Below are 115,343 nucleotides of genomic sequence, written 5' to 3' on the forward strand. Positions count from 1 at the left end.
CTGCAGACTGTACATCCGGTTTTCAGTCTTCCTCCCCCAGATACTGATACAGCAGCTTATCCAGTGCCTCAATATCTATGGGCTTTGCAAAATGGGCATTCATACCTGCCTGGGCAGCAGCCTGTGCGTCTTCAGCAAAGGCATTGGCTGTCATGGCTATGATGGGTATCTTTATGGCATCCGCACGGTTCATCCTGCGTATGGCCTTTGTGGCCTCATAGCCGTCCATCCGCGGCATCTGGATATCCATCAGTATCATGTCATAATACCCTTCCTTGGAATCAGCCACCATCTGCACCGCTTCCTCACCGTCACACGCCTCCTCTATGACAGCTCCTGATTCCCCGATCAGTTCGCGGGCAATCTCCCTGTTGATCTCATTATCCTCCACAAGCAGAATCCTCTTATCTGCGTAATCCACGGAAAGCACGGGACGCCTGATCTCCTGCTGCGGTTTTTCCCCGCTCAGTTCTCCGAGAAGGCCACACAGCTTTGCATGGTAAAAGGGTTTTGCCAGGAATGCCGTGACACCGGCCTCTCTGGCCTCGCGCTCTATCTCAGACCAGTCATAGGCGGTGAGCACGATCACCGGTGTGTCTGCCCCTATGACTTTCCGGATACGGCGGGTAACCTCAACGCCGTCCATATCCGGCATCTTCCAGTCCACGATCACCAGGCCATAGGGATCTGCCGACTTCTCCGCCTGCAGCACATAGTGCACCGCAGTGTGCCCGTCCGTGACAAATTCAGCACGAAGTCCCATGTCATCCAGAAGTTCCGCCGCGTTTTCACAGATCATCCTGTCGTCATCCACCATAAGGCAGCGCACGCCGATCCATTCCCGGGGTACTTCCTCCTCCCCGTCCTCCTGGAGTTTTAAGGGAAGTGTCACCGTAAATACGGAGCCTTTCCCCGGTGTACTCTCAACCCGGATGCTGCCATTCATGAGATCCACCACGTTCTTTGTGATCGCCATTCCAAGCCCGGTTCCCGTAACCTTGCTGCTTGTGGAATCCTGGGCACGCTCAAAAGGCTGGAAAAGTCGTTCTATGAACTCCTCCTTCATGCCGATTCCTGTATCGGAACAGCAGAACACATAATTCAGATACCCCTTGCGGGCCCCGGCCTTCTGTGTCACGGTTACATGGATACTTCCCCCTGCAGGCGTATATTTTATGGCATTGGAGAGAATATTGATACATACCTGCTGGACCCGCAGGGGATCCCCGATGACCTTCTCATTTTTCAGCTTCGTAAGGCTTACTTCCATGGTCAGCCGGCCGGCATCCGCCTGGGGTTTTAAAAGCTCTGTCAGTTCTGATAAAAGCTCAGCAAAGTCAAAAGGCTCATATCTCAGAGAAAGCTTTCCGCTCTCTATCTTTGACATATCCAACACGTCATTGATCAGACTGAGCAGATGCTTGCTGGACAATCCTATTTTTTTCAGACACTCCGCAACCCGGTCCCTGTCATTTAGATGGGCTGCAGCGATAGCGGCCATACCAACAATGGCGTTCATAGGTGTCCGGATATCATGGCTCATATTGGACAGAAACTGACTTTTTGCCCTGCTGGCAGCCATGGCATTGTCAAGGGCGCTCTGCAGTGCCTGGCGCTGCTGTTCCTCCTCATGACGCTGCTCGTCGATCCGGCGGGAGATGAGGATTGCCAGCTTATCCTCCGAATAGGGATTATCCACATGGATGATCTGTGTGGATGTCCAGTGGTAGACCTCATCCGTAAGCCTCTGCCTGGCTTCTAAGAATATCTCCTTTTTCTCCTCCAGTATCCCTCTTAAGTTCTTAAGGGCAAACCGCTTGATATAATCGTTCAGACTCTCCTCATGTATGGTGGACAGCATATCTTCAAAAAGCTCACTGTATGTTTTCTGTTTTCCGATATTTAGCTTCAGCGCCGGGTCTATATACACAAAACCAAGCGTGTCCCGGGTAAGATTGATCCGGATGATCACAGGATAGGCATTGGAGATTGCACCCACAAGAGTCAGGCGTTCCTGAAGTTTTTCCCTCTCCTCCGCCTCTGCCCTCAGCTTTTCATCCGTTACATCGTGAAACGTTGCGATCAGAATGGGATTTTCATTTTCATCCAGGGTTCTCTCCACGATTCCACCGGCCCAGAAGTAGCTGCCGTCCTTTTTCAGCACTCTGTTTTCAAAGATATGCTTGTTGTCTCTGCCCTCGGATTCTTCTGCGGGCATGATGACCTGCTCATACTCATCCGGATGGATGATCTCCCGAAGGCTGATACCTTTCGGTGCATTATTGGGCGCATTGTCAGGGTAAGCCAAAAGCCGCAGCCCTTCCCGGTTAAGGGACATCAGGTGATAGGGCTTCTCCACGGTCATAAGCGCAACACCCTCGGGAATGGCATTGTACAGATGTCCGATGTAATTGGCCTGGCTTCTCAGCCTTTTGTTTGCCTTGTTCAGATGCCGCAGATAAAATGCCACCAAAAGGAAAATCCCGGCCAGTATGTTTATGATCAGCACCATGGAGCGCATCAGGATAACATTGGTCTGGGCGTCCACCACATGCTTTGGTATAATGGAGATCAGATACCAGTCTGTATTCAGTTTCAGAGGTGTATAGCTGAAAACCGTGTCCTCCCCCTGATAGTAAAATACCGCCCATCCGGTGCGGCGTTCCCCCAGAGACTGCCTGAACTTGGCAATACTGTCCTCCTCATTTTTGGACACGGGGAGCATGTCAAACAGATTCTGCACGGTCTTGTTGCTGTTCGGGTGAGGAGATCGTATGAGCACATCCCCCTGTGTATTGACAATATAAGAAAAACCGGCGTTGTTGTAGAAGGACAGACTGAAGCTGTCTATGATACTCTCCACCTCATACTGCTTTACAAGATATCCCGTGGTGCCATCCTGAAGGCTTACCCGGACAAACAGTTCAAAGACATTGACACCGGTAACACTGCTGATATGAGGGTCCAGAATTCCGGAAGCCATATCCGTGTCCTTAAGCTCTGTCTCCACGCTCTCATCCTTCCCCGACCCTTCAGGGAGGCAGGTGCCGTCAGACAGATACAGTTGTACCCCGTCTTCTATCTCACTGTAATTCCCTATAACTTCAGCCAGTTCTTTTGTCTGCTCCCTTTTGTATTCTTTCAGGTAACCGGCTATGGTGTCCATGGACTCATAATTTTTCTCCAGCTGAACTTTCAGTGTGCCGCATCCCTGCTGTGTACTCTCCATGATCGTGTTGATGGACTGTTCCCAGAGCTGCTTTTTGACCCCCTGCACAAAGAGAAAGGTAAGGAGCAAAAGGGCCGCGCCCACAACGAATGCAGCCAGTGCTGTCTTTTTTCTGATGCCGGAAGTTTCATTCTTCTGCTTCACTGCAATCCCCTTTCCTCTCTGTTCTGTTCATCCAGCCACTCCATGGTCTCAGAAAGCGTCTCCCCTGAAAGCAGTTTGACTGAAACCTCTTTCGTCCACTCCCATATGGGAAGTTCCAGCATACCGTCTGTTCCCAATACCGTCCTTCCTGACTGGTAACAGGGGATCAGGGGCTGGATTTCCTGGACAGATGAGGGGCTTCCCTCTTTCAGAGGACTGAAGGAGGATTGCTGGTCCGCGAATTTCTGGATATTGTCCGGCCTTGTAAAATAATCCACGAATTTTAATGCGGCCTCCATATGCTCACTGTCCGCGTTCACACTCAGCCTGGTATCCGCATTGATGACCAGAAGGGAACCATCCTCAAGCACCGGATAGGGATGCACTTCAAAGTCAAATTCCGGCTTTCTGTTCTTCACCCTTGTGGCAGCCCAGGCTCCGGTCAGCATAAACGGGGCTTCTCCTCTGACAAACTCCGTCAGATCGTCTGAGGTCTTGTTTGTCTCCAGAGCACTTGCCCCGTCAATATACCCTTTTTTGAGAAACGTCTCTGCCAGGGAAAAACCGGATGAAAGATATTCGCTGAGCATTGCCTTTCCCTGATTGAGTTCACCAAACACCTCCGCCTGGCTGCCGTCCCGGTATGCAGAATAAAATACTTCTCCGATGGCCAGTGTCTTTAAAGAGATGTCATTGTTGGCGATCACAGGTGTGATACCCTCTTTGACAAATGCATCACAGACCTGTTCCCACTCCTCAAGATTTTCAGGGACTTCCTGCTCATGGTCCTTTAAAAGAGTCAGATTACAGTACAGCCCAAAGGCAGAAACCGTGGTGGGCAGCCAGAAAATACCCTCTTCATCTTCCATCTGGCTCCGCATGATATCCGTATAGCCGGACACAGCATCCAGAGCGGACAGATCCGCCAGTTTCCCTTCCTTCTTCAGCTCCAGCACGGCATCATGGTTCACCATAAACACATCATCCCCTTTGCCGGCATCCATTCTCTTTTTCAGAGCCTCAAAATATTCACTTCCCTTCAGACTCTCATATGACACACGGATATCCGGATTCTCATCCATGAACCCGGATATGATCTCTTCAATCACCGTAACGTTTTCAGGCTCATATTTGTTCCCGAAAAAGGTTATGGACGTCATATTTTCGGGCAGATCCTCATAATTTGTAAGCATGTTCTTTTCGCCGCATCCGCCAAGCAGAAAAACTCCGGCCAAAGCTGCTGCCGGGAACCGTGCCTGCATTCTTCTCTTCATTTTATTCTGCACTCCTTTGCTTCCTATACGGTGTAACTCTGTTCACATGTATTTCATTTTAGCACAAGAGTGCGTATTGTGCAATCTTAATCCTGTTCCGCATTTTTGTAAGCAGTGATGTCATGGCAGCTCACCATTACGGCCTCCTCCCCCTTCCAGGCAACCAGGCAGGCCTCCGCAGCAGTCCAGATCTGAAACCGGGGGTTGTAAATCTCCAGCTTCTTATTGACACAGGTTTTACTGAGTTCCCGCATGGGACAGGATGGACAGGGTCTGTCCCGGCGCATGAAAACCTCATAGCACGGCAGGCCGATATCTGCATTCTCACAAAATTCCTTTGTCCTTTTGTTGATGAACAGCAGTCTGTGTGTCCCCGGGTCTATGACATAGATCCAGGCACTCTGGTTGTTCAGGAGGTTTAAAAGTCCCTCCGATTCCTGCTTCAGCGCATCTTTTACCCGGTCCTTCATCAAAAAAATACTCAGGATCTCAGAGATGAACACTAGGGCGTCTATCTGCTCCCTGGTCCAGTAACGATTCTGCCGGCATTCGTCAAATCCCACATATCCTTTTATTACACCATTGTCACGGATGGCACACTGAAGCAGAGATTTTATCCCCTGTGACGCCAGGATATCATAATAGTATTTTGGCAGTGTACGGATATCGGGACAATAGAATATCCCCTCCTCATTGAAATTATCCAGATAATTCCCGCTCAGTTTATCCTCATAGGACACGCAGCTCAGTTTATCCTTCTGTGGTTCGACTCCCTCATTGCACCACTCATAGGTGTTGGCACAGCATCTGTCATTTTCCGTATTTTCAAATATATAGACACGGCTCACATCATACTGCTGTCCCACAATTTCCAATATGGAGGACACGGCATTTTTGATTTCGCCGGAGTCGTAGAGAATGTGGAATACATATTCAGCCAGACGAGTGTTCTGCGTGGTACCGCCGGTGTTGGAATCGATGGTTTCGCTGACGACGGAGCGCGGTCTTGCATTTCTTGGATACTCTCCTGCTGTATTCTCATCATATATGAAGTACCTGTTCTTTCCCTCATTTTTCGCCTGATATAATGCCCGGTCAGCTTTCTGGAACAGAGTGGTGAAATCCCTGCCGTCCTGGGGCGCCAGAGAGATACCGATGCTGCAGGAGACTGCCGCCTTCCCGTCATGACCGGCCTGGATCTCATACATCTCCCGGATCATCTTCCAGGCACCTTTTTCCACATTGGTGAGATCATGCATATCTTTCAGGAATACAATGAATTCATCCCCGCCGATACGCCCCAGAATATCCGTATGACGGAATACATGCTTCATTCTTCTGGCTGCATCGCTGAGTATGGCATCCCCGAACAGATGACCCATACCGTCATTGATCTCCTTAAAATTGTCGATATCCAGAATCATCACAGCACACAGCTCATCCGAAGGCATCGTATCCAGATATCTCCTGATCTGGGACTGGACCGTCATTTTGTTATACAGGCCGGTCAGCGCATCCCGCTCCGCCCGGTTTAGAAGGGACTGGGACTGCTGTTTCTCCTGGTCGATATCCAGGATGATCCCGATTACGCGGATGGGGCTTCTGTTCTGGTCAAACTGCACCGTGAGACGCAGTTTCCACCATTGGTACCGGTGTTCCCTGTTCAGGATACGCAGTTCCTCCTCCACATAGGATTCTCCCTTCAGAATACTTAAATAAATCCTCTTCAGCTTATCCAAATCTTCCTCACAGAGAATACTCCGTGTCTTTTCCCTGAACAGCGCCATGACCCCATTCCTGGGAATATTCCAGTTAAAAAGCTTTTCCATGTCCCTGGAATATTTTAACTGGTCCTTCACAATATCCCACTCAAAGATAATGTCATTCGTCTGGTTCATGATAATATCATAGCGCTCCAGAGTCAGGCGCAGCTCCTCCTGGGCCTCCCTCTCCTGGGTGATATCAATGATGATACAGTAAAAGGAAGGACATCCGCCGCATGGATCCTCGATGAGCTGTCCCTTGTCCAGTACCCATATGATATTACCGTTTTTGTGCCGTACACGGTACTCTATATTTTTTGTCTTTCCCAGAGCCATCTGGCGCTTTACCTCAAGGGCAGTGGGAACCCGGTCTCTCTCGTCAACCATCTCCCAGAAATGGTCATGGAACCACTCCTTTATCTCCTCCCTGGTATATCCGAACATGGATACAAATCCGTCACTTACCTGCAGAAGTGTAAGCTTCTCATCATAAAGGCACCGGAAGATACCTCCCGGCACGTTATTGGTGAGAACTTCCAGATCCTCCGCAGCCTGTCTGAAACGCAGTGTGCTTTCGTTCACAAAAGCCTCCTCCCCTCCTGAGGCCCGGCAAAATAGAGGCTTTCAAATTCACGGGCACATACAGGCCTTCCGAACAGATATCCCTGTATATAGTCAGGTGAAGCCTGCATGACCGTATCATATTCTTCCTTCGTCTCCACACCCTCCACACAGACTTTCAGGTGGATGATATGTGCCAGTTTTACAATGTATTCCAGAAATATGTATTCATAGCTGCCCTTATTCAGTCCTCTGATAAAGCTGCGGTCTATCTTGATGACATTTGCCGGAAGCTCTTTCAAATGGCTCAGGGAAGAGTATCCGGTCCCAAAATCATCTATGGCGATTCCGTACCCCATGTCATGCATATCCTTAAACTCCTGATTCAGAAAATGCAGATTGGGCACCCAGCAGCTCTCTGTCAGCTCCAGGATCAGATTCTTTGCGGATACTTTGGGAACATGCTCATTTTTCAGATATTCCAGCAGCGCATTTTCTTTGAGCTGGATATAAGACACATTGATGCTCATGGTGAAATCCGGGTCATATTTCTGCCACTCCCGGCACTGCTTTGCGCCCTCCTCCAGGACCCATTTTCCTACCTGGATGATCAGATGATTTTCCTCCAGAAGAGGGATGAATTCCATAGGTGAAACCTCCCCATGCTTCGGGGAGTGCCAGCGCAGCAGGGCTTCCGCCCCCACAACCCTCTGGTCTTCTGTGTCAACCTGAGGCTGGTAATACAGCTCAAATTCATTGCATCCATGATTGACACAGGCGTGCAGGCTCTCCTGCAGCTCCATGATCTTACGCTTCCTGTCATACATTTCCCGGGAGAAGAACACAAGCTGGTTCTTTCCGTTCATTTTCGCAATCTCCACTGCGTTTTCCGCGTGCCGGAACAATTTCTGGTAGGTTCTTCCGTCTCCCGGAATCATACAGGCTCCCGCAGAGATAGATATGAGCAGCGTCTGCCCGTCCACTGTGAAATGGTTTGCCACAAACATCTGGATATTCTCGTAAATCTCCCGGATGCCCTCCCTCGTCCCGCCCTCCATCAGAAAAGCGAACTCATCCCCGTCCAGGCGGTACATCTGACAGCCCGGAGGCAGAAGTTCGGAAATACGGGTGGCGATCAGGTTCAGCGCCCTGTCACCAAAAGCATAGCTGTACTTCTCATTGATATTTTTAAAGTTATCAATATCCAGCACCACAATAACGCCCTGCATATGCTTTCCGCACTTTAAAATCTGACAGATATCATGTTCGAACTGATTCCTGTTCATAAGGCCTGTCACATTGTCGAATTTGTTCTGTTTTCCGATATTGGAAATCCTGCCCATCATAAAAAGGGGCCTGTTCTGTTCATCGGTCTTCACCTTGCCCCTGCACGACACCCATATAATCTGTCCTGTTTTCTTGTAGACCCTGTACTCCATATCGTGATATTCCTTGGCACCGTCCTGTATAAGCTTAAGGTCCTCAAGCCAGAGCTTCAGATCCTCAGCCACCATGACGCTCCCCCATACAGAGACCACATCTTCCTCTATACTGCGGTCAATCTGAAAATCTTCATATGCATTTTCCGATATGTAAAAGGTCCCGTGCTGAATATCCCACATATACAGGTAGTCATCCGTTGTCTCGGACAGCAGGTCCAGAAAAACACCGGCTGAAAATTTTTCTTGTTTGATCAAATTAGGCATACCAACCTCCTGTGTACCTTAATAAATATATTATAACTTAATTTAAAAGGCATTACCAGGTGGTTTTCTGTAATATTATGGTCTTTTGTGCACCAAAACAAGAGCAGAAAACGTCCTCTCGGCATTTTCTGCTCTCCGTCATACGGTTCAGTTCCCATTCTCACTGAGAATCGCCGCAAGATCTCCGATTCCTTTTTTTCCAAAGAAAACCTTCTCATCATTGAGGATCATACAGGGCACACTCATCACCTTATACTTTTCTTTGAGTTTCGGGAAATGGGCCAGGTCGAACATCTCCGCTTCCACATATTCGGATACAGCCGCCGCTTTCTGGGCGGCCATGACTGTATCCGGGCACATGGTACAGGAGAGGGAGACCAGCACCTTTAGATTGACCGGGCGGTCCAGCTTTTCAATCTGCTCTTTGATCTCCTGCTGAATCTCCTGGCCCGGTCCGGCAACATTGTAAAGGGCAATGACAAAGGAATTAAATTCATGGCCCCCCGGCACACCGTGAAACTGGATACCGCTGCTTCTGCCGTCCGGATAACACAGCTCTATGGAGGGCAGGATTCGGCCTTCTGCCGATTCCCCGGCTTCCGCCTTTTTCCAGGTCAGCTTATCGCTCATTCCTTCCAGCTCCCGGAGAAATCCTGTGATCTCTCCTGACAGAGGTTCCTCGTTCAGCCAGGCTTTTAGAAGTACAGGCTGACTGAACTTTGCAAAGACACCCTGCAGCTGCTCTCTGACCTGGCTGCTTAAAAATCCATCGCCGCTATTCTCTGCCGCTGCAGGTGATCCTGTCTTTCCGAACAGCTCTGTCTTCGCAGCGGTTTCTGCTTTCCCAGGCAGTTCTGTCTTTGCAGCGGTTTCTGCTTTCCCAGACAGCTCTGTCTTTACAGATGATTCTGCCTTCCCAGACAGCTCTGCCTTTACAGATGATTCTGCCTTCCCAGACAGCTCTGCCTTTTCCGGCTGCTGCACTTTTCTTTCGGAAACCAATTCCGGGATGCCCAGCTTTGCATGAAGCTCAGATACCACTTTTTCCAGGGAGGCAGCGGCGGCTGCCCCATCGGACACAGCGGTCACGACCTGGCGCAGGTTCTTAACGCACACGTCTCCCGCTGCGTAGACACCGTCCAGATTTGTCTTCTGGTCATGATCTGTGAGCAGATACCCATGGGCATCCTTTTTTACTTCCGGTCCGATCCAATCTGTATTCGGCACATACCCGGCAAATACAAAGACACCGAAGCCCGGGTCGTCCCCCGCTTCATGGACCCACTCTTTTTGTGTCCGGTTATTTCTGAATCTGGCGTAGGTGACTATATCTTGGCCGCCCACCTCCAAAAGCTCTGTCTCAAAGAGCACTTCTATATTCTCATAGCTTTCCAACTGGTCAGAAACCATTTTGGCACAGGAAAATTCATTTTTCCGCACAACTATGGTAACTTTTTTCGCATATTTTGTCAGAAAAATCCCTTCCTCCACAGCGGCAAATCCGCCGCCGATCACAAAGACATGAAGGCCGGAGAAAAATTCCCCGTCACAGGTAGCGCAGTAAGCAACGCCTCTGCCCTGAAACTCCCGCTCTCCTTTGAATCCCAGCTTGCGCGGATTCGCGCCGGTTGCCAGGATCACACCAAGGGCTCTGTATTCCCCTTTTGTGGTGCGGAGAATCTTGATATCACCCGTAAGCTCCATGGCAAGCACTTCAGCAGCGGCGAACTCTGCGCCGAAATTCTCAGCCTGGCGGCGCATATTCTCTGTCAGCTCTTTTCCGCTTGTTTTTACAACACCCGGATAATTTACAATCTCCGCGGTTATGGTGATCTGGCCTCCGATCTCCGCTTTTTCCAGAACTAAAACCCTGTACTTTGCCCGTGCCATATACAGAGCGGCAGTAAGGCCGGCAGGACCGCCGCCCACAACCGCCAGATCATATAGATTCTCCTCTGCTTTTACAGCATTCATCAGAGTAGTCCGACCAGGTCAAGGCTCGGTTTCAGGGTTTCTGCTCCGGGCTGCCATTTCGCCGGGCAAACCTGGTCGCCGTGTTCGGCTACAAACTGGGACGCCTGGACACGGCGGAACAGTTCATCTGCGTTTCTTCCCACATTTCCGACGATCACTTCATATGCCACGATCCTGCCTTCCGGGTTCACAATGAAGCTTCCTCTCTCCGCCATACCGTCCGCTTCGATCATTACTTCAAAATCTCTTGTCAGAGCGCCTGTGGGGTCTGCCAGCATGGGATACTTGATTTTCTTGATGGTCTTGGACGCGTCATGCCATGCCTTATGCACAAAATGCGAATCACAGGACACACTGTAGATCTCGCATCCGATTCCTTTAAATTCCTCATATTTATTTGCCAGGTCTTCCAGCTCTGTGGGGCACACAAAAGTGAAATCCGCAGGATAGAAGAAAAATACGCTCCACTTTCCAAGCACATCCGCCTTGGATACTGTTTTAAAATCTCCGTCCACATAGGCCTGGACTGTAAAATCTCCGATTTCTTTGTTGATCAATGACATATATTGCCTCCTTTATATTGTGGTTTTCTGGTTTTATTATGGTCTGCATGGTGTCAAATCATTCCCGCTGCTTTTATCTCTTTGTGTAAAAAATATATGCGGGAAATACCACGTATAGTTAGTCGTCGCTAACTAAATACCAGTATAACAGACTTCTTTTCAGAAAGCAAATGGATATATCAGGAAATCCTCCTATCTGCGGACAGCCATGACAACTGTCAGCCCCAGCATGACCAGTGCTGCCATCAAAAGAGGTACCATCCCGTCATAAAAGCCGGCCCTGCTGTCCAGGTGATAATAGCGCACATAACAAATCAGGCTGATGACTGCCGCGATACCGGTCACCGCTATAAAAACAGCCGCAATTCCCCATGTGAAGCTCTGGTAAGCGTACAGAGCATTGATCTCAGCCAGCGTGAGCATAACCCAGCCTACGATCAGTATCAGTTCTGTAGTCAACGGTCTTTTAAAGAAAAATAAAGTAACTGCCGTCAGCAGGAAATAAACCGCGATTCCGCCCCACAGCACAATACTGTCTGAGAACAGTTCCCTGCTGCGGTTTTCAACCCCCATCCCTCTTAATATCACGACAACAGAGAGGATACCGGGCACCGCTGCGGGTATCAGCAGCCATCCTGATTTCATCCCCTTAACGGCATTTTCCGGCCGAAACGCCAGCATCCACCACGCCAGATAAAATGCACAGCAGACGATGAGCAGTATATTTCCCAGGAATATCTGTTTCAGATACGAATCATAGCTAATCATTCCCATAGAGAATCTCCCTTCTTTTTACTTCACGTCTTTTTCAGGCTCCATATATTCTTTGGAGCCGCATTTCGGACACCGGATGATCTTTCCCTCCACTGCATTGACGGATAAAATCATCTTTAGCACAGGAGGCTTCCAGCAATACCCGCACTTTGGGCATATCAGATGTTCTGTTCTGTAAAATTTAATATACTGGTAAGCTGCCCATAGAAGGGCTGCGATCAAAATAATAACTGCAATGATCAGGATGTTTCTCTGTATTATCTCCATTTTGCTGCCCTTCCTTTCTGTTCCCATACTCTCAGTCTGTAAAACCTCTATTTTCTATTCTCAGTATACCACATTTTACTTCTGTCCGAGATATGAATGTTCAAATAAAGTTGTATCTCTGATTCTATTGATTTTTACTTAAAAATGTTATATCCTTTTATAGGTTAGAAAATTCCAACATAAAAAAATACATATTTTATCTGCCGCCGTCACACCTATGGCGGCGGGCTGTTTCTCTACGAAAGGAGCAATCACTTATGCACTGCACGCGAAAACTGAACGACACAATAAGCTGGGTTGGCGGCAATGACCGCAGGCTGGCACTTTTTGAAAATCTGTTTCCCATACCGCGGGGTGTTTCTTACAACTCCTACCTGATCACAGATGAAAAGACGGCTTTGATTGACACTGTGGATGCCTCCATCTCCCATCAGTTCCTGGAAAATATTTATTATGTTCTGGACGGACGTCCTCTGGATTATCTGGTGATCAACCATATGGAGCCGGACCACTGCGCCAACATTGAAGAGCTGCTGCTGCGTTTCCCTGACCTGAAAATTGTGGGAAATGCAAAAACTCTGGCATTTGCAAAGCAGTTTTACGATATGGATATGGAGGGAAAGACCATAACGGTGAAGGAAAACGATTCCATCTCTCTCGGCGCACACACACTTCGTTTTTATTTTGCACCCATGGTTCACTGGCCTGAAGTCATGGTAACTTACGAGGAGAGCGAGAAGATTCTTTTCTCCGCAGACGCTTTCGGAAGCTTCGGTGCCCTGAACGGCCATCTGTTCAGCGATGAGGTAGACTTTGACAAAGACTGGCTGCCTGACGCGCGCAGGTATTACAGTAATATTGTGGGAAAATACGGGGTTCAGGTCACATCCGCGCTGAAGAAGCTGTCAGGTCTTGATATCCGTATGATCTGCCCGCTCCACGGTCCTGTCTGGAGAGAAAACCTGGAATATCTTCTGGATAAATACGCACACTGGAGCAGCTATCAGCCGGAGGAAAAGGCGGTTGCCGTATTCTACGCTTCCATGTACGGAGATACGGAAAATGCAGCCGATATCCTGGCCGCCGGACTGGCGGAGGCAGGTGTCAGAAATCTTGCCGTTTATGACATCTCCAACACCCATGTCTCCACATTGATCGCGGAGGCCTTCCGCTGCAGCCATCTGGTGATCGCGTCGCCTACTTACAACGGCGGCATCTATCCGGCAGCACTGAATCTGCTCCATGATATGAAGGCACTGAATCTGCAGAACCGCACCATCGGACTGATAGAAAACGGTACCTGGGCACCGACCAGCACCAAACAGATGAGAGCACTGCTGGAAGAAATGAAACAGATGAAGCTGCTGGAACCTGCAGTTACCATCAAATCCGCTCTTAAGGGGGATTCCATGGAAAAACTGGAGGAACTGAAAGAGAGCATTCTTGCCTCCCTGCAGTCAGTCTCCGAATAAAGAAAAAGCAACCGGGCATTCTGCCGCAAAGCAGATGCCCGGAAACTATAGTCTCCAAACCATAGAGATCCTGTCTAATGCCTGAATCTGTCCTATATCCAAAGATTTCCTTCCCTTCACACCGGCTCGCCGTTCTCTCTGAACAGATATCCATTTGCCAAGTTTATCCCCGTTTTCTGTCGTATACTTTAATGGAACCAATAGACTGCCATGTACCCGGTAATATTCCGCTGCCAGTGTATACCAGTAAAACCAGTCATTTCTTTTATAACAGCTCCAGACCATGCCGCAGTGTTCCAGGTCCTGTACCTGTTTTTTTGTGAGCTTTCCGGCCTTGCGCTTTTTTCTCTGCTCTCTCACCCAGTAACCCAGCCTATACCCATCCACAGTAAAGGCAGTATGCACTTCCAGATTTCCATATTGCAGGTAATAATTCTCTGCCATATATATCCATTGCTCCCATGAAAGTCTGTTCTCCAGTTTCCATACCATGCCAATCTTCTCTAAAGCAATCACCTCATCAGTATGGATCATATTGTCATGAAGTCCGTTATAGCGGGCACGCTGCCTTTCAATCCAACGTCCCAGACTGTAGCCATCCATTGTCTTATATCTGCCAGGCACAAGCAGATTCCCCTTTTCTTCATAATAAGCCTTTGCGCATCCATACCACTCATCCCATGTTTGTTTCTTATAATTACCAGACGCCATATAATTCTCCTGACTGCCCGGGCTGTACACAATCTGCAGTCCGGTTTTCAAAAAATTTATGGCATTTTATACCTGGATACATAATGTCAATTATGTCATCAAGCGGTTCCTATCAGAAACTTTTTTCGTAACCTATAGCCACGAACTTTATAAAAAAGGACACAGAAACAACGCCGTGTTTTTTTGATCCCTGCGGCTTTATTTTTGTGCTCTTTTTTATTTTTGAGACGAATGATTCAGGTTTTTGTTGTATTTTGTTGAGCTGTTATTTTACCTGTGTTATAATAAATACCGTAAAAATCTATGTAGGTGTTTTATTATCGGAGACATAATTGACATTATGTCATGAGACATATCTGTACGCGTTCCAGGCAATCCCTGTGGAGCCTGCCGTTTTCTATCGTGTAGATCCGGGTGGTATTGATACTGCTGTGTCCAAGCAGATCAGCCAGCCGCACGATGTCCTTTTCAACCCGATAAAAAGTCCGGGCAAATAGATGGCGGAGATTATGCGGAAACACCTTACATCTGGCTACACCTGCCCTTGAACACAATCCTTTCATATCTCTCCAGATATTTTTACGATTTAGAGGTTTTCCATTTTTTCCAATAAATACACTGCCTGTCTTGAGACAGGATTTTTTAATATACTTTGACAGTATCTTCTGTACTGTGGCAGGGATAAAAATAACACGCGTTTTATTTTTACAGCTTACTACAGCTTTTCCCTCCCGAACTGCCTCCACTGTAATATACTCCAGTTCACTGACACGGATTCCGGTACCGCATATGGTCCGCAGAACAAAAGACAGCCGTGTATTTCCAGCAGCTTTTACAAGACGCTGATATTCCTGACAGCTCAGTTCTTTTTCTTCCTTGGCAAAAATCTGTCTCTGTATTTTCAATAATTTCACACAACAATCCTGCTGTCCAATATAGCGCAGAAAACTATGAAGTGAGATCAGCATGGAATTTACACTGGCCGGTGCATACCTGTCAGTCAGATATTCTTTATAGGCAATCATCTGTTCTTTGCTGATGCTGCCTGTATTTGAAAATCTGAAAAAGGAACGGACATCCCGCAGATACTTTTCAACCGTGGCCCGGCTTTTTTCTTCTTTTGTCAGATACCGTTCAAATGACATAAGGCTGTTTGTACTGATTTTATTCATAATCTACCTCCAGAGAATAATATTCTATGTTATCATTCCCATTCTGCAGATAACCATTCCTGACTCCTTCTATTCCACCTTGTTCATCTGTTCCATGATTTTTTTCGTCTTCCAATCCTTTGATAAACGGCCGGCCAGCAGAATACAAAGCAGAACTGCCATGAAGGAAATACCAAAAAATGCCGTATAATCAAAGCGGTACCCGTGCCCGAAAGCCCTCATATTCGACTGTCCATAGAGGTATCTCAGTACCGGAACAGAAGCCAGATACGCCAGAGCCACACCGAAAAACCCAAGCATGATATTTTCGAATATCATCATACGGCGGATCATTTTCACACTCATGCCTATGGCGCGGAGCATACAGATTTCCTGGGTTCTGATTTTCATCCGGTAGTTTAGGTTGTTGGTCACATTGATCAGTACCAGGATAAAAGAGATCACCGCAATGCCCACCACATATACCATCTGTTTTCTGAAAAGCATCTCGTTTTTACGGATATCTGACATCATACTCCGGGTGGAGATTCCCTGAAACCGGCTGCCAAGCCGGATCAGCCGTCTCTCCAGTTGTTCCCGGTCATCCTCTGTCAGATTCTCTTCCCCGTCCATGTACATGCGCTGTATATGACTGTCCGGACAGAGTTTTTCCACCTGGTCATCACTGGTGATCAAAAGCGGATACACCGTGATATTACAGTCATACATGTACGCAAAAGAAACGATTGCTGCCACCTTATACGTCTTATAGCTATAACTGCCATCCGTATCTGTCAGCTGTTCATAGGCCATATGATTCGTATCAAAATCCTGACGATATTTTATCCGGATCTCATCCCCTGCCCGGTACTGCATAAGCGGAGTCCCCTCCTTATAATTGCCGGGGTACTTATTTTTCTTTTTTGTGTCATCCATATGCAGAACGGAAAGGATGACCTCATTGTCTTTCAGCCCGTTCTCGTCAAATTCTCCGTCTATGACATACTTCTTAAGCTCTGCCAGCGCGTTTTTATTATACCCATACAGGACTGATTTATAGATCTGGTCCGTACCGTCATTTCCGGCTAGGGGATAATGCCGATTTTCAAGAACCGCCTCGTTCATCTCATCATAATATGTGTCGTTCCGTTTCACCTCTTTATCATCAACCACCCGGACCGGAATCCCTGACTGTGTTTTTACACTGCGTATTCCATCCAGGGACGCGATTTCCCCGGCAGTCTCCCTGGAAACCCCATCATATGCACTTCCTATGCTGAGTGTTCCCATCTCATACTGCCCGTTTAAATAATACATTTCCGCGGTATCTTCCCGGTAGTGCTGTGCTATATTCTTCTGGTAGGCCAGGCCCGTAAACAATGTCACACCGGCACATATAGTCAGCACTACAAATACGGAGGTCTTCTTCTCTTTCAATATATATTTATTTCCAAGAGAATACAGCGTATAGGTCCTTCCGTGTCTGTCCCCGTCCTTTTGCCAATGAAAATGCCTCATGGAAAAGACACTGTCTTTCTCCTTGTTGCCATAATTGGCGATCAGATCCGGCACCGGTTCCCGCACGATCTTCTTTCCTGTAAAATACCCCACAATACCGATGAGCAGCGCTATGGCGACCAGACAGATTCCGATCTGCAGAAAAGGGATCACCGGAGCAAAAGATACCTTTTCATTATTCAGATAAATTTCCTGGCTGCTGTCTCCTGACAATTGGGAAATGAGCAGCGCTATGACGGCTCCCAGAATGCCTCCCACCGGAATACTGAAGAGGAATATCTCATACAATTCTGATAAAATAAGCCTTCTGAGCTGTCCGGACTGCATCCCTATGGCCCTGAGTATGCCGTAGGGGTTTCTCCTGGACATCATGGTAATCTGAAAGATACCGTAAAAAATAATCATGGTGATCACCAGCAGAACACTGATAAACTTCAGATCCGTCAGCCATAATCCCGGCAGATCTTCCCTCCCCGGACATTTCTTTACCTGCTTTTTCTCGATACCCAGTTCCCGGCAGACAGCGTCCACCTTTTTCTCATAAGTTATCCCATCCCTGAAGCGGACAAATACGGAATAATTGTCTTCCCCTTCAGACTTTATGGGCGCGTAGAGCATTTTGACCCCGTATTTTTTATTACTCGGCACATCGGACAGTATCCCCACCAGGTCACATACCTCCGTGCGGCCGGCCTTCTCATCATATATCTCTATTTTTTCCCCGCATACAGGCTCGATTCCCATATTTAACAGCGCCCACCGCTCTGCTACAATCTCATTTTCCGCCTCCGGCAGACGCCCTTTTTCCACAACTGCTGTCAGTGTGATGTACCGGTCATCCCCTCTGTCCAGATGATTATCCGGGGAATCCTTCTGATATTCCTGATACTGCAGCTGTCTCAGCGCATACCACTCCAGCTCCGGGTCGGATGCCAGCATTTCCACCTGGCTGCTGTCAATCTCAGATATACTGCAGTCTGCATCTGTAAAAAGCATTTTCCCCTGTATATTTTCCATCTTATGATTCGTATGGACCAGGATCAAAAGGGATGTGATAAGTATTATGCTCAGTACAAAACAGAAGAATAATGCCAGCGTGTTCTTCTTATAACTCTTCATAAACCGGTGCCGCAGACACATTCTGCTGTCCGTCTCTTCTCTTATTTCCATTGGTATCCCTCCCATCACATCACGATTTTTCCGTCCTCAATGCGGACAATACGGTCAGCCATCTGCGCGATCTCTGCATTGTGAGTGATCATAACAATGGTCTGGCGGTACTGTTCGCTTGTCACCTTCAGAATGCCAAGCACATCCTGGCTGGTCCTGGAGTCAAGGTTTCCGGTGGGTTCATCTGCCAGGATCACGGAGGGCTTGATCGCCATGGCCCTTGCAATGGAGACCCGCTGCTGCTGCCCGCCGGAGAGCTGTCCCGGCAGGCTGTCACACTTTTTCTCCAGCCCCAGAATATCAATGATATCCCGGATATACCTTTTATCCACTCTCTTGTTATCCAGCTTCAGAGGCAGAATGATATTCTCCCACACATTCAGCATGGGGATCAGATTAAACTGCTGGAAGACAAATCCTATCTTTCTTCTGCGGAAAATGGTCAGCTCATCGTCACTGAGCAACTCCAGTTGTTTTCCGTCCATGACCACGCTTCCGCTTGTGGGCACATCCAGACCGCCCAGCAGATTCAGAAGTGTGGATTTTCCGCTGCCGGAGGTCCCGACGATAGCCAGAAATTCTCCTTTTTCAACTGACAGGTTCACACCGTCCAGTGCTGCCACCTCCGACTCCCCGCTGCCGTATACTTTTCTTAAATTTTTTGCCTGTAAAATCACCATATTGTTCTCCCTCCGATGGTTTTCCCGTACAACGAAAAATAGCCTGTATCATTACAATACAGACTATACCATAAGAATATTTCCAGCCGGTGTCAGAAATATATCAGTTCTGACACATTATCCCCTGTGCAGAAACACAGAAAATGTAGAACCTTTGCCGGGTTCTGAGGAAACTTTGATATATCCCTTTTCTCTTTTGATCACTTCTCTGGCAAAATAAAGCCCAATCCCCACGCCCGGCTGTCCGGACACTGCTCTGGAACGGTAAAAACGTGTAAAGACGGATGCCTGTTCCTGCTCCGCGATCCCGATTCCCGTATCCGCCACATCCAGCCGAAGAAACATGGGATATTGGAGAACGCGCACCGATACACTGCCGCCCTTTGGCGTATACTTTACCGCATTGTCTATGATATTTCCCACAGCCTCTATGGTCCACTTCAGGTCAAACACTGCCTCTTCCGTGGAATCCTCAATCGTAAGGGTGACTCCTTTTTGCCGTGCCTTTTTGGAAAACTGTCTGTCTGCAGCAGACAAGACCTTCCGGATACAGCATTTTCGTGGTTCCAGTTCCAGGATACCGTTTTCCAGGCGCGATAATTTCACCAGGGACTCGATCAGAAAATCCAGCTTGTCCACCTGCTCTATGACTGCGTCGATCTCCTCTGCAAAATCTTCATGAACGGAGAGGTCTCCGGCTTTCCACTTTTCCTGCTGTTCTTTTAACAGCTCCCCATAAATTTTTATATTTGCAATAGGTGTGACGGTCTGATGGGATATGTCAGAGATCAGGGACTGTATCCGCTCTTTCTGTGCGGCAAGAGAAACGGAGGATAACCGGCTGTCATTTAGAAAACGCCACATGGCGCTCTCCAGCTCTGACATTTTCGTATCCTCCAGCTTTCCCTCCGAAAAGGTTCCTGCTGCCGCATCCTCCAACATTTCCTGCAGACGTTTCAGCAGTTTTTTCTCCCGTGCCCTGCACGCTGCAAGGACGAGAGCAAGCGCTGCCAGAAGACAGAGGATGATGCACACACAGATTCCTGTGATCATAGTTGTATTCATGCTCTTTTACCCTTTTCCTGCCGCTCCCACACATAGCCGATACCATAGACTGTCCTGATATAAGCGTTTTCATGCTCTGCTTCCCGCAGTTTTCCCCGCAGCCGTTTGATCACCACCGTGAGGGCGTGTTCCTCCACATACTCTGAATCACCGGACCATATTTCATCTGTCAGTGTCTCCCTGGACAGTACCACACCGGGATTTTCCACCAGTTTTCTTAAAAGCCTCTGTTCCGTTCGGCTCAGCTCCACAGAGGTGCCGTCCACACGGAAATCCATCTTTCGGAAGTCAAAGGCATAATGCTCTGTCTGATAGGTCTCCGGGTTTTCCGTCTCTGTCTCCCTCAACTGGACTTCTATCCTTGCGCGGAGCACCATCAGGCTGAACGGTTTTGTGATATAGTCATTGGCGCCCAGCTTCAGGCCTGTGACAATATCCATCTCCATATTATTTGCTGAGATCAGGATGACCGGCACCTGGCTTTTTTGCCGGATCTCCACCAGCCAATCCAGCCCGTTACCGTCAGGCAGGTTAATATCCAGCAGAATCAAATCTATCTTCTCTTTATCAACTGCAGTTCTTCCCGCCTGGACAGAATCACACTGCAGGCAATGGTACTCCTGTCCTTTCAGCGCCAGGCGGATGCCGTTATTCAGTTTCAGATCATCTTCCACGATCAATATATTCTTTTTTGTTTCCATACCCTGTCTGTTCCTTTTACTTGTTCTCATCGTCTGCCGCTGCTATCACATATCTGTTTCTGCCCTGTCTTTTTGCCTTATATAACGCAAAGTCCGCTTTCTTGTAAAGTGTCTCAAAATCCGTTTCCTTACCCACTGCCAGGACCACGCCGATGCTGGCAGTGATGCTGACACCTCCCTCTGTCCTGTTTCTGAGTGCCCGTATCAGTTCCCCGGCATGCTCTTTTGCCATCTCTGCACCGGTGATTGACAAAAACGCAATAAATTCATCTCCTCCGATGCGGCCCACGACAGCATCCTTCCCGAACTGTCCTGCAAGAGTCCCGGAAAATTCCACAAGCACTTTATCTCCCGCCGCATGCCCCAGTCGGTCATTGACCTCTTTGAAATAGTCAATATCCAGGATAAAAAAGGCAAACAATTGATCCGGCCCCTGTTCCAGCATCCTGCGCACATGCTCCTGCGTAGCCACTTTGTTGTACAGGCCCGTCAGGGAATCCTTCTGCATCTGTTCCATCATGTACAGCTCATGCCGCTTCTGCTCATCAATATTCTGGCGGTACACCAGCATCCGCACAGAGTTATCTTCCTGCCAGCGGAAAATGTGGGCAGTGATGCGCATCCAGTAATACGTCTCTCCGTCTGTGGTGATCATGAAGTCATACTGCAGATTGTCTCTTCCGTTCTCAAAGGCTTCCAGCACGTTGTCCGGATGGAAGGTACGGATATATCCCTCCCGGTATTCCTCCTTGATCTGCTTTTGGGCAATGATGCCCAGGGCCTTGTCAAAGGGTATGTCCGGCGGTGCCCCCAGACTTTCAAAATATGCGGAGGTAGCTTCACTGGCTGCCTGGTTATGGGTAATGTCAAACTCATAGATATTCTCGTAAAGCTGTTCCGTAGCCTCCTTAAACACTGCCTGGTGCACCTTCTCCGCTTTCACAGTCAGCTCTATGATTTTCTTATTATACCTGCGTATAACGGAGGTGATCGTTATAAGGACAAGTAAGATGGTTATTACCACGATCGTCATTTCCCTTAAAAGCTGCAGCGACAGTCTCTCATTAAGCTTCGTTGTATCATGGTCTATGATCAGGTACCAGCCCAGATTTTCAATAAAACGGCTGACAACATACCCGCTGCTTTTCTTTGATGAATACCACAGATTCTGGGTTCCTTCACGGCTGCCCAGAATGGTGTCCTTAAGCTTGGCAAAGGCACATCCCTCGAACAGATTGCTGTCCCCCTGAAACCTGGTATAAGTACCGGAAATCTCAACATTCCCCTCCTCATCCACCAGATAGGCATTGACACCAAAATCATTCTCATACCCCTGAAGCAGAGCCTGGAGCGAATCCACGCGGAAGCCCACGCCTACCACTCCCATTACGTCTCCGTCCCCGTCTGTGATGCGGCAGTTGATGAAGACCGTAACCTCATTACCGGCTCCCTCTACCTGGTCATTATCGATCTGTATCCCATAATCGGTGTCCTGTTCCAGGAAACTGTAGAACCATACATTTTCTGGATCTCCTTCCTGGAGGACCCGGTCCAGCCCGTTATAATAATAGTAATTTTTTGTTTTCACGGAAGCCAGGAACACAGAGTCATATCCATACTTATCCCTGTAAGTGTTCAGATAATCCCGCATGGTGTCAATGAAATCCCGGTCTCCCAAATGCTCTTCTTCCCCTTCCAGAAAATCCTTCAGCAGGCTGTCATTAGCCATGGTCAGTGAAATATTGATAGGCTTTGTAAAAATGGTGTCTATCTGATGGTAGATACCTTCAGATGTCAGTCTCGATACACTTTCAATATCCTTTCGGAAAATTCCCTGATTGGATTTGTAGCTGATAGCTGATGTCACCACAAAACCTATGACAATAACAATACAAACAAGAAAATTAGTCCGCAGCAGTACATTTTTCTTCATATAGATATCCCCTTGGCCGTTTTCTGTATCTACGTTCCATTATATCTTTGTTCTTTCATAATGGAAAGCGCTTTTTTCAGGAAAGCCATTTTTCCAGTACCAACTGCAGTTGTTCCATATCCAGGGGCTTTGCCAGATGCCCGTTCATTCCGGCTTCCCTGGTTTTCTGACGGTCATCGGCAAAGGCATTGGCAGTCATGGCGATGATCGGCATTGCCCCCACATCCTGCCGCGGAAGCCCACGGATCTTCACAGCCGCCGTACATCCATCCATGACCGGCATCTGCATATCCATGAAGATCAGGTCATAGAAGCCTTCCTCTGACTGACGCACCTTCTCAACAGCAGCTCTTCCGTTTTCTGCGGTATCCACGAAAGCGCCTGCGTCTGTGAGGATCTCTGCTACGATCTCCCGGTTCAGTTCATTATCCTCCGCAAGAAGCACATTTTTCCCTTTATAGGAACCGCGGATCACCGGCCCGGAATCCGCCTCCTGACAGTTCCCGTCCGCAAACTGCTTGAGCTTGTAGATCAGCCTGGAACAGAACAGGGGTTTTGTGATGAAGCCATTGGCCCCCGCCTCTTTTGCCTCATCCATCTGTTCTGACAGGTCGTAGGCAGAGATCATGATGATTGGAAGCTGCCGGCCGGCCTGCCTGCGGATTTTCCGGGTAGTCTCTATGCCGTCCATGTCAGGCATTTTGTAATCTATGATTACGGCAAAGTAGTCTTCTCCTGACTTCCCTGCCTGTTCTATCTTCTCAAGCGCCTCCCCGCCCTTTAAAGCCCAGTCTGTCTTCAGCCCGAACTCTGCCAGACACTCGCAGGTATTTCTGCAGATAAACTCATCATCGTCCACGATCAGCACGGGCAGTCCTTCCAGCACACGCTCATCCGTCTGCTCTTCCTGGATCTGCAGACAGACAGATACTGCAAATCTGCTGCCTTTCCCATATGTACTTTCCACATGGATGGTACCTCCCATGAGTTCCGCGATGCTCTTACAGATGGACAGCCCCAGACCGGTCCCCTGGATGGACTGGATTTTTTCATCATCCGCCCGCTCAAAGGGCTCGAAGATCCGATATAAAAATTCAGGCTTCATCCCAATTCCCGTGTCTGACACCACAAATTCATAGAAAGCCATATTCTTCTTATCCGAAGGCGTTTCTCTGATCTCCATATATACGCTGCCACGGGGCGGCGTGTATTTGACCGCATTGGACAGAAGATTCAGAACGAGCTGCTGCAGGCGCTGCATATCACTGACCACGATCTCATGGGTAAGGTTATTGACATATGTTTTGAAGATAAGGTCTTTGCTGTGGATCTGCGGCTGCACCATAGTCACCACACCGTGCACCAGCTCAGCCAGATTGACTTCCTCCTCCGCAAGCACAATGCGTCCGCTCTCGATTTTGGACATATCGAGCACTTCGTTGATGAGGCTTAACAGCAGCTTAGAGGAGACTGTGATCTTCCCAAGGCAGTCCCGAATCCGCTCCGGGTCATGGATATGGGATCCGGCGATGGTTGTCATGCCAAGAATGGCATTCATAGGCGTACGGATATCGTGGCTCATTCTTGAAAGGAAGTCAGACTTTGCCATATTTGCCTTCTCAGCCTCCTCTAAAGCGTTTTGAAGGGCCACGGTCTGTTCCGTCAGTTTTTTCTGCATTTCCCTCAGCTCCGTAATGTCCGTCACATCTATAAAGATGACCAGATAGACAGGACAGCCCTTCTGCCAGCCCACACAGGCAGCATTTACCTGCAGCCAGAGCTTCTGCCCCTCCCTGTTTTTTACATACATGGTAAAATGCAGAGGCTTTCCGGCCAGAATGTTTTCTCTCTGCCCCCAGATAGCTTCCTTATTGTCCCTTATATTCCTCTGATATACACTGTTTTCCCCGCGTTCCGCTTCACTGCCGAAATATTCTGCAAAGCGGGAATTAGATTCCAGAAGGATCATGTTGAGTTCCTGATCGATCCTGTATTTCGCCACAAAACCGGGAAGGTTATCGTATGTGACGGACTGCTCCTTCTGCATCTGGATCATGTCATCAATATTGGTTATCACTGTGTATCCCACCTGATATCCGTCCACATATTCATCCGCGAACCGGACAGAGAACTGTACCCAGATATGCTCCCCGCTCTTTCTCCTCATCCTGGTTGCCAGTTTATATCCCTTTTCTCCGCGTCTTAAAGTCTCCATGACTACTCCTGTGATCCGGTCCCACTCTTCCCGGTCTGTTTCATAATACAGATCCGGCCTGTTGTGGAATACCTTCTCATATTCTTCCTTTGGCCATCCGATCATCTGGTAATAAAAATCATTTGCCCAGATGAGCGTAAAATGTTCATCCAGCAGATGCTTGCTCACACTCACCTCCAATAGCTGCATCAGTGTACTGTATTCATAATCCGCTGCTGTCTGACGTTCTATCTGCTTATAGTCTTTTTCCATATTTTCCGACATATACCTTATCCCTTCACACCTTAAAATCTCTTTACATGTGACACCTGTTTCCTGTCATCCATGTTCACATATACCTTGTTCATGTTAACCTTATTATAATTCACAGGAATAAAATACGCAACATTTTATGGAATTTCGTCTGTGGTGATGGTAGAATAGAGAAAAAGCCAAAGAAAAGAGGGGAATGAAACTTGTACAATGGGCAGAGTTTTTCTGATTTGATCTATCAATTCTATTCCATGCGCATACAATTCGGGTATTATACAGAGGGTGACACTCTGCCTCCCATTGAAACACTCAGCCGGGATTTCCGTGTCTCAACCTTAACCGTCAAGACAGCGCTGAAACAGCTTCGGGATGAGGGATATATCATAACCTGCGGAGGAAAAGCCACAAAAGTAAATACGTCGCATGCAGACCCTGCTTCTGCCGTCCGGTTTCTCTCCGCACGTATGGACCGTTTTGCTGACTTTTATCCGGCAAATGAAATGATTTTCTCTTCTCTGCTCACGGAAAGCTTTCGGCTTATGGAAGAGAAGGATTTTACCTGTCTTCTGGAATTGGCAGATCGGCTGGCAGCGGATGATTTAATGAGATTCTATTCATTCGCCCTTCAAAAGCTGAACAATTCCCTGGTCATGAACCTTTTATGGGAGTCCTCCCTTTACCAGGGCCTGCCTTTTCTGAAGGCAAAAAGATCTTCTGAACTATATGATTTAAATAAAATACGCAGAAGCCTGAAGAACCTCATCCGCTCCGGTAAAGAAAAGGATTTTCAAGCCGTTCACAGCGGTTTCCTGCATTTTCAGAGAACGAACAGGAAACATCTGGTTGAATTTTATGCCGAACAGACAGTCCCGGTACCAAAAGAAGAACAGACGCCTTTCATCTGGCACATATACCGGGAACGCCCGGAAATCTGCTACAGTCTGGCGTCACATATCCTGCACCAGATCTATCTCGGTCATTACCACGAGACACACTTTCTGCCTTCTTATGAAAAAATGGCAGAACTTTACGGTGTATCTGTCAGCACTGCCCGCCGGACGATCCGACTGCTCTGCCAGTTAGGCGCCGCGCAGTCTATCAACGGAAAAGGCACCCGCATTTTTTCCATGGAGGAGAGCTGGCTTCCCATGGACTGCGGCATCCCTTCCATCCGCCGCAGCCTTGCCTTTTTCATCCAGGCCCTTGAGCTGGTTAAGTATACCTGCCGGGATGTATCACAGACGTTTCTGAAAAAACTTACCAGGCAGAGTAAAAATGCACTTCTCCAGGTTTTGGAGCATGACCTTACTTTTGACCGCAGTGAGCTTACTCTTCTGCATATCGTTAAATATATTGCAGAATACCATCCATGCGCGGGGATAAGAGAAATTTATTTTAAACTATTTGAACTGATGCTCTGGGGATATCCCATAATGACCGGGTTAAAAGAGAGTGATTCACAAAGAAAATGTGTGGAATACGCAGAAATGATCATCCACACGCTGAAGACAAATGATTTTCTCTCATGTGCGGATGCGATTGGACAACTGGCTGTGTGGAAATTTTCCGCTGCGGATGACGCGCTTTGCAGATGCGGATTTGATTTTGAAGCCTTTCGCCTGCTGCCTTCCATACAGCTTATGTAGCCGCTATACCCAAAAAAGAGAGAGAACCAAAGAAATCATCTTTCGGTTCTCTCTCTTTTTTAAGAGGGGTGTGCGTTAAAACACCGCCTGCACGAAAAACATGTACAACACAGTTCCCGCGCTGATACTCAGAAGCATATTTTTCTTCCACCTGTGTACTGCGGTGATAAACAGGATGGCCAGGATTTCCGGAATCCCGTGGCTGCCTGTACCCACAAAGTCTTTCAGGCTGTAGGCAACCAGAAGACCGATAACGGCATAGGGAAAAACCGTTCCCAGATATGTAATAAACTGCGGTGGGTTTTTGCTGTCGGGAAATACCACAAAGGGCAGAAACCTGGTCAGCATCGTCCCCAATGCAACCGCTAAGATCGTGATAATACTCTGCATAACTGTCATTGCTCCACCTCCGGAATCATACTGCCTCTCAGAGCAGTAAAACACAATACGATCAGTACCATAGCCGGCAGCATAAAGTTCTGGCTGCCAAAGATAAACAGGCAGAGAAAAGAACCGCCAAGCCCCACAAGCGCCGGCAGATGTCCCTTCTTATCCTCCCACTGATTCAGGAACATGACCCAGAAAAGCGCGGTCATAATAAACTCAATCCCTTTTGTGTCAAAGTGTATCACATATCCCAGAAGCGCTCCCAGCGTTGCCCCTGAAACCCAGTAAAGCTGCCCCAGCCAGGTGACAAACAGCATAAACCAGCCTTTGTCCACATCCTCAGGGGGGTTGACCGTACAATTGATGGAAAACACTTCATCACACATTCCGAAGATCAGAAACACTTTCTTCCATCCGCAGTTTTTATACCTTTTCAGCATAGGTATCCCGTAGAAGAGATAGCGGGCATTCACCATAAGCGCAAGCAAAAACGCAGAGAACGGATGAAACGCCGACAGCAGCAGATCCACTGTCACAAACTCCATAGACCCCGCATAGATAAACAGGCTCATACACATTGGATAGACAAAAGAAAAACCCTTGCTCCGCATGAGAAATCCATAGGACATTCCCAGAAAGAGAAATGCAACACAGATGGGAAGTGTGTATGGCAGCGCAGCACGAAACGCCTTTTTTTTCATAACACAGCCGCTCCTTTTCAACTTGATTTTATTGCTCTTATTTCATATAATGGATAAGAGAATAATTGACATTCGTCAGATTTACCGAACATTTCGTTATATATATCTTACGATCGTTCGATATATCTGTCAAGCAGGAAAGGAATATTTATGGAATTAGGTAAAATAATTGCTGTAAATTTGAAAGAACTCAGAAGAGAACGCAACCTGACACTGGGACAGTTGTCCAAAATGTCCGGCATCAGCAAAGCAATGCTTTCAGATATTGAAAAAGGGGACAGCAATCCAACCATTAACACCATATGGAAAATTGCAGGCGGACTCAACGTGCCGTATACGAAACTGATCGACGGAATCGAAAAGGAAACCACGGTTGTCCGCCGTTCAGAGGCCACTATGCAGACCGGCGAAACAGACGGCTACCGGGTATACTGCTATTTCAGAAGTACACCGGTGAGAAATTTTGAGCTGTTCTATGTTGAACTGGATGGAGGCTGCGCCAACACTTCCATCGGACATACGGACAAGGCCCAGGAATATATCTATATCATTTCAGGTGAACTGGTGATTCATACAGAAATTATGGATTATACGCTGCATGAGGGGGAGGCCTTTGTCTTTGACTCTTCCATCAGCCACACGTATATCAATCAGCAGGAAATGCAGGTGACGTTTATGGTTGTTAATTATTATCCTCATTAAAGGATACCTCATGATTTCCGCCCGACCGTTCCGATACCCAGGCTTCCCGACATGAAAGCCCCCTGCGCTGCCCGTTTCAGACATCATCTGTCGTTTTTAATAACAGCCGCCGGGTTTCATAAAAAGACTGCTCCTCCAAGCTCTTTAAGTATATTATAGCCTGAATTCAAATTGAAATCAACGCTGTGCAGAATATATAAGGACCCGCAAATGCACAGTAATCCTGCACTTTTGCGGGTCCTATTTTCTCCTAAAAACTTACTCACCCGATAAACATAGCATCCCCAAACGAAAAGAACCGATACCTCTCCTCCACCGCTTCCTCATAAGCCCTCATAATATTCTCTTTCCCAGCCAAAGCCGAGACGAGCATCAGCAGTGTAGATTCCGGCAGATGGAAATTGGTGATCAGTCCGTCAATGATCTTAAACTGATACCCCGGATAGATAAAGATCTCTGTCCATCCGCTTTTTGCCTGAAGGTTTCCGTTCTCATCCGCAGCGGATTCCAGGGTTCTGCAGCTTGTAGTTCCCACGGAAATGATCCTGCCGCCGTTTTTCCTGGTTTCATTGATCAGTTCTGCCTGGTCTTCCTCCACCACATAGAATTCCGAATGCATATGATGCTTCTCCACATCATCTACTTTTACCGGGCGGAAAGTCCCAAGCCCTACATGCAGTGTGACATGGGCAATATTGACGCCCATCTGCCGTATCTCCTCAAGCAGCTCCTCCGTAAAATGAAGGCCTGCGGTAGGCGCTGCGGCACTCCCTTCCTTCTTCGCGTAAACGGTCTGGTATCTGTTTTTATCCTCCAGCTTGTGGGTGATATACGGGGGAAGAGGCATCTCACCCAGCTTATCCAGGATTTCCTCAAAAATCCCTTCATAACTGAATTTGATCAGACGGTTTCCCTCCTCCACCACATCAATGACTTCCCCTGTGAGAAGTCCGTCACCGAAACGGATGACCGTGCCCGGTTTTGCCTTTTTTCCGGGCTTTACCAGTGTCTCCCACACATTGTCGCCTTTTCTTTTCAGAAGCAGTATCTCAATCCCTGCATCGGTTCCCACCTTGCTTCCGTACAGACGGGCGGGAATGACCTTCGTGTCATTGATGACAAGGCAGTCTCCCGGGTTCAGGTACCTGGTGATATGTTTAAAATCCGTATGCTCGATCTCTCCTGTTTCCCGGTCCAGATGCAGCAGCCTGGAAGCGGAACGGTCGGCAAGAGGGTCCTGCGCGATCAGTTCCTCCGGCAGATCATAATAAAAATCTGATGTCTTCATTTTTTCTCCTTTATCCCTGTCAGCCAAATACAACATCCTCTTCCAAAAGCTCTGCCCTTCCGTCTGCGACCTCCACAATATTTACGCCGCAGTTTGGCGGAACACAGCCATGCCAGAAATTTCTGATCTCCGCATCCGGATAGACATTCTGTAAAAGTGCCCGCACGGCGCATCCGTGGGACGCAATGAGCAGTGTTTTATCCTGCAGTTTTTCCCTGCATATAAGCTCCTGGAAAAAGTCCTTTGTCCTTGTGCAGATTTCCCTGATACTCTCCCCACCCTTCGGAGGCTCATACACCTCTGTATGGTGGAAAAAATTATCCAGCATATGGGCAGGCAAAAGGGCGGAATCCCGCCCTTCCCATTCGCCGAAGGAGATTTCCCGGAGACGTTCATCGTCGTATATGGGGATATTCCTTCCGGCCAGTATCAGTTCTGCAGTCATTTTAGCCCGTTTTAACGGGCTGGTAAAGCAGAGGTCAAAGGGAATTTCTTTTAAAGCCTCCCCTGTCCGCTTTGCCAGAGTAATGCCGTTTTCATTCAAATCCGTGTCAGAGGCCCCCTGAAGCCTTCTCTGGACATTCCAGGAGGTTTCCCCGTGACGGATAATATAAAGCTTCATATTACCTGCTCTCCTAAAATTTCTGCAAACCGCGCTTTGTCTTATTTACGCAGTTCTATTCCAAGGCCCTCAAGCCCGTTTAAGATTTTCTTCATGGCTGCTGTGATCTCAGCCTCCTCCAGTGTCTTATCTTTTGCACGGAAGGTTACAGAGTATGCCAGTGACTTGAATCCGTCTTTGATCTGGCTTCCCTCATAGATATCGAAGAGTTTGTAACTCTCCAGAATCTTGCCGCCGCGCTGTACAAGTACATGCTCAATCTCTCCTGCCAGTACGTGTTTCGGCACTACCATACTGATATCGCGGCTCACTGCAGGGAATTTGGCGATTCCTTCGTATTTCCTGTCAAAAGTTGCGAACTCCAGAATAGCCGGAATCTCCAGCACTGCAACATAAGCTCTCTCGCCAATGCCGTAGGTGTCCGCTACAGCCGGGTGTACCTCACCCAGATAGCCGATCACGGTTCCCTTGTAGATGATGTCAGCCTGGCGTCCGGGATGCAGGAACGGTTTGCCTGATTTCGGGTCATATTCCTCTTTCTCATGCATTCCGATCTTATCCAGGAATTCCTCCACAACACCTTTCATGGCAAAGAAGTCACCGGCACCGTACATGCCGAGAGTGAACATCATTCTCTCCTCCGGCAGATCCTTAAGGGGCAGTTCCTTCGGCAGATATACATTGCCCAGCTCATAGAGACGCACATCTTTATTTCTTCTCTTATAGTTTGTTCCCAGGGACTGGAGCATACCGTTCAGCGGTGTGGTTCTCATAATGCTGAAATCTTCGCCTAAAGGATTGGAAATGGTGATCACTTTGCGAAGCTCATCCTCTGCCGGGATCAGCAGCTTGTCAAATACCTTGGGGCTTTCAAAGGAATAGCAGTATCCCTGTGAAAATCCGTTGCACTCTGCCATATCTCTCGCAACCTGCTCAATACGCAGCTTAAACGGCAGTTTGCCCGTGGTAGCTTCTCCCTTAGGAAGTGTGGTAGGAATATTGTCGTATCCGTAGAAACGTGCCACTTCCTCCGCAATGTCCGCGGTACGGAAAATATCCGCGCGGAAAGTAGGCGCTACGATCTCATTTGTCTTCTCGTCATATGCCAGCTCCACTTTTGCAAGATAGGAGAGCATTTCCTCCCTGGAAAGTTCTGTACCCAGCAGATCGTTTATTTTCTCCGGCTCAAATGCAACACGGACCGGCTCTTTCACTTTTGCATACACATCAACCATTCCGCCCACAACTTCACCGCAGCCAAACTCTTCAATCAACTGGCAGGCTCTGTCAATGGCTGCCTGCGCATTGTTGGGATCAAGGCCCTTCTCGAATTTGCCGGAGGCATCTGTCCTGAGTCCCACTTTCTTGCTGGAAAGGCGGATATTTACACCGTCAAAGCAGGCAGCCTCAAATAATACCGTACTTACGCTGTCTGTGATCATGGAGTTCTCTCCTCCCATGATACCTGCAATTCCCACCGGCTTTCTGCCGTCGCAGATCATCAGCACGGAATCATCCAGAACACGTTCCTGTCCGTCCAGTGTCACAAACTTCTCATCCTTAGAAGCGCGGCGCACAATGATCTCCTGTCCCTCAATCGTATCCATATCGTAGGCGTGCATGGGCTGTCCGTATTCTTCCATCACATAGTTGGTGATATCCACCAGATTGTTGATCGGACGGATACCGTTTGCCGCCAGGCAGCGCTGCATCCATTTTGGTGAAGGGCCGATCTTAACATTCTTTACCACCCTTGCGCAGTAACGCGGGCACAGATCCTTATCTTCCACGGTCACCTTGATGTAATCATGGGCGTCCTCCTGATTTCCTTTTACTTCCACTGCCGGAGGAATGAATTTCTTATTGAAAGTTGCTGCTGCCTCCCTTGCAATACCGATCACACTGTAACAGTCCACACGGTTTGAAGTGATCTCATATTCAAATACCACGTCATCCAGACCCAGCGCGTGAATAGCGCTCTCACCGACCACAGCGTCCTCCGGGAAAATGTAAATACCGTATTCCGGAGCTTCCGGATAAAATTCCCTGGTGGAACCCAGCTCCTCAATGGAGCACATCATGCCGCAGGACTCAATGCCGCGCAGTTTCCCTTTTTTGATCAAAACACCGCCCGGTGTCTTTTTGCCGTCGTGACCGCCTGCGACACGGCCTCCGTCCAGAACGACAGGAACCTTGTCACCCTCTTTTACATTCGGCGCACCGGTCACGATCTGAACCGTCTCTGTTCCCACATTGACCTGGCAGATGATCAGCTTGTCCGCGTCCGGATGGCGTTCGATCTTCTCAATCTGTCCGATGACGATTTTATCCAAATCCGCATCCAGCTTCTCAAAGCCTTCCACTTTGGTTCCGGATAAGGTCATTGCATCTGTATATTCCTGTGCCGTAACGTCCAGATCCGGCACATACATTTTAATCCATGATAAAGATGTATTCATTGTTGTTCTCCTCTATAATTATTATTCTGCCTCAGGATCTCCTGATCATTTTCTTCTCCGCGATCAGAACTGTTTCAGGAATCTGGTGTCGTTTTCGTACAGAAGTCTCATATCATCAATCTCATATTTCAGCAGTGCAATACGCTCCAGTCCCACACCAAAGGCGAAGCCTGTGTATTCTTCCGGGTCAATGCCGCACATTTCAAGAACATGAGGATGTACCATGCCGCAGCCCAGAATCTCGATCCAGCCGGAGCCTTTACAGAAACGGCAGCCTTTGCCTCCGCATTTGAAGCAGGAGACATCCACCTCTGCGCTTGGCTCTGTGAACGGGAAATGATGGGGACGGAATTTTGTCTTTGTCTCCGGTCCGAACAGCTCTTTTGCAAATTCTTCCAGCGTTCCTTTTAAGTCTGCAAAGGTAATGTGTTTGTCAATGACAAGTCCTTCAATCTGGTGGAAGGAAGGAGAATGGGTTGCATCCACCTCGTCGGAACGGAACACGCGTCCCGGTGCGATCATACGGATGGGCAGTTTTCCCTTTTCCATGGTACGCGCCTGTACCGGGGAAGTCTGGGAACGCAGGCAGATCTTATCATCAATGAAGAAGGTATCCTGTTCATCTCTTGCAGGATGTCCCTCCGGAATGTTCAGTTTTGTGAAATTGTAGTCCATGTACTCCACTTCCGGGCCTTCCACCACTTCATAGCCCATACCGATGAAGATACGCTCCACTTCCTCCAGCGCTATGGTGTTGGGATGTCTGTGGCCGATTTCCATTTTCTTAGCCGGAAGAGTAACATCGATCACTTCTGCTTTCAGTTTTTCTTCCATAACGGCTGCTTCCAGCTTTACTTTTGTGTCTTCCAGATGCTTTTCAATCTGGGCACGTGTCTCATTTACCCACTGTCCGACCTTTGGCCTGTCCTCAGCAGCTACCTCTTTCATACCCTTTAAAACTGCTGTCAGCTCTCCTTTTTTTCCAAGGAAAGCAACACGTACATCGTTTAATTTGTCCAGGGAATCCGACTCCTGGATGCGCTTTGCAGCTTCTTCCTGAATCCGCTGTAATTTTTCTTTCATAGTTATCTCCTTATGATTTTATTTCTGACAATAAAAAAAGACCCCGCCCGAAAGGGACGAAGCCTGTAAAGTCCGTGGTACCACCCTTGTTCCCATCTGTCAAAATTACAGTGGGCACTCATATCTGTTTAACGCACAGTGACGGCATTTCCTACTGCTGCTTCAGAAATGCGGCTCCGGTGGGAATCTCAATGGTTATCTGAACTGAGAGGAGCTTGCAGCCGGTGACTCCTCATCTCTGACAGAAGATAAACATCTACTGACACCTTCACAGCCTTTTTCATGTATTGTCTGTAAACCATTTTAGCCATTAATCTGCAATCTGTCAAGAAGGTTTGTCAGCTTTTCTGTCTTTTTCTTCCGATTTCTTTATAGAATCCTCTGTTTCTCCCTCTTCTTCCTCGTCATCCCTTCCTATTAACTGCTGATATTCCCTTTTAAGGGTTTCCGTTGCCACCTGATGCACCCATTTGAATTTTTCCTCAAAATAGCAGTTGATCTGTGCGCCGATCATCATGATATTCATACAGAAGTACATCCACAAAAGGATCAGTATGATGGTTGTCATGCTTCCGTACATGTTCGACGTTCCCTCATAATAATCAAAATAAAGGGAAAATCCGAAGGAAAATGCAGACCAGCTCACTGCCGTAAACACCGCCCCGGGCATCTGGCTTCGGAAGGTAGCCTTCCTGTTTGGCACAAATTTATACAGAAAAAGGAACACCACACACAGGGCCAGCAGGGTGATGGTCACTCGCATGCTGATGATCATGGACACCAGCTTGTCGAGAAACGGCAGGTGCTTGCTCAGCTCCCTCTGCAGACTGTTGCCGAAGACCTGAAGGATCAGCGTCAGTATAATGGCAATGACAAAGACAAGGGTGTAAAATACAGACCGTATTCTTGTCACAATATAATTCCTGGTCTCTTTTACCTGATAAATACAGTTGAATCCATTGGTAAGCGACTGGATTCCTTTGCCTGCGGACCACAGGGCAATGACACCGGAGAGAGGGACAACAGTCAGGGATTTCTCATACACTTCATTGACTATGCCCTGGATAAAGGTCTCAAAGCTCTCGGGGCAGATCTGCATTACCGCATTGATCACTTCCTGTCTGTTAAGGGGCGTATACCGCACAGAAGTCATGAGAAGGAGCATAAATGGGATAAAGGAAAGTATGATAAAATAAGCAGCCTGTGCAGAGTAGGCTGACACATGGTTCTTATTCATATTTTCCATAAATCCGGTGACTGTGCGCACCACACTTTTTAGTATCTTCATTTTATCTGCACCCGCATGTAAATTCTGCATTATTTTCCCATTATAGCATGTGCCCCTTCGGATGACAAGTTTCACAGAATGCTGCTGATGTCAGCCAGCTCAACATCCTGGTAAAAGTATGCAAGTATCTCCTGGTAACCCATTCCCGCTTCTGCCATTCCTTTTGCACCGTTCTGACTCAGGCCTACGCCGTGACCGTAACCGCCGCCCTTTATCACATAACCTGTGAGCACATTATTTTCATCCCTCTGTTCCTCCAGTGTAAAATACGCGCTTGGAAGAAGATTGGAGCCCTTCACCACAGAGCCGTCCTGCCTTGTTATGGACAGTCCGTCCGGGGACAGCAGGGCACGTATATCGTACTCATTGCTGATATTGTAGACTCCCTGATCTGTGTCCAATGCCAGGCTCATGACAACACCGCTGTCTCCTGTCTTCTCCACATCAATCCCATATATTTCCTTTACCCCCGCGTATTTTGTCTGTACGGCTTCCAGCAGGCGTTCCCGGGAAAAGGAGATGCTCCACTGATGCCACGGCTCCTGTGCGTCATAACTGCAGTCCACGCTTTTTAGGTAGGAGGCAGGAGCGGAAACCTCCCACACCTCATCCGTGCTGGTTTTTCCGCTGGATGTGGAGAAATAATAGGCGGTGATTGGCTGACCATTGCTTTCCAGGATCTCTCCTTTTGTCTCATCCACAGCAGCATTGGCCTCGGCAGCCTCCCCGCCGTTTTGATAGACCTGATAGGCTACACTGTCATCCACCTGGGCCCCCAGATCCGACAGCGCGCTTTTCTGCATCTGCACACAGGCGTACGTTCTGGCGCAGACTGCCTGGGCTTTCAGGGCTTCCTTGTCGTAGGACGCCGGCATTTCACTGGGTACCACACCGTACAGATATTCCTCCAAAGGCAGAGTATTCACAAGGCGCAGACCTCCCTGCTCCTGATAGACCGTAAAATCGCCCCTGTAGGCAGGATTACCCTGCTGTCTTTCCACTGACAGCAGGGTTGCCCTGTTTTCCTCTCCGTCTGCCCGAAGCTCCAGCTTTCCATCCTTAAAAAGAGAACTGTCCGCGGTCAGCTCCAAGGTCTCACCGTCTGCATAATCCATTTCCTGGCTTCCCTGAAGATGATAACTGCCATGAAACTGCAGACTTACACTCTGGTGTGTATATCCCTTATATCCGTCTGTCATAAGCAGTACGGAAATCCTGGGTTCCTGTACAGCCGCCGCTGCCGATTCACTCTTTGGTGTTTCGGCAGGCTGACTGTCATCCTGCTCTGTATCATCAGCCTGAGAATCTGTGTCTGCAGTTTCTGCAGCACTCTCCTGTCCGTTTTCCTCTGCTTCTGCATGGTTCTGGGAGGATGCCGGCAGAGTCAGACCGGCGCTGGCCCGCTCATTTTCTTTTATCATATTTTCCTGCAGGCTCTGCGTCCGGTAACTTTCCTGTCTTCTCACTCCCGCTCTGTTTGCCTGCCATACAATCACGATTCCGATTACGGCAAGCAGTATGATCAGCATTTTCCATTTTAATTTCTGCTTCCAGTCCATATATTAATATATGAAAGAAGAAAAGATTTCATACCCTTTGAGAAATTTTCCGGCTTATCCCAGATACAGTTCCCTGTAATAATCCAGTTCTTCCCCTATGATCTCATCTAAGACTTTCATTCCCAGAAGCTCTACAGGTGCCTTGTCATCGGTCAGTATCCTGTCTTTTCCCTCATATCCGGTAAGTTCAGCCGATACGGTTTCCATCATGCCCTTTAGCTCTCCATCTGGAAGTTTTTCCGTGTTTTTCTTAAGCATTTCCGGAAGACCCGCCTCGTTGGAGGCAAAGACCTCCATATTGGTTCCGCCGTCCACAGGCACGGTGTACACATATTTGAACACAGAGGCTATGGTATCACAGAGATAGTCATTGATGGAATCCTCGGAGCTGGATTTCATATTCATATTGACCACCATCACCCCGTTCTTCTTCAGATGGCTTTCCACCTGGCTGAAAAATTCAACAGAGGACATCTGAAAAGGGATGGTGATATCCTGGTAGGCGTCCACCATGATCACATCATAGGCTTCCTCAGAGGCTGTCAGATAGGCTCTGCCATCCTCCACTGCCACTTCCACACTGTCAGGCAGCCCGAAATAGTCCGTTGCGATATCCGCTATCTTCTCATCAATCTCTGCCCCCTGGATTTTGGTTCCCGGAAAATACCGGTCACAGTAATCGGCAAAGGTACCGCTCCCAAGCCCCAGTATCATCACGTTGTTATCTTTTTTTGTGTGAATGCCTGCCATCACCGGGGCTGCCAGCGCATAGTCATAATACATGCCTGTCAGTTCCCGGTTCTTCGCCTTGATGGACTGCACGCCGAAAAGCACATTGGTGGACAGAATCGTCTGGTCTTCACTGTCTTTTACCTGCAGATAATTATAGATGGACTCATCCTCCAGTGTCACATCCTTCTCCCAGAAAGCGAAACTGAATCCCGGTGTCAGCGCTGCCAAAACGAGAAGCACGACAGCGGTTCCGATACAAAGTCCTCTTTTTCTTTTGACTGTCACAAAGTACACCACCGCGATAGCTGCCAGAACCGCTGAAAATATCAGGAATGTGGCTGCAGTCCCCACTGCCGGAATGGTGACAAATGTAGGGAGAAAAGTACCGATAATACTGCCGATGGTGTTCAAAGCGCCCAGCTCTCCCACTGTCTTTCCGTTGTCATCCAGATTACTCACGGAAAACTTCACCAGAGACGGTGTCACGGTTCCCAGCAGTACACAGGGAAACGCGAAGATTGCCAGACAGGTAAAAAGCGCTGCCCAGACCAGAAAATTAGACTTTATAAAAACTGCCAAAAGCAGAGATATCCCCGCGATCAGATATCTGCCGGCAAACGGTATCAACGCGATCCATATGGCAGCGATCAAAAGCCTCCGATACAGCCTGTCCGGATCATGACGTTTGTCCGCAGAGCGTCCGCCCCACACATTTCCAATCGCCATTGCGATCATGATCACTCCGATGATAACGGTCCACACGATCTGGGAAGAACTGAAATAGGGCGCCATAAGCCTGCTTGCCCCCAGTTCCACAGCCATCACAGACATGCCGGAAAAAAACTCTGTTACATACAAGAAATATTTGTTTCTCAATAATCTGGACTCCATGTTTTGCCTCCTGTTGTCTCTTTTATTTTCCCCGCCTTCTTACGGGACAGAAAACGGGCTGCCCCAAGGCCGTCCGCACCGAAATCCGGCGCCGGCGTGCCTGCCTGCGGCAGCCCGTCTTCTTTTTTATGCCTACGCTTCAGTTACAAACTGATAAATTGTGGTAGTATCGTATTTCTCTCCGGCTTTCAGAACAGAGGACTGGAAATTAGCCTCATTGCAGGCATTGGGATAATACTGCGTCTCCATACAGAAGCCGGCACGCTTTGTATAGACACTGCCTCCCTTTCCGTTCTCGTTGTTGATGAAATTACCGATGTAGAACTGCATGCCGGGAAGATCTGTGAACACCTTCATGGTAATGCCTGTCTCATCACTGTGAGCAGCGGCTGCTTCTTTCACCTCGCCCTTCTCCCTGCAAAGTGCATAGTTATGGTCATAGCCGCCTCCGAAGATGAGCTGTTCATAGTCAGCCTCCACATCCTGTCCGATCTTCTTTGGAGAAGTAAAGTCCATGGGTGTGCCCTCCACCTTCAGGATCACCCCTGTGGGAATAGCTTCGGAATCAGATACCGGGGTGAATTCCGGTGCATGGATCTGAACCACATGATTCAGCATGCTCTCCGCTCCGGCATTATGTCCTGCCAGGTTAAAGTAGGAATGGTTTGTCATGTTCACCACAGTATCCGCGTCTGCACTTCCCGTATAATGCATAACCAGCTCATTGTCATCTGTGAGCTTATAGGTTACATATCCGGTAAAGTTTCCGGGGAATCCCTGGTCACCGTCCGGGCTGAAGATACGGAAGGTTATGCTGTTCTCCTGCTCCTTTACTTCTTCCACATCCCATACGCGGGTACGGTAGAAATCCGGGCCGCTATGTAAATTATTTTTGTTGTCATTCTGAGCCAGCACATATTCTTTTCCGTTAATGATGAATTTTGCTCCGCCGATACGGTTTCCGTTCCTGCCGATGGGGGAACCGAAATGAGGTTTATTCTCATAATACCCTTCCACGGTATCATAGCCAAGAACCACATCGGTCAGCTTTTTATTTTTATCCGGAACCATCACGCTGACCAGTATGGCACCGAAATCTGTAACAGAAGCTGCCACACCATTTTCATTTTTCAGTTCATAGAGAAATACATCTTTTCCTTCAGGACTTTTTCCAAAGCTCTTTTTTGTCACTCCCATGTCTTCATCTCCTGTTTTTCATGATTTAATATCAATGAGTCCTGCCTGCCGGACTCCTGCGCCGAAGCGTGCGGTCATCTGCCTGCTGCGCCAACTGCGCATTCCCCTGAGGGTCCATGTTCCTATTGTTATAAACAAAAAGAGTCTGATTCTTCAGACTCTCGCATCAAATGCGGCGTTCCTGCTGCAAATGTCCACTATTCATATATATCAGCAAACCTGCTGTTATATTAATAATCCCAGGATGCCGTTTCCTACTTTCTGACTCCTAGCCTAAGCCAGGTGGGCAACCGCAACTGTTCTTCTGCCTTCCGCTGCGCAATGACGGCCTGACATCTGAACAGAAATATAGGAATCCCGTTTAAAGAAATGTAGGTTCAAAAACTGTAGGAGCATCGCACACCCCAGGATTACTTCGTATCTTTATTATACTCTAGTATATGAACTTTTTCAACAAAAATGCACACACTTAATAAATTTTTTCTTCAATATAAATATTACAGATAGAACGCACTTCTTCCATATCCGCCTTTGTCTTCGGATTCCCATAAGGAATGCGGTCTATATTCCGGTTCATGTAGTCCTGATTCTTAATGTAAAGGAAACTGGAAGGGAAGTTTAAGTCAAAGATAAAAGCCAGATAGGATATCCACATATCCATATGCGTGGTTCTCTCCCCCCGCCGGATACAGCGGTGTTCTCTTATGGCGTTCAAGATGTTTTCTGAGACAGGTTCAAGCCCTACCTGTTCTGCAGAAATGCCAAAGATGGCCTCAGCCTTCTCCGTATTCTTTACCCTGAAATTATCCAGTTTATCCGCATCCCTGATGATCCTGCAGTGCAGGAGTTCCCTTCCCTCTACTTCCTTTGGTATTTCATAGAGGGAATGACAGGCAATCGCTGTCCTGATGATGGGGTCATAACTGTCATCGCGGATAAACTGCCTGATCATGCCGTCCTCAAAGAGGACCTTTACGCCGAACTCGGCATGGTCAAACAAATTGTCGTCATAGCTGTGGAAGGTCTTCAACTGTTCAAACCGTCCGATATCGTGAAGCAGAGCTATGAGAAGAGCCAGTTCGTGGTCTTCCTTGGAAATCTTCTCTTCCCTGCAGATATAGTCCGCTGCATCCAGGACGCAGAAGGTATGGACTTCCTTCAGCATGATCTTATCGTCGCTTCTGTCGTAATGATTGAGATATTGCCGGAAACTTTCTTTTGCATATTCCAAATCCATCATATATTTTCTCCGCTGCCCGAGGACCTTTGAATATCTCCGGGTATGAAACAGGAAAACGGACCGCCATCACTGACGGTCCGCAAGATTTCTATTACAAGACTGAATTATTTCAGCTCTTCAACAACTTTCTGGATTGCCTCTAAAGCGTCAGCAGGAAGTTTGTCATATCCATCTTTCTTTGTCTCAAAAGCTTTGATCTCATTGACACGGTCATTCATACGAGCTCTGAGCTGATCAACGTAGCTTGCATCATTCATATCCGGAACGAATCCTTCCCAATCGAAGATTTCGATATCGGAGAACGGTCCCCAAGGTTTGAAGTCTGCTTTCTTCTCTACGATTGCTTCCAGGATACCTAAAGTATCTTTCGGCTGTACTTTCTTGCCCATGAAATCGCCTGTGTTGATGATGTAGCAGTCTACATTTTTCTCTTCAACCAGTTTTTTGAATTTCTCGTAGTCATCAGCTAACGGATATGTTCTGAACGGGTTAGCGTAAGGAACAACAACCAGCTTATTCGGGTCAACGCCCGGTGCAAGACGCTCTGCTGAAGAACGTTTTGTAGCCAGAGTAGCGCCCATTACAGATGCTAAAGAAGCACCTTTTAATTTCACTACCGGCGGAATGGTCGGGTCTTTCATGATCCAGAAGATTGCGTTAACCGGCTCGTCGATCTTGTCAACGCGGTTCGGTGCCCACAGTTTGGATTTGATCGCACGTCCGTTACCATTTCTGATATCTTCTGTTACAAGCTGGATGTTTCCATCCTCGTCTAATGTAGCAGAGTTATTCATAGATGTCAGAAGGAACTTGTTGTCATCGCATCCTGCAGGATAATCCTGAGTTTTATCGAAGTATGTAGGCTCTAACGCTACGGAAGCACAAGTATCTGTGTTGATGATGAATGCATCATCATGCAGAACCTTGATCTCGTATTTGCCATTGTGTTTTGCATGTGTGATGGTAGATTTACCTGATCCTGACAGACCGTATACAGAAGCAACGTATTTGGAGCCGTCAGCCAGTGTGTACTCTTTCTGTCCGCCGTGGCATGCTGCATAACCATTTCTGTTGGCAATTGCCCAAGCCATGGTCAGAGTACCTTTTTTGTGCTCACCGAAGTATCTCATACCAAGGATACAAGCACAGTTCTGGTCTGTGTTGAAGTAGCACAGAGTCTGCGGATCGCTTAAGCAGCTGAAGTCAACGCCCGGACGGCTTGCAGGTGCCCACTGAGGATCTGAGAAGATAAAAATATCTGCTTCTTTTCCGCCGCCTACAGGCTGGGAATTTTTATACATTTTTACATAGTCATCAGACATATACTGGAAGTTCAGCATCCAGGAGTACATGATGTTCTCTTCGCCTTCCGGAATCAGCAGGTGAGCTTTTACCATGAATTCTGGGTCCAGACCTACATATACCTCTGCATGATACATGGTTTTCCAGCGGGCTTCATAAATAGCATCCATAGCCACTTTGTCAAGAGCCGCGCAGTCAACACCTGGTTCTCCGGCAATACGGCGTGCTGCTGCATAACGTCCTGTGATAGCACCATCGTTGAATAATAAAACTTTAGCATCTCTCTCAAGACCAAACTCTTCGCCTCTATAAACAGGCATATCTGTAACGACTGTTCCAGGTGAGTTCTTCGCTAATTCATATGCCTCTTTTAATGTGTTAACCTTAACAACATTGTTGCCATAGAATGCTGCTTCAATAATGGAACGAGTTTTGCTGAAGCCAGTTTTGCCTGCTCCAATCTCGTTGATTGGGTAATATGCTTTTGTTGACATATGGTTTCCTCCTTAATCTTATCTCAAAGTCAATTTATTATCTCATGTTAGTTTTTAAAAGTCAATACTTTAACAATGTATTTTCTTGACGATTTTTTTACATTTTATAGAATTTTTATTTTTTAAATTCCGAGCACATTTTTTACTGCGGCAGGCATATCAGGAACGTCCACCACGGTATCGTGCAGAACAGGGGCTGTACGGATCTCCTCAATGGCATTGGGAACCTTCACATTTGCAATTTTGGACAATTCATCCACCAGCTCGAAATCACCCATGGCATCATATTTGCTGTCAATGGCGTTCATGACGCTTCTTGTGAATTTAAACGGACTGGCTGTGGAGGCGATGACCGTCTTGGTGCTGTCCCCGGTCTCATCTGTGTATTTTCCGTAAACACAGGCAGCAACCGCTGTATGGGTGTCAATCACGTAGCCTGTATCCTCATAAAGAGCCTTTATAGCCTGGGCAGTCTCCTCCTCTGTAGCAAAATTGCCATAGAAATCAGCAAGCTGGCCACGCATTTCCTCTGTGATCTGATAGGTTCCGCCCTTGGTAAGCTGCTCCATCATCTCCCGGTTTTTGTCCGCATTTTCCCCTGCAATGCGGTAAATAAGCCTTTCCAGGTTGCTGGATATAAGGATATCCATGGATGGAGAGGAGGTCAGAATGAAGTCACGGTTCCTGTCATAGCTTCCGGTAGAGAAAAAGTCAAAGAGAACTTTGTTCTCATTGGAGGCACAGATCAATTTATCGATCGGCAGGCCCATATTCTTGGCATAATAAGCTGCCAGAATGTTTCCGAAGTTTCCGGTGGGCACTGTTACGTTAATTTTTTCACCATCTTTTATCTCACCGTTCTTGAAAAGGTTCACGTAAGCGTAAACATAGTACACCACCTGAGGCACCAGACGGCCGATATTGATGGAGTTGGCAGAAGAGAACTGGAAGCCTGCCTTGTCAAGCTCCTCCTCCATGGCCTTGTCATTGAACATTTTTTTCACTGCGGTCTGGGCATCATCAAAATTGCCTGTGATTCCTACCACATATGTATTATTTCCCTTCTGTGTCACCATCTGTTTTTCCTGGATGGGGCTGACACCATTCTTGGGATAAAAGACAATGATCCTTGTACCGGGCACATCTGCGAAACCGGCCATAGCTGCTTTGCCTGTATCGCCTGATGTGGCAGTGAGGATAACGATCTCATTTTTTACATGATTTTTCTTTGCGGAGGTGGTCAAAAGATGGGGCAGGATGGAAAGTGCCATATCCTTGAACGCTATGGTCGCTCCGTGAAACAGCTCCAGATAATATGCGCCGCCTGCCTTTACCAGAGGGGCGATCTCCTCTGTATCGAATTTGGAATCATAGGCTCTGGCAATACATGCCTTTAACTCTTCCTCTGTAAAATCGGTCAGAAAACGGCTCATAACCTCATAAGCAATCTCCTGATAAGTCATCTCCGCCAATTTTTCCATGGGAATATCCAGCCTGGGAATACTTGTGGGTACGAACAGTCCGCCGTCCTTTGAGAGTCCTTTTAAAATTGCCTCGGATGCCTTTACGCATTCCCCTGTTCCTCTTGTGCTCTTGTACAAAATCTCCATCTTTTTTAAGTCCTTTCTTCTTTACGGATACGTGAAAAAATCATGTACCCCATATTGGAATAAAAATTTTAAATCCTCTTTAAACCATTTAATATTGTGCTGTTCCGCATAAGCCTCTTCCATGAAGAACAGTGCACCCTGGGAGTAATCCTCCCCGTCTATCGCCCGGTTGACCGCTTCTCTGGTCCCCTCTGAAACGGTGACCGTATCGATTCTGCCGTCAACCGTAGGAGAAAACTGGGGACTTCCGTCCGAATTCTCCCACACCACATCGTGAATACTGTTGGGAAAATCAGGGCTTTTCACCCGGTTGAAGATCACATTTGCCACCAAAATACGGCCTTTGATATCCTCTCCGCCGGCTTCCGCCTCCACAATTTTAAGAAGCGTCTCATAATCCTGGTCCGTCATCCTGAGGAGACTCTCAGAAGCGCCGATGGAATGATTCTCCAGTTCAGCCACACTGCTGGCTGTCTCTTCACTGAAATCAAAATGTGATTCCTGCACCTTTTTTCCTGTTCTCTGCCCTACCAGCACAGCCTCACAGGAGGTGCCGAGCCGATGTACTTCGCTCTGGGTATCCTGACTTATCAGTACGCCTGAAATAATTGCGTCCAGACCGTACAGCTGTTCTTCCTCTGGCTCATCCTTATCGTTAGGCGGATCTTTGTCGTCACTCACAGATGCATATACATTATTTTTCCCGCCTGCATGAAGCCCATGGAAGGTGAATGCCACGGCAGCGATCACCACTGCCCCTGTCATAACCAGCGCACAGGTTCTCCGGCTCTTTTTAGATATCTTCCGGATCAAAAATAAAAATCCGGCCGCAATCGTACGAATAATGTCCATACCTTTTTCCTTTGCCTGTTTTCTTATCTCGAATAGACACCAGTGATACCTCTCAGTTCCGTTTCTGATGTCATGAATTATATGGATTATAAAATAATTGGGCAATGGAAGTCAATAAGCCGGGGCGTCTTTTAGCTAATCTTCACAATATTATCTTATTTATTGATGGTTATTTTATACACTTTTTCGTGCTTTTTTCCTCTATTTCACTAAAATGTGGAAATATCTGTATCTTCTTTTATTCTATCTGCTTATGATATCCAGGCCGCACCCAGACGGTAAGTTCCGGCGCCGTCCTCAAATGTCCCTTCGCAGGAGTCATACCCGATAGCACCAAGACCGGAACGCCATTTTTCCACATCAAACCGGAAACTGTCATTTTTTATCTGTCCTGCTTTTATGGTTATCAGAATTCCTTCCGGAAAATCCAGGTTTTCTTTATCGATCAAACCTTCCTCCGTCAGTTCCTCCCAAGTGGACAGCATTACATCTATATGTCCACTTCCGCCGTCAGGCAGGCTTTCCTGTGCATTTGTCAAATAGGACCAAAAAAGATATCGAAGGGCCTCCTTCTCCTGTTTGGAAAGGTTCTCTTCCTTTGTCAGATCAAGAGCCGCTATGGTGATCTTATCATTCAGTGCCGTGTCTGCGCCGTAGACTGCCTTCAGGATGTCAAGATACAGGCCGACCACATCATTTTGCTGTTCCAGAACGCGGACTTTGTGAACGCCTGTGATTCCCAGCGGATAACGCTCCACAGAAGTGCTGTCAGCGGCTGTGGAAAGCGCGATGCGCATTCCCGGCCGGAGTGCCTTTGCTTCTAATTCCGTTCCTTCTTGGTCATAAAACAGGACATCACTTGTGCCAAAGTCGGCCAGTCCACCATTTTCTTCCCCATCCTGTAAAAACAGTATGGTGTTCTCATCTGCTGTTATCACTTTTCCGGTAATCTCAAACTCCCGGGCAGCCGGTTCGTTGTCCTCCCGGGATGTATTTCCCACCTCTGAAGACACATTTCCCCTCGGTTCGGTCATTTTATCACCGCCACTTTGTCTCTGTATGGAGGAACACCCTGTAAGCAGTACCAGACATAATGCCAATGTGTAAAGAAAAATACCGCCTCTCTTCTTTTCCTTTATTTTTTTCATATCATTTCACCTCATTTTCTGAAATACACAGCAATCGTTACCCTTCTTTTTATAAGTGTCCGCTGAGTCCTGTTTTGTTGCATATGTGCGAAAATGATGTTAAAAATGATGGCATAAAAATTGATCTCTCAATTTTGAAAATGCTTATTTTGATTCATTTATCTGAGATGCCATTTCATCCAAAGTAAAAACTTGGTATTCCTCTTCCTCTGAGCCGGTATCTCCCCTTGTCTCTATACTTTTGCGGTAATCACAGAATGTTTTTACTTCTGCAAAATACCCCTCCTCTGTTTCCATATACTCTCCTTCCGGCCCGTTTATTCTGGCATACGTCCCATCCGTATTGTAATATGCAGACTTCTGAAGAAAATAAATACTTTTCTGACCTGTTTCCAGCATTATATCATCTTGCTCTATCTGCAGCACATAAATGTGTTTTAGTGCTTCATCACTGTATTGTTCATATTTTTGACGGCAGCTTCTCCTCTCATCCTTTGTTCCGAAAGAATCAATATAATCCTTTACGGATGCATACCCCTGATCTTTTATCATTTTAATTTTTGTTCCTTTTTTATAATTTTCCTTAAAAGACTGCAGAATTTTAATATCCGCTTTTGTGCGGCACACACCATCCCCGGCAATATAATAGCTTATACCTGCTGTCTCAGCATAAACGACCACATCACTTTCTCTGGCCAGTGACGGAATGTCTGGATAAGAATGCATATATTCGTAAAACATTCCATCCTCACAGGATACAATGGTGTCCTTTGTTATCTCTTCTGTGTTTATCTCTAATTTTCTTTCCCCGCTGCATGCTGTAAGGCATATGGAGCATAGTATCAGCAGCAATAATCCTTTTATTATATTTATTCCCCCTCTGTACCCGCCTGATTTCACTGTATTTATAAAGAAACAGGACTGAACAAATACCCTTCGATATTCATTCAGCCCTGTTGATATTTATCTGTTATTAATAGCTGTCACCAGCGCGTCGATGGATGCCCTGATGATATCAGGATCCACTCCTGCGCCCCAGGCAAGACTGCCGTCCGGTTTGCGGATTCCCACATAGGCAATGGCCTTGGAACTGGAACTCTGCTCCAATGCATGTTCCTGATATGTTATCAGATCATACTGGAACCCGTATTCCTTTTTCAATGCGTTGCTGACTGCGTTGAGACGTCCGTTTCCGGCTGCCTCTATCGTCACCTCACGTCCGTTAAAACTGGATGTCACCTGTGTGGTGATGCCGCCGTCCTTCTGCTGGAAATGAACACTGTGGATTTTCAGAGGAGAGGTAACGTTCTCAAATGTCTTTTTGAACAGCTCGAAAATCTGCTCAGGCAGCAGTTCCTTCTGTGTATGATCTGAGACAGCCTTGGCTGTATATCCCATGGCCTCCCGCATCTTAGCCGGCAGGTTCAGGCCGTATTTTGTTTCCAGAATATAACCTACACCGCCTTTGCCGGACTGGCTGTTAATACGGATAACGTCTGCGTCATAGTTTCTTCCCACATCTTTCGGATCAATGGGCAGATAGGGAACAGTCCAGTGTTCCGGTTTCTTTTCATCCAGCCAGTGCATGCCTTTTGCAATGGCATCCTGATGGGAACCGGAGAAAGCTGCGAAAACCAGCGCGCCGCAGTATGGGCTTCTCTCGCTTATTTTCATTCCTGTGAACTCTTCGTATTTTTCACAGATTGCACTCATATTGGTAAAGTCAAGATTCGGTTCAACACCCTGGGAATACATATTCAAGGCCAGGGTAATGATGTCCACATTACCGGTTCTCTCGCCGTTTCCGAAAAGTGTTCCCTCAATACGGTCAGCTCCTGCTAAAAGTCCCATCTCAGAATCAGCCACACCACATCCTCTGTCGTTGTGCGGATGAAGGGATACGATCACGTTTTCTCTGTATTTCAGGTTCTCACACATATATTCTATCTGACTTGCGTATACATGGGGCATGGAATGCTCCACTGTTACAGGCAGGTTGATGATTGGCTTTCTGTCGGCTGTGGGCTGCCAGATGTCAAGCACTGCGTTGCATACCTCAAGCGCATATTCCGGTTCAGTTCCTGTAAAGCTCTCCGGACTGTACTCGAAGCGGTAATTCTCTCCTGCTTCCTCTGTGAGCTGTTTTAAAAGTTTAGCGCCTTCTACTGCAATCTTCAGAACTTCTTCCTTTGATTTTCTGAACACCTGTTCACGCTGTGCAAGGGATGTGGAATTGTATACATGAACAATTACATTTTTGGCTCCTTTTACTGCCTCAAATGTCTTCTTGATAATATGTTCCCTGGCCTGAGTCAGAACCTGAATGGTCACATCATCCGGAATCAGGTTTTCCTCGATCAGCTTTCTGAGGAATGTATATTCTGTTTCAGAAGCAGCCGGGAATCCCACTTCTATCTCTTTAAATCCAATCTCCACCAGAAGTTTGAAAAACTCCACTTTCTGTTCCAGATTCATGGGGATGACAAGTGCCTGGTTGCCGTCACGCAGGTCAACACTGCACCAAACGGGAGCTTTGTCCACATACTCTTTTTCTGCCCACTTCATACATTTTACCGGCGGCATGAAATACTGTCTCTTGTACTTACTGCAATTTTTCATTCTCTTTTCCTCCTGACTTTTTTGGATACCTATATCTAAGCTTTAATAACAGGCGGCCTGCCCGGACTTCCAGGGATTTCTCTGGCTTCCCAAATGGTATAAAAAAAAGCCCTCCATCTTTATTACAATATGCTTGTAATAGAGACGAAAGACTACTGTCCTGCGCGGTACCACTCTACTTTATGAATATACTTCATACGCTTAATAAGATACAGATATGTACACCTTATATCTTTCCCTTCTGATAACGGCAGGGTTCCGTCTGCGCCTACTGTTTCTCAAAGAAAGTTCGGGCAGCTGCTCCAAGGGCAGTTCCAGATTCTGCGTCTGCCGCTTCACACCAGCCAGCGGCTCTCTGAAATCCGATATGAATCTGTACTAATCCTTATCTTCGCATTTGTCATATTGCAACAGCTCGTTGCTGTTGTGTTAAAGTTAAGATACCATTCCCTGCCGAAAATGTCAAGAGAGAAACGCATGTATTTTTCCAAAAACCCTCTGCGCGATCCGGTAAAATCCCAAATCATTGGGATGAATGCCATCCACAGTGCAGCACTCTCTTGCTTCCTCCCCAAACAGCTCCGCACCGTCCAGAAAATCCACCTGATATCCTCTTTTCCTGCATTTGAAAACCGTCTCCCATATAATCTGTCTGCGCTCCCTGCTCTGCAGCTCTTCTGTCTTAAATTCCGGGTTTGGCCGTGACATGACAAGCACAGGAAGCGCCGGGTTATGTGAAAGAATATATTCCAGAAACGGTTCATGTGTTTCCCTCAAAAACGCGGCATCGGGAGCATTGTAGTCGTAATCATAGACCAGATATTCTGCAGGCAGTCCGGCAATATAACGGGCAATCGGCAGATCCCCTCTGGCATTGCCTGAGAACCCAAGACAATACATGCCTGCATCCAGCCATCTTGTCACCAGCGCCGGATAGGCATTGGAGGTTCTGGAGGCACATCCGCCCTGTGTGATGGAGGAGCCATAAAAGATTATAGGCCTCCTTACTTTATGTTCAAGCGGCTTCCATATACATGCCTTCTCTGAGATACCCAGGTATAATTCCTTCACACCGTTGTAGAGGGGCAGATATACGGTTATTTCCGACTTTTCCCCTGAAAGAAGAATTTCTCCCTTTACCGCATCTTCTCCCAGTTCTGCCCTGAATGTAGCGGCATAGCTGCCGTTTACAAATACATCCATGCCCGCGCTTCCGGTCAGGGGCATATGGGACATCATAAAATCCGGCTCCAGCAGTTCCATACACAAACCCAGAATACAGGTATCTGTCTGAAATCGCAGCACACCTCCGCTGGTATGCCGGGCAAGCGCAGTAAGCTCCGGTCTGTCTATTTCTTCCAGAACACCATCGGGAAGGCGCTGCCAGGTATGGGGGCATAATCCCTCAATCTCTACCTCTGTTTCCTTTACCTTCCTGTAATTTAAGCGTGTACTGTTTGCTTCCTGTTTAAAATTACTGTCCAGGTCTTCTATCTTCAAAGGTTCATCCTCCTGCTCTGTCTGTTATTTCATCCCACGACAGACATTTTTGAAGAGTGCGGTCATATCGTGGGGTATCCTCGCTTATTTTCGCTTATTCTTTTAAATAGCGCTTTCTTTTTCTCATGTATTTGCTATAATATTAGTATAGGCGCGTAAAAATGTCAAATTTACAAAGGAGGTCTGTTTTATGCAGGAAATCTATGATTTTCTAAAGAAATGCGGGACTTATTATCTGGCAACCACAGAGGGCAGTCAACCAAGAGTCCGTCCCTTTGGAACCGTGGACATCTTTGAAGACAAACTCTATATCCAGACCGGTAAAGTAAAAAATGTTTCCCGACAGATTCTGGCTAATCCCCAAATAGAGATCTGCGCATTCGACGGCGGTCACTGGCTGCGGATCGAGGCCACTGCCGTGCTGGATGACAGGGTAGAGGCACAGAAGCACATGCTGGACGGCTACCCGAACCTGCAGGCCATGTATCAGCCCGGCGATGGCAATACACAAGTATTTTACCTGAAAGATGCCACGGCTACCTTTGCATCATTTACGGATGAACCAAGGGTGATTCATTTCTAATAGGAATCCCAGCGTTTTTGATCATTCAAATGGGGGACTGCCGATGGAAACAACTGCGGTCCTCCGTACAGAAAACAGCCATTATATCTGTACTTTTATCATGCGGCAGTCCGGTCAAAATGCGCGTTTTTTTCCTTAAAAATATTTTAATAAAAAAAATTAAACTTTTTTTCGATTTTTTCTTGCATTTTCCAAAAATTCTGTTATAATAAATAATCGTTACGGGGTATGGCGTAGCTTGGTAGCGCGCACGGCTGGGGGCCGTGAGGTCGCAGGTTCAAATCCTGTTGCCCCGATTAATAATTAAGATACTGGAGGCTGCTGTTTATGTGGTTCTCCAGTATTTTTTTATTTTTAAAATGAATCATTATTTTGAAGACAGTTTTTATTATTTTGTAATATGGATGTTTTTTTTCGCTTCTCCTTCATCTCGTCTTGTCGATAGGGATTAAAAATATATTTTAATGTTGTTTCTTTACTTGTATGTCCTAGCCATCTTCTGATCTCTTCTAGTGACCATCCATCTACATTCATTCGCGATGCCACAGTACGCCGTATACAATGAGAATATTTTAACTTTCCTGTTTTCCATCCTAATGCCAGTTCAGCTTTTGTTAACCTATGTTCAAATTGATCTTTAACCGCTCTACTACTATCTGGATTTGAAAATAAATACTCAGATAAAACTTTTTATTCATTTTTTATCCTTTTAAAGATCTGCATAACGCCATCCGTCAAATACAGCTCACTATAGCCAGCCGAGCTATCAGATTTCACATAATCAACCACTTCACCAGTAGTACATTCTTGCCTTTGAACAAAAAGCGTCTCATTTATCCAATTAATATCTAGCCATTTTAAGGCACATAGCTCACCTCCCCTTAATCCCAAATCAAAGTTGCATATTAATCCCAAATTAACGATATTACCATTTGATTGATATCCCTTTTCTAATACTTCAAAAAGTTCTTCTATTTCATCTGCATAAAATATCATTTCTGCTGATGCTCTCATTCTCTCACTTCTCCTCAAGGTTTATGATGCCGCCAGTGGCAGGGATATACCGGCATATATATTTGCTGCCGTTCTTCCATGCAGTATGTACGGATGCGCAGAGGCTTTTCCGGATATGAAATCCAATCACTGGATAGAAGCACATTCCTCAAGGTATTCTGTCCATAGGAGCTTTTTGTTCACGCCGTTTCGTAGCAGTTCCTTGCGGATGTGAGCGTAATCCGGAATCCGGCATCCGTTTGTTGGTATGAGCCTGCTTACCATTCTGTTTGGGGAACAACAGCTGCTCGATTACCGAATCAATCTGGTTTGCATCAAGCGGCCATGAGATATTTTGCTCCCGTGCCGCCTTCAGAACCTTATTGTCCGTTTTCTTGGAGACACCGCAACTGAGTGCGATATTGGTTTGGCTGAGATTCAGGCTGGCAAGCCTGATAATCTCTCGATAACTCGATAATTAGTCATAAAAGATGACCTCCTTTAAATGTATTTACGTCAAAGACGTATGAATACATTATAAGACTTCAATTTTACCCAAACTATAAGTATTTGCTTTTTTATGTACAAAACTTTTTCATTATGATACAGAAAACTCAAATGAAATAATACTTAATATAATTAAATGAAGTGGATAATAGAGATAAAAAAAATACCTCATCCCAATACCCCTTTTTCCATTATATGAAAGAATGAATGGAATAGACAATAACATCATCCAGACATAATTATCATATAATAGAGAATGTTCATAAATATTCATTGGTGCAATATTTAATATGGTAACAGATATAAAAAAAAATATTTCACCAAGAATATGCCCTGATATGCGGTCCAAATAATTTCTTGTTCTTTCTAATATGTTAAATTGAAACAATGCTGTATATGTTACTGCAAATCCAGTGAATGATAAAGATAATAGTAGTTTACGATTATGAAAAATATAAAATAATAAAGACAGAATTATAAATAACAATCCACCTTCGACATAAAATACACTTCCCAGTAATGGTGCTACAACACGTACGATAAATTCTTCGTTAAACTTGGAAATTTGTAATATGCAAACCATAAATATGTATGCAAATAGCTGCCAAATGGTATAGACATAAAAATATTTGTACTTTTTTTCTTTTATCTTATCATAGATATAATATGATAAAACAGCTATTAATAATGTTCTAAAAATATTATTAGGTATATCTTTATATTTAGAAAGGCTCCAAAAGTTAATAATCCCCATTAATAAACTTGATATGTAAAGCCTAATCATGTATTTTATTTTTTTACTAGTGTGGCGATAACTTTCACATGATAAAAACAAAAAAATAGGTGCTGATATCCTTCCTATCCACTTAAAAAAAAGAGGAGAGCCAGGAAAATAATCATATATATGGTCTAATGTCATAAAAAATAATGCGAAGAATTTCAAAAGAGTCGCTGACATAAAATACCTCCACGCCTTGAAAGATTCTTTTTTCCCATATAACACCTTCCTAATATTGCTTAAGAGTATAGAGTGAAAATGATCTGATTAATGGCCTTTCCAAAAAATATATATTTCTAACGGTACTAATCCCCAGACATGCTAGGGATTAGATTTTCATTGTAACGGGCCGCATAGAGTGATATATGAGCAATAAGCCTTTAATCTAATGCTTTAATCCACCCTGAGAAATCTGAAGGAGCTTCAAATAAAATATATACATTGCTACTTGTAGAAAATCCACTCACTTCTGCATAAATTGTATTTCCTGGTTTTACAGTCAATGTCTTCTTTGTGCTAAAAAATGTTTTTACTTTTGCTGTTAATGTTGTGTCTGAATAGTTTTTAATTTGAACATAATACTTCTCATATCCAGAAAAATAGTAGTTTGTATATAAGTTGCCGCTTGTTGAGCTACCAGCAAAATTGTAGGCAGTTGTAGTGGATATGTTATACTTCGTAGTTGGTATGCCTATCCCATAAGGAACAATACCCGTTGAGCTTTGTTCTGTTAATCCAATATTTACGTGTTCTTTCGCATTGTATTCCTGAATCTCTTCATCAGACATTTTTTCTTCGCTTATTATACGAATATTAATATCCTCATTATTTTCTGGTGAGGATGCATCTGCAGCGACAGACATGGGTGTGCAAAGCATTGAGAATATGGCTAAGGTGCTTATTATTTTCATTTTTAACTTCATATATTCATTCTCCTTTTTAGAAAACGTATTTTCAAGTTACAAGATTCATGTAAATAATATAAATCCACTCTTTTCTCTTTTTATCTATTCGCAATATTTTTTATTACTTACCTCTCCATTGGAATCACCTGCTTTCAATTTTATAGTACATCTCAAAACACATTAATCTCTTTTAACACTATTCTCTTTTAATATTATTATTTTTTAATACTATTATTATTTTTATATGTATATATTACCATTAATCCCATATTTTTACAAGTTATTTTTGTAAATATTGTACATATTTTGCAAGTAAAAGCCGACGTAGCTATTCTTTCAACCACATCGGATTCATTAGTCCCTTTATTTATTTGAATTTATAATACTATCTACCCGCAAAAATGTTATTTCGTCCATCGTCAGACATGTCAAGCCATTCCGTAAACACCCTGGATTTCTTCTCACACAGAATACCTTTGTCATATTCTTCAATCATTTCATTTGTTTTTGCCAGAATAAAACAATCAGAAGGTCTCCAGTTATAGACTAATCTTTTTGCTTCTTCTAAAGATTTTGTGGGAATATTTTTGGAACTTGATACTTTAAAGTGTTTTTTTAACATACCGTAAATCGCCGGATAGAAATATCTGCTCCATATAGTGCGCAATACTATATCTGACGTTAAGGTATATACCTGAAAGGATACTGCTGCTTAATGAAGGTGGACATACATGGGCACGAACTAATAAAGACATGGATTCTGCTTCCAAGCGCTATTTTACTACAGTAGAGCATGGTAAGGCTACATTACAAGAAGGCGTAGATTCTACGGGACACAATCTTTCCTTGTCTGCTCAGGAATTTGCCGAATACCAATCACTTGCACCCAGTTTAGCTTCTACTCTTCCGTCTCTTGTAAAAGGATATAATGATCTTGGTCAGCCTATTCTGACAGTTGCGTCAAATACCGCTTCTTTAAATGACGCATTTCGATCTGCCGAATTACAGGAATATCAAAGGAACATCAAAAAGACAGGTATTTTACTGCGAGTTTTCAAAGCTCAGACTGACCAATCTAGAAAATACCTTTGGCGAGAATCTGGAACAAAGCAACAAAATCAAATCAAAGGCATACGTGATGCTTACGAAAAGAATGGGGATAAAGAAAAAAAATATCCATGATTACTTGGATACTGTTGCAATTGATGAAGGGTTAACAAATCTGAACTGGAAGTACACTTTAAAACAGGCAGGTCTGAAAAAATACGACTCAAAATCTGTTGTCAAGAATATTAATTTAATTATTGCTAAAACAGACGAATCAGAAGCCAAATAAACAGAAATGGCGAATACTGTCAGTCAGGTACTGCTGATTTTCTAAATGCTAATGATGATTATTATAAAATGATCATCAATACCACTGATAAGAAGGCTGCTAATATAGATACATTAATGTAATCCACCATCGGCTCTTTTAGCACTGAGACTATAAGTAAATATCTCGATTCAGAAGAAAAAATCAAAAATTGGACGAAGAATGTTGTCAAAAGTTTAAAAAACTCTGATGTACAGGATGCTATCGGTCAGCTCTTTGAACTTGACACCAAAAATCGCAAATGTCCTTCTGCGAATATGCTACACAAGTAAATTCTTTGACAAAGACAATCGGTTCCAAAATAAAAGGTATCAGCCAAAAACAAATCAAAGAAGGTATGGACTTCAATGATGTTCTTGATGAATTGGGAACCAATTATGCCAATTTTGTTGCCAAATTTGGTGAAGACGCTGTAAAAGGTTTATCTGTAGATGATTTAAATTTAGCTGGTCAACTGGTGTCTGAAAAAGATATCCACAATGCGCAGGAATTGAAAATGGCTCTCTATGAAGCCAAACAAGCTGCTGTTGATTTAAATGCTACTCCTCTGTTAGACGAAGCAACAAAAGCCGCTGAAACACCGAATGCAGGTAGCAATTATGAGAAAATGGTTTCTCAAATAAAAACAGCTCAGGAACTTTACGCCAAAGGACTTGTCGGCACTGATGATTTCAAATCCATAGCAAAATGGCTTTCTTCTTCTGGAGCAGACAATCCTGTCAACTTCATAGAAAATTATGAAAAAGCAGTTCGCTATTTAACAGATGATGCATCTGGATGTAAAAACTTCTTGGAAGATCTCCGAACGAAAGGATTTTCTGAATAAGTTCCTGCAGTTGATGCAAGCGGTCAATCATTTGAAAAATGGCAGTACAATATAGCCGACCTTGAAGATGCTGCGCAACGGATGGGTATTGGTTTTGAACCATTTATGGCTATGTTTGGTCGTTTGGAGGATTATGGTTTTTCCAATAACTTTGTTGCTACGGTTGACCAAGTAAAAGAGCATATCAAAGATTTGGCTGGAGAGTTAGCCGAGGCTGGAGCACATTATGCGGAACCGACCAAAGCTGGTCAATACGAGACTTCTGAAGGAATGACTTTTGGGAATCAGACCGCTATTGACGCACAAAAAGATAAGATTGCCGGACTCAAACAAGATATACAAGAAACTGCGGATGTTATACAGTTATTGGCCGAAAGAGAAGCTGACACCTATAATAACGAAATAGAAGGTGCAAGAAGTACAGTAAATACTCTTGCAATTGAACGTAAACAAATCCTCAAAGAGAATACCTATGGCAAGAATACTACTCTTGTTGCCGACAAACTTGCAGAACAAATCAAAGAAACTGCAGGTGAATATAATATTGAACTCAAAGCTGACCTGTCTGTTAAAGACGATGCTGTCGATAAGGTTGCAGATTCATATCAAAAGGCACTAGAAACTCCTACAAACAGAAATTTTAACGGAAACGAAGAGGCTGAAGCTCAATATGCCGAAATATCTGAAAAAGTACAGTCTGCATATGAAGGTCAAGATGTTGCATTAAAATCAGCAACCACTTCATTATCAGGATACACATCTGAACAATTAAAATCCATAGATTTATCCGATGGGCAGTATGCGCAAGGTAAAGAAATGGAACAAGCATTGGAAAACACCATGGATGTACTTGGTGTCAGTGCTGACCAAGCAGAACAATTCAATAATGTCCTGTCTGACCTCGGCCTGATTGACATTGCTCCTGAAGTGGATACAAATGGATTAGACAATTTATCTAATTCAGCTAAAGAAGGAATTGAACTTCTTAAACATCTACAAGAAAATAAGGAGATCAACCCTAACTTTGATTTCGACGCTGACATTAGTACAATGTCTGCTGAAAAATTGTCATGGCGCGTCGATGAACTCAAAGGGATGCGGGTACAGATTACTCCTGAAGTGAATCCTACTGGCGCACAAGCTCTTGATGAACTGATTGCAAAGACTCATCTACCAGGCAGCTGATGAAAAAAAGGCGCTGGCAGCACTTGACCGGGTAACAGAAAAATGGACGCCCAAATATCCGAATCCCATGAAGCCCTGGAAGGATAACTGGGATGCCATATCCCCAATTTGAGGCCACAAAGAAATGGACCACAACCATCCGGAACTGGGCTCAGGTGTATGGAGAATTAAGTATCATGTACGAAGGACGGCTTCCAGAGTAATCGAACATGATGAGAGTGTGAAACTTTTTCTGTAAAATAGGATTTATAAGGTTCTTCTATGATAAAATAAAAATCATAGGAGGGCCTTTTATTATGGCAAGACAAAAGAAACCAGTACACAGAGTACAAATGACGGAAGGAAAGCGCAGCATTATCCATCAGCTTTTGGAAGAATACGATATTCAGACAGCTGAAGACATTCAGGATGCCCTGAAAGATCTTCTTGGCGGAACCATCAAGGAAATGATGGAGGCTGAGCTGGATGATCACCTGGGATATCAAAAATCGGAACGCTCAGACAATGATGATTACCGGAACGGTTACAAACGAAAACGGGTCAACAGTAGTTTCGGTTCCATGGAAATCGATGTGCCGCAAGACCGAAAATCTACCTTTGAACCACAGGTGGTCAAAAAACGCCAGAAAGACATTTCTGATATTGACCAGAAGATCATCTCCATGTATGCGAAGGGAATGACTACCCGGCAGATATCTGAAGCTATTGAAGATATCTACGGATTTGAGACCTCGGAAGGATTTATTTCTGATGTTACAGACAAGATCCTTCCTCAGATCGAAGACTGGCAGAACCGTCCTCTGGATAATGTCTATCCCATCCTTTACATTGACGCCATCCACTATTCTGTCCGTGACAATGGTGTGATCCGCAAGCTTGCCGCCTATGTCATCCTTGGGATCAATACAGAAGGAAAGAAAGAGGTACTGACAATCCATGTGGGAGAGAATGAAAGTTCAAAATACTGGCTGTCTGTTTTAAATGAACTGAAGAACCGGGGGGTAAAAGACATCCTCATCATCTGTGCGGACGGCCTTACGGGAATAAAGGAAGCCATTGCTGCCGCATTCCCCAAAACAGAATATCAGAGATGCATTGTCCATCAGGTAAGAAACACATTAAAATATGTTCCAGATAAAGACAGGAAGGCATTTGCTGCAGATCTAAAGACCATCTACCAGGCAGCTGATGAAAAAAAGGCGCTGGCAGCACTTGACCGGGTAACAGAAAAATGGACGCCCAAATATCCGAATTCCATGAAGCGCTGGAAGGATAACTGGGATGCCATATCCCCAATTTTCAAGTTTTCAGCAATGGTCAGGAAGGTCATATATACGACAAATGCCATTGAATCGCTGAATTCCACTTATCGAAAGCTGAACCGCCAGAGAAGCGTATTTCCAAGCGACACAGCGTTGCTCAAAGCGTTATATTTAGCAACCTTTGAGGCTACAAAGAAATGGACCACAACCATCCGGAACTGGGCTCAGGTGTATGGAGAATTAAGTATCATGTACGAAGGACGGCTTCCGGAGTGATTGAACATGAGCAAATAACAGGCGGATTTACCGCCTGCTGTTGACATGCCTTTTTGTAACTGTTATATATAAAGTAAGGGTGAAAAGCCTATTCTTAAGACTTTTCACCACTCATTATCATAGAAGAATCTTATTTACAGACTTTTCTTCATAGTCTCAACATGATCTCTTTATTTTTTCAATATTCAGTCATCATAGTGCTTCCAACTTTCAAAGAATCCCTTTTCACTATAACCTTTTTTACCCATATCAGACCTCCTCTTTATACTGCAAATTACACACTGAATATTGCACAGCATATTTTGCAGCATCCACTAAAATTCCATATATCTATTCTTTCAGAACATATTTATCGCCAAATCCCTTCTTCTCGATAACCCCCTTTAACCCTTTGGTACTCTTGATTGAAAAACGTTTTCCTTTTGAAAAGAAACCGGATATATCTTCCAGTTCAAAGTTTTCACCAAATATATTATGCGTTCTCAACTTCCCGGTAAACGTTTCTTCCAGTTCCCCTAAATCATCATCAAAAATGCCGTTTTCCCTGTATAGGTGCATTTTCCCGCCTTTCAATTTAAAATAAAATTCCATATACATTCCTTTGATAAATCTGCTTTTTATCGGTTTCCGTTACTTCTGCACTTTATAACTGTTATCCAATTTTTTACTCATAACAATTGTTTTCCTATGCCGCTCCACCACGAATTCTTTCTCTATACATTATATTTTACCAGCCTGCCGGTTTGAATAAAGCGGAATTTTCCCGAATATATCACTTTACCGCTGTTTCTGCATAATAATAAAGCAGAGATGATAATAATGAATTCCTGTGAACTTGTTACTTTTATATCTACAGCGGCCTGTGCTCTTTCTCAAAACTGCACAGAGGACAAATTAGAGATCTTGGCTGCGGTTTTTCCCAGCTTGGCGACACCTTGAACACCATCCTTGTACACAAAGAAATCTGCGGCGGTGATAAAATAAAGAAAACGGATTAGCTTTCAAACACTTCTCATAAGTAATCAAAAAAACGCATATGTTTTAGTAAATACCCGTACAGGGAGTACATTACAGATATGAGTAAAGAAAACAGAAGCTCTTTTGTTATCTCCATCCTGCTTCCGCTGGCCATTGGTTCTCTGTCTACCCTGATCAGCGGAAACCGTTCTATGTATGACATGATAAACAAGCCAGCCCTCAGTCCGCCGGCTTTTATATTTCCGGTTGTGTGGACAATACTTTACATTTTAATGGGAATTTCTTCCTACCTCATCTATGAATCCAATAATCCGGGCAGGCGCAGGGCGCTTAGGACATACGCTGTTCAATTGCTTTTCAATTTCTTCTGGAGCATTATTTTCTTTGGTTTCTCCCAGTATTTTCTTGCATTTATATGGCTGCTGGCGTTGATTCTTGTTATTATCGTCATGATCTGTCAGTTTTATAAGATCAGCCCCGCTGCCGCTTATTTACAAATTCCTTATCTCATCTGGTGTATATTCGCGGCGTATCTTAATTTTATGATCTATATTATGAATCGGTGAGGTGGTATATATGCAGACAGTCACGACAAATACCTTAACAGATACCATATCATATAAAAACATACCGATCGTAACATATAAAATCAACTACCCTTCCTTTACTACCACATGCAATGTGAAAGCCGCCGAGGCCATAAATGCTTACTATCTCCGACTTGCCCAGAACACCCGGGACTACTGCAGGAATGTGATATTTGCGCAGGCAGCACAGGACCTTGAATACATACAGGGCACGCGCCCGTTTAATGCTTATACTCTGGACGTTATTTTCCAGATTACCTATAATTCTGGATGCATCACCAGCCTATATACGGATACATATACTTATACAGGCGGAGCCCACGGGCAAACAATACGCACTTCTGATACATGGGATTTCAGCAGCGGAGAAAAGCTGCGGCTCACAGCTTTTTATCCTCTTACGCCTTCTTCCCTGCATCAGCTGCAGGTATCCATGGAAAGCCAGATTGCCAGAAGATTAAAAGAGAATCCCGGTACTTATTTTGATGACTATAAAACGCTTTTGCATAACACATTTCGTATCAACAATTTTTATTTAGAGCCGGGAAAACTGGTTATTTATTTTCAGCAGTATGACATAGCGCCATATTCTACCGGACTGCCGGAATTTTATTTTCCAATTAATATTTGAGGCCAAACACTGACAGGAGGGCTGATGCAGCCCTCCTGTCAATTTTCCTCCTCATCTGCCGGTGACCCAACAACAAATTCCCCAATCACTGTTTTACCGTCCTGCAGATACATAGGTATACGGAAAGATTTTATTTTATTTAATTCCAAAGCCTCCTCAGGACTTTCCGGCAGGTCTCCAACCAGGTCTGTGCTTTTCACATATCCCTGTACATCATCTTCCCCTATAGCCAGCAGCAGTTCAGGATCTCCATATATAACGCCTCCAATACCATAGGTTTGCCCTTCTTCGTTCTTTGGATACCCTTCTTTTATAATCTCTTCCCGTTTTGGTATGATCAAATCCGGTTTTATGCTGTTATTTACATGTACTCCTACCCCAACCACCATAGAAATGCATAATACAGACAGCACAGAAGCGGCCGCCATTTTCCGTTTTATCACATTCTCCCTCCTTTTCTTATGCAAAATGTAACATATAATATTCAAGAATATCCTTATGCGTCTCTGCAATTGTAAGCCCCGATAATTCATCTGTCTCAAAAAAACGCAGTTCTCTGGATTCCTCACTGCAGCAAAGTCCCTGAAAATCTTTTATAAAGACCTCATAGACCGCAGTTATAATGCGCACGATATTTCCATCCGGGTAAGCAGCTATCCTGTAAGGATAGGAAAATACATTAAGTAATTTTAGACTGTCTGCCCAAAGTCCTGTCTCTTCCCTTACCTCCCTCTGCACACATTCCTCCAGCGATTCTTCCATTTTCAGGCCACCGCCGATAAATGCCCAGCGATCTGCGTCTGTCCTGCGTTCCAGTAATACCCTTCCGTTATTTCTTATAATGCCAACTGCACCCATGTGAATCGGACGGTTGGGTTTTGGAGCATCTGGTGTGTTATAGAATTTTGTCTGCTTTTTCATGTTTTTTATCATACACTTTCCTCTGCTAACTCTGTACAAAAATAATATCATATTTTCATTCCTCTTACAACCTGATTCCGCCCATCCCGAAGCCAATGAATCGCAGCCATCACCTCCCCCCACGCACATAAAAAACGGCCCATCCCGCTTTTCCCGGCGAAATGGACCGTTTTATATCCTGCTGTTTTACTGCTGACTGTTAATGTAATTGATCAGGCCTTCAGCCTTAATGATTTTCTGCATGAACTCAGGGAATGCCTGGCCTTTGAAGCTGGTTCCTTTTGTCTTGTTGGTGATGATCCCGCTGTCGAAATCCACTTCCACCTCATCTCCCGCTTCGATGTTCTGTGCCGCTTCCGGACACTCAATGATAGGCAGGCCGATATTGATAGAGTTGCGGTAGAAAATACGGGCAAAGGTCTCGGCAATGACGCAGCTTACCCCTGCTGCCTTGATGGCAATGGGTGCATGCTCACGGGAAGAACCGCAGCCGAAGTTCTTATTTGCCACAATGATATCACCCTTCTGTACCTTCTTCACGAATTCCTTGTCAATGTCCTCCATACAGTGCTGTGCCAGCTCTGCCGGATCGGAAGAATTCAGATATCTTGCCGGGATGATGACATCCGTATCCACATTGTCGCCATATTTAAAAACTGTTCCGTTTGCTTTCATGTCTTCACCCTCCTATAATCCAAGTTCTTCCGGAACGGAAATTTTGCCGGTTACTGCGCTTGCCGCAGCCACAGCCGGGCTTGCCAGATATACTTCAGAGTCCACGTGTCCCATACGTCCCACAAAGTTTCTGTTTGTGGTGGAAATGCAGCGCTCACCCTCTGCCAGGATACCCATATATCCGCCCAGGCACGGTCCGCAGGTCGGAGTGCTGACAACTGCGCCGGCTTCTATAAAGATCTTCAAAAGTCCTTCATCCATTGCCTGCAGATAGATGTTCTGTGTTGCAGGAATGATAATACAGCGCACGCCCTTTTTCACTTTACGGCCTTTTAATATCTCTGCTGCACAGCGAAGGTCTTCAATTCTGCCGTTGGTACAGGAACCGATCACGGACTGGTCGATCACCACATCCTCTGTGATCTCATCCATTGTCTTTGTATTTTCCGGCAAATGCGGGAATGCGATGGTCGGTTTCAGCTGGCTCAGATCAATGGTATATTCTTCGTCGTAAACCGCATCCGCATCTGCCTCGTAAACTTTATACGGGCGTTTGGAATGTTCTTTCATATATGCTTCCGTCTGCTCGTCAACCGGGAAGATTCCATTCTTTCCGCCTGCCTCAATTGCCATGTTGGCAATAGTGAAGCGGTCATCCATGCTCAGGTTTTTGATGCCTTCACCTACAAATTCCATGGATTTGTAAAGAGCACCGTCCACGCCGATCATGCCGATGATATGTAAGATCACGTCTTTTCCGCTTACCCATTTGGCCGGTTTGCCTACAATATTGAATCTGATGGCAGACGGTACTTTGAACCAGGCTTTTCCCGTAGCCATGCCTGCTGCCATATCTGTACTTCCCACGCCTGTGGAGAAAGCGCCCAGCGCGCCGTAGGTACAGGTATGAGAGTCCGCTCCGATCACCACGTCACCTGCCACGGTAAGGCCTTTTTCCGGAAGCAGCGCATGCTCAATGCCCATCTCTCCCACATCGAAGTAATTGGTAATTTCATTCTTACATGCGAATTCACGCACGCATTTGCAGTGTTCCGCTGATTTGATATCCTTGTTCGGAATAAAGTGGTCCATAACCAACGCGATTTTGTCTTTATCAAATACATTCTTAACGGTCATTTTATCCATCTCGTGAATTGCTACAGGAGATGTAATATCATTACCCAGTACCAAATCCAGGTCTGCCTCGATCAACTGTCCGGCTTCCACTTTGTCAAGGCCGGCTGCTGCAGCCAGAATTTTCTGTGTCATTGTCATTCCCATGGGTATTCCTCCTTGTTCTATCGATTTCATCTATTGCTATCATAGCATATCTTTTGTTATAATAGAAATACATATTAAATATATCTGCCATAACTCCTATTTATATGGTGTAAAATAAAATACAGAAGTGAGGTTTTATAAATGGAGCAGAATTTATCCCTGTACCGCGTCTTCTACACTGTAGCCAACGCGGGTAATATTTCCAAAGCCGCAGAGCAGCTCTATATCAGCCAGCCGGCGATCAGCAAATCCATCCGCAAACTGGAGCAGAGTCTGGATGTGACTTTGTTCTCCAGAAATTCCAGAGGCGTCCAGCTCACCGAGGAGGGGGAGATCCTCTACGACTATGTGCAGAAAGCCTTCTATTCCCTACAAATGGGAGAATCCCGTATTAAGAAGATCAATGACCTGGGAATCGGGCATTTACATATCGGGGTCAGCACTACCCTCTGCAAATATATGCTGCTTCCTTATCTGCAGGAATTCATCAAGCTGCACCCACATGTGAAGATCACCATTGAATGCCAGTCCACCAACCATACCCTGCAGCTTCTGAAGGAAAACAAAATTGATCTGGGGCTTATCGGGGAACCGGAACGGCTTCACCACATACATTTTGATTCTCTCGGGGAAATTGAGGACATTTTCGTCAGCACCAGTTCCTATCTGGACAATCTGTCCCTGCGCACCAACCACAAGGACGATATCTTCCACACAGCCACTCTGATGCTGCTGGACAAGGAAAATATGACCCGCCAGTATATAGATGACTACCTCTCCATGCACCACATTGAGACAAACAACCTGCTGGAAGTGTCCACCATGGACCTGCTCATTGAATTTGCCAAGATCGGCCTGGGCGTGGCCTGTGTCATCCGCCAGTTCGTAGAAAAAGAACTGAGGGATAAGACTCTGGTGGAGATTCCCCTCCCCTTCCCGATCCACAAGCGGAATATCGGCTTCGCTTTCCTGGATAACCTGCAGCAGACCACAGCGGTAAAGGATTTCATTGATTTTTATAACAGTAAACGGCCATAATTACAGGAATAACTGCGGGGCAGCGGCCCCACGGCAAAGCCGCCGGGAAAAGGATACTTCCTTCACCCGGCGGCTGTTTTTATTTATACATTAACATTTAGTTCTCGATCAGTTTGCCTGTGTCGTTCCAGCTGTATAATTTACGCAGCTCTGCTCCGACTTCCTCTAACTGATGCTCTGCTTCTCTTCTTCTCATAGCGCCGAAGTGCATGCAGCCTGTCTGGTTCTCGGAAATCCAGTCTTTTGCAAAAGTACCGTCCTGGATATCGGACAGGATCTTCTTCATAGCTTTCTTGGTATCATCTGTGATGATCTTAGGTCCGGTGATGTAATCACCATACTCAGCAGTATTGGAGATAGAATAACGCATGCCCTGGAATCCGCTTTCGTAGATCAGGTCAACGATCAGTTTCATCTCATGGATACACTCAAAGTAAGCGTTCTCCGGTGCATATCCTGCTTCTACCAATGTCTCGAAGCCGGCTTTCATCAGTGCGCATACACCGCCGCAGAGAACTGCCTGCTCACCGAACAGGTCGGTCTCAGTCTCAACTTTGAAAGTAGTCTCCAGAACACCTGCTCTTGCTCCGCCCAGTGCTGCAGCGTAAGCCAGTGCTCTGTCTTTTGCTTTTCCTGTGTAATCCTGCTGTACAGCTACCAGACACGGAACACCTTTTCCTACCTGATACTCGCTTCTTACTGTATGACCCGGTCCCTTAGGAGCGATCATGGTAACGTCAATGTTAGCCGGCGGTTTGATCTGTCCGAAATGGATAGCAAAGCCGTGTGCGAACATGAGCATATTACCTTCTTCCAGGTTCGGCTCAACATCTTTTTTGTACATAGCTGCCTGTTTCTCATCGTTGATCAGAATCATGATGACATCAGCCTGTTTTGCAGCTTCTGCTGCTGTATAAACTTTTAATCCCTGTGCCTCTGCTTTTGCCCAGGATTTGCTGCCTTCATAAAGTCCGACAACAACATCCACACCTGATTCTTTTAAGTTCAGAGCATGTGCATGTCCCTGGCTGCCGTAACCGATGATCGCAACTTTCTTGCCCTCTAAAAGTGCCATGTTGCAATCTTCCTGATAATAAATTTTTACTGCCATTTTAATTTCCTCCTAGCATATTGTTTTATCTTAGGGAATAAAAAATCATTCTCTAGCTAACGTATGTAAAATTACTCCTCGTCTTCCTCTAAATAGAAGACATCATCAACACCTCTGGAAAGTCCGGTGATACCCGTTCTTGCCAGTTCCAGAATCTCATAGCCTTCCAGCAGGTCAATAAACGCTTCCAGCTTTGACTTGGTACCGGTAAGCTCAATGATCATGGATTCCTTGCCCACATCAATAATATTGGCACGGAAAATATCCACGATTGAAGAGATACTCGGTCGCTGCTCAGGCTCCACACGGACCTTCACCAGAATCAATTCTCTGTTGACACTCTGCCCGTCCTTCAGCACCTTCACGGTAAGTACGTCTTCAAGCTTTTCCACCTGCTTGGTGATCTGTTCCAGAATCAGTTCATCCCCTCTGCAGACAACTGTCATACGGGAATAATTCGGATCCGTTGTGATACCCACGGAAAGACTGTCGATATTATAACCGCGTCGGCTGAACAAACCGGAGACCCGGCTCAGAACACCGGCCGTATTTTCAACCAGAATAGATAAAATTCTTTTGTTCATACAGCACCTTCTCCCATGCTCTCCCGTTTTCACGGAACAGCTTAACTTTTCTTGTAATTCTATCAACTATTCAAAATTTTGTCAATGCATTTAAAGCGTTATAACTAATTAGTATGTAAATCATAACTGAAAGCTATACCGGCGAAAGCCCTGTATTTTTGCCCCTCTCCCTCTCAGCTTTCCCTCAGAACCATCTGCAGGGATGTGTCTGAAAAGAAAGTATTGGCATTGTACAGATATAAAACCTCCTGTATCTCCTCCACCTGCATCAGCTCTTCCAAATCCCCGTAATAATATCTGGGGTCCACTGCCACAATCTTCCGGTACTGGGTCGCCAGAAACGGCAGGTAACAGTTGGCATAGGAATCCTTCAGCACCAAAAGTGTCTTATCTGACTGCACAGGTGTCTCGATACGGATAAGCGGATGGTTGCCGCCCAGAAAACAGGCGTATCCGTCTCTGGTATCCAGTTTTCCCGTATCGTAAAAGCTGGCTGTCTTTTTCTGCTCATCCACATAATTGACCACCGAAGAAGGGGAACCGTCCTTTGGCAGAAAGACTTCCAGCTCCTCCTTCTCCCCTGAACGAAAACCGCTCTTTGCAGACAGTGTACCCTGGAATCCGCCTGTGACAGGCAGCGCGTCAAATGTGATCTCTGATCCATTGTATCCCATGGTCTTCCCTGCCTCCAGAAACGCCAGATACGCCGCCTCTGTGGTCCAGTGATGGTCTGTCTTATAATACAGTTTCTTGTCCCGGTTCTTTTTCAGGACGCCGCGCATATCCAGAACCGTAATTCCCTGCTCCTCCAGCTCTTTTCCGAGGGTGTCAAGATACCTTCCCTGATCTGCTGCCGGTGCGAAGGCAGGCAGCTTGTCAGAGAGGATTTCCACTGCATTAGGCACTATCATGGCGTACTGCTTCACTTCCCCATATCTCTTAGCGAAGTCTCCCATGGCGCTGCAGGTCTCCTTCAGGTTTTTCCCGTCGGGTTCTGTGAACTTCTCTATCAGGTATCCGTCTTTTCCCAGATAGACGCCGTTTGACTCCACTCTGCCGATCAGCCGGTCGAATCCGGCCTTCATCTCAATCCACATATCCCGCAGCAGGAACTGATCAGTGAAATACGTCTCGAACTTCTCCTCATATCTGCCGGATATGATCTGTCCCCCATTGATACCGGGTGCCTGTTCCAGCATTCTGTTCTCCTTGTCAGAAAAAGTCCTGTCTCTGGCGATCAGGCTGCCAAGAAAGAAAAAGGCTGTGACTGCGATAAATACCCAGCCTGTAATGATCGCTGCCCTCCTGTGCAGGTTTTTATTTTTTTCATTCATGAACCTCTCCGTTCCGGTGGGGAATCCCCGCCTGTTTTATTAAAAACGCAGGTATAAAAAAGGATGGTAAGAGCTGTAGACCAGGCAGGCTGTCCCCAGAAGAAACAGCACGCCGTACAGCACCGCGGAGCCAATTATAGAATCGTGGAACCGGCTCTCCACCCATCTGTAAAAGCCCGGTCTGCAGGCAAGTATGCACAGCAGGAAGACCACGAGGTTTGTCTTCAGATAATACAGCGCCGCCGTATCCGCAAGACCCACGGCCCCGATTCCCACCAAATGCCCCAGATATCCTACTGCCTCCCCCAGGGAATTGTGGGAAAACAGCATCCAGCCTGCCATTACCAGCAGCATCGTATAAGTCCCTGATACCCAGCCCGGCAGTTTTTTCAGCCTGCTGCCAAGAATATATTTTTCTGCTATCAGAAGTACTCCGTAGTATACCCCCCACACAGGAAAATTCAGCGCTGCCCCATGCCACATTCCGGTAAGGCACCACACGATCAGGATATTGCGGATATGCTTTCCTGTTCCCACGCGGTTGCCGCCCAGAGGTATGTAGATATAATCCCTGAACCAGCTTCCGAGGGAGATGTGCCATCTCCGCCAGAACTCAGTGACGCTTTTTGACATATACGGATAGTCAAAGTTTTCTTTTACCGTAAATCCCAGCATTCTGCTGATTCCAATGGCCATATCGGAATATCCCGAAAAATCAAAATAGATTTCCATGGTAAAGGCAAACATACCAATCCAGGCAGTGAGCACAGATATATTCCCTGCCCCTGCGCTGATCTCCCCGTAAAGGGAGGCCAGTGTGTCGGCCAGCAGCACCTTTTTTGCAAGACCCAGAATAAACCTTCTGGCTCCGTAGCCAAGCTGCAGTGCATTCACCCTGCGCTTCTTCATCTGCTCCTTCATGTCCTTGTACCGCACAATAGGCCCTGCGGTCATGGCAGGAAAAAATACCGCGTAGGCGGCAAAATCCGTAAATTTCTTCTCCGCCTCTGTTCTGCCGTAATAGATATCGAAGAGATAGGACAGATTCTTAAAAGTATAAAAGGACAGTCCTATGGGAAGCGCCAGCTCCCTGACTGCAATCTGTGTATGAAAAAAGCTGCCGATCAGATTCGCTGCCGGCCCGAAATATTTAAAGAAACAGAGCAGAAATACATCCACTCCCACGGCAAAGATCAGATCCTGTTTCTTCCGTCTTCCGTCATTCTCCTCTCCTCCGATCTGCAGACCCATAATATAATGAAATACCGCAGAAAATATCAGCAGAATAAGATAGACCGGGTCTCCCCAGGCATAAAACACAAGGCTGGCTGCCAGAAGGAACCAATTCCTCCCCGCGGCAGGCAGCAGGTAGTATATCAGCAGCACTGCCGGTAAAAATGCAAAGATAAAAAACAAACTGTTCAGCAACATATATATTCTCCCCTGAATCCGGACGCAGTCCGGAAATCATCCTCCCTGCTATTTGATCAATTCCAGAAATTCTTTCCTCCACTGCTGCGCATGACTTCCGGATGCGTACAGCACATAACTTCCCCTCGATTCCACCGCTGCCTCTGTAAGAAGCGCCGTCTGGGACACGCCGTATCCCTCAAAACTTTTCTTCTGCTCCTCCAGATGCTTTTCCGCACTGTCCAGCACATTCTCTGCCTCCTTCGGACTTTCCGCCTTTACGACCAGAAACTCATCCACAGACATGGGGGACTCTGCTTTATAAAAAACATATCCTTCAAGATTCCCTGCTTCCAGCCCGTAGAACCTGCGAAGCTGTCTTGCACCGCATTTTTCCAGGGAAGTTATTGTCTTATCCTGCTCCATTTTGGAAGCTATTTCCTCTATGGGAACATCCTTTGCCCAGCCTCTTGTGCATAAAAAACCAAGGTAGGCTGCCAAAAACATAAGGGTTCCCGCTTTTACCCATTTTATTTTCATCTTATAATCCCGCCGTATCCGCCAGATAGGACAGCCATGCCGGATAATAACTCTTGATCACATGGATGCCGTCCGGCTCATAAATTCCATCTTTTCCTTCTATTAAAAAAGTACAGTCCACAAAGGTATATCCATCTTCTTCACACATGGCCTGAAGTGCCTCGTTAAACGCTTCACAGTACGCATAACTCGGCGTCTCCTTCACAGCCTCTTTGGTTGCGGGCAGAATGCTGTTGATATAAACTGCAGCATCCGGAAGCCCTTCTTTCAGCCGCCCGATCTGGCGCCTGTATGCCTCAATAAACTTTTTGCTGTCCCCTTCACAGATTTCCATGTCGTTTGTTCCGAAAACAAAAAACACTGCCGAGGGACGCAGTGAGATGGCATTGTCCACCAGGTCATCTGCCTGGCTTACGCTGAGCCCTCTTTTATAGAGCACCACATCCGTGTCCAAAAAGCCGTACTCCACGATGGATTCTGAAAAAGAATCCCCCAGTATCACAGCATTCTGGAATGCCCTTTTTAATTCCACCGTATCCCGCTCTTCCCCTTGACTGCCCTCGGAACCGTCCCGGCTTTCCAGGTCTTTCAGAGCATTTTCCGTATGGGAAATATCCGCCTTTTCCAGGGCGGCTACGGTCTTTCTGTTTTTTTCATAAGGAGTTTCTTCGGCGTTTTCCGCCTTTTTAAAGATAACAACAACAGCAATGATGACCATCAGCACCACTGCCACAAGAACCCAAAAACGGGTTTTAGATATGTACGCTTTGATTTTTTCCATTTTTCCCTTCAATTCCTATGTCCTTTTCCCCTATTCGACAGATTCCCCGATTCCTGTCGTTTAATAAATTATAGACGTTAAAAACTGAAAGTTCAAGGTGAATATTCCAACTTTTATATATTTAAAAAAGCTGTTACAAAATCGCCTGATTTTTGTAACAGCTTCACAATGATTTATTTTTCCTGCCCCATCATGATGATTCTGTCACTGACGTGCATGACCATGGGCAGGTCATGGGCAATGAGCATAATAGTCAGATGATGCTCCTCCTGCAGCTTTTTAAACAGATGCATGATCTGTGCCTGAATGGAGATATCCAACGAGGAAATGGGCTCATCCGCCACAATAAACTCCGGTTCCACGGACAGCGCCCTGGCAATGGCTGCCCTCTGCCGCTGTCCTCCTGACACGTCATAGGGATGGCGGAGGGCAAGGGCCGGATCAAGTTCCACCTGCTCCATTAAGGAGCGCACCCGCTCCCGCAGTTCCCGCCTGCCTCTGCACAGCTTCTGGATCCTGAGCGGTTCCCCTATGATCTCCTCCAGGGTCATGTGAGGATTGAATGCTGAGGAGCTGTCCTGGAAGATCATCTGTCTTCTGTAAATGCGGGCAGTGTCCCCGTGATAGAGAATCTTTCCGCCATCCGGTTCGTAAAGCCCTACGATACACCTGGCAAGGGTGGATTTCCCGCAGCCGGAGGGACCGGCCACTCCCAGGATTTCCCCTCTGTAGACATCCAGAGAAAAATCCTCCAGGACACGGGAAACCGTATGCCTGTCCAGACGGAAATTTTTAGACAGATGGCGAATCTCGATGAGCTTTTCCGGTTCCGGCTCTTTAAGAAGAACCACCTGATCACCGGGTGTTATCTTTTCCTCTACCTGTACAGCCGGATGAGAGACATCCCCCTCCACATGGGGGTGCATATGGTTGTGCGTGCCGCCGTGGGTATGGGGCATGCCGTTGTGGAAATGTATCTTACCGTGTGTATGCCCGATGCCTTTTCCGTAATTCCGGTATCCCAGCATTTTTATGGTATAGGGATTCTGCGCGTGATCAAAAATATCATGGACACTGCCGCTCTCCACAATCTCTCCCCGGTACATGACATATACGCTGTCCGCCACATCTTCCACCAGACCCAGGTCATGGGTGATGAAGAGAATGGCAACCCCGGTCTCTTTTCTTATCTTTGCCAAAAGCTCCATGATCTGCTGCTGGGTGTCCACATCCAGCGCAGTAGTCGGCTCATCTGCCAGCAAAAGGCCCGGGCTGCAGGCAAGGGCTATGGCGATTGCCGCCCTCTGCCGCATGCCCCCGGAAAACTGGTGGGGATACTGGGAAAACCGCTTTTCACATTGCTCAAATCCGGTGAGTTCCAATAGTTCCAGTGTTCTGGCCTTTGCCTCTTTTTTTGATATTTTCTCATGGAGAAGGATGGTCTCCATAATCTGCTTTCCGATGGAAATCGTTGGGTTCAATGACAGATAAGGGTCCTGAAACACCATGGAAATCTCCCTGCCGCGGAATTTCTGCATCTGCTTTTCCGTATATTCCAATATGTTGCTGCCCTGATACAGAATCTCGCCGCTTTCCACCCGGGTCTTATTTCCGAGAAGCTGTAATATGGTTTTGCACAGCACGGTTTTTCCGGAGCCGGATTCCCCCACAAGGGCAGCCAGCTCCCCTCTTTTAAGCTCCAGACTTACGTGTCTTGCGGCGCGGGTCTGCTCCTCATCCTGAAAGGTCACGGACAGATCGCGAATCTCCAATAATGTCTCCATAAGTGTTCTCTCTTTTCTATAATGAAGTGTTACATATCCCAGTCGTAAATATTCCAGAAGATACCCACACCGTGATGACCGAGAACCGTGTCCTTCGTCAGTCCGGTGATGTTGTCTTTTGATACATACATGGCGTCAATATATGCGATAAAGGTATAAGGAAGGTCTTTTGACAGCTCTGCCTGGAATTCCTTATACAGCGGAAGTCTCTCCTCCTGTGTCTCCAGTTCTCTTGCCTGCTGAAGAAGTTCGTCTACTTTTGCATTGGAGTAGCTGCTGTAGTTGGCTCCTTTGTCTGTGCCGAATACTTTGTAGGTATGGTCATCCGGGTCAAAAGGACTTCCCCACCCGATCAGGTATGCATCCTGGTTTGCCCAGTCTGTCTCTGCTGTCACTTCCACTTTACAGTTCACGCCGATATCCTGCAGGTTCTGCGCGCAGATATTTGACATATCAATACGCACCTGGTCTGCCTGACCGTTGGAAATGGTGAAGGCAAGCTGTTCTCCGTCTTTTTCATAATACCCGTCATCGCCCATTTTCCAGCCGTTTTCTTCCAGAAGCTGTTTCGCTTTCTCCGGATCAAACTCATATTTTTCAATGTCCGGGTTGTTATAAGGTCCCATCTGCAGAGGAGAGTACGCTGCCTCCCCGTGGCCTAACAGCACGCTGTCCACAATAGACTGGCGGTCAATGGCATAGCTTAAGATATTTGGCAGTTCCCTGTGTCTGCCAAAGAACTCACTTCCGAAGTTATAAAGGATTCCTCTGTAATCTGCTGTTTTCATAACATCCACAACAAATCCGTCTTCCCCCTCAAACTGCTTGGCATCTTTCGGTGTCACCTGCGCCAGATCCAGTTCCCCTGATTTTAACTGAAGGGCCCTTGCCTGGGTATCCTCCACAATCTTAAAGACTACCTTGTCAATCTTAGGTGCTCCCAGATAGAAGTCATCAAACTTTTCAAGGGTAATGCTCTGTCCCTCGTCCCAGGAAACCAGCTTGTATGGGCCGCAGCCCACAGGATTTCTGTTGAAATCATCGGTCACGATGTCTTTTCCCTCCAGCAGATGCTTGGGCAGGATTCCGATAGTCAGGTAATCCAGCATGGCAACATTTGGTGCTTTCAGAGTAATCTTCACCGTACTGTCATCCGGAGTCTCAATCCCTGTGATATCCTCATAGTTGGAAGCAATCTCAGAGGCATTGTCCGGGTTCATTATAGTATCCAGCGTAAACTTCACATCCGCGGAGGTAAAGGTCTCGCCGTCATGGAATGTCACGTCTTTTCTCAAATGAAAGGTATAGGTTTTGGACGCCTCATCCCACTCCCAGCTCTCTGCAAGAGCAGGTACCACTTTGTCCTCTGCATCATGGGCTGTCATACCTGCAAATATAAGGGAATTGATCTCCCCATGCTCATAGAGCGCAGGGTTAATATTGGTGTAATCACCGCTTCCGTAAACCAGCGTCTTTTCCTCCCCGCTCTTATCCGCAGCCTCTGTTTTTGTGTCTGTATCTCCTTTTGCCTTATCGTCTTTGCTCCCGCAGCCTGCAAGCAGTGAGGCTGCCATGGATGCTGCCAGCAGTAATGTCAGTATTTTCTTCTTCATGTCTGTTCTCCTTTTGCGTTTATTGCCGGTTTGCCGGAATGCCCGGCAGCGGCTGTAATCGGTTGCCGTTTTATAGGTTGCTGTGTTCTCTGTTGTTTCTCAGGCGGATGTACTCTCCCACATTGGTGATACACACCAGAGTGGTTACCAGGAACAGCCCGGGAATCAGAATGATCCACCAGGAGTTGGACAACAGGGCTTTCTGTGAAAGGGACATCATGCTGCCCCAGGAAATGATCTCCATGGGAAGGCCGATTCCCAGAAAACTTAAGGTGGCCTCCGTGCCGATCGCCGCGCTTACATTTGTGACGATCATGAACATGGTGGAGGATATAAAATTGGGAAACAGATGTTTCCGCAGTATGTAGAAAAACTTTCCGCCGGCCAGTCTGGACGCCAGAACAAAATCACTGTTCCGTATCTGGCGCACTTCACTTCTGACCACTTTGGAAATGTTCATCCAGCTTGTAAGTCCAATCACCACAGCAATACTGGTAGCTGTAGCTTCCCCCAAAAGTGCCTGCAGAAAGATCACAAGCAGGATGGAGGGAATACTCAAAATGATCTCTGTGAAGCGCATCAGCAAATCGTCCAGCCAATCCGGCACAAGGCCGCTGACACAGCCGTATACAATGGCAGTCACAGAGGATATAGCAGTCGCCAGTATCCCGATATACAGGGATACTCTTCCGCCCTCCCATATCATGGAGTATATATCCCTCCCCATGGTATCCGTGCCGAAATAATGGGCACTGCCGGGCGGCAGACTGACTTCTGTCAGGTTCATGTAAAAAGGATCTCCTGTCGCTAAAACTTTTCCAAACAGGCATCCTAGGATAATAACTCCCAGTACCAACAGGGAGAAAACGGGGAAATTTTTCTTTTTCATGCTGCTTTTTCCCCTCTTTCCTGTTTCATTCTGGGGTCAATCCATTCGCTGATGATCTGGCCTGCCACATTTGCCACAATGACCGCAAAGCCTGTGATAAGGCTTAATACCATCAGCATATTGTAGTCATGGTACTGGGCGCTCTCCATACTGAGCGTCCCCAGACCGGGATAGGAAAAGACACTCTCCGCGATGTAGGTTCCGCCGATGATATGGGGCACGGAAATAGCCATGATACTGATCAGGGAAGGCAGGATTTTCCTCAGGCAGTGGGTGAACATGATGCGGCATTTCCCCATGCCCTTTACCTTGCACAGAAGTACATAGTCCTCGCGGATTTCCTCCAGAAGCTTGTTTCTTACCATATATGTGTAATACCACAGATGGGATAACACCATAACCGTGACCGGCAGGATCAGATGTATCAGCCTGTCACCCAGGGAATGTTCCCCTCCCAGGGCATAGGCGCCGCTTGTGGGCAGTACAGCCAGATTCACGCCGAAGATAAGGATCAGCACAAGCGCAACGAAAAAGGAGGGGATACAGTTGGTCACAGTCCCGATCTTACAGATGCACCTGTCGATCAGGGTATTCTCACGCATCGCACAGAAAATACCCAGCAAAACAGCGAAAAGGAAGGTGAGCACATAGGATAAGCCTCCCAGTATCAGGGTATTGGCATATACCTTCTCTATGACTGCTCCCACATCCTGCTTATATTTATATGAAATCCCGAAATCCCCGTGCAGGGCATTTTCCACCCAGCGCACGTACTGCACGGTCATAGGCTCATTGAGGCCCAGACGCTCCCTGGCCTTCTCCTTCTGGCTCTCATTCATCCGCTCCACGCTCTCCCCGTAATAGGATTTTAAAGGGTCCCCGGGAGAAAGGCGGGCAATAAAAAATACCAGTATGGACAGCACCAGCATGGACAGCAGGATCTGTACCAGTTTCTTCAGCAAAAATTCAAACTTCTGTGGTGTATTCAATGTATTTTCCTCTTCATTCATTCCGGTAAATTGTCAGCAAAAAAGTAACGCCGCATCTGTTATTTTTTTGACTATCCATAGTATAGCAGACAAAAAATCCCCCCACAAGCCACGTGGGGGGATATAAATATATATTTTTTGTTATGGCTGCCGTACGCTTTGGCAGCACGCTTGTTGATACACCTATCGCATATGGTTTGCCACTTCAAATGCATCCCAGATCGCGTACATAATATTGGAAACTTTCTTCGCGTCACCCAGCAGATAGATTTCCGGCACATCAAACTGCAGGTCATTGTAGAGGGAATTCTCCTCCCTGTATCCAACAGATAAAATGACGCTGTCACAGGAAATCTCCTTCTTCTCCTCCTGAACAACACAGGATAACATTCCATCCCGGAATCCGGTCACTTTGGCGCCGGTCACCACCTCAATGCCGTTGTAGGGGATCAGGCGCTCCAGCATATCTTTGTTGGCATGGCAGAGAGGGCCGTTGACTGCCATCAGCTTATCGAGGGCTTCCACAATCGTCACTTTCTTGCCCTGCTGCGCAAGCCACAACGCTGTCTCACAGCCCACCAGACCGCCGCCTACCACAACGGTACTGCCGCCGCAGTCTTTTTCCTTTGTGAGGACCTGTGCCGCAGTGTATACATGGGCATCGTCACCCAGAGGGAACACCTTCGGGACTGAGCCTGTGGCGATGATCACAGCGTCATATTCTGCTTTTTCCACATCTTCTTTTCTGACTTCAGTATGAAGGTGTACCGGAACATCCAGTTTTTTCAGAGTGGTCTCATACCACTTTGCCAGTTCCAGATCATCTTCCTTAAAGTCAGGAGCACCGCCCGGGATCAGATTGCCTCCCAGACACCCGGTCTTCTCAAACACTTCCGGCCTGTGTCCGCGGATTGCCAGCACTCTGGCTGCCTCACAGCCGGCCACACCGCCGCCCACCACCATTACTTTTTTGCTCTTCCGTATAGGTTCATAGGCGGTCACCCGTTCCCGGGCCGCCTGGGGATTCACGGCACAGTTGATCATGGAATATTCCTGTACACGCCCCATACAGCCCTCCTGGCAGGAGATGCAGGGACGGATATCCTCTGTGCGCCCTGCCCGCAGTTTGTTCACATAGTCCGGGTCAGCCAGAAGAGGACGGCCAAGACTTACAATATCACAGGTTCCATCCTCCACAGCCTCAGAAGCCATAGCCGGATCATCCATACGTCCGGCGCAGAGCACAGGTACATCCACCACTTCCTTCACCATTTTACAGTACGGGCGGAACAACCCTTTTTCCTGATACATGGGGGGATGATTCCACCACCAGGCATCATAGGTACCCACATCTGTATCCAGCGCATCGTATCCATAGCTGACAAGCAGTTTTGCAGCTTCCAGGCCCTCCGGGATATCGCGGCCCTTTTCCTCAAACTCTTCGCCCGGAAGGGCACCCTCTCTCCAGTCCTTGATCATGCTTTTTACGCTGAAACGCAGGACAACCGGGAAATCCTCTCCGCAGCGGGACTTGATCTCCTCCACCACTTCCCTTGCGAAGCGGAGCCTGTTTTCCAGGGAACCGCCGTATTCGTCCGTTCTCTGGTTGAACATGGAAATGGCAAACTGGTCCAGCAGGTATCCCTCATGGACCGCATGGACTTCAATACCGTCAAAACCGCCGCGCTTGGCATTGTATGCGCCGTCGCCGAAAGACTTTACGATGCTGTGTATTTCCTCTTTCGTCAGAGGACGGCATGTCTTATCCAGCCATCTGTGAGGAATGGCGGATGGCGCAACCGGCGGGAACTCTCCCAGGTTGGTGGGTATGGTGACACGGCCAAAGCCCCCTGACATCATGAGAAAAATCTTGCTGCCGTACGCGTGAACACGCTCTGTCATCTCCCTGCTGGTCCGGATAAAATGTACCGGATTGTAAGTGGAATTTGGACAGTTGGGCATACTCTGAGTCTCCACCCGGCAGTCTGAGAACGTGACACCGGTGATGATCAGGCCGGTGCCGCCCTTTGCCCGCTCTGTGTAATAATCAATACCTCTCTGGTTGAATCCGCCCTGGGCGTCCGCCAGTCCCAGAGGGCCCATGGGGGCCAGTGCAAAACGGTTCTTTAGGGTAACCCTGCCGATCTGCACAGGGGTAAATAAATTTTTATATTTCATTGCGTCCTCCTTCGTATTTCTTTTAACAATATAATACAAAAGAACAACGCCTTTCCGCCAGCAACCTTTGCTTGTCAGGTGGAAACTTTTTGTTTTAGAAAGCAGTCAAACTGCTGTATGGTCTCATAATTTTTCGTATCTTCCTTGTAAACGCCGAACACCTCCCAGGTCATATGTTCCTCAAAGGGTATGGCGCGCATATGTTCCATACGGAAATCCTCCAGCATAAATTCCGGAATGACTGCAAGACCGATCTTCTGGCGGCAGAGTTTGTACAGGACAGCACCGTCCGATGTCTTTGCTATGATGTTGGGAGTAAATCCCTTCGCACAGCAGATGGAGGCAAAATCGTGGTACATGTGGAAATGTTCATTCATGAGGATCATGTTCTCCTCCCTCAGCATCTCCACGTTCACACTCTCCTTTTCATACAGGGGATGCCCTTCAAAGACAAGCAGCAGGATCTCCCTTCCGTCCAGTTTCCGCTGTATCATGTCGTCCCCTTCGTGTTTTCCCACAATGAAACCGTATTCCAGTCTGGAGTCCTCCAGCATGGACTTCACTTCCTCGTTGGAATACTCATTCCACTCCACCCGGATATGGGGATTCTCCCTCATAAAATTCAGGATCAGCTCAAAAGGAAGGACATTAAAGACACCGCAGGCGCATCCGATGCGAAGGACTATCTTTCTGTTCTCAAGCTGTCTTACGCCGTTTTCCAGCTCCTCCAGCTCCTGTATGATCTTCTTCGTCCTTCCGTAGAGAAAATCCGCGCTCTGTGTTGGGCGCATACCCTGTTTGGTGCGCTCAAAAAGAACGGTTTCCAGTTCTGCCTCCAGGGTCCTTATATTTTTTCCCAGTCCCTGGGGTGTGATATAAAGGCGTCTGGCAGCCCTGCTGATGCTTTTTTCCTGATAGACGGCCTCAAAACATTTCAAATCTTTTGTGTTCATGTGTTTGCCTGCCTTTTCTCTCGTGATACCCCTATTGTATAGGGAGAGAAAACACTCTGTCAACTGCAGTCTGTGTCAGTTCTTCTGTACCTTTTCCTTTATTTCCTCGTAAAGCTTCCTGGTAGCTGCCTCGTCTTTACCGTTCAGCACCACGGTTCCCTGCTCTGTGTCCAGGACCACAAAGCTGTCACAGGATGTATAGGAATACAGTTTATAATCACCGAACTCTGCGTTCTTAAAATATCCTGCCTGCAGTGTGGGACCTCCAATCCCATTTTTCCGGCTGCCGCGCTGCAGATCATCCGTGTAAGAAACAGATTTAACAGAAGCATACGGCACCTCATGATCCGGCCAGAAGGATACCTGTATCTCCAGGGATGCCTCATGCATAACCGGGGTTACGTTTCCTGTAAAAAGCACAAAGGAAACCACTGCCAAAATGACTGCGGTGAAAAGAAAGGACGCGTTTCTGTAAATCTTATCCCTGGCCCTGTCTTTTTCCTGAACGGCTTCCCCTTTTACTACGCACACCGTATTGCTCAGAATCTGTATGGCAGCCACCACAGCAGCAATGCTGATCACAAAGGCTGCCACAGGGAACCGGTCTCCCATTATACTCCAGGCAGCCATAACAAGGGTGATCACACCCAATCCTCCGCCTACGACCCGGCACAGCCTTTTCTCATTGTATTTTTCTTTATTCCGGGACGTATTGTACCCGGCAATGAGAAAGCTCCCTTTTCCCATCAGCAGAATCACTGCTATGATTCCCGTCAGTGCTGTTAATCCCCATAATATCCATTTCATATAAATTCCTCCTTACAATGATTCCAGTTTTTCATAAGTTTTCTTACACACATTATAGCAGGTTCAAAAAAGATTGATATTCATTTGCACAGGATACATCTTTTCAGGTCTGAAGGACAGTATGCTGTGTCGGTTTCCCAACAGTTGATTTTGTATCTCAAAGTATCGCTGCAATCCATTGATAATTTTCAGTTACCTGCTTATAATCAACCATATAAGGAGGATGAAAGGATGAATATACTTAATTTTTCCGAAAACATCATTAAATTACGCCACAAAAAAGGAATCACCCAGGAAGAGCTGGCTGATTTCGTGGGTGTCACCAAAGCCTCTGTCTCAAAATGGGAGACAAAGCAGAGCCTGCCGGATATTATGCTGCTTCCCCGCCTGGCCGCCTATTTTGATGTCACAGTAGACGAACTTCTGGGATATGAGCCTAATCTCAGCAGGGAACAGATTCAGAAAATATATTTTGATTTCACGAAAGAATTCGCAGAACAGCCCTTTGAGGAGGTGATGGAGAAGAGCCGGCAATTGGTCAAAAAATACTACTCCTGTTCCCCCTTCCTTTTCCAGGTCTGTGTTCTTTGGATGAACCATGCCACCCTTGCCCCAAACCCGCAAATGCAGACAGAGATTCTGGAGGAAGCAGCCAGACTGTGTTCCCACATTATCAATGACTGCAGGGAAATCCCGCTGTGCAACGACGCCCTCCTGTTAAAAGCCAGTATTGATCTGCTCTGCGGCAGGACCCAGGAGGTGATCGACACACTGGAAGAGATACTGAATCCGTATCACTACTCCTTTCAGGGGGAAACGATCCTGGTTCAGGCCTATGCTATTGCCGGTCAGAAGGAAAAGGCCAACCGGTACAGCCAGTTCGGCATGTATACCCATCTCCTTTCCCTTGTGTCGGGAGCTGTGCAGTATCTTTCCCTCCACGCGGAGGATATGGATGCCTGTGAGGAAACCATTCACCGCATGGACTGTCTCATGAAGCTCTACAATCTGGAGAATCTGCACCACAACACAGCCGCCCAGTTCCATTACCAGACTGCTGTCATCTGCTGCATACACGGAAGACTTGAGGAGGCTCTGGACCGCTTGAAAAAGTTTGCATCCATAACCGATTCCCTGCTGGAATGTGACAAGGTTTTCCTGCACGGAGATCAGTATTTCGATGCCATTGATCCTTATTTTGAACAGTCGGATCTGGGAGGGAACCTGGTCCGTGCTAAAAAAGTCATTGCGGACAGCGTGGTGCAGGCACTGGAAAACCCTGTGTTTCAGCCGCTTGAGAGCAGTGAAGATTACCGGAAGATCAAACAAATATTTTTAGTGAGAGGAGAATCCCTATGACAGTTTCAGAACTTTTACCATTTCTCATTCCTTTAGCCATTGCGGAACTGCTTCTGCTTTTCATCACCCTGCGCCATATTCTCACCCATAAGAATTATAAAAGGGGTTCACGTGCCCTGTGGCTGGTTGTCACAATCGTGGGGCTGGAATTTATCGGGCCGGTCCTGTACCTTCTGCTCGGAAAGGAGGACAATTAAATGGATATGCTGACCCTTTCCCATGTATCAAAATCTTTCGGGAGTAAAAAAATCATTGACGACCTGAGCTTTACCGTACCGGAACACTGTGTCTACGGATTTATCGGACAGAACGGAGCAGGTAAGACCACCACCATGAAAATGATCCTGGGACTTCTGCAGACAGACAGCGGCACGATCAAAGTAAACGGGGAAACGGTCCGCTACGGGCAGAATCGTACCAACCGCTATATGGGCTACCTGCCGGATGTCCCGGAATTTTACGGATACATGACACCCTCGGAATATCTCAGACTGTGCGGAGAGATCACAGGAATGTCATCCGCCGGAATCCGCAAAAAATCAGACGAACTGCTGCACCTGGTGGGACTGGATAAGGAAAATAAACGCATTCACGGGTTTTCCAGAGGAATGAAGCAGCGCTTAGGAATCGCCCAGGCTCTTCTGAACGAACCAAAACTGCTGATCTGCGACGAACCCACTTCTGCCCTGGACCCCCTTGGCAGAAAAGAGATCCTGGATATTCTTCTGTCCGTCAAAGACCATACCACGGTTGTCTTCTCCACACATATCCTCTCGGATGTGGAACGCATCTGTGATGAAATCGCTCTTCTCCACAACGGCCGCACCGCGCTTAAGGGGACCCTGGAGGAAATAAAGAGCAGACGAAAAGGCAACGGATTTGACATAGAATTTTACACGCCGCAGGACGCCGACGCCTTCGCAGCATCCATGTCCGGCAGCGAGAGAATAAGCGCAGTCCGCCTGTTCTTCCCGGGAAAAGATGAAAAAGACATGACACATGCCATGAAGATTCTGGCAGACAATGCGCTCTGTGTCCAGAAGGTAGAGATGCGGGAAGCCACACTGGAAAACCTGTTTATGGAGGTGATTGGGATATGAGACAGCTCACAGCTTTTACTAAAAAAGAACTGCGGGAATCTCTGCGCACCGGCAGAATGCCCCTGCTTGTGATTCTCTCTGTTTTATTCGGGATCATGAATCCCCTTGTTGCCAAGCTGACGCCTTGGATGATGGAGAACTTTGCCGGTTCCCTGGAGGAAAGCGGTATGGTCCTGACAGAGATCAAGGTGGACGTATTTACATCCTGGACGCAGTTTTATAAGAATACCCCCATATATCTGATTGTTTTTATTGTCATTGCAAGCGGTATTCTGACCACGGAATATCAGAAAGGCACCCTGATCATTATCCTGACAAAAGGCATGAACCGGTGGAAACTGATCCTGTCCAAAGCCTTTTCCGCCCTTCTTCTCTGGACTGTGTGTTACTGGATCTCTTTCGGGATCACCTATGCCTATAATATGTATTTCTGGGATAACAGCATGGCATCCCATATATTTTTCGGAGCCTTCTGCCTCTATATGACAGGGCTGTGGCTGATCACGCTTATTATGCTTATGTCCTCCCTGTGCAGCACCAATTATATGGTACTGGCCGGAACCGGAGGTGTGTTTTTCGTATTCTACCTGCTGGCATGGATACCTGATATGAAAAAGTATATTCCCACACAACTGATGTCCTCTTACAGCCTGCTTCCCCAGGCAGCAGATGTGTCTGATTTCATGTGTGCTGTGGTGATCACCGGCGTTTTATCGGTGGTGAATCTGCTTCTTTCCATACTGATTTTTAATAAAAAGCTTTTATGAGACCACCGGATCATCCAGAAAAAAAGAGACGAGGAATGTTCTCCTCATCTCCTGTATAAACGTCTTATACGTCATGCTTCTTTGCTGCTTTCATACGGGCCATGGCTCTTGCAAGGGATGCCTTGGATATATAATATTCCTGCAGACTCTGCTGCTGCCTGAGCTGTTCTTCCGCGCGCTCCAGGGCATCTTTTGCACGCTTCAGGTCAATATTCTCGGGGTACTCACAGCTGTCTACCAGAACAGTCACACGGTTATTGATGATCTGCGCAAACCCGTTTCCCACAATCGCTGTCTTCCACTCTTCACTGTCAGCAGGCTTAAAACGCATCTCACCGGGTACAATGGCAACCATCATATCCGCATGGTGGGCCAGAATGGAAATCTGGCCGTCCTTTGCAGGAAGCATGATACTGGTTCCTCTGCCGTGATAAAAATCTTTATCACTGGCAACGATATTCAGTCCGAATGTATTCATATACATGCACTCCTTTTCCGCCCTGCATTACTGCTCAGCTTTTGCTTTCTCCACCACCTCGTCAATGGTTCCCACATTAAAGAATGCATTCTCCGGATATTCGTCCATCTCGCCGTCCACGATCATCTTAAAGCCGCGGATTGTCTCTTTGAGAGGTACATATTTACCGGCAATTCCGGTGAACACCTCAGCCACATGGAAGGGCTGGGACAGGAATTTTTGGATCTTTCTGGCACGGGCAACTACTTTTTTGTCTTCCTCGGAAAGCTCTTCCATACCAAGGATAGCAATGATGTCCTGCAGCTCTTTGTACTTCTGCAGATACTCCTGCACCCTTCTGGCCACATCATAGTGCTCTTCCCCGACCACATCAGCCTCCAGAATACGGGAGGTGGATTCCAGCGGGTCAACCGCGGGATAGATACCCTGCTCCACGATCTTTCTGGACAGAACCGTAGTGGCATCCAGATGGGCAAATGTGGTGGCCGGAGCCGGGTCCGTCAAGTCATCGGCAGGCACATAGACAGCCTGCACACTCGTAACGGAACCGTTCTTTGTGGAGGCGATCCTCTCCTGCAGCTCACCCATCTCAGTAGCCAGGGTGGGCTGGTAGCCAACGGCTGACGGCATACGTCCCAGAAGCGCTGAAACCTCAGAACCTGCCTGGGTAAAACGGAAGATATTGTCAATGAACAGCAGCACGTTCTGGTGCTCCTGGTCACGGAAATACTCTGCCATGGTAAGTCCGGTCTCCGCCACACGCATACGCGCTCCCGGCGGCTCATTCATCTGCCCGAATACCAGGGCTGTCTTCTCCAGTACGCCGGATTCCTTCATCTCTGTCCAAAGGTCATTTCCCTCACGGGAACGCTCACCAACACCGGTGAAAATGGAGTATCCGCCGTGCTCTGTGGCAATATTGCTGATCAACTCCTGGATCAGAACGGTCTTACCAACCCCGGCACCGCCGAACAGACCGATCTTACCGCCTTTTGCGTAAGGCGCCAACAGGTCGATTACCTTTATACCAGTCTCCAGAATCTCGACTACTGGGCTCTGCTCCTCGAAGCTTGGTGGATCTCTGTGGATGACCCAGTGCTCCGCATTTTCAAGCTGTTCTCCGTTGTCAATGGTTTCGCCCAGCACGTTGAACAGACGTCCCAGTGTCTCTTTTCCCACCGGTACGGAAATACCTGCTCCTGTTGCCGTGACCTCCATATCTTTACAGAGGCCGTCGCTGGAAGCCAGCATGATACAGCGCACCGTATTGTTTCCGATGTGCTGTGCCACTTCCATCACAAGCTTCTTTCCATTGTTCTCCACGGTAAGGGCATCTTTGATATACGGAAGGTTCTGGTCTTCAAATTCTACGTCTACAACAGGTCCCATGACCTGTACGATTTTTCCTTTTTCCATAACGATTGCATCTCACAGTCGTGAGGAAACCTCCTTCCTGCTCGCTAGTTTTTATTCTTCTGTGCCTTGGCTCCGCTGATGACCTCAGTGATTTCCTGGGTGATCGCAGCCTGACGCACACGGTTATATTTTATTGATAAATCTTTCAGCATGTCTTTTGCACTGCTGGTAGCTGCATCCATGGCCATCATACGGGAATTATGCTCACTGGCATAGGATTCCACAAGACAGCCGTAAATGATACCGTGCAGGTAATTGGGAACAATGCTGTTCAGGACTTCTTCTGCGGAGGGAACCATCTCGATCTCCTCCTGATGAATATCTACCATCACCTGTGCCGGTGTACGGAAACTTGCTTTTTTAAGGGGAAGAAGCTGTTCCATCTCTGCCACCATATTGGCGGCATTGGCCATTCTCGTGTAAATGATATACACTTCATCCAGCTCCCCGGTCAGGTAATTGGCGATCATCTTCTCTGAGATCACCCTGGCCCGGTGCATGGTCGGCTTCTGTACTGTGAACCGGAAGTTCGTGTCAATATCCACGTTCTTCTTGTAGAAATACTGTCTTCCCACCTCTCCCAGCACAAAGAGCTGGGGATGCGCGTCATTTTCCATACATTCTTCTGCTATCTTAAACACATTGTGATTGTAAGCACCGGCAAGACCCTTGTCTGCGGAAACGACGATGTAGCCCGTTCTGCGTTTGTCTTCCGGAACATCAGCCCGCTCGTCAAAGAAACGGTTTCCTTCCGTATCCGGAGGCATATGACGGAGAACACGGCCGATCGCAGACTGCAGGGAATAAAAATACGGCTCCGTATCCGCCAGCACTTTCCTTGCTCTCTTTAACTTGGAGGAGGAAATCATGTACATGGCGTTGGTGATCTTCATCGTATCCTGGATACTGTTTATACGGCTTTGTATCTCTTTTGCACTTGCCATCTCATCACCTGCTCTTATTCTTAAATTCCTCTGCCACCTTTAAAATCTTCTCGCCCAGTTCATCGGAGATGACTTTTTTCGTCTCAATCTCCTGTCCGATCTCCGGATAGTTTTTCTCAAAGTAAGCCAGCATATCTGTCTGGAACGGCTTCACATCCTTAATCTCCACACCGGAAAATACCTTATGTGTTGCTGTCCAGAGGGTGATAACCTGCTCATGGTTGGACAAGGGATGGCACAGAGGCTGTTTCAAAAGCTCCATCAGCGTCTTTCCGTAGGAAAGCTGTTCTTTTGTGGCATCATCCAGGTCAGACGCGAACTGTGTAAACACTTCCATCTCCCTGTACTGTGCCAGGTCAATCCTCATGCTGCCTGATGCCTTTTTCATGGCCTTTGTCTGGGCCGCGCCGCCCACACGGGATACGGAAAGACCCACATTGACAGCCGGACGGTTGCCGGCGAAAAACAGGTCACTTTCCAGGAAAATCTGTCCGTCTGTGATGGAAATAACATTGGTCGGAATATAAGCGGAAACGTCGCCTGCCTGTGTCTCAATGATAGGCAGTGCCGTGATGGAACCGCCGCCCGCCGCGTCGCTCAAACGGCTGGAACGCTCCAGCAGTCTGGAATGCAGGTAGAATACGTCACCCGGGTAAGCCTCACGTCCCGGAGAACGCTCCAGAAGCAGGGAAAGGGCACGGTAAGCCACCGCATGCTTTGACAGGTCATCATAGACGATCAGCACATCCTTGCCCTGGTACATAAAGTACTCTGCCAGAGCGGTTCCCGAATAGGGAACAATATACTGAAGGGGCGCACAGTCGCTTGCTGTCGCTGCAAAGACTGTGGTGTAATCCATGGCGCCGTATTTTTCCAGAGTTCCGGTCAGTTTTGCAACTGTGGAGGCCTTCTGTCCGATTGCCACGTAGATACACATGACGTCCTTGCCTTTCTGGTTCAGGATAGCGTCAATGGCAATGGAGGTCTTACCTGTCTGACGGTCGCCGATGATCAGCTCACGCTGTCCGCGGCCGATGGGGAACATGGAGTCAATGGCCAGAATACCTGTTTCCATGGGAACAGATACGGATTTACGGTCAATGATACCAGGTGCTTCCTGCTCGATGGGACGGTAATCCTCTGCCTTGATCTCTCCTTTTCCGTCAATGGGTGCGCCAAGGGCATCCACGATTCTTCCGATATAGCCTTCACCAACCGGGATACCTGCTCTTTTCTTTGTGCGGACAACTTTTGTGCCCTCTTTGATTCCCATGTCCTTGCCGAATATGATGACACCGATCTCATTTCTCTTGATATCCTGCACCATACCCTTGACACCGTTCTCAAAGGTCACGATCTCTCCGTACATCGCATGGTCTATTCCATAAACAGTCGCAATTCCGTCACCGACCCAGATTACGTTTCCCACTTCACGGACACCCGTTGTCATATCGAAATTTTCTATTTCTTCTTTCAGAATGGAGATAATCTCCTCTGAATTGATTGAACTCAAAGCGTTCACCTCCAGGTCAATTTTTGTTGTAGTGCATTGATTCTGCCCTTCAGGCTGTAATCAATCTCCCGGTCTCCTACGCGGAGGGTAAATCCGCCGACCAGGTCTTTTTCTTCCTGTAACTGAAATGCTACATCCTTTACGTGGTATTGCCTGCAGAGAAATCTTCTGATTCCTTCAAGCTGCTCCTCTGTAGGAAGTACCACATAAGACAGAGTGGCATTTAAAATATTATTTTGCTCGTTGTAATACTCCTGATATGCCTTAAAAATTTCCTGTGCCTCGCCTGCTTTGTGGTATCTGCACAGTATTTTCATAAAATTATGTATCTCTTTCGGAAAAATCCGGTCTACAACTCTCTGCTTCGCCGCCAGGGATACAACAGGGCTTGAAAGCACTTCCGACACCTGGGGAACTTTCTCTAAAAGTTCTCTTGCGCCGGCTGCAGATTCCGGTGAAATGTTCAGCTCATACAGCACTTTCCCGTAATTATTCAGACTCTCTGTCATCTGCATCACCCGCTTCTGCTAAAAATGTGTCGTAGAGCATGCTGTTTCCCGCCTGGCTTCCGCCTGCAAGCATTTTTCTGGCTGCTTCCACGGCAAGGCCCGCGATTTCGGATTTTGCTCCTGCCAGGGCATTTTCCTTTTCCTGTTCTGCCGTTTTTCTGGCACTTTCCAGGATTCTGGCAGCCTGCTCATTCGCTTCCCGAACGGTACGCTCTGTCAGGGTCCTCGCATCCGCTTTCGCTTCCTCGATAATCTGTAAGGACTCGGCTTTTGCACCGCTTATTGCCATTTCATACTGGCCTTTCAGCTCATTCGCCTTTCCTTCTGTTGTCCTGGCATTTTCAAGCTGCTGTGCGATGAGTGTCTTTCTTTTTTCCATGATTCCCAGTATCGGTCCGATCAGGAATTTTTTCAGTAAGAGATAAAGAACTATCAGGTTAATTATGGTCCAGATAAGGCCCCAGCCTAAACTCAGCACCTGTCTTCACCTGCCTTCCTTATTTTACGAATAACAGTAATAAAGCGATAACGAAACCGTAAATAGCAGTTGCCTCTGCAAGTGCACATCCGAGTAACAGCGCTTTACTGATCTTTCCCTCTGCCTCCGGCTGTCTTGCGATCGCTTCTGTTGCTTTAGATGTTGCAAGACCGATACCTAAACCTGCTCCTAAACCTGTTAAAACTGCCATACCTGCACCAATTGCTGTTAACATATCTCTGTTCTCCTTTTCCAAATTTATTTTTAATGATTACTCTTCTATCTGCTCCTTGATAAAGAGCGAAGTTAAAAAAACAAATACATAGGCCTGAATCAGACCATCAAAAATGTCAAAATAAAAGCTGAATGGAATGGGTAAAACAACCGGTAAGATCATTTTGATCAGTTCCATTACAACAAATGATCCGATAACATTGCCGAACAACCGCATACAAAGCGATACCGGGCGGATAAATATCTCCATAATGTTAATCGGCGTAACAATGGCCATGGGTTCTGCAAAACTGTGCATGAACCGCTTAAACCCTTTCTGCTTCCATCCTGAATATTCAATCAGGAAGATGCTTATGATTGCCAGCCCTGCTGTCACGTTTAAGTCCTTTGTGGGCGGCTTAAAGCCCAGAAGACCAATTAAGTTAGCCACGCCAATATAGATGGCAGCGGTAATCAAGTAAGGAATATACTGCTTTCCTCTCTCGCCCAGAATATCCGCGAAAAAGTCATGCAGAAATCCAATAGATGATTCCAGAGCCAACTGTTTCTTACCGGGATTTTCCACCTTCAGATTTCTGACAAGAACGATGGATAATATCGTCAATGCTGCCATAATGATCCAGGTGACCACCACGGACTCCGTGACTGGTATCCCGCCAAAAATTGGGATGGTAAATACGGTCTCGCAGTTCAGCTCTTCCGTAATCCTATCCGCTATAGTTCCCGTAGGACATCCTCCCTTTCTATTTTATGATTTTTTAACTTCTCCTTTCTTATTTATTTATGATTCCAGAAAACATTACAGCTAATTTTTTCATTTGTCAATCTTTCTTTATATTTTTTTCGATGTGGCTTTCCTGTGATTTTACGGACAATTTTTCAGACATTTTTTCAATTTCTTTTATGGTTTTCTCCCTGTTTTTGGAGGGTTTTCGTGTACCAATTGGTATATGGAAAAATACAACTGATTTTTTTCATAAATACAAGTTGTTTTTTTGATTAATTTTTGTGAAATGTGTTAGTGTTTTTCTAAATCCCTCATATAAAAAGCGCCTCATTCACGAAAAACGGGGCGCTTTTTTGTTAGGTTTTCACATTAATAACCTAGTTTCGTAAAAATATTTCTCGGCTCATCCCAGATGACAAGGTATGCTCTGCTGTCTGAGTGATGATGCTCTTTATGAATGATGACCAGATTCGTTCCCTCAAAGTATTTGATATACTTGGAAAACACCTCGGAATCCAGTGTCGTTCCAAGAAGGATCAGGGTATCCGCGTTCTCAATCTCCCAGGTTGCCCTTGTCATGAGCTGGCTGTCCATCATTTCGCCAAAGAGAGCCACCTGCGGACGGATGACACGGCTGCAGTCCTCACACAGCGGTACTTTTTTGGACGCTCTTATATATTCCAGCGGATATTTCCTTCCGCAGTGGGGGCAGATATTCTCATGGATGCTTCCGTGCAGGTTAATCACATTGCGGCAGCCTGCCTTCTGGGGATATCCGTAAATATTCCCGGTAATGATACACTTCAGCTTTCCCTTCTGCTCCATCCTGGCTGCCACACGGAACGTGTCGCTGGTGTCCACATCCCCCTGGAGAACTTCGTCGCGGTAAAATTTGAAAAACTCCGCCGGCCTGTTGTTGTAGTACACACTGGTAAATATATCCTCCGGTGACACACCGTATGTCTTCTCGATCTCATACGCTTTCTCCGGTGTCTTCATTCCCATGTATCCGCACTCTGCCATCATGCCGGAACCGCTTAAAATGACTGTATAGGCGCTGGCATCAAGGATTGCCCTCAGCCTTTCAATCTTTTTTTCCTCTTCCATAAATCTTTCCTCCTCCCGGCCATTTCTTATGTTTATATTTTACCATTTTTCTCTGTTTTTATAAAGGCTTTTTTCTTATGTAACCAGGTCACCAACAAAACCTGTGTCTTTTGGTAAAATTTATGATAAGATAAGAGTAGAAAGAAAGGAAGTGCCTGAATATATGGAAAAACTGATTATCGCCGGCGCAGGACCTGCCGGAATCTCCGCTGCTCTGTACGCAGTCCGCTCCGGCATCACGCCGCTTATCATACACAAAGGTATCGGTGCTCTGGAAAAGGCAGCGAAGATTGAAAATTATTACGGACTGCCTGACCCTGTTTCCGGACAGGAGCTGTATGAGAACGGTCTGAAGCAGATCAAAGCCCTGGGAGTCCCTGTCGTGGAGGATGAAATGCTGTCTGTGGAATACGACGGCGATTACACGATTCACACCATCACGTCCACCTATCAGACCAAGTCATTGATCCTGGCAACGGGAACCAAAAGGAACACGCTTGCCCTTAAGGAAGCCCGCAGATATGAAGGCAGCGGTATCAGTTACTGTGCCATCTGCGACGGTTTTTTCTACCGCCAGAAGGATGTGGCAGTGATCGGCAACGGAGAATACGCCCTGCATGAAGCAAAGGTGCTGGAACCCATGGCTGCCAAAGTCACGATCCTCACCAACGGCATGGAACCCACTTTTGAAAAAGAAGCGCTGGGAACCATCCAGGTTGAGACAAGGAAGATCATTTCCGCCGGAGGAGAGCCCACCTTAAAATGGCTGGAACTGGAGAATCACGAAAAATTTCCGCTGGACGGACTTTTCGTGGCGCTCGGAACCGCAGGAAGCACAGATATTGCAAGAAAACTGGGCTTGATGATAGAAAACAATCATATCATGATAGAGACAGACACCAGCACTGCCCTTCCCGGACTTTTTGCAGCAGGAGACTGCACAGGCGGCCTTCTTCAGGTATCAAAAGCCGTCTATGAAGGAGCCCTTGCGGGAACAAAAGCTGTGAAGTATTTAAAAAAGCTTCCGGAAGCAGTGTGACACAGTCACAGAAAAGTGGGCCTGCATCTGATAGAATAGGCTCATAAAGATGAGAAACCAAAAATTTATGATAAAAATAAGGAGTGTATAATTATGGCAATGGTATTTGATGAGAAAAACTTTAAAAGTGAGGTATTGGATTCTGTTGTTCCTGTAATGGTAGATTTCTGGGCAACCTGGTGTATGCCCTGCCGCATGCTGGGGCCGGTTATTGAGGAGATCGCCGAGGAATCCAAAGGCGCGTATAAAGTAGGCAAAGTAAATGTGGATGAGAATCCGGGTCTGGCTTCCTCCTACGGCGTTATGAACATTCCCACGGTTCTGGTGTTCAAGAATGGAAAGGTTGTGGAAAAATCTGTGGGAGTTGTTCCAAAAGGGCAGCTTTTGAATCTTCTGAAATAAAAACAGAGATGGATGGATAAAAGGGTGCGGCTTCCTGCCGCACCCTTTTTCGTCATGCCTGCCTTACGGCAGCAGCTCATAAAGGCTGCTTTTATTTTCAATCTTGATTCCGCCGCGGAACAGGGATATATCCCCCTTTTTTACCATCTGTTTCAGGGTTCTGCTCACCGCTTCCCTGGCACTGCCGATGGCTTTTGCGATTTCCTCATGGGTCATACGGATGCTGTCATCCTTCCTCTGTGCGGATTCGTCGATGAGAAAAGCGGCGATCCTCTGAGTCAGACTTAAAAACAGCATCTGCTGCAGAGCCTCCACAACGCTTGAAAAACGCTCTGTGGCAATCTTGTAGGCATAATTCTCCACATAGATATTGTCCACCGCAAGAGCGGAAAATACAGGTGCCGGTATCAGCAGAACATCACAGTCCGCCTCTGCCTCTATCTCCACATCAAAGGTGATGGCTGACAGGGCACAGGAAGCTGTGAGCACACAGGTATCCCCTTCCCTGATCCGGTATATGGTCACCTCTTTGCCCTCGTCAGACAGGAGATACGCACGGATAACGCCCTTTAAAATAAATACGGTTCCCAGGCATTCCCTGGTGGGTGAATAGATCAGGCTTCCCGCCGGATAGTGCACTTCTCTGGAATCCCGGCACACCCTCTCCTGCTGCTCTTTTGTCAAATGTTCCCAGAAAGGTGTCTGCACCAGAACTTCTTTTATTCTATCTTCCATTTTTGTATCCTTCCCTTGCAATTCCATTTTTTAGCCCTTACAATAAGATATGCATGTGAAATATGAAAAAAGGAGAAAATTCCTTTATGAGACAAAAGAAACTTTCTGATTACCTGCTGCGCTTTGCCGTTCTTCTGGCCGTCATACTCCTCGTCCTCCGGCTGACCTGCCCTTCCCAAACGCGGATCGCCTGTGTGGGGGACAGCATAACCTACGGCGCCACGATCCGGGACAAAAGCCACGACAGTTATCCCGCACAGCTTGGAACTATGCTCGGCCGGAAATATTCCGTAAAAAATTTCGGTGCCAGCGGATACACACTTCAGGAAAGCTGTGACAGACCTTATACGAGCCACAAGCGGTACAAAAAAAGCCTGGACTTCAAACCGGATGTGGTGCTGATCATGCTGGGGACCAACGATACAAAGCCCTATAACTGGATCAGCACAGAGGCATTCCAGGATGATTACCGGCAGTTGATCCTCTCCTACCAGGAGCTGCCATCCAGACCGGATGTCATTCTCATGACGCCTGCCTCTGTATTCCCGGAGAATTTCAATCCTGCAAAGCCCTATAAGATACGGGCCGGCGTAGCCGGCGAAGCAGCAAAAGCAGTCCGTGAGCTCGCCAAGGAACTGGGACTGCCTTTTATCGATATTCATGAGGTGACTGCCAGCCACCCCGAATTTTTCCTCCAGGACGGTGTCCATCCCAACGAACTGGGAGCCAAAGCCATTGCCCGGACTGTCTATGAGGCCCTGAAGGATTGGGGGTACTAAGCTTTCCCTCTCTTTTCATCAATATACCACATATCAGGAAGTTATTCCAGTACAGAATATTTTAACCGGTCTGCCGGCACTACTTTTTCATACGGTCAGCGCAGTCAATACGCAGACCTGTCTGAACTGTTACGCTTTGCCATCTCTGTGCGGATCACCGGCAATTCTTTGTCCAGGCGGTAAAACAACATAAGTACAGAGCACAGGGCCACACAGATAACGGGAATCCAGTTGTAGCAAAAGCTGATCGCGCTCTGTGCACCTGCTGACTGCACGGCTTTTGCCGCATCGAATCCGCCTGCCGCAAGAATCCAACCCATAACTGCCTGTCCAAGACCGAGTCCCAGCTTCTGGGCTGTGCTGACGCCTGCATTGCCCATTCCCACAGCCACAACACCGGTCTTCCACTCTCCGTATTCAATCGTATCTGACACCATTCCAAAGGCCATACCGCCGGCAGCCCCTAACCCCACGCCTTTTACTGCGTTAAAGAAAATAAGTAACGGAAGGTTTGTACCGCACAGGCCTGTGCCTGCGAATCCCGCCATCATAGCAATAAGACCGACCTGATAGGTTCTGTGTTTTCCGAATTTCTTCATGAATGCCGGTGTGAGGAACATGATGCCAAACTGTGCGATGGACAGCGCGTTGTTGATCGGGGTGTAGAAGCCTATATCCCCGAGAACATACTGCGCATAGTAGGCTGCCGCCACTGCGTACATGACAATGACAAAGAAAATCAGGAACATACAGACTGTCATCAGAACCCAGTATTTATTTTGGAACAGGGATTTTACGGCTTTCCTTGCAGGTACGGATTTTTCTTCTTTTTCTCCTCCTGACTGTTTTTCCATGTTTTTTACGCGTTCCTTTGTTCCGAAGAAACAGAGGATACTGGCAGCAATGACAATTATGCCTACAATCATAAAGGCTTTTGTCCATGCTTTCTGTGTGTAGATATCACCGTCTCCGAATTTGTTCAGCCAAGTGAGGAAGAAGGTGTTCATGGTGATGTTCGCCAGTGTCTGGAAAATCATGTTCATGTTGCCCAGCAGACCACGGTCAAAGTCATTCTGGGTCATAAGGTAATTCATGGAAGTATACGGTACATACATAGCTGTGTAGAATACGGCGTTTACCAGGTTATACATGATAAATATGTAGACGTATTTTATAAATCCGGTCATGGATGCCGGGATACAGAACAGCAGCAGTGTGGAAACTGCCAGCGGAATACACATGCGCACCAGCCAGATCCTGGCCTTGCCGTGTTTGGATTTGGTGTGGTCCACGATTCCGCCCATGATCAGATCGCTGATACCGTCAAATACTTTTGACAGAGCAATGATCGTGCCTGCCACACCTGCATCCACGAAGGATACATTGGTCAGATAGATCATAAAGAAAGCTGACATGATGCCGTTTACCCACGCCATACCATAGTTGCCGATACCGTAGCCGATGCGTTCGCTCCAGCCTAATTTTGCTTTGGGGTCATTATGTTTTGATGCATAACTAAACATTTTCTTCTCTCCTTTTCAGGGCAGTGTTTGGTCTTTACTGCCTCAGTTGTAACGCTTCAGCCACGTTACCCTCAGTTTTCATAAAACCGCATGTCCTTCCAGAGTTCCATAAGCTTACTGAAATCCCGTATTTCTGTCCTGCTCACTCTGTCAAAGACACGGACCGGGGTGTGATATCCCGTGTATTTTGGCCAGTTCTCTTTATCGGGTTCCCCTGTTTTTATAAACCGGACCCAGGAACTGTGCATAGCTTCTATCAGCGTGTCTGCGGTTTCCTCCGTTTCCCCGTCAAAGATAAATCTGCTGAAAGCAAATTCTTTGTCGGCGAACATACAGGGAAGTTCATAAGCGTGGGAGGCTCCCATCCCTGTACTTTTCCCGGATCTTGAAACAAATTCAAAGCTATACAGCCACACATCCCCGTATGCTTTCTGGGCTTGCGCTGCCTTCAGGGAAGGCATACGAAAAGCGTAGTCTGTGGCAAAATTTATAAACGGTTTTAACTGTTCCGCCGGGACTTCTCTTTGTCTGTCTGATACTTCTTTCAGCTTCTGTTCTTCCGGGGAAGACTGGTAATAACGGATCATTTCCGGAAGCGCGGCGGCATGTCCGTTCTTTTCAAACATAGCAGCAGTCATGGCCCAGTTGTTTGGAAACCCCGTCTTTTTCGGATGGACGAACAGGGTCCCCTCATGCTTGTTGGTACCGATGAGAAGCTTTACGCCCTCTGCGCTGCCGCTGCGGATGGCATCAATGGGGCGTACGGGAAGCAGATCGTCCTGTATGGGGCCGGGAAGAAAGATTCCCGGGTTTTTGTACTGGTGCTTTTCTGCCACATAAGTATTGCCTTTCTGCAATTCAAAGGGATTTATCGTTCTGAGCTTCTGCAGATCCCCCACGTTCCACCCCATGCCTTCCAGAAACAGATCTATATTCTCTCCGGCTGTCCTGTGGGTGGCAATACAGTTCGGCAGGGGGCTTTGTGCGATTGCCTGGCTGAACATACCTTTTACGGCGGGAGCTGCCAGCATATTGATCACAGAGGCTCCGCCGGCTGATTCTCCGGCTATGGTGATGCGGCCGGGGTCGCCGCCGAAAGCTTTTATATTTTCATGGATCCAGGTTATGGCAAGAATCTGGTCAGATACACCGCAGTTACTCTCAAAATCTTCACAGCCGGGGTATGTTGTAAAGTCATAAAATCCCAGTACATTTAAACGATACTGAACGGAGACAAAGACAATACCTTTTTCCGCAAATGAGACACCGCTGTAAAGGGGAACGGACGCTGATCCCGTATTGTATCCACCGCCGTGTATCCACACAAGAACCGGCAGATCCTTTCCCTCCATGGGGCGTCTTATGTTCAGGGTAAGGCAGTCTTCGCTGCCTTTTAACTGTCCTTCGTCCAGTTGGACGGCTTCTTTTCCATAGTCTCCGGCGTCATAAATCCCTTGCCATGGAGCCACAGGCTGTGCTCTTTTAAAGCGCAGGCTGCCAACGGGAGGCTGTGCAAATGGGATGCCCAGATATTCCACCAGATTGTTTCTCAGATAGCCTTTTACTTTCCCGGATGTTGTATTTACCACGTATTCTTTCATTGCGGTTTCCTCATGATTTCTTCCTTAAAAGTGCCACTTTTTTCCCTGCTGCAGCTAGGTCTTCGTTACCGCCCGCTGCCTCCTGTAAGACATATGCCTTTAATCTTGGTCTGCAGTTCTTATGGGGTTCCTCGAAAAATCCGAAGTACACTTCTGCCCGGCCGCCGATCTGGTTTTTCTCTATGCCCTGCTTTTCCAGCATTCCTGTCTCGGTCAGCAGCCGGAAATTATAGATAGTCCGGACATAAGGGAGTTCTCCCGCAAGCTGCAGCAATTTACGTGTATATTCAGCCTGCATTTTTTCAAGCTTGGGATCTCCGCAGTCTGTAAAACCTGTTTCCGTTAGGATGACCTGTTTCTCTGCATCACCGTATTTGCACATGACACGATATGCTGCGTCGTTATAATCCTTCCACAGATAGTCCGGTTCCTCAATGTGCAGGAACAGATCCGCCTCTCTTTTATCCTGGCAGGTACTCATCTGATAGGGGTGCCATGCCACCAGGTCAAAGTAATCATCCGGGTCTGTGGACCAGAATTTTCCTGACCGGATGCGGCTGTAAATCTTGTCCAGAGTCCACGCGATTCCATACATGGGCGGCAGGAAGTCCGGCAGATTTCCTCCCAGCCAGGGCGTGCTCAGCGCCGGGGAAAAGGAAACAACTTTTGCATTGGGGTTCGCTCTTCTGATGCCCTTTGCGGCAAAATACATGAGGTCAACCGCTATGTCCAGCTTCTCCTCCGGGCTAAACGGCTCTGACATATCGCTGTCAAGAAATCCGTCAGGCTGCAGAAACGCATTGATGTTCCACTCATTTCCCACCTCCCACTGGGACACCTGGGGAAACAGGGATACCATGGTAAACCAGGACTGCTCCAGCATCTCAAGTGTCTGACGGTAAAGACTGCCTTTTGTCAAATCTCTCCTTGGAACTGCATGCCCTGTATGCTGAATACATCCCTCCGGCAGAAACCACTCGTGGCTCATGCCCGTCACTTCCAGATCCAGCTCTACTGCCCTGTCCAAAAGCTCTGTATGAGCGGAAACGGCCTCCTCATCAGGTGTAAGAGGGTCCTTCAGAATCTCTGTCAGATGCATCCAGGAACGGTATGCCGTACATCCCAATGCCTTTACCAAATCCAGATATTCTGCTGCCGGTACATGGGTATCCCGCTCCCGCTGGATCAGCGGTTCCCCGATTCCGTAAAAACGTTCTGAAATCATGTGCTTTCTCCTTTGATTGTCTTGTGTTTTGATGTATTTATAATAGCAGTGGACGGGAAATTGATATACTGTTATTTTGTTGTTTTTGTAATTATTTTGTTGTAATAATGATGTTGTGTGGGGATGGGGAAAGGAGGGAGGGAGCGTTTGGGGATGGGCGGAAAATATATCATTATCTGGTAAAATAATAAAACCCCTTTTGCATACAGACTGCTGCTCTGGTGTTACAGCCTGTATGTAAAAAGGGTTGTGTAATAATGTTACTTTTTGTTTCAATCCACATTCGGTAATTTCATAGAGTATGATTACGTCATATATGGATGCGAGGCTTGCTCTCATGTCCGTGGAGGATACGGTTTCTCCCCGTCCGTCACTGCCGCTGAGTTTGTTTTGGCGATTTATGCCTCCGCCTATAAAGGTGAGGAAATTTTCACACAGGCGCAGGCAGCACCTCTATATCTTCCGGTACCGTATACTCCACTTTACAGTTCCCATGTTCCAATTTCCATGACACCTGTATATCACCCACCGGTGTTTTTACTTTCCCTGACGCATGTGTCAGATATCCCGCTGTGGGAGCAATGCGGACTTTTCGGAATCCGGGTTTTGCGGGGCGTACCCCAAGCGTGACGCAGGGCAGTTCATATAAAATAAGAGCACCCCATCCGTGGCATTCACTCCTGGCATATGCCTCTGCTTCCACACAGGTCGTGCAATGATTTCTGACCATGTTTCTCCATATCTCCCAATACTGGTTTGTATATTGATACAGTCCTGTCTTTTCCAGAGCCCGAAAGAGATAGAAACACATGGCAACGGTACACTGGGTATACTTCTTATTTTTTATGGTTTCCAACAGATTCCCGGTCCCGGTAATTGTATCTACTGTATCTGTCAAAACCGCAAACACCTGGCAGTGCTGACTGTATTCCTCGACTCCGGGGCCGTCCTGAAGCATACTATTTTTCCCTGTACAATAGGTTCTGACAGCATTCCTGACTTTTTCCGCCTTTTCCGAAAATCTATGCGCTTCTTCCCTTCGGTCCAAAAATAACGCCAGTTTTGCAGCGTGCTGAAGGCCGTAAATATATAATAGACTTTCCATTGTGATTGGTCCATTCACCCCGGCCGGAGGCATTCCTGTGGTGTCGTTCCACTCCTCTGCCCAATCAATAAAAGACCAGAAGGGAGTCTCCATATTCATTCCGCCGATTTTCCCCACATATCCCTGCGGGGTCAGATTTCTATCAAAAAAGTTTAAAATCTGATGAATTGCCGGCATGTATTCCTCTATCAGCTTTTTGTTACCGAAATACATCATGTGGTCATAGACCATCAATATATAATAAACGGAAAATCCCGGAATCACATTGGGATTGCAGTTCGGATAGCAGCAGTTCAGCAAACCGTCATACCGCTGGGATCGTTTTAAATCGTCCAGACATTTCCTGGCCAGTCTGTCATCCGCGCTGACTGCATATGTGTAAAGAATCTGCTGCCTTGCATCCATTATATACTGGAGCTGCTCATAAAAAGGACAATCCTCGTAGCTTTCATGCATACACCGTCTCAGAGTTCTTTCGCTGATATCCCAAATGTCTGCTAAAGTGTTATCGGAGGTTGTAACCTCTGTCTGCACCTGCAGAGGGTATCCTGTTTCTTCGTAATGCATGCTGCAGAGTGTAAGCGGTTCCTGTCCTGTAATGATGTGCAGCCGTATAAAACGGAAGGTACGGAACCAATAAGGTTCATAGGTTTCCGGCATATCCGGACTGCCAAATCCCCCCACAGAATATGTGTCTTCATAGCCCTGCAGATGGCCGTTCATGTTATCTGCTCGGTCTCTTTTTACCGGGATTTTTTCCGGCCCTGTAAAACCATTTTGGACGTAAGCTTCCGAATAGAGGAATTGCACTTTGGATCCTTTTCCGTGACAAAATTCTGTTTTCAGATATCCTGTCATTTCTTCTCCTGCGTCAAGTTCTATAATTTCTTCGGTTTCTGCAGGGAATTTTAAAGTTTTTTTCCCATTTATAAAATCTGCCCAATCCTGACCAGTATATCCGGATTTTTTAACATCCATAACACCGGAAAACTGACGCTCTTTCCGGTACATAAAAGGGATAGTCCGGGGATATAAATTACCCGGGCTGATGGCTTTTGAAATCTGTTTATTGATATACGGTCTTGCCGCATCCCATAGGCTGTCATCATAGGTATCTGTCTTCCAGCCGAAGAGTTCCGGATTTCCTATGACATTTTCATGTATGATCAGGGGAGCAAAACGTTCCTCTTCCCGAATAAATAAGACGGAATCGTCTTTTTTGCATTTCCAGGATGCGTCGGCGGACAACACATATTGTTTTCCGCTGACAGTCCGTATTTCCCCCTTCACGTACAGGCCCGGTACCGGTGTACGGAACATTCCGTGATTTCCTTTTTCCGGGTCCTGGGGATAGCGGAGAACAGAGACTGCGATTACATTTATACCATCTTTCAGATATGGCATTATGTCAATGGTATCATAAAACCATATCTGCAGATCGCCTCTGGAAGGTCCTGCTTCTATGAATTTTCCATTGATATATAGTTTATAGCGGGTGTCTGCGGATATGTGCAGGGCTGCTTCCTTTATTTTTCCGTCTATGTCTATTGATTTGCGAAAAAACACGATTCGCGGCTTTTCCTTGTCTTCCGAATTCCAAGACGGGCTCCAGATCCAGTTTGAATCTTTCAGATATTCCATGGCAAACTCCTTTAGACAGTGTGATCGTTGGCAGTTTGATCAATGTCGTTCTGCCTGTGATTTTTCCTGTTTTGTTGATGGGAATTGGTCTGTAATATTGGGGAATATAGGTATGTATGGATTGCCGTTCCCACCGCTTCTGTTCCGTTTTTTGAAGATTCGTCGCTCCACTTGTGGTTGTCATTCCACTTATAGTGACAGAGAATCTTCAGTTATTTTGTTGAAGATATCTTAACAGGAATCTACAAATGGATATATCTGTATTTTGATCTTTTTGATTTTATTTTGTTCTTATTTTATTAGTGCTGTCTTTCTTTTGTTACTTTTTGCTATTCCTACGTTCTTTTGTCATTCCTCATATTTTATACATTTTTGTTTTTTCTATTTTTCTTCCAGAAATTCCGTTGGTTTATAGGATTCCCGGTACTGTCTTGGTGTCATGTTCTTTTTCGCTTTGAAAATTTTTCCAAAGTAACTTTGTGACGGAAAATTGACGTACTCTGCTATTCTCGGAATCGATTCCTCTGAATAAATCAAAAGGTTTGCAGCACGTTCAATTCTTATATCGTTCACATAGTCCTGGATACATATGCCTGTCTCTCTTTTGAAAATTCGTGATAAATAACTGCTGCTGATTCCCAGCTTACCTGCAATATCATCCAGATATACTTTTTCTTTGAAATGCTTCTTTACATAATCCTTACACTGCTCTGTATAACTGGAAGTATGGCGCTTAGTCTTCAGCTCACAGACACGTTTTGTAAGTTCCTCTATGGCATGATTCCGATAGGCAAGAATCTGCATAATATCTTTACATTCTGACCCTTTATTAATGTAATACCCGCTCATGCGATAAGCCGCATATGGCATTAATCCGCCCTCAATCGCCGCGCGAGCACACAAAGTCACACCTACAACCAGCATATTCCGCCAATGGGTCAGCTCACTGGCTCCCAGTTTTCCGACTTCCGCATCCATATCTTTTGACAAACGGACTGCCTCTTCCACATTCCCCTCACGCACCATATCCAGAAGTTTCCTCTCTTCCTGATAGGAATGGCGGTAAAAGTCTTCTTCCTCAGACTTTAAGGTAAACAAAATCTGCTCTTCCGTTTCCTGTTCTTTCGTGACCGGAACCAGATGATTGGCATCCAACAGCTGCTGATCCGTGTATTCTGCATCGCACACAATTTTTGCAAGTATGCAGACTGTCTGAAGTATTTCAGTAACCGTAAACTGGCGAAGGTTCTTCTCTGCATCTTCCGGGATACCATATGCGCGATAGAACTTGTGTCTTTCAATTTTATTAAAGAAAACCGTGCACATTGGGCCAGCCAGATAGTACGCATCTGGTGCCTTGATACAAACAAAATAGGCCTGGTAATCGTCTTTACAGATGTATGGAACTGTTTGTTTTTCTGCATTTTCTGCCAGGAAACACTGCAGTTCTGCGCAATGGTGTAAAGGATTGTGAGCAGAATTTTTCTGATATGAAATGATGTTGTTATCTTTTAAAGAAAATATACCAATGCCCTGCAGCTCTGACAGGTTCGTTAACAGGTATCGGGATTGTGGCGTTTGGCTTTTCTGCATTGTTTCAAACCTTCTTTGCTGTTTTTTGGCTGATGGCTTTTTCTGCTGCCTGCAGCCGGATCAGATTTTTTTCTGACGCCGCAAAGTCTCCAGAAAGGCCCGGCATCCTTCTACAATATCGGAATATGTTGTTTCAAAATCCCCTGTATACCATGGGTCTGCGATGTCTCTGGGATGCTCGGAAAAATCCAGCAGGCGGCAGATCTTATGTTCCGGATCGTGGCCTGCAATGCGGTTCATGTTACGGATGTTCCACGCATCCATGCCTATGAGGTAATCATATTTTGCGTAATCTGATTTTTTCATCTGCACCGCGTATTTGCCCGCTGTGGAAATGCCTACTTCACGAAGTTTGTTCCTGGTTCCGTGGTGTACGGGATTGCCGATTTCTTCTGTGCTGGTGGCAGCGGATGCGATGTAGAAATTGTTGGATAGGTTTTCTTTTTGGGTTATGTCTTTTAGGACAAATTCGGCCATGGGGGAACGGCAGATGTTGCCGTGGCAGATGAATAGTACTTTTATCATTTTTCTATAACTCCTTATAGGGTCTGTATTTCTTCTCAAACGCTTGATTTTACAGGATTTCTGGTCTAATCCGAAGTCCTCGTTTTTCAGAGTATTTTCTCAAATTGCTTCATGTTTTTCTTTCTCTCTCAGCGAAAGTTCCCGCTTTTTACCTTTGGGGGTTGGGTCATTCCTGTCTAAACGCCAACTATAAACATTTTTCTCTTTTCCGTCCTCATCAATATAACGGAACCGATACCTCCCGTCTGTACGCTGGTACTCACCCTCACGCAAAATCCGATTGCGGTTATCTCGTCTTTTCTCACTCATCGAATCTCTCCTTTCAAAAAAAGGAGAGCCAGACTTGCAAGATTATTGTACCACAAGTTTGACTCTCCGTATAGTTTTATCATAGGATATCGGCAATCTGCCATTCTCTTTTTTCAGAAACTTTTTATACTGCAGTTGCCTGATCCAGATACCGTTCAAATTTCTGTCTTTTTATCAATGCTCTGTTTCCGTTCCTCACATAGAAATCTTCATTGGGATGTTCGTCAATGAGCATTCTCAGCTTGCCTTCTCCAATATGATAATATCCGGCAGCTTCTTCAATGGTCAGCGTATATCTACACCAAACTGGAATATCTGCATAATTTTTTTCATTTTATGTCAGTATTTTCGCAAGAAATTCCTTCGTCCGTTCATTCTCTGGCCGCCCAAATAGTTCTCTTGGCGGCCGGTCCTCCAGAATCACGCCGTGATCAATGAATAACACCCTATCACTTACTTCTCTGGCAAATCCCATTTCATGTGTTACAACAATCATCGTCATTCCGCCTTCTGCCAGTTCTTTCATAACGTGAAGTACCTCCCCGACCATCTCCGGATCGAGAGCAGAAGTCGGCTCGTCAAAGAGCAGGACTTTTGGATTCATTGCCAGCGCACGTGCAATGGCCACGCGCTGTTTCTGTCCGCCGGACAGCTTATTCGGATAGGTGTCCGCCTTGGACTCTAAACCGACCTGCCTCAGCAGTTTCAATGCTTTCCCGGAGCATTCCTCCTCGGGCAGTCCCAGTACTCGCATCGGAGCCAGCATAATATTACGTTTTACTGTCATATTAGGAAAGAGGTTAAAATGCTGGAATACCATTCCCACTTCCTTGCGGTAATCATCAATCTTCAGTCCCGGATCCAGGATATCCCTGCCGTCCACTTCTATACCTCCGCCGTCAGGCTGTTCTAGGAGATTGATGCATCTCAGGAAGGTGGATTTTCCTGATCCGGACGGTCCAATCACGCAGACACACTCGCCTTTTCTGATTTCCGTACTGATATCTTTCAGTACCCGTACCTGCCCGAAACTTTTCTGCAGATGTCTGATCTTAATCACTGTCCCTCAGCCTCCTTTCAAACTTCCCGAGCAGGATTGTCAGAAGTTTTACAATAACATAATAAATCACTCCTGCGGCGACAAGCGGAATAAACATCTGATATGTTCTGGAGGACACATAGCTAGCAGCTTTCGTAAGATCCAGAATACCCACATAGCCAAGAATAGACGTCTCTTTGATCAGCTGGACAAATTCATTTCCGAGTGCCGGGAGGATATTTTTCACTGCCTGGGGCAGGATTACAAATGACATAGTATCCGTATATGACATTCCAAGCGATCTGCCTGCCTCCGTCTGTCCTTTATCCACAGCAAGAATACCGCCGCGGATCACCTCGGAAACATAAGCTCCGCTGTTAATCCCGAAGCTGACCACGGCCGCCAAATATCCCAGTCGGCTGTGGAACACTGCAAAATAAATAATCATCAGCTGCAGCACAGACGGAGTTCCGCGGATAATGTCCACATACAACGCCGCAATGCCTGCCACGATACTCTTTCGTTTCATCCGGTCGGCTCGAAGTCTCACAATCGCTACAAACAGACCGATCAAAGTCCCAACCAATGTGGAAAGTATTGAGATCAGAATCGTAATCTCCACACCACTCACATAATACTGCCAGCGGTTTTCATCTAGGAAAATAAATTTCAGTTTTCCCAGGAAACCCTGCTCTTCATCTGCGGCAGCCGTATCTTCTCCCTCACCGGAGAAATATTTTTCATACAGTTCATCATATGTGCCGTTTTCTCTTACCTTAGCCAGCCCTTCGTTAATCAGTTCAGTAAGTACGGTATTCCCTTTCTGGATGCAGAATACCGTATCTTCTTCTGTCCCCGGCACCTCCGTATATATAATGCCGGTCGTCTGGTCGCAGTAAATCTCGGCCATGATTGTATCTATCACGACTGCGTCCGCTCCCTGGTTCATCAGTTCCATAACTGCGCTGGACGCCGTCTTAAAACGTTTCACATCAGCATCTTCCACCATACCGTAATCTGTATTTTCACCAGATACGATCAGATCACTCATAGAACCTTCCAGAACTGCCACTGTCTTTCCTGTCAGATCAGCGAATTCGGTAATGTCTGCACCTTCATTGCAGATGATACTCTGGGAACCGGTATAGTAAACATCTGAAAAATTTACACTTCTCTCCCGTTCCTCCGTCGGTCCCACCGCAGCTGCGATAATCTGTATATCTCCTGCTTCCATTGATCCCATCAGCGAATCAAATGGCAGGTCGTTCCAGACCAGTTCAATCCCCTGTACCTCAGCAATGGCTTCAAGCAGGTCATAATCAAATCCTGTCAGTTCTCCGTCACTGTCCCGGTATTCAAAAGGTGAATACTCGGCATTTGTTCCCACCACGATTTCTTTCGTCTGCTCCGCCGCATTCAGAGTAAACATCCCGTCTGCGGGCAGTAAAACTGCGGAGCCGGCAATTGTCAGAGCTGTCAGAAGCAGGAACAGGATTCCTCTCTTTTTCTTTATAATCAATCTCATATTTGCTTCCTTTTCTCTTTGCTGCCCTGCCGGATCACAGGGCGGATTCTGTTTCTCAGTTTCAGATAATATATGGCTCGTACGCTTTTATATTCCGCAGATCCGCTGCTGCCGGATTATTGAAATAATCAAACTCCGTGATCTCCTGTCCGAGATACCCCATGTAGTTATGACGTTTCAGCGCTCTCAAGAACTCTTCGAGGTCGTGGGTCCCGTCGCCCCAGATAAGATGTCCGTACGGATTGCCATCAATAAAGTGCATATGGATAATATCTTCGCCCAGAACGTCAAACCACTGGTCGATAGTCTCTCCTGCGACTCCCATAGCCGTCGTGTCGATCATTGCTTTGAGATTTGGATGGTTTACTTCATCCAGCATCCGTTTTACATCCTGCACTGTTGTAGCCAGATTGGATTCCTGCGGCCGCAAAGATTCCATTGCCAGACGTATGCCGCGCTCTTTCGCGTATTCTGCAAGCATGGACAGCATCTCTCTTGAACGTTTCCACGCTTCCTCACGTTCTTCATTCCAGTATCCCCATCCGGAATTGATGGCCATGATCTCCGCGCCCAGTTCTTCGCCTGCATCCATCGCCTTCTTAAAGTACCCAAGGCTCTTTTCAAACTGCTCTTTCTCCTGTGCGGCAAATTGATACTGATATGTACAGTTTTCCGGTGTGATGACACGGAGTGTCAGATTCCGGTCATTCAGAAGTTTTCTCACTCTTTTACAATCTGAATATTCCAGATAGCTCAGGAAAAAATGCGGTGTTCCGGGCCAGAATTCAATCGTCCGGATTCCCGCCGCTGCCTGTGCATCCAGAAAGTACTCCAGTGAATAAAACAGGTAATGGATATTCATTCCTGCAATCTGTTCTCTTTTGATCATTTTTTCCAAAGTCGTTCTCCTTTGGATCCTTCCCGGATCCTTTGTTTTTATTACTCAATCTTGCTTCCCATATATTTGTGAAATTCCGGATCTTTCGGCAGGTTCAAGTCTATCCCTCTTGCTCTTGATGCGAGCACAAAAAGCATTTGCTGTGGCAGCATATACTCCAGCACAGAAAAATCAGAATCATTGATAAAATGGCAGCACAGAACATTCGCGCACTGGCCTTCCGAACAGGCAGTCTCCGGAAGATTTACCGCATAATGCCGGTATCCTTTCTCCCTGTAATAGCCGTACAATTTCTCCATTCTCATTTTTTCATATCCGTCTGCCGGAAACAGGTACAGAAAATCCGTATCCTCTGTCACTGCATTGTATATTCCATGCATAAATTCCTCTGCTTCATACCCCCTGACAGGAAATCGGCAGGTCTCGGAAAATTTCAGACACCCCTCCAGAAGTGATGCCCGCATGCTGCTTCCGGTGATCAGCATCAGGTCCCTGCTATTCACAAGTTTATCCGCTGTTCTTTTACACCATCCGAAGCTTTCTTCAAGAATCCCCGGCATATTGTCGGTTACCCTGCGGAGCCGGCTGATATATTCCGCTTTCTGCATGCCGGTAATCCTGCCCGTTTTCTCAGCAGCCATAATAAAAAAAAGGAACAGTGTCAGAACGGTAGCTGTATATCCTTTGGTCGTGGCTCCGGCATCTTCATACCCGCATTCCACATAAAGAACAGCCTCTCCGTGCCGTGTAATCTCCGCCTCGTACTCTCCTGTCACTGCAACCGTGCAAAATCCCTTTTTCCCCGCCGCATCAAGCGCTCGGATGACTGCTGTGCTCGTGCCCTGCTGCGAAATTCCGATCACCAGTGCTTTGTCTGAGACAACATCCATCTCTTCCATAACTGTTACTGGGTATACGGGAGTCACCCGTATACCCAGCAGTTTCTGTGCAAAGACAGAGGCTCCGACAGCTGCATTGTAGGATGAGCCGGATCCTGTCAGAATGACCTCACTGATCTCTCCGCGGATTCCCTCCCTGTCGAATATTTTCCCGCAGTCCTGCAAGACAGACGCCTGACCCTCAATAATTCTGCTCAGAATATCCGGTGTTTCACCGATATACTCCAGTGCGTCTCCATGATAGATCATCAGTCCTCTCCTCTTTTTTGTTTTATATTTCTCTTGTAATTGTCTTTCCGTATCCGAAAGCACCGTCCAATGTGCATACATGCGCGGCAAATTTGGATGCTTCTGCTAGAGACGTCCGGATTGCATCCGGTTTCTCTGCACCTTTCTTTAACTGATCGATATAGCAGTCCATGAAAGAAGTAAGGAACGAATCCCCTGCCCCCATGGTATCCACAACCTCATCGATCATTGTCGCCGGCTGTACATAAAACTGCTCTCCGTCATACATGATGCATCCCTTTGATCCTCTTGTAAGAGATACCAGTTCCGGTCCCAGAGAATACATAAATTTCAGATGTTCTTTCGCCGCGTCTTCATCGCCGTCAAAGGAACAGAATGCATATGTCACATAGGGCGCATATTTTTCGTAATATTCTTTTGAAGAATCGTCCGAGAAATCAAAGGAAATCCTGATTCCCGCCTCTTTCATCGGCTTTAACTGTGATTCTGTATAGCAATAATTTCCGGTGTGGACAAAGTCAAACTGTTTCATATACTCCAGATCAAACCGATCCAGAATATACGGTGTCTTACCTCTGACTCCGCCCTCATTGTAATCACCGAAAATGCGGTCACCCTCATTCAGAGTACATTTGGACCATCCGTTCTCTCCGACCAGCTGTTTGCATTTAACTGTTTCAATCTCAAGCTCCTGCAGCACGGAAATAACAAACTCAGCAATATCGTCACTTCCAAAATATCCCATATATGCAATACGGTTTGCTCCGAACATTCTGGAATAAGCACAGAGGTTTACACAGTTTCCTCCCGGATACATCATGTGCGAATGCTCATAAATATCTACTACGTTATCGCCAAATCCTAAAACATTTGTATTATATTTTGCCATCGCTATTCTCCTTAATACTCTACAACACCCATATATCTTCTCATATCAAGCGGATGTCTTCTCTTATCCTGAAGTCCTGTACGGTATGCAACAGTCATTGCATAGAATACCATCGGACAGAAATATTCGTTTACGCTCTCGTCGATCGCATCAATGCCAAGTTCGACTGCATCAATAACTTCATATTTCTTCGCATATTTCTTAAGGAATGTGAGTGCCCTTTCATCCATAACTCTTGCCTTGCCGGTTCCCATAAGCAGGATATAAAGATGATCTTCATCTGTACACTCGAACGGGCCGTGGAAATATTCGCCTGAGTGCAGGTAGCAACAATCCATCCACTGCATCTCCTGAAGAGAACAGATGGAAAATCCATATGCCTGTGAGTAGGAAGCGCCGGATCCTATGATGTAGAGGAACGGTTCATCGAAATATTTCTCTGCGAATACCCATGTACGGTTCTGTACTTTCTTCACAGCTGCGCGTACGATACCGTCAGCCTTCTCCAGTCCGTCCAGGACTGCTTCATATTTTGTATATCCAGGCTCCTGCATCTTCATCAGCTCATTTAATACTCTGATAACGATGCCCTGCGGCCTTTCTCTTTCATTTGTATCATCTTCCCAGCTGTATACGACCGAATTCATATCCTCCTGTGCGCAGATTGATTCCGGATTGTGTGTCATAGTGATGATTGCGGCGCCTCTTTCTTTTGCAAGTCTGGCAGCTTCAACGGTCTCTTTTGTATTTCCTCCATGTGAACACAGGATAACGAGTGCTCCTCTTTTCAGAAATTTTGATGGTGATACGGTCATTTCTCTTGCTGTCAGCCAGTGTGAATGCATTGTCTCTGACTCAGAATTTATAAAATAGTACCCCGGATACAGATCTACAAGAGAGCCCCCGCAGGCTGTAAGGAATACATCGTTGATCTTTCCCTGTTCCTCATAGATTTTTTTGATAAGTTCTTCCGGTCTATTGCTCATAATTCAATTCTCCTTTTCTACTTTTATAAAATATTTTTTTAAATTGCACAAGAATTGTGCACCTTCTATATCTTCTCGCGTTCCTCCGCGATATATCATAATTTAAAGGCCTGCTGATATTGTACAGAATGCAATTGCAAGTACTGCAAGAATAATCCATACTTTCCAGATTGTTTTCCACCACTGTGCAAAGGAAACCCGGCACACCGCAAGTCCTGCCACTGTTGTTCCCGCTACAGGGCTCAGCAGATTCGTAAGCTGATTTCCGTACTGCAGTGCTGTAACTGCCGCCTCCGGATTTACGCCGTGAAGATCGCAAAGCGGTGCCAGAATCGGAATAGAAAGTGCAGCCAGTCCTGAAGAGGACGGAACAAGCAGTGTCAGCAGAGACTGAACCACATAGAGTACAGCTGCAAATACAACGTTATTCGAATTTGCCACCAGATTACTCAAAGCATTCAGAATCGTATCAATAATTTTTCCGTCCTGAGCCACTACCATAATACCGCTGCAGAAACCAATTACCATAGCGGCAAATGCGATATCCTTAACACCTGTAATAAACTCTTCCGCAATCTCTGTCTCAGTAAGTCCACCGAAGATTCCCATCAGAATCCCCATTCCAAGGAAACACATAGAAAGTTCATTCATATACCATCCAAAATTAACCAGCCCAAACACAACGATGACCATACCGATCACGAATGTTGCAAGCACCAGTTTCTGGCGAAGTGTCATATTCTGATTAAAATCAACATCTTCTCCGCCCATTTCCTTTCTCTTGTGCAGATCATCCTGAAATGTAATTGAATTTTCAGGATTTTTCTTAATTTTGATAGCACGCCATGTAACAAATGCAATGATAACTGCCATCATAATTACCCACTGGATCATACGGAAAACCAGCTGCGGATTTCCCTGAATCCCGGCAATTCCCTGTGCCACTAGCACGCAAAACGGATTCACTGTTGATGCCGCATATCCGACTGTCGCCGACAGACAGACTGTCATAAATGTAGTCATGGAATCATACCCCATTGCAAACATTATCGGCATAATCAGCAGATAAAATGGAACAAGTTCGTCCGACATACCGAATGTACTTCCTCCCAGACCGAACAGGGCCATCAGGATCGGTATGATCAGCACATCCTTTGAACCGAGTTTTTTAACAACTTTCTGAATTCCCATATTCAGCGCGTTTGTCTTTGCCATGATCTGGAACACTCCGCCAATGATAAAAACAAAAGCAAGTACCTCTACCATTGACTGAATGCCTTTTCCTGGAGCCATCAGCACCTCAGTGATTCCCTGTCGGAGACTCGTACCATCTTCTGTGATTTTTGCAACAGTATGATAGGTTCCTGCAACTGCGACTTCTCTTTCGCCTGTAGAAGTCTCCATGATCGTCCTCTCAAATTCACCGCTTGGCAGGATCCAGGTGAGGATTGCCACAACGATTATCAGGAAGAAGATCAGAGTGATTACATGAGGCATATGTATCTTGAATTTTTTCTTCTCTGCCATTACTCTCTTCTCCTTTTATTTTTTATATACCGTCTTTCCGTCCATGATTGTCATAACTACGCCTGCGCTTTTTACATTTGCAGAATCTGCGTGAAGAAAATCTCTGTCAAATACTGTAATGTCTGCAAGCTTCCCTTCTTCAAGCGTTCCGAGCTTATCTTCCATAGAAAGGTTTCTGGCTCCACCGATGGTCCATGCTTTCAGCATTTCCGATACTGTAATGGTATTTTCCGGCTGGAACGGAGTATCCAGACCATCCAGATATCCGCCGCACGAGTAATAGATTGACTCCGGCAGACTTGTGATCAGAAGAGGCAGATCCGTCGCCCCGCTTAATATCATACCAGAATCCTGCATCTTCCTGCGGTTCCAGTAATTCTTTCTTCTCTCAAATCCGATTGTTCTGCTGATATTATCAAGCAACACCTCCGCAGGATCCAGTGACATGATTTGGAAATAGAGTTCTGCTGTCACCCCCAAAGCTCCAAGTCTTTCCAGATCAACGGGATCGGTAAATTCCATGTCCGTAATGGCATGGCGGTTCTTCAACTGCCCGTCTTCCTTTTTACACTTATCATAGATCTGTGTGATCTTTCCTACTGCACCGTCTCCCTGTGCATGAAGAGACCATCTGAAATCTTCCGCATCCGCAGCAAGTACGTCCGCCTCAATCTCATCATAAAGAATATCCAGCGTACAGGTAAACGTCTGTCCCTCATATGGCTTTTTGAGATCTCCCTTATTTGCCGCAATGGTCCCGTCCGTCATCCTGTTAAATCCACTGAATCTTACCTTGTCTCCTGTAAACTTTTCTCTCATCTTTCTTGCATAAGGAAGATTCATTCTTTGTCCTACCGGCTGGGACATGAAGAAGAATCTGAGATGCAGGTCTTCGGAATCTTCCATTTCCTTCAGGTAATCCGTAAATCCATAGAAATCATCGAACCCCATCTCCTTTACCGTTGTTACGCCCCGGGAATTCATCATTTTCATGTAGTCTGAAAATTCCTTTTCAATAAACCCACGGTCATTCAGATATTCCCTCATAATGCGGTAATAGCTTTCAGGATAACAACTCTCCGGCGTAAATCCGTAAGTCTCTCTTGCCTTCCGGTTCATAATACAGGTTGATCTGTCAGCCGCAAAAAGGATAACCGGTCTGTCCGGATACTCTGCTTCCAGCATCTTTTCACCTTCTGCCTGATTCCATTTCTCCGGAATCCAGCCATGACCCAAAATTGCGCCCTCTGACCCCTTCCCGCCCTCATAGTTCTGCAGTGTCTTCAGCCCCTGCCCATTGTCCGTCACATCAGACATATCCGCGCCGACATGAAATACTGCATATCCGGTGAAAAACGTGTGTGTGTCTGTAATCCCCGGCATAACAAGTTCCTCATCAAACTGTAGGAATTCGTCTGCTTGATCTGTGATCTCCTGCGTTGGAGCCCCGGTTCCGGCTTTGACGATCACATTGTCTTTCAGACATATATAACCTTCGTATGAATCGTCTCGGACGCTGTCAAACAGGTGCTTTGCAGCTATCACCTTTGAGAATTTTTTCTCCATTTCTCGTTCCCTCCTCTCTTGCTTTTGATTATATCATCTTATAACGTTATAATACAATATGACCTTTCCGGTGCATTAGAACTTTGTTAGTAATAAATATTTTTAAAATCAATTTTTTGTAGTAAATAGACAAAAAAAGAGCTTAAAAACAGCATTTCTCATTTTGAAATGTCTCGCTTATAAGCTCTTCTCACTTTCAGATATAACCTTTATAAACTACCGGTTCAGATTGAAATCCGGTATCGTCCGCCCGCTATGATCTCATAGCTGATATACAGCGGATTTTCCTCTTTATCATTGATATAACTGGTCAGAATCATAACCGGTTCACCAGTGCTCATCTTCAGATATCCCGCAATCGACTGAGGGATCATACGCACCTCCACCGTACTGCGCCCTTTCTCGGATTCCTGTACATTGTATTCCTCGCTGAGCATGCGGGTGAACGATCCGCCTTCAAGACGTTCCGCCTGCAGATCCGGCACTCGACTTACCGGTATGTAGATATGTTCATATATAATCGGCAGATCATCCGCCGACAGGACACGTTCGATATGGTACAGGCGGGAATCATCCTGAATCTTTAGAAATTCCTTCTGCCAGTTCTCCGCATCCATGACCGTGCAGGAAATGATATGAGAGGACGGCCGTCTTCCATTTGCTATACAGGCCGCGGAAAAACTCATATTGTTATCATTTTCAATCTTCCTATAAATCCGTGGTGCTTCTACAAATGTACCCTTGCCTTGACGTTTTACTAAAACTCCTTGAACACAGAGTTCTTCAATTGTTCTTCGAACAGTAATCCTACTCACTTGATAAAGTTCTGAAAGTTGAATTTCCGTAGGAATCTGATCTCCTGGCTTATAACATCCGCTCTGTATCTGTTCTTTTATTTTCTTCATTAGCTGCATATATAATGGTTGTTGTGAATTTTTATCAAGTTCCATATACAATTGTCTCCCTTATCCTATAATAAATGCAGCCGAACGTGCTATCAAAAACTTTGCAGTGGGCCGCCGCAACTGGCTGTTTTCAAAGAGTATCCGTGGGTCAGAGGCCAGCGTAGCCGTATACAGTATCACAGAAACCGCCCTTCTGTTACAATTAATGGTTTCGGATTAGCAAAGAAGTATTTATAAAATATAAATTGACTATACGCTCTTTCTCTTCCATTAAGATATGCGATGCATAATATATAATAAAATATACATAAGCATAATACAGATTGATAGAGAGCATATCTTCCTACCATTTTCGTCAACACTTGCGAAACACAAGTCCATAATCTAACCACACGTTTATATAATCAAATTTTATCACGAATAGTAATCATTCTCAATACAATTATTTTGCACTGGAAGTACTGAAAATAATTAACAAATAATCGTCATACCAGAACGCCTTTCAAAAGTTGTAAAATCCCTTCTACCATCCAAAAACCTACATAAAATAAGGAAATTTAATAAAAATGGCAATTCCTGCCATGGCAGACGAATAGTATTTTTATCATGTTTGCATTTCTCCTTATATATTAGTTTTTCCTTGATTTTACGGGGGGTACCGAATTCCCCCATTTAAGGGACACTTGCATATTAAAAGAAGATATACATTTTTGCGTTATCTCTCTTGTCCTCTACAAAGAATCAAATTATGACAACTGTTGTATTCTTTCTTTATAATCCTTAATCACCACATAAATAATATTTACCCTATATGGTCTATAAAGATTGTTTTATTTAATTCCTTTGAATATATATCCATTTCACTTAAACTGATTTTCCATAGCACTTTCCTTTCTATCATTCGCTTAATTTATAGTATTAATATTTCCGCAAAATTCTTCCACATTCTGAAACATTATCTCCAGCCTATCAATCTTCTTCTCCGTATGATAATGCCCACAATACCACTTCTGATATTCCAGCTTGTCCTCTATCCCATCTAGCCATTCTTCCGTAGACTTATCTACTTTGCTCTGGTCAACGCCTGGCAGGAACACTTCCACCGGCTCATATTTCAATGGTGTGGTATGACTCAGCACCACATCCACCTTCCACCCTAGTTTATCTAACTGAGCTTCCACATACTTCTTTATTTCCTCTGATGGCTGTTCATCTTCCCACCAGCCGTAACCGTAAATCAGCCGGAACATTTTATCAATGCTGTACGCTCCACCCATGACAATCACCTGCTTCCCATCCAAATCAAACACTTCCCCGTCTTTTGCAAACAACAGATGTGGATATTTTTCTTCATAGTAAACCGTACCGCCGTGCCAGCTTTTTTCTTTATAACTGTCTATCGTATACGGTCTCTGCTCATGATTCCCATGAATGCAGAAAAGCGTAATCGACAGAGATTCCAGAAATCTTTTCTTTAAACTATCCTGTTTCTGTCCGCTGAAATTTATCCCAGCATCTCCAAGTATAATCAATA

Annotated in this window: 102 protein-coding genes, 1 tRNA gene, 1 other RNA gene, 4 pseudogenes and 2 other annotated features (1 of these 110 cut by a window edge); of the genes and pseudogenes, 21 read left to right on the forward strand and 87 right to left on the reverse strand. The window is 46.4% G+C overall.

The features are described 5' to 3' along the window. Positions 1-22: 22 nt before the first annotated feature. The 8 genes from LC508_RS05760 to LC508_RS05795 all read right to left on the reverse strand — a co-directional run bounded on the left by LC508_RS05760 (position 23) and on the right by LC508_RS05795 (position 12,255). Positions 23-3,373, reverse strand: a complete 3,351-nt coding sequence (locus tag LC508_RS05760; RefSeq protein ID WP_103731650.1) for a response regulator — start codon at positions 3,371-3,373, stop codon at positions 23-25. Then, positions 3,370-4,647: an ABC transporter substrate-binding protein gene (locus LC508_RS05765; RefSeq protein ID WP_103731649.1), complete on the reverse strand. Its 1,278-nt coding sequence runs from the start codon at positions 4,645-4,647 to the stop codon at positions 3,370-3,372. The genes LC508_RS05760 and LC508_RS05765 overlap by 4 nt, the downstream gene beginning before the upstream one ends. Before the next feature lie 86 nt (positions 4,648-4,733). Next, positions 4,734-6,992, reverse strand: coding sequence for a diguanylate cyclase domain-containing protein (locus tag LC508_RS05770; RefSeq protein WP_103731648.1), 2,259 nt, complete (start codon positions 6,990-6,992; stop codon positions 4,734-4,736). Further along, positions 6,989-8,677 carry a bifunctional diguanylate cyclase/phosphodiesterase gene (locus LC508_RS05775; RefSeq protein WP_103731647.1) on the reverse strand — a complete coding sequence of 563 codons (1,689 nt, stop codon included), beginning with the start codon at positions 8,675-8,677 and terminating at the stop codon, positions 6,989-6,991. The genes LC508_RS05770 and LC508_RS05775 overlap by 4 nt, the downstream gene beginning before the upstream one ends. Positions 8,678-8,824: 147 nt before the next feature. Next, entirely contained in the window at positions 8,825-10,651 is a 1,827-nt protein-coding gene (locus tag LC508_RS05780) for an FAD-dependent oxidoreductase (RefSeq protein ID WP_103731646.1), read from the reverse strand. Beyond that, positions 10,651-11,214: an alkyl hydroperoxide reductase subunit C gene (gene ahpC / locus LC508_RS05785; protein WP_103731645.1), complete on the reverse strand. Its 564-nt coding sequence runs from the start codon at positions 11,212-11,214 to the stop codon at positions 10,651-10,653. The genes LC508_RS05780 and ahpC overlap by 1 nt, the downstream gene beginning before the upstream one ends. Positions 11,215-11,406: 192 nt before the next feature. Continuing rightward, positions 11,407-11,988, reverse strand: a complete 582-nt coding sequence (locus tag LC508_RS05790) for a hypothetical protein (RefSeq protein ID WP_054351201.1) — start codon at positions 11,986-11,988, stop codon at positions 11,407-11,409. 18 nt (positions 11,989-12,006) lie between these two features. Continuing rightward, positions 12,007-12,255, reverse strand: a complete 249-nt coding sequence (locus LC508_RS05795; protein WP_146051678.1) for a hypothetical protein — start codon at positions 12,253-12,255, stop codon at positions 12,007-12,009. Positions 12,256-12,512: 257 nt separating this feature from the next. On the opposite strand from LC508_RS05795, the gene LC508_RS05800 reads away from it, so the two are divergent. Next, positions 12,513-13,727 (forward strand): FprA family A-type flavoprotein, encoded by a 1,215-nt coding sequence (locus tag LC508_RS05800; RefSeq protein ID WP_033140363.1) that lies wholly within the window; start codon positions 12,513-12,515, stop codon positions 13,725-13,727. A gap of 45 nt (positions 13,728-13,772) precedes the next feature. Here LC508_RS05800 and LC508_RS05805 read toward each other — a convergent pair whose 3' ends face one another. The 8 genes from LC508_RS05805 to LC508_RS05840 form a co-directional block, all read right to left on the reverse strand. Further along, a complete protein-coding gene (locus tag LC508_RS05805) occupies positions 13,773-14,438 on the reverse strand; it encodes a helicase associated domain-containing protein (RefSeq protein ID WP_033140364.1) in 666 nt (221 codons plus the stop codon). A 338-nt stretch (positions 14,439-14,776) separates the two neighbouring features. Next, positions 14,777-15,610 carry a tyrosine-type recombinase/integrase gene (locus LC508_RS05810; protein WP_033140365.1) on the reverse strand — a complete coding sequence of 278 codons (834 nt, stop codon included), beginning with the start codon at positions 15,608-15,610 and terminating at the stop codon, positions 14,777-14,779. A 69-nt stretch (positions 15,611-15,679) separates the two neighbouring features. Beyond that, positions 15,680-18,277 (reverse strand): ABC transporter permease, encoded by a 2,598-nt coding sequence (locus LC508_RS05815; protein ID WP_158587327.1) that lies wholly within the window; start codon positions 18,275-18,277, stop codon positions 15,680-15,682. A gap of 14 nt (positions 18,278-18,291) precedes the next feature. Further along, positions 18,292-18,957 carry an ABC transporter ATP-binding protein gene (locus tag LC508_RS05820; protein WP_033140367.1) on the reverse strand — a complete coding sequence of 222 codons (666 nt, stop codon included), beginning with the start codon at positions 18,955-18,957 and terminating at the stop codon, positions 18,292-18,294. A gap of 117 nt (positions 18,958-19,074) precedes the next feature. After that, positions 19,075-20,022 (reverse strand): sensor histidine kinase, encoded by a 948-nt coding sequence (locus tag LC508_RS05825; protein ID WP_103732389.1) that lies wholly within the window; start codon positions 20,020-20,022, stop codon positions 19,075-19,077. Next, positions 20,019-20,723: a response regulator transcription factor gene (locus tag LC508_RS05830; protein ID WP_054351239.1), complete on the reverse strand. Its 705-nt coding sequence runs from the start codon at positions 20,721-20,723 to the stop codon at positions 20,019-20,021. The genes LC508_RS05825 and LC508_RS05830 overlap by 4 nt, the downstream gene beginning before the upstream one ends. Before the next feature lie 16 nt (positions 20,724-20,739). Beyond that, the gene (locus LC508_RS05835) at positions 20,740-22,656 is read right to left on the reverse strand and encodes a sensor domain-containing diguanylate cyclase (protein WP_103732390.1); all 1,917 of its coding nucleotides are present in this window, start codon (positions 22,654-22,656) and stop codon (positions 20,740-20,742) included. A 76-nt stretch (positions 22,657-22,732) separates the two neighbouring features. Beyond that, the gene (locus tag LC508_RS05840) at positions 22,733-25,135 is read right to left on the reverse strand and encodes a PAS domain-containing hybrid sensor histidine kinase/response regulator (RefSeq protein ID WP_186971055.1); all 2,403 of its coding nucleotides are present in this window, start codon (positions 25,133-25,135) and stop codon (positions 22,733-22,735) included. Positions 25,136-25,326: 191 nt separating this feature from the next. Here LC508_RS05840 and LC508_RS05845 point away from each other — a divergent pair, with 191 nt between their 5' ends. Beyond that, positions 25,327-26,769: a GntR family transcriptional regulator gene (locus tag LC508_RS05845; RefSeq protein WP_103731615.1), complete on the forward strand. Its 1,443-nt coding sequence runs from the start codon at positions 25,327-25,329 to the stop codon at positions 26,767-26,769. 75 nt (positions 26,770-26,844) lie between these two features. Here the strand turns inward: LC508_RS05845 and LC508_RS05850 are convergent, their stop codons facing one another. Together LC508_RS05850 and LC508_RS05855 are read right to left on the reverse strand one after the other, a co-directional pair. After that, on the reverse strand, positions 26,845-27,168 hold the full coding sequence (locus tag LC508_RS05850) for a branched-chain amino acid transporter permease (RefSeq protein WP_054351191.1): 324 nt from the start codon (positions 27,166-27,168) through the stop codon (positions 26,845-26,847). Then, positions 27,165-27,857 (reverse strand): AzlC family ABC transporter permease, encoded by a 693-nt coding sequence (locus tag LC508_RS05855; RefSeq protein ID WP_033140372.1) that lies wholly within the window; start codon positions 27,855-27,857, stop codon positions 27,165-27,167. The genes LC508_RS05850 and LC508_RS05855 overlap by 4 nt, the downstream gene beginning before the upstream one ends. A gap of 150 nt (positions 27,858-28,007) precedes the next feature. Here LC508_RS05855 and LC508_RS05860 point away from each other — a divergent pair, with 150 nt between their 5' ends. After that, positions 28,008-28,559 carry a helix-turn-helix domain-containing protein gene (locus tag LC508_RS05860; protein ID WP_054351190.1) on the forward strand — a complete coding sequence of 184 codons (552 nt, stop codon included), beginning with the start codon at positions 28,008-28,010 and terminating at the stop codon, positions 28,557-28,559. 262 nt (positions 28,560-28,821) lie between these two features. On the opposite strand, the gene queA is transcribed toward LC508_RS05860, so the two are convergent. The 17 genes from queA to LC508_RS05945 form a co-directional block, all read right to left on the reverse strand. Continuing rightward, the gene (gene queA / locus LC508_RS05865; protein WP_103731616.1) at positions 28,822-29,847 is read right to left on the reverse strand and encodes a tRNA preQ1(34) S-adenosylmethionine ribosyltransferase-isomerase QueA; all 1,026 of its coding nucleotides are present in this window, start codon (positions 29,845-29,847) and stop codon (positions 28,822-28,824) included. A 19-nt stretch (positions 29,848-29,866) separates the two neighbouring features. Next, positions 29,867-30,469, reverse strand: coding sequence for a histidine phosphatase family protein (locus LC508_RS05870; protein WP_033140385.1), 603 nt, complete (start codon positions 30,467-30,469; stop codon positions 29,867-29,869). 41 nt (positions 30,470-30,510) lie between these two features. Next, positions 30,511-32,928 carry a phenylalanine--tRNA ligase subunit beta gene (pheT, locus tag LC508_RS05875; RefSeq protein ID WP_103731614.1) on the reverse strand — a complete coding sequence of 806 codons (2,418 nt, stop codon included), beginning with the start codon at positions 32,926-32,928 and terminating at the stop codon, positions 30,511-30,513. Positions 32,929-32,991: 63 nt separating this feature from the next. Next, the gene (gene pheS, locus LC508_RS05880) at positions 32,992-34,011 is read right to left on the reverse strand and encodes a phenylalanine--tRNA ligase subunit alpha (protein WP_033140387.1); all 1,020 of its coding nucleotides are present in this window, start codon (positions 34,009-34,011) and stop codon (positions 32,992-32,994) included. Between the two features lie 49 nt (positions 34,012-34,060). Then, positions 34,061-34,292: a binding site (T-box leader), on the reverse strand. Positions 34,293-34,336: 44 nt separating this feature from the next. Then, positions 34,337-35,299 carry a YihY/virulence factor BrkB family protein gene (locus LC508_RS05885; RefSeq protein ID WP_033140587.1) on the reverse strand — a complete coding sequence of 321 codons (963 nt, stop codon included), beginning with the start codon at positions 35,297-35,299 and terminating at the stop codon, positions 34,337-34,339. A gap of 71 nt (positions 35,300-35,370) precedes the next feature. Then, complete coding sequence (locus LC508_RS05890) at positions 35,371-36,828, reverse strand: SpoIID/LytB domain-containing protein (protein WP_033140588.1); 1,458 nt, start codon at positions 36,826-36,828, stop codon at positions 35,371-35,373. An 84-nt stretch (positions 36,829-36,912) separates the two neighbouring features. After that, positions 36,913-38,481, reverse strand: a complete 1,569-nt coding sequence (locus tag LC508_RS05895; protein WP_033140388.1) for a spermidine synthase — start codon at positions 38,479-38,481, stop codon at positions 36,913-36,915. Between the two features lie 132 nt (positions 38,482-38,613). Further along, the gene (locus LC508_RS05900) at positions 38,614-39,678 is read right to left on the reverse strand and encodes an aldose epimerase family protein (RefSeq protein ID WP_054351187.1); all 1,065 of its coding nucleotides are present in this window, start codon (positions 39,676-39,678) and stop codon (positions 38,614-38,616) included. Positions 39,679-39,910: 232 nt separating this feature from the next. Beyond that, positions 39,911-40,092: non-coding RNA, 6S RNA (gene ssrS, locus LC508_RS05905), on the reverse strand. A gap of 55 nt (positions 40,093-40,147) precedes the next feature. Continuing rightward, positions 40,148-40,918, reverse strand: a complete 771-nt coding sequence (locus LC508_RS05910; protein ID WP_054351186.1) for an HD domain-containing protein — start codon at positions 40,916-40,918, stop codon at positions 40,148-40,150. Positions 40,919-41,022: 104 nt separating this feature from the next. After that, positions 41,023-42,714, reverse strand: coding sequence for a phosphoenolpyruvate carboxykinase (ATP) (locus tag LC508_RS05915; RefSeq protein ID WP_033140390.1), 1,692 nt, complete (start codon positions 42,712-42,714; stop codon positions 41,023-41,025). 122 nt (positions 42,715-42,836) lie between these two features. Continuing rightward, on the reverse strand, positions 42,837-44,324 hold the full coding sequence (gene thrC / locus LC508_RS05920) for a threonine synthase (RefSeq protein WP_033140391.1): 1,488 nt from the start codon (positions 44,322-44,324) through the stop codon (positions 42,837-42,839). 21 nt (positions 44,325-44,345) lie between these two features. Next, positions 44,346-45,176, reverse strand: coding sequence for a cell wall hydrolase (locus LC508_RS05925; protein WP_081960216.1), 831 nt, complete (start codon positions 45,174-45,176; stop codon positions 44,346-44,348). Between the two features lie 251 nt (positions 45,177-45,427). Then, the gene (locus LC508_RS05930) at positions 45,428-46,324 is read right to left on the reverse strand and encodes a hypothetical protein (protein WP_118594092.1); all 897 of its coding nucleotides are present in this window, start codon (positions 46,322-46,324) and stop codon (positions 45,428-45,430) included. Between the two features lie 144 nt (positions 46,325-46,468). Then, positions 46,469-47,065, reverse strand: a complete 597-nt coding sequence (locus tag LC508_RS05935; RefSeq protein WP_147396174.1) for a hypothetical protein — start codon at positions 47,063-47,065, stop codon at positions 46,469-46,471. 222 nt (positions 47,066-47,287) lie between these two features. Continuing rightward, on the reverse strand, positions 47,288-48,943 hold the full coding sequence (locus LC508_RS05940; protein WP_033140394.1) for a 2-isopropylmalate synthase: 1,656 nt from the start codon (positions 48,941-48,943) through the stop codon (positions 47,288-47,290). A 137-nt stretch (positions 48,944-49,080) separates the two neighbouring features. Then, positions 49,081-49,344: a binding site (T-box leader), on the reverse strand. A gap of 61 nt (positions 49,345-49,405) precedes the next feature. Next, positions 49,406-50,443 (reverse strand): SGNH/GDSL hydrolase family protein, encoded by a 1,038-nt coding sequence (locus tag LC508_RS05945; protein WP_103732998.1) that lies wholly within the window; start codon positions 50,441-50,443, stop codon positions 49,406-49,408. A 190-nt stretch (positions 50,444-50,633) separates the two neighbouring features. Between LC508_RS05945 and LC508_RS05950 the strand changes: the two genes are divergently transcribed. Both LC508_RS05950 and LC508_RS05955 read left to right on the forward strand, forming a co-directional pair. Further along, on the forward strand, positions 50,634-51,026 hold the full coding sequence (locus LC508_RS05950; protein WP_033140396.1) for a pyridoxamine 5'-phosphate oxidase family protein: 393 nt from the start codon (positions 50,634-50,636) through the stop codon (positions 51,024-51,026). Between the two features lie 222 nt (positions 51,027-51,248). Continuing rightward, a tRNA-Pro gene (locus tag LC508_RS05955) sits at positions 51,249-51,322 on the forward strand. Positions 51,323-51,380: 58 nt separating this feature from the next. Here LC508_RS05955 and LC508_RS28530 read toward each other — a convergent pair. The 5 genes and pseudogenes from LC508_RS28530 to LC508_RS05980 all read right to left on the reverse strand — a co-directional run. Continuing rightward, a pseudogene (locus LC508_RS28530) lies at positions 51,381-51,695 on the reverse strand (site-specific integrase); the annotation flags it as partial. A gap of 21 nt (positions 51,696-51,716) precedes the next feature. After that, positions 51,717-52,040, reverse strand: a complete 324-nt coding sequence (locus LC508_RS05965; RefSeq protein ID WP_225305329.1) for a site-specific integrase — start codon at positions 52,038-52,040, stop codon at positions 51,717-51,719. A gap of 577 nt (positions 52,041-52,617) precedes the next feature. Then, positions 52,618-53,484 carry a TraX family protein gene (locus LC508_RS05970; protein WP_033140398.1) on the reverse strand — a complete coding sequence of 289 codons (867 nt, stop codon included), beginning with the start codon at positions 53,482-53,484 and terminating at the stop codon, positions 52,618-52,620. A gap of 200 nt (positions 53,485-53,684) precedes the next feature. Then, positions 53,685-54,227 carry a hypothetical protein gene (locus LC508_RS05975; protein ID WP_054351179.1) on the reverse strand — a complete coding sequence of 181 codons (543 nt, stop codon included), beginning with the start codon at positions 54,225-54,227 and terminating at the stop codon, positions 53,685-53,687. A 367-nt stretch (positions 54,228-54,594) separates the two neighbouring features. Continuing rightward, complete coding sequence (locus LC508_RS05980) at positions 54,595-54,876, reverse strand: ORF6C domain-containing protein (protein WP_225305330.1); 282 nt, start codon at positions 54,874-54,876, stop codon at positions 54,595-54,597. Between the two features lie 86 nt (positions 54,877-54,962). On the opposite strand from LC508_RS05980, the gene LC508_RS05985 reads away from it, so the two are divergent. The 4 genes from LC508_RS05985 to LC508_RS06005 all read left to right on the forward strand — a co-directional run bounded on the left by LC508_RS05985 (position 54,963) and on the right by LC508_RS06005 (position 59,133). Continuing rightward, on the forward strand, positions 54,963-55,391 hold the full coding sequence (locus LC508_RS05985) for a hypothetical protein (RefSeq protein ID WP_146051803.1): 429 nt from the start codon (positions 54,963-54,965) through the stop codon (positions 55,389-55,391). A gap of 470 nt (positions 55,392-55,861) precedes the next feature. Continuing rightward, positions 55,862-56,410: a hypothetical protein gene (locus LC508_RS05990; protein WP_103733094.1), complete on the forward strand. Its 549-nt coding sequence runs from the start codon at positions 55,862-55,864 to the stop codon at positions 56,408-56,410. 81 nt (positions 56,411-56,491) lie between these two features. Then, positions 56,492-57,595 carry a hypothetical protein gene (locus LC508_RS05995; RefSeq protein WP_103733095.1) on the forward strand — a complete coding sequence of 368 codons (1,104 nt, stop codon included), beginning with the start codon at positions 56,492-56,494 and terminating at the stop codon, positions 57,593-57,595. 296 nt (positions 57,596-57,891) lie between these two features. Then, a complete protein-coding gene (locus tag LC508_RS06005; protein ID WP_225305313.1) occupies positions 57,892-59,133 on the forward strand; it encodes an IS256 family transposase in 1,242 nt (413 codons plus the stop codon). Between the two features lie 330 nt (positions 59,134-59,463). Here LC508_RS06005 and LC508_RS06010 read toward each other — a convergent pair whose 3' ends face one another. Then, complete coding sequence (locus tag LC508_RS06010; RefSeq protein ID WP_147396166.1) at positions 59,464-59,724, reverse strand: hypothetical protein; 261 nt, start codon at positions 59,722-59,724, stop codon at positions 59,464-59,466. Positions 59,725-60,026: 302 nt separating this feature from the next. On the opposite strand from LC508_RS06010, the gene LC508_RS28710 reads away from it, so the two are divergent. The 3 genes from LC508_RS28710 (at position 60,027) to LC508_RS06020 (ending at position 61,329) form a co-directional block, all read left to right on the forward strand. Next, positions 60,027-60,131 (forward strand): DUF6774 domain-containing protein, encoded by a 105-nt coding sequence (locus LC508_RS28710; RefSeq protein WP_390425987.1) that lies wholly within the window; start codon positions 60,027-60,029, stop codon positions 60,129-60,131. Positions 60,132-60,209: 78 nt separating this feature from the next. Further along, positions 60,210-60,677, forward strand: coding sequence for a TspO/MBR family protein (locus tag LC508_RS06015; RefSeq protein WP_033140404.1), 468 nt, complete (start codon positions 60,210-60,212; stop codon positions 60,675-60,677). 10 nt (positions 60,678-60,687) lie between these two features. Continuing rightward, on the forward strand, positions 60,688-61,329 hold the full coding sequence (locus tag LC508_RS06020) for a DUF3298 and DUF4163 domain-containing protein (protein ID WP_103732975.1): 642 nt from the start codon (positions 60,688-60,690) through the stop codon (positions 61,327-61,329). 38 nt (positions 61,330-61,367) lie between these two features. Here the strand turns inward: LC508_RS06020 and LC508_RS06025 are convergent, their stop codons facing one another. From LC508_RS06025 to leuC, 4 genes are all read right to left on the reverse strand, one after another. Continuing rightward, complete coding sequence (locus LC508_RS06025; protein ID WP_054351173.1) at positions 61,368-61,772, reverse strand: hypothetical protein; 405 nt, start codon at positions 61,770-61,772, stop codon at positions 61,368-61,370. Positions 61,773-61,788: 16 nt separating this feature from the next. Further along, positions 61,789-62,262 carry an NUDIX domain-containing protein gene (locus LC508_RS06030; RefSeq protein WP_054351172.1) on the reverse strand — a complete coding sequence of 158 codons (474 nt, stop codon included), beginning with the start codon at positions 62,260-62,262 and terminating at the stop codon, positions 61,789-61,791. A gap of 174 nt (positions 62,263-62,436) precedes the next feature. Further along, the gene (leuD, locus tag LC508_RS06035; protein ID WP_033140407.1) at positions 62,437-62,925 is read right to left on the reverse strand and encodes a 3-isopropylmalate dehydratase small subunit; all 489 of its coding nucleotides are present in this window, start codon (positions 62,923-62,925) and stop codon (positions 62,437-62,439) included. 12 nt (positions 62,926-62,937) lie between these two features. Beyond that, positions 62,938-64,206 (reverse strand): 3-isopropylmalate dehydratase large subunit, encoded by a 1,269-nt coding sequence (leuC, locus tag LC508_RS06040; RefSeq protein ID WP_103732976.1) that lies wholly within the window; start codon positions 64,204-64,206, stop codon positions 62,938-62,940. 141 nt (positions 64,207-64,347) lie between these two features. Here leuC and LC508_RS06045 point away from each other — a divergent pair, with 141 nt between their 5' ends. Next, the gene (locus LC508_RS06045; protein ID WP_033140409.1) at positions 64,348-65,244 is read left to right on the forward strand and encodes a LysR family transcriptional regulator; all 897 of its coding nucleotides are present in this window, start codon (positions 64,348-64,350) and stop codon (positions 65,242-65,244) included. 97 nt (positions 65,245-65,341) lie between these two features. Here the strand turns inward: LC508_RS06045 and ilvC are convergent, their stop codons facing one another. The 13 genes from ilvC to LC508_RS06110 all read right to left on the reverse strand — a co-directional run bounded on the left by ilvC (position 65,342) and on the right by LC508_RS06110 (position 80,217). After that, positions 65,342-66,355, reverse strand: a complete 1,014-nt coding sequence (gene ilvC / locus LC508_RS06050; protein ID WP_033140410.1) for a ketol-acid reductoisomerase — start codon at positions 66,353-66,355, stop codon at positions 65,342-65,344. 71 nt (positions 66,356-66,426) lie between these two features. Further along, entirely contained in the window at positions 66,427-66,939 is a 513-nt protein-coding gene (ilvN, locus tag LC508_RS06055) for an acetolactate synthase small subunit (protein WP_033140411.1), read from the reverse strand. 173 nt (positions 66,940-67,112) lie between these two features. Next, a complete protein-coding gene (locus LC508_RS06060; protein ID WP_103732083.1) occupies positions 67,113-68,273 on the reverse strand; it encodes a DHHW family protein in 1,161 nt (386 codons plus the stop codon). 39 nt (positions 68,274-68,312) lie between these two features. After that, positions 68,313-69,704: an MBOAT family O-acyltransferase gene (locus tag LC508_RS06065; RefSeq protein WP_103732082.1), complete on the reverse strand. Its 1,392-nt coding sequence runs from the start codon at positions 69,702-69,704 to the stop codon at positions 68,313-68,315. Positions 69,705-69,752: 48 nt separating this feature from the next. Next, complete coding sequence (locus LC508_RS06070) at positions 69,753-70,223, reverse strand: DUF4358 domain-containing protein (RefSeq protein WP_054351171.1); 471 nt, start codon at positions 70,221-70,223, stop codon at positions 69,753-69,755. A gap of 1 nt (position 70,224) precedes the next feature. Then, positions 70,225-71,004 (reverse strand): GDSL-type esterase/lipase family protein, encoded by a 780-nt coding sequence (locus LC508_RS06075; RefSeq protein WP_146051707.1) that lies wholly within the window; start codon positions 71,002-71,004, stop codon positions 70,225-70,227. A 173-nt stretch (positions 71,005-71,177) separates the two neighbouring features. Continuing rightward, positions 71,178-72,788 (reverse strand): nickel ABC transporter ATP-binding protein NikE, encoded by a 1,611-nt coding sequence (gene nikE / locus LC508_RS06080; RefSeq protein WP_054351170.1) that lies wholly within the window; start codon positions 72,786-72,788, stop codon positions 71,178-71,180. A 29-nt stretch (positions 72,789-72,817) separates the two neighbouring features. After that, entirely contained in the window at positions 72,818-74,401 is a 1,584-nt protein-coding gene (locus LC508_RS06085; protein ID WP_103732081.1) for an ABC transporter substrate-binding protein, read from the reverse strand. Positions 74,402-74,471: 70 nt separating this feature from the next. Beyond that, positions 74,472-75,290 (reverse strand): ABC transporter permease, encoded by an 819-nt coding sequence (locus LC508_RS06090; protein ID WP_054351169.1) that lies wholly within the window; start codon positions 75,288-75,290, stop codon positions 74,472-74,474. Beyond that, positions 75,287-76,279 (reverse strand): ABC transporter permease, encoded by a 993-nt coding sequence (locus LC508_RS06095; protein WP_103732084.1) that lies wholly within the window; start codon positions 76,277-76,279, stop codon positions 75,287-75,289. The genes LC508_RS06090 and LC508_RS06095 overlap by 4 nt, the downstream gene beginning before the upstream one ends. Before the next feature lie 183 nt (positions 76,280-76,462). Next, positions 76,463-78,457, reverse strand: coding sequence for an oxidoreductase (locus LC508_RS06100; protein WP_103731883.1), 1,995 nt, complete (start codon positions 78,455-78,457; stop codon positions 76,463-76,465). Positions 78,458-78,531: 74 nt separating this feature from the next. Continuing rightward, a complete protein-coding gene (locus tag LC508_RS06105) occupies positions 78,532-79,410 on the reverse strand; it encodes a LysR family transcriptional regulator (protein WP_033140419.1) in 879 nt (292 codons plus the stop codon). A gap of 75 nt (positions 79,411-79,485) precedes the next feature. Beyond that, positions 79,486-80,217, reverse strand: coding sequence for a DUF3784 domain-containing protein (locus tag LC508_RS06110; RefSeq protein ID WP_103731884.1), 732 nt, complete (start codon positions 80,215-80,217; stop codon positions 79,486-79,488). 231 nt (positions 80,218-80,448) lie between these two features. Here LC508_RS06110 and LC508_RS06115 point away from each other — a divergent pair, with 231 nt between their 5' ends. Genes LC508_RS06115 through LC508_RS06130 form a run of 4 tightly spaced genes read left to right on the forward strand, consistent with a single transcriptional unit; the run spans position 80,449 to position 83,443 of the window. Then, positions 80,449-81,576 (forward strand): helix-turn-helix domain-containing protein, encoded by a 1,128-nt coding sequence (locus LC508_RS06115; RefSeq protein WP_054351167.1) that lies wholly within the window; start codon positions 80,449-80,451, stop codon positions 81,574-81,576. Next, the gene (locus tag LC508_RS06120) at positions 81,573-81,773 is read left to right on the forward strand and encodes a PLDc N-terminal domain-containing protein (RefSeq protein WP_033140422.1); all 201 of its coding nucleotides are present in this window, start codon (positions 81,573-81,575) and stop codon (positions 81,771-81,773) included. Before LC508_RS06115 ends, LC508_RS06120 begins: the two co-directional genes overlap by 4 nt. Beyond that, positions 81,774-82,676, forward strand: a complete 903-nt coding sequence (locus LC508_RS06125) for an ABC transporter ATP-binding protein (RefSeq protein ID WP_033140423.1) — start codon at positions 81,774-81,776, stop codon at positions 82,674-82,676. Then, a complete protein-coding gene (locus tag LC508_RS06130; protein WP_103731885.1) occupies positions 82,673-83,443 on the forward strand; it encodes an ABC transporter permease in 771 nt (256 codons plus the stop codon). The genes LC508_RS06125 and LC508_RS06130 overlap by 4 nt, the downstream gene beginning before the upstream one ends. Before the next feature lie 64 nt (positions 83,444-83,507). Here the strand turns inward: LC508_RS06130 and atpC are convergent, their stop codons facing one another. From atpC to LC508_RS06175, 9 genes are all read right to left on the reverse strand, one after another. Next, positions 83,508-83,921: an ATP synthase F1 subunit epsilon gene (atpC, locus tag LC508_RS06135; RefSeq protein ID WP_033140425.1), complete on the reverse strand. Its 414-nt coding sequence runs from the start codon at positions 83,919-83,921 to the stop codon at positions 83,508-83,510. 27 nt (positions 83,922-83,948) lie between these two features. Further along, positions 83,949-85,337, reverse strand: a complete 1,389-nt coding sequence (atpD, locus tag LC508_RS06140; protein ID WP_033140426.1) for a F0F1 ATP synthase subunit beta — start codon at positions 85,335-85,337, stop codon at positions 83,949-83,951. Between the two features lie 44 nt (positions 85,338-85,381). Then, complete coding sequence (gene atpG, locus LC508_RS06145; RefSeq protein ID WP_033140427.1) at positions 85,382-86,281, reverse strand: ATP synthase F1 subunit gamma; 900 nt, start codon at positions 86,279-86,281, stop codon at positions 85,382-85,384. A 4-nt stretch (positions 86,282-86,285) separates the two neighbouring features. After that, positions 86,286-87,794, reverse strand: a complete 1,509-nt coding sequence (gene atpA, locus LC508_RS06150; RefSeq protein WP_033140428.1) for a F0F1 ATP synthase subunit alpha — start codon at positions 87,792-87,794, stop codon at positions 86,286-86,288. 5 nt (positions 87,795-87,799) lie between these two features. Further along, entirely contained in the window at positions 87,800-88,309 is a 510-nt protein-coding gene (gene atpH / locus LC508_RS06155; protein WP_181014445.1) for an ATP synthase F1 subunit delta, read from the reverse strand. After that, a complete protein-coding gene (gene atpF / locus LC508_RS06160) occupies positions 88,284-88,781 on the reverse strand; it encodes a F0F1 ATP synthase subunit B (protein ID WP_033140429.1) in 498 nt (165 codons plus the stop codon). The genes atpH and atpF overlap by 26 nt, the downstream gene beginning before the upstream one ends. 19 nt (positions 88,782-88,800) lie before the next feature. Further along, positions 88,801-89,016: an ATP synthase F0 subunit C gene (gene atpE, locus LC508_RS06165; protein WP_018594308.1), complete on the reverse strand. Its 216-nt coding sequence runs from the start codon at positions 89,014-89,016 to the stop codon at positions 88,801-88,803. Positions 89,017-89,052: 36 nt separating this feature from the next. Then, positions 89,053-89,721: a F0F1 ATP synthase subunit A gene (locus tag LC508_RS06170; RefSeq protein ID WP_033140430.1), complete on the reverse strand. Its 669-nt coding sequence runs from the start codon at positions 89,719-89,721 to the stop codon at positions 89,053-89,055. 390 nt (positions 89,722-90,111) lie between these two features. Then, positions 90,112-90,849: an SIR2 family NAD-dependent protein deacylase gene (locus LC508_RS06175; protein ID WP_225305331.1), complete on the reverse strand. Its 738-nt coding sequence runs from the start codon at positions 90,847-90,849 to the stop codon at positions 90,112-90,114. Between the two features lie 163 nt (positions 90,850-91,012). Between LC508_RS06175 and LC508_RS06180 the strand changes: the two genes are divergently transcribed. Both LC508_RS06180 and trxA read left to right on the forward strand, forming a co-directional pair. Continuing rightward, positions 91,013-91,888, forward strand: a complete 876-nt coding sequence (locus LC508_RS06180; protein ID WP_103732317.1) for an NAD(P)/FAD-dependent oxidoreductase — start codon at positions 91,013-91,015, stop codon at positions 91,886-91,888. 93 nt (positions 91,889-91,981) lie between these two features. Next, positions 91,982-92,290, forward strand: a complete 309-nt coding sequence (trxA, locus tag LC508_RS06185) for a thioredoxin (protein ID WP_033140433.1) — start codon at positions 91,982-91,984, stop codon at positions 92,288-92,290. Positions 92,291-92,353: 63 nt separating this feature from the next. Here trxA and LC508_RS06190 read toward each other — a convergent pair whose 3' ends face one another. Next, entirely contained in the window at positions 92,354-93,025 is a 672-nt protein-coding gene (locus LC508_RS06190; RefSeq protein WP_033140434.1) for a Crp/Fnr family transcriptional regulator, read from the reverse strand. A gap of 86 nt (positions 93,026-93,111) precedes the next feature. On the opposite strand from LC508_RS06190, the gene LC508_RS06195 reads away from it, so the two are divergent. Beyond that, complete coding sequence (locus LC508_RS06195) at positions 93,112-93,804, forward strand: GDSL-type esterase/lipase family protein (protein ID WP_052099238.1); 693 nt, start codon at positions 93,112-93,114, stop codon at positions 93,802-93,804. A 104-nt stretch (positions 93,805-93,908) separates the two neighbouring features. Here the strand turns inward: LC508_RS06195 and LC508_RS06200 are convergent, their stop codons facing one another. The 18 genes and pseudogenes from LC508_RS06200 to LC508_RS28715 form a co-directional block, all read right to left on the reverse strand. Continuing rightward, on the reverse strand, positions 93,909-95,327 hold the full coding sequence (locus tag LC508_RS06200; protein WP_103732316.1) for an MFS transporter: 1,419 nt from the start codon (positions 95,325-95,327) through the stop codon (positions 93,909-93,911). A gap of 71 nt (positions 95,328-95,398) precedes the next feature. Further along, complete coding sequence (locus LC508_RS06205; protein ID WP_054351162.1) at positions 95,399-96,928, reverse strand: carboxylesterase/lipase family protein; 1,530 nt, start codon at positions 96,926-96,928, stop codon at positions 95,399-95,401. A gap of 10 nt (positions 96,929-96,938) precedes the next feature. Next, positions 96,939-98,153 (reverse strand): hypothetical protein, encoded by a 1,215-nt coding sequence (locus LC508_RS06210; protein WP_103732315.1) that lies wholly within the window; start codon positions 98,151-98,153, stop codon positions 96,939-96,941. Positions 98,154-98,583: 430 nt separating this feature from the next. Further along, positions 98,584-100,899, reverse strand: coding sequence for an alpha-L-rhamnosidase-related protein (locus LC508_RS06215; protein WP_054351160.1), 2,316 nt, complete (start codon positions 100,897-100,899; stop codon positions 98,584-98,586). Between the two features lie 381 nt (positions 100,900-101,280). Then, complete coding sequence (locus LC508_RS06220; RefSeq protein WP_103733236.1) at positions 101,281-102,492, reverse strand: helix-turn-helix transcriptional regulator; 1,212 nt, start codon at positions 102,490-102,492, stop codon at positions 101,281-101,283. 60 nt (positions 102,493-102,552) lie between these two features. Continuing rightward, positions 102,553-103,017, reverse strand: coding sequence for a low molecular weight protein-tyrosine-phosphatase (locus LC508_RS06225; protein ID WP_033140439.1), 465 nt, complete (start codon positions 103,015-103,017; stop codon positions 102,553-102,555). A 114-nt stretch (positions 103,018-103,131) separates the two neighbouring features. Next, positions 103,132-103,326, reverse strand: a pseudogene (locus LC508_RS06230) (integrase DNA-binding domain-containing protein); the annotation flags it as partial. Positions 103,327-103,450: 124 nt separating this feature from the next. Continuing rightward, a complete protein-coding gene (locus LC508_RS06235) occupies positions 103,451-103,639 on the reverse strand; it encodes an excisionase (protein ID WP_054351157.1) in 189 nt (62 codons plus the stop codon). Positions 103,640-103,660: 21 nt separating this feature from the next. Then, positions 103,661-104,386, reverse strand: coding sequence for an amino acid ABC transporter ATP-binding protein (locus tag LC508_RS06240; RefSeq protein ID WP_103732689.1), 726 nt, complete (start codon positions 104,384-104,386; stop codon positions 103,661-103,663). Further along, the gene (locus LC508_RS28335) at positions 104,379-105,890 is read right to left on the reverse strand and encodes an ABC transporter substrate-binding protein/permease (RefSeq protein WP_103732690.1); all 1,512 of its coding nucleotides are present in this window, start codon (positions 105,888-105,890) and stop codon (positions 104,379-104,381) included. Before LC508_RS28335 ends, LC508_RS06240 begins: the two co-directional genes overlap by 8 nt. Before the next feature lie 61 nt (positions 105,891-105,951). Next, positions 105,952-106,779 (reverse strand): sugar phosphate isomerase/epimerase family protein, encoded by an 828-nt coding sequence (locus LC508_RS06255; protein WP_054351237.1) that lies wholly within the window; start codon positions 106,777-106,779, stop codon positions 105,952-105,954. A 50-nt stretch (positions 106,780-106,829) separates the two neighbouring features. Then, a complete protein-coding gene (locus LC508_RS06260) occupies positions 106,830-107,936 on the reverse strand; it encodes an SIS domain-containing protein (protein ID WP_158587342.1) in 1,107 nt (368 codons plus the stop codon). A 22-nt stretch (positions 107,937-107,958) separates the two neighbouring features. Further along, positions 107,959-108,825, reverse strand: a complete 867-nt coding sequence (locus LC508_RS06265; protein ID WP_033140443.1) for a PfkB family carbohydrate kinase — start codon at positions 108,823-108,825, stop codon at positions 107,959-107,961. An 11-nt stretch (positions 108,826-108,836) separates the two neighbouring features. Next, positions 108,837-109,811, reverse strand: a complete 975-nt coding sequence (locus LC508_RS06270) for an SIS domain-containing protein (RefSeq protein WP_103732692.1) — start codon at positions 109,809-109,811, stop codon at positions 108,837-108,839. A 102-nt stretch (positions 109,812-109,913) separates the two neighbouring features. Further along, positions 109,914-111,338 carry a YfcC family protein gene (locus LC508_RS06275; RefSeq protein ID WP_103733091.1) on the reverse strand — a complete coding sequence of 475 codons (1,425 nt, stop codon included), beginning with the start codon at positions 111,336-111,338 and terminating at the stop codon, positions 109,914-109,916. 15 nt (positions 111,339-111,353) lie between these two features. Next, complete coding sequence (locus tag LC508_RS06280) at positions 111,354-112,904, reverse strand: amidohydrolase (protein ID WP_054351153.1); 1,551 nt, start codon at positions 112,902-112,904, stop codon at positions 111,354-111,356. 224 nt (positions 112,905-113,128) lie between these two features. Continuing rightward, entirely contained in the window at positions 113,129-113,590 is a 462-nt protein-coding gene (locus tag LC508_RS06285) for a GntR family transcriptional regulator (RefSeq protein WP_225305388.1), read from the reverse strand. Positions 113,591-113,644: 54 nt separating this feature from the next. Further along, positions 113,645-113,854 (reverse strand): annotated as a pseudogene (locus LC508_RS28715) (GntR family transcriptional regulator); the annotation flags it as partial. 28 nt (positions 113,855-113,882) lie between these two features. Between LC508_RS28715 and LC508_RS06295 the strand changes: the two are divergent. Continuing rightward, positions 113,883-113,999: pseudogene (locus tag LC508_RS06295) on the forward strand (IS66 family transposase); the annotation flags it as partial. A 715-nt stretch (positions 114,000-114,714) separates the two neighbouring features. On the opposite strand, the gene LC508_RS06300 reads toward LC508_RS06295, so the two are convergent. Beyond that, positions 114,715-115,343, reverse strand: the 3' portion of a protein-coding gene (locus LC508_RS06300; protein ID WP_033140446.1) for a metallophosphoesterase family protein. 85 nt of this gene lie beyond the right edge of the window; 629 of the gene's 714 nt are visible here — the last part of the coding sequence; its start codon lies beyond the right edge, outside the window; the stop codon is at positions 114,715-114,717.

The organism is Blautia parvula, from assembly GCF_020215665.1.
Taxonomy (GTDB): Bacteria; Bacillota; Clostridia; order Lachnospirales; family Lachnospiraceae; genus Blautia; species Blautia celeris.

Excerpts from the sequence above, each read along its gene's own strand:
- LC508_RS05765 (WP_103731649.1), bottom strand. The coding sequence starts at position 4,647 with ATGAAGAGAAGAATGCAGGCACGGTTCCCGGCAGCAGCTTTGGCCGGA.
- LC508_RS05775 (WP_103731647.1), bottom strand. The coding sequence starts at position 8,677 with ATGCCTAATTTGATCAAACAAGAAAAATTTTCAGCCGGTGTTTTTCTG.
- LC508_RS05780 (WP_103731646.1), bottom strand. The coding sequence starts at position 10,651 with ATGAATGCTGTAAAAGCAGAGGAGAATCTATATGATCTGGCGGTTGTG.
- ahpC (WP_103731645.1), bottom strand. The coding sequence starts at position 11,214 with ATGTCATTGATCAACAAAGAAATCGGAGATTTTACAGTCCAGGCCTAT.
- LC508_RS05790 (WP_054351201.1), bottom strand. The coding sequence starts at position 11,988 with ATGGGAATGATTAGCTATGATTCGTATCTGAAACAGATATTCCTGGGA.
- LC508_RS05795 (WP_146051678.1), bottom strand. The coding sequence starts at position 12,255 with ATGGAGATAATACAGAGAAACATCCTGATCATTGCAGTTATTATTTTG.
- LC508_RS05800 (WP_033140363.1), top strand. The coding sequence starts at position 12,513 with ATGCACTGCACGCGAAAACTGAACGACACAATAAGCTGGGTTGGCGGC.
- LC508_RS05805 (WP_033140364.1), bottom strand. The coding sequence starts at position 14,438 with ATGGCGTCTGGTAATTATAAGAAACAAACATGGGATGAGTGGTATGGA.
- LC508_RS05810 (WP_033140365.1), bottom strand. The coding sequence starts at position 15,610 with ATGAATAAAATCAGTACAAACAGCCTTATGTCATTTGAACGGTATCTG.
- LC508_RS05815 (WP_158587327.1), bottom strand. The coding sequence starts at position 18,277 with ATGGAAATAAGAGAAGAGACGGACAGCAGAATGTGTCTGCGGCACCGG.
- LC508_RS05820 (WP_033140367.1), bottom strand. The coding sequence starts at position 18,957 with ATGGTGATTTTACAGGCAAAAAATTTAAGAAAAGTATACGGCAGCGGG.
- LC508_RS05825 (WP_103732389.1), bottom strand. The coding sequence starts at position 20,022 with ATGAATACAACTATGATCACAGGAATCTGTGTGTGCATCATCCTCTGT.
- LC508_RS05830 (WP_054351239.1), bottom strand. The coding sequence starts at position 20,723 with ATGGAAACAAAAAAGAATATATTGATCGTGGAAGATGATCTGAAACTG.
- LC508_RS05835 (WP_103732390.1), bottom strand. The coding sequence starts at position 22,656 with ATGAAGAAAAATGTACTGCTGCGGACTAATTTTCTTGTTTGTATTGTT.
- LC508_RS05840 (WP_186971055.1), bottom strand. The coding sequence starts at position 25,135 with ATGTCGGAAAATATGGAAAAAGACTATAAGCAGATAGAACGTCAGACA.
- LC508_RS05850 (WP_054351191.1), bottom strand. The coding sequence starts at position 27,168 with ATGACAGTTATGCAGAGTATTATCACGATCTTAGCGGTTGCATTGGGG.
- LC508_RS05855 (WP_033140372.1), bottom strand. The coding sequence starts at position 27,857 with ATGAAAAAAAAGGCGTTTCGTGCTGCGCTGCCATACACACTTCCCATC.
- LC508_RS05860 (WP_054351190.1), top strand. The coding sequence starts at position 28,008 with ATGGAATTAGGTAAAATAATTGCTGTAAATTTGAAAGAACTCAGAAGA.
- queA (WP_103731616.1), bottom strand. The coding sequence starts at position 29,847 with ATGAAGACATCAGATTTTTATTATGATCTGCCGGAGGAACTGATCGCG.
- LC508_RS05870 (WP_033140385.1), bottom strand. The coding sequence starts at position 30,469 with ATGAAGCTTTATATTATCCGTCACGGGGAAACCTCCTGGAATGTCCAG.
- pheT (WP_103731614.1), bottom strand. The coding sequence starts at position 32,928 with ATGAATACATCTTTATCATGGATTAAAATGTATGTGCCGGATCTGGAC.
- pheS (WP_033140387.1), bottom strand. The coding sequence starts at position 34,011 with ATGAAAGAAAAATTACAGCGGATTCAGGAAGAAGCTGCAAAGCGCATC.
- LC508_RS05885 (WP_033140587.1), bottom strand. The coding sequence starts at position 35,299 with ATGAAGATACTAAAAAGTGTGGTGCGCACAGTCACCGGATTTATGGAA.
- LC508_RS05890 (WP_033140588.1), bottom strand. The coding sequence starts at position 36,828 with ATGCTGATCATACTGCTTGCCGTAATCGGAATCGTGATTGTATGGCAG.
- LC508_RS05895 (WP_033140388.1), bottom strand. The coding sequence starts at position 38,481 with ATGGAGTCCAGATTATTGAGAAACAAATATTTCTTGTATGTAACAGAG.
- LC508_RS05900 (WP_054351187.1), bottom strand. The coding sequence starts at position 39,678 with ATGGGAGTGACAAAAAAGAGCTTTGGAAAAAGTCCTGAAGGAAAAGAT.
- LC508_RS05910 (WP_054351186.1), bottom strand. The coding sequence starts at position 40,918 with ATGATGGATTTGGAATATGCAAAAGAAAGTTTCCGGCAATATCTCAAT.
- LC508_RS05915 (WP_033140390.1), bottom strand. The coding sequence starts at position 42,714 with ATGTCAACAAAAGCATATTACCCAATCAACGAGATTGGAGCAGGCAAA.
- thrC (WP_033140391.1), bottom strand. The coding sequence starts at position 44,324 with ATGGAGATTTTGTACAAGAGCACAAGAGGAACAGGGGAATGCGTAAAG.
- LC508_RS05925 (WP_081960216.1), bottom strand. The coding sequence starts at position 45,176 with ATGGACATTATTCGTACGATTGCGGCCGGATTTTTATTTTTGATCCGG.
- LC508_RS05930 (WP_118594092.1), bottom strand. The coding sequence starts at position 46,324 with ATGAAAAAAATAAAGGAAAAGAAGAGAGGCGGTATTTTTCTTTACACA.
- LC508_RS05935 (WP_147396174.1), bottom strand. The coding sequence starts at position 47,065 with ATGTTTTACGAATATATGCATTCTTATCCAGACATTCCGTCACTGGCC.
- LC508_RS05940 (WP_033140394.1), bottom strand. The coding sequence starts at position 48,943 with ATGAAAAATTGCAGTAAGTACAAGAGACAGTATTTCATGCCGCCGGTA.
- LC508_RS05950 (WP_033140396.1), top strand. The coding sequence starts at position 50,634 with ATGCAGGAAATCTATGATTTTCTAAAGAAATGCGGGACTTATTATCTG.
- LC508_RS05965 (WP_225305329.1), bottom strand. The coding sequence starts at position 52,040 with ATGAGAGCATCAGCAGAAATGATATTTTATGCAGATGAAATAGAAGAA.
- LC508_RS05970 (WP_033140398.1), bottom strand. The coding sequence starts at position 53,484 with ATGTCAGCGACTCTTTTGAAATTCTTCGCATTATTTTTTATGACATTA.
- LC508_RS05975 (WP_054351179.1), bottom strand. The coding sequence starts at position 54,227 with ATGAAGTTAAAAATGAAAATAATAAGCACCTTAGCCATATTCTCAATG.
- LC508_RS05985 (WP_146051803.1), top strand. The coding sequence starts at position 54,963 with ATGGATTCTGCTTCCAAGCGCTATTTTACTACAGTAGAGCATGGTAAG.
- LC508_RS05995 (WP_103733095.1), top strand. The coding sequence starts at position 56,492 with ATGGGTATTGGTTTTGAACCATTTATGGCTATGTTTGGTCGTTTGGAG.
- LC508_RS06005 (WP_225305313.1), top strand. The coding sequence starts at position 57,892 with ATGGCAAGACAAAAGAAACCAGTACACAGAGTACAAATGACGGAAGGA.
- LC508_RS06010 (WP_147396166.1), bottom strand. The coding sequence starts at position 59,724 with ATGGAATTTTATTTTAAATTGAAAGGCGGGAAAATGCACCTATACAGG.
- LC508_RS06015 (WP_033140404.1), top strand. The coding sequence starts at position 60,210 with ATGAGTAAAGAAAACAGAAGCTCTTTTGTTATCTCCATCCTGCTTCCG.
- LC508_RS06020 (WP_103732975.1), top strand. The coding sequence starts at position 60,688 with ATGCAGACAGTCACGACAAATACCTTAACAGATACCATATCATATAAA.
- LC508_RS06030 (WP_054351172.1), bottom strand. The coding sequence starts at position 62,262 with ATGATAAAAAACATGAAAAAGCAGACAAAATTCTATAACACACCAGAT.
- leuD (WP_033140407.1), bottom strand. The coding sequence starts at position 62,925 with ATGAAAGCAAACGGAACAGTTTTTAAATATGGCGACAATGTGGATACG.
- leuC (WP_103732976.1), bottom strand. The coding sequence starts at position 64,206 with ATGGGAATGACAATGACACAGAAAATTCTGGCTGCAGCAGCCGGCCTT.
- LC508_RS06045 (WP_033140409.1), top strand. The coding sequence starts at position 64,348 with ATGGAGCAGAATTTATCCCTGTACCGCGTCTTCTACACTGTAGCCAAC.
- ilvC (WP_033140410.1), bottom strand. The coding sequence starts at position 66,355 with ATGGCAGTAAAAATTTATTATCAGGAAGATTGCAACATGGCACTTTTA.
- ilvN (WP_033140411.1), bottom strand. The coding sequence starts at position 66,939 with ATGAACAAAAGAATTTTATCTATTCTGGTTGAAAATACGGCCGGTGTT.
- LC508_RS06060 (WP_103732083.1), bottom strand. The coding sequence starts at position 68,273 with ATGAATGAAAAAAATAAAAACCTGCACAGGAGGGCAGCGATCATTACA.
- LC508_RS06065 (WP_103732082.1), bottom strand. The coding sequence starts at position 69,704 with ATGTTGCTGAACAGTTTGTTTTTTATCTTTGCATTTTTACCGGCAGTG.
- LC508_RS06070 (WP_054351171.1), bottom strand. The coding sequence starts at position 70,223 with ATGAAAATAAAATGGGTAAAAGCGGGAACCCTTATGTTTTTGGCAGCC.
- LC508_RS06075 (WP_146051707.1), bottom strand. The coding sequence starts at position 71,004 with ATGGAAAAAATCAAAGCGTACATATCTAAAACCCGTTTTTGGGTTCTT.
- nikE (WP_054351170.1), bottom strand. The coding sequence starts at position 72,788 with ATGGAGACATTATTGGAGATTCGCGATCTGTCCGTGACCTTTCAGGAT.
- LC508_RS06085 (WP_103732081.1), bottom strand. The coding sequence starts at position 74,401 with ATGAAGAAGAAAATACTGACATTACTGCTGGCAGCATCCATGGCAGCC.
- LC508_RS06090 (WP_054351169.1), bottom strand. The coding sequence starts at position 75,290 with ATGAAAAAGAAAAATTTCCCCGTTTTCTCCCTGTTGGTACTGGGAGTT.
- LC508_RS06100 (WP_103731883.1), bottom strand. The coding sequence starts at position 78,457 with ATGAAATATAAAAATTTATTTACCCCTGTGCAGATCGGCAGGGTTACC.
- LC508_RS06105 (WP_033140419.1), bottom strand. The coding sequence starts at position 79,410 with ATGAACACAAAAGATTTGAAATGTTTTGAGGCCGTCTATCAGGAAAAA.
- LC508_RS06110 (WP_103731884.1), bottom strand. The coding sequence starts at position 80,217 with ATGAAATGGATATTATGGGGATTAACAGCACTGACGGGAATCATAGCA.
- LC508_RS06115 (WP_054351167.1), top strand. The coding sequence starts at position 80,449 with ATGAATATACTTAATTTTTCCGAAAACATCATTAAATTACGCCACAAA.
- LC508_RS06120 (WP_033140422.1), top strand. The coding sequence starts at position 81,573 with ATGACAGTTTCAGAACTTTTACCATTTCTCATTCCTTTAGCCATTGCG.
- LC508_RS06125 (WP_033140423.1), top strand. The coding sequence starts at position 81,774 with ATGGATATGCTGACCCTTTCCCATGTATCAAAATCTTTCGGGAGTAAA.
- LC508_RS06130 (WP_103731885.1), top strand. The coding sequence starts at position 82,673 with ATGAGACAGCTCACAGCTTTTACTAAAAAAGAACTGCGGGAATCTCTG.
- atpC (WP_033140425.1), bottom strand. The coding sequence starts at position 83,921 with ATGAATACATTCGGACTGAATATCGTTGCCAGTGATAAAGATTTTTAT.
- atpD (WP_033140426.1), bottom strand. The coding sequence starts at position 85,337 with ATGGAAAAAGGAAAAATCGTACAGGTCATGGGACCTGTTGTAGACGTA.
- atpG (WP_033140427.1), bottom strand. The coding sequence starts at position 86,281 with ATGGCAAGTGCAAAAGAGATACAAAGCCGTATAAACAGTATCCAGGAT.
- atpH (WP_181014445.1), bottom strand. The coding sequence starts at position 88,309 with ATGCAGATGACAGAGAGTCTGAATAATTACGGGAAAGTGCTGTATGAG.
- atpE (WP_018594308.1), bottom strand. The coding sequence starts at position 89,016 with ATGTTAACAGCAATTGGTGCAGGTATGGCAGTTTTAACAGGTTTAGGA.
- LC508_RS06175 (WP_225305331.1), bottom strand. The coding sequence starts at position 90,849 with ATGGAAGAGGAAAAAAAGATTGAAAGGCTGAGGGCAATCCTTGATGCC.
- LC508_RS06180 (WP_103732317.1), top strand. The coding sequence starts at position 91,013 with ATGGAAAAACTGATTATCGCCGGCGCAGGACCTGCCGGAATCTCCGCT.
- trxA (WP_033140433.1), top strand. The coding sequence starts at position 91,982 with ATGGCAATGGTATTTGATGAGAAAAACTTTAAAAGTGAGGTATTGGAT.
- LC508_RS06190 (WP_033140434.1), bottom strand. The coding sequence starts at position 93,025 with ATGGAAGATAGAATAAAAGAAGTTCTGGTGCAGACACCTTTCTGGGAA.
- LC508_RS06195 (WP_052099238.1), top strand. The coding sequence starts at position 93,112 with ATGAGACAAAAGAAACTTTCTGATTACCTGCTGCGCTTTGCCGTTCTT.
- LC508_RS06200 (WP_103732316.1), bottom strand. The coding sequence starts at position 95,327 with ATGTTTAGTTATGCATCAAAACATAATGACCCCAAAGCAAAATTAGGC.
- LC508_RS06205 (WP_054351162.1), bottom strand. The coding sequence starts at position 96,928 with ATGAAAGAATACGTGGTAAATACAACATCCGGGAAAGTAAAAGGCTAT.
- LC508_RS06210 (WP_103732315.1), bottom strand. The coding sequence starts at position 98,153 with ATGATTTCAGAACGTTTTTACGGAATCGGGGAACCGCTGATCCAGCGG.
- LC508_RS06215 (WP_054351160.1), bottom strand. The coding sequence starts at position 100,899 with ATGGAATATCTGAAAGATTCAAACTGGATCTGGAGCCCGTCTTGGAAT.
- LC508_RS06220 (WP_103733236.1), bottom strand. The coding sequence starts at position 102,492 with ATGCAGAAAAGCCAAACGCCACAATCCCGATACCTGTTAACGAACCTG.
- LC508_RS06225 (WP_033140439.1), bottom strand. The coding sequence starts at position 103,017 with ATGATAAAAGTACTATTCATCTGCCACGGCAACATCTGCCGTTCCCCC.
- LC508_RS28335 (WP_103732690.1), bottom strand. The coding sequence starts at position 105,890 with ATGAGATTGATTATAAAGAAAAAGAGAGGAATCCTGTTCCTGCTTCTG.
- LC508_RS06255 (WP_054351237.1), bottom strand. The coding sequence starts at position 106,779 with ATGATCAAAAGAGAACAGATTGCAGGAATGAATATCCATTACCTGTTT.
- LC508_RS06260 (WP_158587342.1), bottom strand. The coding sequence starts at position 107,936 with ATGATCTATCATGGAGACGCACTGGAGTATATCGGTGAAACACCGGAT.
- LC508_RS06265 (WP_033140443.1), bottom strand. The coding sequence starts at position 108,825 with ATGGCAAAATATAATACAAATGTTTTAGGATTTGGCGATAACGTAGTA.
- LC508_RS06270 (WP_103732692.1), bottom strand. The coding sequence starts at position 109,811 with ATGAGCAATAGACCGGAAGAACTTATCAAAAAAATCTATGAGGAACAG.
- LC508_RS06275 (WP_103733091.1), bottom strand. The coding sequence starts at position 111,338 with ATGGCAGAGAAGAAAAAATTCAAGATACATATGCCTCATGTAATCACT.
- LC508_RS06280 (WP_054351153.1), bottom strand. The coding sequence starts at position 112,904 with ATGGAGAAAAAATTCTCAAAGGTGATAGCTGCAAAGCACCTGTTTGAC.
- LC508_RS06285 (WP_225305388.1), bottom strand. The coding sequence starts at position 113,590 with ATGAGTTTTTCCGCGGCCTGTATAGCAAATGGAAGACGGCCGTCCTCT.